72 protein-coding genes are annotated in these 81,827 nt (G+C 35.4%); 60 read left to right on the top strand and 12 right to left on the bottom strand.

Annotation, left to right across the window (positions count from 1 at the left end; all coding sequences use genetic code 11):
- Window positions 1–67: 67 nt before the first annotated feature.
- The 3 genes from ACXR6G_RS07765 to ACXR6G_RS07755 all read right to left on the bottom strand — a co-directional run bounded on the left by ACXR6G_RS07765 (window position 68) and on the right by ACXR6G_RS07755 (window position 4,675).
- Window positions 68–1,381, bottom strand: a complete 1,314-nt coding sequence (locus tag ACXR6G_RS07765; protein WP_458360849.1) for an MFS transporter — start codon at window positions 1,379–1,381, stop codon at window positions 68–70.
- Between the two features lie 78 nt (window positions 1,382–1,459).
- Entirely contained in the window at window positions 1,460–4,093 is a 2,634-nt protein-coding gene (locus ACXR6G_RS07760) for a DUF5686 and carboxypeptidase regulatory-like domain-containing protein (RefSeq protein ID WP_458360848.1), read from the bottom strand.
- Between the two features lie 246 nt (window positions 4,094–4,339).
- Window positions 4,340–4,675 carry a MotA/TolQ/ExbB proton channel family protein gene (locus tag ACXR6G_RS07755; RefSeq protein ID WP_458360847.1) on the bottom strand — a complete coding sequence of 112 codons (336 nt, stop codon included), beginning with the start codon at window positions 4,673–4,675 and terminating at the stop codon, window positions 4,340–4,342.
- Between the two features lie 660 nt (window positions 4,676–5,335).
- Between ACXR6G_RS07755 and ACXR6G_RS07750 the strand changes: the two genes are divergently transcribed.
- From ACXR6G_RS07750 to ACXR6G_RS07740, 3 genes are all read left to right on the top strand, one after another.
- Window positions 5,336–5,728, top strand: a complete 393-nt coding sequence (locus ACXR6G_RS07750; protein WP_458360846.1) for a histidine kinase — start codon at window positions 5,336–5,338, stop codon at window positions 5,726–5,728.
- 108 nt (window positions 5,729–5,836) lie between these two features.
- Window positions 5,837–6,154, top strand: a complete 318-nt coding sequence (locus tag ACXR6G_RS07745) for a hypothetical protein (RefSeq protein ID WP_458360845.1) — start codon at window positions 5,837–5,839, stop codon at window positions 6,152–6,154.
- Entirely contained in the window at window positions 6,142–6,846 is a 705-nt protein-coding gene (locus ACXR6G_RS07740; RefSeq protein WP_458360844.1) for a LytR/AlgR family response regulator transcription factor, read from the top strand. The genes ACXR6G_RS07745 and ACXR6G_RS07740 overlap by 13 nt, the downstream gene beginning before the upstream one ends.
- Window positions 6,847–6,997: 151 nt before the next feature.
- Here ACXR6G_RS07740 and ACXR6G_RS07735 read toward each other — a convergent pair whose 3' ends face one another.
- A complete protein-coding gene (locus ACXR6G_RS07735; protein ID WP_458360843.1) occupies window positions 6,998–8,917 on the bottom strand; it encodes a RecQ family ATP-dependent DNA helicase in 1,920 nt (639 codons plus the stop codon).
- Window positions 8,918–9,218: 301 nt separating this feature from the next.
- On the opposite strand from ACXR6G_RS07735, the gene ACXR6G_RS07730 reads away from it, so the two are divergent.
- The 34 genes from ACXR6G_RS07730 (at window position 9,219) to ACXR6G_RS07565 (ending at window position 48,190) form a co-directional block, all read left to right on the top strand.
- Window positions 9,219–10,595: an MATE family efflux transporter gene (locus tag ACXR6G_RS07730; RefSeq protein WP_458360842.1), complete on the top strand. Its 1,377-nt coding sequence runs from the start codon at window positions 9,219–9,221 to the stop codon at window positions 10,593–10,595.
- 96 nt (window positions 10,596–10,691) lie between these two features.
- Complete coding sequence (gene gshAB / locus ACXR6G_RS07725; protein ID WP_458360841.1) at window positions 10,692–13,001, top strand: bifunctional glutamate--cysteine ligase GshA/glutathione synthetase GshB; 2,310 nt, start codon at window positions 10,692–10,694, stop codon at window positions 12,999–13,001.
- 95 nt (window positions 13,002–13,096) lie between these two features.
- The gene (locus ACXR6G_RS07720; protein WP_458360840.1) at window positions 13,097–13,480 is read left to right on the top strand and encodes a hypothetical protein; all 384 of its coding nucleotides are present in this window, start codon (window positions 13,097–13,099) and stop codon (window positions 13,478–13,480) included.
- Window positions 13,481–13,589: 109 nt separating this feature from the next.
- The gene (locus tag ACXR6G_RS07715) at window positions 13,590–13,961 is read left to right on the top strand and encodes a hypothetical protein (RefSeq protein ID WP_458360839.1); all 372 of its coding nucleotides are present in this window, start codon (window positions 13,590–13,592) and stop codon (window positions 13,959–13,961) included.
- Between the two features lie 171 nt (window positions 13,962–14,132).
- On the top strand, window positions 14,133–15,737 hold the full coding sequence (locus tag ACXR6G_RS07710) for a fumarate hydratase (RefSeq protein ID WP_458360838.1): 1,605 nt from the start codon (window positions 14,133–14,135) through the stop codon (window positions 15,735–15,737).
- 130 nt (window positions 15,738–15,867) lie between these two features.
- Window positions 15,868–16,380, top strand: coding sequence for a ferritin (locus ACXR6G_RS07705; RefSeq protein WP_458360837.1), 513 nt, complete (start codon window positions 15,868–15,870; stop codon window positions 16,378–16,380).
- Between the two features lie 193 nt (window positions 16,381–16,573).
- Window positions 16,574–16,963 carry a hypothetical protein gene (locus tag ACXR6G_RS07700; protein ID WP_458360836.1) on the top strand — a complete coding sequence of 130 codons (390 nt, stop codon included), beginning with the start codon at window positions 16,574–16,576 and terminating at the stop codon, window positions 16,961–16,963.
- A gap of 146 nt (window positions 16,964–17,109) precedes the next feature.
- The gene (gene secA / locus ACXR6G_RS07695) at window positions 17,110–20,403 is read left to right on the top strand and encodes a preprotein translocase subunit SecA (protein WP_458360835.1); all 3,294 of its coding nucleotides are present in this window, start codon (window positions 17,110–17,112) and stop codon (window positions 20,401–20,403) included.
- Between the two features lie 69 nt (window positions 20,404–20,472).
- Window positions 20,473–21,273: a prolipoprotein diacylglyceryl transferase gene (lgt, locus tag ACXR6G_RS07690; protein ID WP_458360834.1), complete on the top strand. Its 801-nt coding sequence runs from the start codon at window positions 20,473–20,475 to the stop codon at window positions 21,271–21,273.
- A gap of 124 nt (window positions 21,274–21,397) precedes the next feature.
- On the top strand, window positions 21,398–21,607 hold the full coding sequence (locus tag ACXR6G_RS07685; protein WP_275121810.1) for a zinc ribbon domain-containing protein: 210 nt from the start codon (window positions 21,398–21,400) through the stop codon (window positions 21,605–21,607).
- Window positions 21,608–21,654: 47 nt separating this feature from the next.
- Entirely contained in the window at window positions 21,655–22,170 is a 516-nt protein-coding gene (locus ACXR6G_RS07680; RefSeq protein WP_458360833.1) for a low molecular weight protein-tyrosine-phosphatase, read from the top strand.
- Window positions 22,157–23,029, top strand: a complete 873-nt coding sequence (locus tag ACXR6G_RS07675; RefSeq protein WP_458360832.1) for a fructosamine kinase family protein — start codon at window positions 22,157–22,159, stop codon at window positions 23,027–23,029. Before ACXR6G_RS07680 ends, ACXR6G_RS07675 begins: the two co-directional genes overlap by 14 nt.
- Window positions 23,030–23,208: 179 nt before the next feature.
- Window positions 23,209–23,496, top strand: a complete 288-nt coding sequence (locus tag ACXR6G_RS07670) for a tetratricopeptide repeat protein (protein ID WP_458360831.1) — start codon at window positions 23,209–23,211, stop codon at window positions 23,494–23,496.
- Between the two features lie 253 nt (window positions 23,497–23,749).
- Window positions 23,750–25,006 carry a glutamyl-tRNA reductase gene (hemA, locus tag ACXR6G_RS07665; RefSeq protein ID WP_458360830.1) on the top strand — a complete coding sequence of 419 codons (1,257 nt, stop codon included), beginning with the start codon at window positions 23,750–23,752 and terminating at the stop codon, window positions 25,004–25,006.
- 157 nt (window positions 25,007–25,163) lie between these two features.
- Entirely contained in the window at window positions 25,164–26,114 is a 951-nt protein-coding gene (hemC, locus tag ACXR6G_RS07660) for a hydroxymethylbilane synthase (protein WP_458360829.1), read from the top strand.
- Between the two features lie 71 nt (window positions 26,115–26,185).
- Window positions 26,186–27,175, top strand: a complete 990-nt coding sequence (gene hemB / locus ACXR6G_RS07655; RefSeq protein ID WP_458360828.1) for a porphobilinogen synthase — start codon at window positions 26,186–26,188, stop codon at window positions 27,173–27,175.
- Between the two features lie 96 nt (window positions 27,176–27,271).
- Window positions 27,272–28,303, top strand: a complete 1,032-nt coding sequence (gene hemE, locus ACXR6G_RS07650; protein WP_458360827.1) for a uroporphyrinogen decarboxylase — start codon at window positions 27,272–27,274, stop codon at window positions 28,301–28,303.
- Between the two features lie 311 nt (window positions 28,304–28,614).
- Window positions 28,615–29,082 carry a lipocalin family protein gene (locus tag ACXR6G_RS07645; protein ID WP_458360826.1) on the top strand — a complete coding sequence of 156 codons (468 nt, stop codon included), beginning with the start codon at window positions 28,615–28,617 and terminating at the stop codon, window positions 29,080–29,082.
- A 26-nt stretch (window positions 29,083–29,108) separates the two neighbouring features.
- Window positions 29,109–29,510: a DUF2177 family protein gene (locus tag ACXR6G_RS07640; protein WP_458360825.1), complete on the top strand. Its 402-nt coding sequence runs from the start codon at window positions 29,109–29,111 to the stop codon at window positions 29,508–29,510.
- An 8-nt stretch (window positions 29,511–29,518) separates the two neighbouring features.
- Entirely contained in the window at window positions 29,519–31,318 is a 1,800-nt protein-coding gene (locus tag ACXR6G_RS07635; RefSeq protein WP_458360824.1) for a DegV family protein, read from the top strand.
- A gap of 10 nt (window positions 31,319–31,328) precedes the next feature.
- The gene (locus ACXR6G_RS07630; RefSeq protein ID WP_458360823.1) at window positions 31,329–32,105 is read left to right on the top strand and encodes a DUF1295 domain-containing protein; all 777 of its coding nucleotides are present in this window, start codon (window positions 31,329–31,331) and stop codon (window positions 32,103–32,105) included.
- Window positions 32,106–32,111: 6 nt separating this feature from the next.
- Window positions 32,112–32,852, top strand: coding sequence for a peroxiredoxin (locus ACXR6G_RS07625; protein WP_458360822.1), 741 nt, complete (start codon window positions 32,112–32,114; stop codon window positions 32,850–32,852).
- Entirely contained in the window at window positions 32,849–33,451 is a 603-nt protein-coding gene (gene plsY, locus ACXR6G_RS07620; RefSeq protein WP_458360821.1) for a glycerol-3-phosphate 1-O-acyltransferase PlsY, read from the top strand. Before ACXR6G_RS07625 ends, plsY begins: the two co-directional genes overlap by 4 nt.
- 11 nt (window positions 33,452–33,462) lie before the next feature.
- Window positions 33,463–33,924: an SRPBCC family protein gene (locus ACXR6G_RS07615; RefSeq protein WP_458360820.1), complete on the top strand. Its 462-nt coding sequence runs from the start codon at window positions 33,463–33,465 to the stop codon at window positions 33,922–33,924.
- Window positions 33,925–34,065: 141 nt separating this feature from the next.
- A complete protein-coding gene (locus ACXR6G_RS07610) occupies window positions 34,066–34,839 on the top strand; it encodes a hypothetical protein (protein ID WP_458360819.1) in 774 nt (257 codons plus the stop codon).
- 329 nt (window positions 34,840–35,168) lie between these two features.
- Window positions 35,169–37,682, top strand: coding sequence for an ATP-binding protein (locus ACXR6G_RS07605; protein WP_458360818.1), 2,514 nt, complete (start codon window positions 35,169–35,171; stop codon window positions 37,680–37,682).
- Window positions 37,683–37,897: 215 nt separating this feature from the next.
- Window positions 37,898–38,818: an SDR family oxidoreductase gene (locus ACXR6G_RS07600; protein ID WP_458360817.1), complete on the top strand. Its 921-nt coding sequence runs from the start codon at window positions 37,898–37,900 to the stop codon at window positions 38,816–38,818.
- Window positions 38,819–39,210: 392 nt separating this feature from the next.
- Complete coding sequence (locus ACXR6G_RS07595; RefSeq protein WP_458360816.1) at window positions 39,211–39,651, top strand: hypothetical protein; 441 nt, start codon at window positions 39,211–39,213, stop codon at window positions 39,649–39,651.
- Window positions 39,652–39,888: 237 nt separating this feature from the next.
- Window positions 39,889–41,685: an ABC transporter ATP-binding protein gene (locus ACXR6G_RS07590; RefSeq protein WP_458360815.1), complete on the top strand. Its 1,797-nt coding sequence runs from the start codon at window positions 39,889–39,891 to the stop codon at window positions 41,683–41,685.
- Window positions 41,686–41,780: 95 nt separating this feature from the next.
- A complete protein-coding gene (locus tag ACXR6G_RS07585; RefSeq protein WP_458360814.1) occupies window positions 41,781–42,815 on the top strand; it encodes a helix-turn-helix domain-containing protein in 1,035 nt (344 codons plus the stop codon).
- A 91-nt stretch (window positions 42,816–42,906) separates the two neighbouring features.
- Entirely contained in the window at window positions 42,907–44,016 is a 1,110-nt protein-coding gene (locus ACXR6G_RS07580) for a type 1 glutamine amidotransferase domain-containing protein (RefSeq protein ID WP_458360813.1), read from the top strand.
- 257 nt (window positions 44,017–44,273) lie between these two features.
- On the top strand, window positions 44,274–45,344 hold the full coding sequence (locus ACXR6G_RS07575) for a nickel-binding protein (RefSeq protein WP_458360812.1): 1,071 nt from the start codon (window positions 44,274–44,276) through the stop codon (window positions 45,342–45,344).
- Between the two features lie 133 nt (window positions 45,345–45,477).
- Window positions 45,478–46,866: an FAD-binding oxidoreductase gene (locus ACXR6G_RS07570; RefSeq protein WP_458360811.1), complete on the top strand. Its 1,389-nt coding sequence runs from the start codon at window positions 45,478–45,480 to the stop codon at window positions 46,864–46,866.
- A gap of 379 nt (window positions 46,867–47,245) precedes the next feature.
- Entirely contained in the window at window positions 47,246–48,190 is a 945-nt protein-coding gene (locus ACXR6G_RS07565; RefSeq protein WP_458360810.1) for a DUF5829 family protein, read from the top strand.
- A gap of 109 nt (window positions 48,191–48,299) precedes the next feature.
- Here the strand turns inward: ACXR6G_RS07565 and ACXR6G_RS07560 are convergent, their stop codons facing one another.
- Both ACXR6G_RS07560 and ACXR6G_RS07555 read right to left on the bottom strand, forming a co-directional pair.
- Window positions 48,300–49,079 carry a Mut7-C RNAse domain-containing protein gene (locus tag ACXR6G_RS07560; RefSeq protein WP_458360809.1) on the bottom strand — a complete coding sequence of 260 codons (780 nt, stop codon included), beginning with the start codon at window positions 49,077–49,079 and terminating at the stop codon, window positions 48,300–48,302.
- A gap of 245 nt (window positions 49,080–49,324) precedes the next feature.
- Window positions 49,325–49,837 carry a hemerythrin domain-containing protein gene (locus ACXR6G_RS07555; RefSeq protein WP_458360808.1) on the bottom strand — a complete coding sequence of 171 codons (513 nt, stop codon included), beginning with the start codon at window positions 49,835–49,837 and terminating at the stop codon, window positions 49,325–49,327.
- A 441-nt stretch (window positions 49,838–50,278) separates the two neighbouring features.
- Here ACXR6G_RS07555 and ACXR6G_RS07550 point away from each other — a divergent pair, with 441 nt between their 5' ends.
- Window positions 50,279–53,149: a hypothetical protein gene (locus ACXR6G_RS07550; RefSeq protein ID WP_458360807.1), complete on the top strand. Its 2,871-nt coding sequence runs from the start codon at window positions 50,279–50,281 to the stop codon at window positions 53,147–53,149.
- 6 nt (window positions 53,150–53,155) lie between these two features.
- On the opposite strand, the gene ACXR6G_RS07545 is transcribed toward ACXR6G_RS07550, so the two are convergent.
- On the bottom strand, window positions 53,156–53,467 hold the full coding sequence (locus tag ACXR6G_RS07545; RefSeq protein ID WP_458360806.1) for a cbb3-type cytochrome c oxidase subunit I: 312 nt from the start codon (window positions 53,465–53,467) through the stop codon (window positions 53,156–53,158).
- 375 nt (window positions 53,468–53,842) lie between these two features.
- On the opposite strand from ACXR6G_RS07545, the gene ACXR6G_RS07540 reads away from it, so the two are divergent.
- The 8 genes from ACXR6G_RS07540 (at window position 53,843) to ACXR6G_RS07505 (ending at window position 65,234) form a co-directional block, all read left to right on the top strand.
- Entirely contained in the window at window positions 53,843–55,420 is a 1,578-nt protein-coding gene (locus ACXR6G_RS07540) for a sensor histidine kinase (RefSeq protein WP_458360805.1), read from the top strand.
- Between the two features lie 5 nt (window positions 55,421–55,425).
- Window positions 55,426–56,718, top strand: coding sequence for a response regulator (locus ACXR6G_RS07535; RefSeq protein ID WP_458360804.1), 1,293 nt, complete (start codon window positions 55,426–55,428; stop codon window positions 56,716–56,718).
- Window positions 56,719–56,949: 231 nt separating this feature from the next.
- The gene (locus ACXR6G_RS07530; protein ID WP_458360803.1) at window positions 56,950–58,896 is read left to right on the top strand and encodes a COG1470 family protein; all 1,947 of its coding nucleotides are present in this window, start codon (window positions 56,950–56,952) and stop codon (window positions 58,894–58,896) included.
- 220 nt (window positions 58,897–59,116) lie between these two features.
- Window positions 59,117–59,527 (top strand): nucleotide triphosphate diphosphatase NUDT15, encoded by a 411-nt coding sequence (locus ACXR6G_RS07525; RefSeq protein WP_458360802.1) that lies wholly within the window; start codon window positions 59,117–59,119, stop codon window positions 59,525–59,527.
- A 146-nt stretch (window positions 59,528–59,673) separates the two neighbouring features.
- Complete coding sequence (locus ACXR6G_RS07520; RefSeq protein ID WP_458360801.1) at window positions 59,674–60,030, top strand: hypothetical protein; 357 nt, start codon at window positions 59,674–59,676, stop codon at window positions 60,028–60,030.
- A 32-nt stretch (window positions 60,031–60,062) separates the two neighbouring features.
- Window positions 60,063–60,284, top strand: coding sequence for a PLD nuclease N-terminal domain-containing protein (locus ACXR6G_RS07515; RefSeq protein WP_458360800.1), 222 nt, complete (start codon window positions 60,063–60,065; stop codon window positions 60,282–60,284).
- A gap of 262 nt (window positions 60,285–60,546) precedes the next feature.
- Window positions 60,547–62,997 carry a prolyl oligopeptidase family serine peptidase gene (locus tag ACXR6G_RS07510; RefSeq protein ID WP_458360799.1) on the top strand — a complete coding sequence of 817 codons (2,451 nt, stop codon included), beginning with the start codon at window positions 60,547–60,549 and terminating at the stop codon, window positions 62,995–62,997.
- A 191-nt stretch (window positions 62,998–63,188) separates the two neighbouring features.
- The gene (locus ACXR6G_RS07505; RefSeq protein WP_458360798.1) at window positions 63,189–65,234 is read left to right on the top strand and encodes a cation:proton antiporter domain-containing protein; all 2,046 of its coding nucleotides are present in this window, start codon (window positions 63,189–63,191) and stop codon (window positions 65,232–65,234) included.
- 60 nt (window positions 65,235–65,294) lie between these two features.
- Here ACXR6G_RS07505 and ACXR6G_RS07500 read toward each other — a convergent pair whose 3' ends face one another.
- From ACXR6G_RS07500 to ACXR6G_RS07485, 4 genes are all read right to left on the bottom strand, one after another.
- Complete coding sequence (locus tag ACXR6G_RS07500) at window positions 65,295–65,501, bottom strand: YgaP family membrane protein (RefSeq protein WP_458360797.1); 207 nt, start codon at window positions 65,499–65,501, stop codon at window positions 65,295–65,297.
- Window positions 65,502–65,535: 34 nt separating this feature from the next.
- Entirely contained in the window at window positions 65,536–66,060 is a 525-nt protein-coding gene (locus tag ACXR6G_RS07495) for an SRPBCC family protein (protein WP_458360796.1), read from the bottom strand.
- 161 nt (window positions 66,061–66,221) lie between these two features.
- Window positions 66,222–67,259 (bottom strand): aspartate--ammonia ligase, encoded by a 1,038-nt coding sequence (gene asnA / locus ACXR6G_RS07490; protein ID WP_458360795.1) that lies wholly within the window; start codon window positions 67,257–67,259, stop codon window positions 66,222–66,224.
- A 401-nt stretch (window positions 67,260–67,660) separates the two neighbouring features.
- On the bottom strand, window positions 67,661–68,185 hold the full coding sequence (locus ACXR6G_RS07485; RefSeq protein ID WP_458360794.1) for a DUF4251 domain-containing protein: 525 nt from the start codon (window positions 68,183–68,185) through the stop codon (window positions 67,661–67,663).
- Between the two features lie 634 nt (window positions 68,186–68,819).
- On the opposite strand from ACXR6G_RS07485, the gene ACXR6G_RS07480 reads away from it, so the two are divergent.
- The 14 genes from ACXR6G_RS07480 (at window position 68,820) to ACXR6G_RS07415 (ending at window position 80,704) form a co-directional block, all read left to right on the top strand.
- Window positions 68,820–69,557 (top strand): DUF3667 domain-containing protein, encoded by a 738-nt coding sequence (locus ACXR6G_RS07480; protein ID WP_458360793.1) that lies wholly within the window; start codon window positions 68,820–68,822, stop codon window positions 69,555–69,557.
- A gap of 380 nt (window positions 69,558–69,937) precedes the next feature.
- Window positions 69,938–71,056: a serine hydrolase domain-containing protein gene (locus ACXR6G_RS07475; protein ID WP_458360792.1), complete on the top strand. Its 1,119-nt coding sequence runs from the start codon at window positions 69,938–69,940 to the stop codon at window positions 71,054–71,056.
- 159 nt (window positions 71,057–71,215) lie between these two features.
- On the top strand, window positions 71,216–71,869 hold the full coding sequence (locus ACXR6G_RS07470; protein ID WP_458360791.1) for a class I SAM-dependent methyltransferase: 654 nt from the start codon (window positions 71,216–71,218) through the stop codon (window positions 71,867–71,869).
- A 179-nt stretch (window positions 71,870–72,048) separates the two neighbouring features.
- Window positions 72,049–72,807 carry an alpha/beta hydrolase-fold protein gene (locus ACXR6G_RS07465; RefSeq protein WP_458360790.1) on the top strand — a complete coding sequence of 253 codons (759 nt, stop codon included), beginning with the start codon at window positions 72,049–72,051 and terminating at the stop codon, window positions 72,805–72,807.
- Window positions 72,808–73,356: 549 nt separating this feature from the next.
- On the top strand, window positions 73,357–73,743 hold the full coding sequence (locus ACXR6G_RS07460; RefSeq protein ID WP_458360789.1) for a hypothetical protein: 387 nt from the start codon (window positions 73,357–73,359) through the stop codon (window positions 73,741–73,743).
- 362 nt (window positions 73,744–74,105) lie between these two features.
- Complete coding sequence (locus tag ACXR6G_RS07455; RefSeq protein ID WP_458360788.1) at window positions 74,106–74,411, top strand: hypothetical protein; 306 nt, start codon at window positions 74,106–74,108, stop codon at window positions 74,409–74,411.
- A gap of 374 nt (window positions 74,412–74,785) precedes the next feature.
- The gene (locus ACXR6G_RS07450; protein WP_458360787.1) at window positions 74,786–75,733 is read left to right on the top strand and encodes a hypothetical protein; all 948 of its coding nucleotides are present in this window, start codon (window positions 74,786–74,788) and stop codon (window positions 75,731–75,733) included.
- Window positions 75,720–76,406 (top strand): ATP-binding cassette domain-containing protein, encoded by a 687-nt coding sequence (locus tag ACXR6G_RS07445; protein WP_458360786.1) that lies wholly within the window; start codon window positions 75,720–75,722, stop codon window positions 76,404–76,406. Before ACXR6G_RS07450 ends, ACXR6G_RS07445 begins: the two co-directional genes overlap by 14 nt.
- Before the next feature lie 251 nt (window positions 76,407–76,657).
- Complete coding sequence (locus ACXR6G_RS07440; protein WP_458360785.1) at window positions 76,658–76,978, top strand: hypothetical protein; 321 nt, start codon at window positions 76,658–76,660, stop codon at window positions 76,976–76,978.
- Between the two features lies 1 nt (window position 76,979).
- Window positions 76,980–77,456, top strand: a complete 477-nt coding sequence (locus ACXR6G_RS07435) for a hypothetical protein (RefSeq protein WP_458360784.1) — start codon at window positions 76,980–76,982, stop codon at window positions 77,454–77,456.
- Entirely contained in the window at window positions 77,453–77,986 is a 534-nt protein-coding gene (locus ACXR6G_RS07430; RefSeq protein WP_458360783.1) for a permease, read from the top strand. The genes ACXR6G_RS07435 and ACXR6G_RS07430 overlap by 4 nt, the downstream gene beginning before the upstream one ends.
- Window positions 77,987–78,777: 791 nt before the next feature.
- Window positions 78,778–79,413: a hypothetical protein gene (locus ACXR6G_RS07425; RefSeq protein WP_458360782.1), complete on the top strand. Its 636-nt coding sequence runs from the start codon at window positions 78,778–78,780 to the stop codon at window positions 79,411–79,413.
- A 215-nt stretch (window positions 79,414–79,628) separates the two neighbouring features.
- Window positions 79,629–80,228 (top strand): hypothetical protein, encoded by a 600-nt coding sequence (locus ACXR6G_RS07420; RefSeq protein WP_458360781.1) that lies wholly within the window; start codon window positions 79,629–79,631, stop codon window positions 80,226–80,228.
- 317 nt (window positions 80,229–80,545) lie between these two features.
- On the top strand, window positions 80,546–80,704 hold the full coding sequence (locus ACXR6G_RS07415; protein ID WP_458360780.1) for a hypothetical protein: 159 nt from the start codon (window positions 80,546–80,548) through the stop codon (window positions 80,702–80,704).
- Window positions 80,705–80,893: 189 nt separating this feature from the next.
- Here the strand turns inward: ACXR6G_RS07415 and ACXR6G_RS07410 are convergent, their stop codons facing one another.
- Complete coding sequence (locus tag ACXR6G_RS07410) at window positions 80,894–81,592, bottom strand: hypothetical protein (protein ID WP_458360779.1); 699 nt, start codon at window positions 81,590–81,592, stop codon at window positions 80,894–80,896.
- Window positions 81,593–81,827: the final 235 nt, after the last annotated feature.

The following is an 81,827-nucleotide window of genomic DNA, read 5'->3' as shown; positions in this document are numbered from 1 at the left end:
AGTTTCGGGATTGCTGGTCCCGAGAATCGGGATTATCCTTTAAGCTTCTTTCTTTTATCCTTGGATATTAATCTTCCTGCGGGTTGTTCAGCTTTAAAGAGAACAAAAGTAGAATGATGACTAAAACACCACCTGCTAGACCTGCAAGTTGGTAGCTACCCGTAAGGGTGAAAATACGGCTGAAGAATAGGGGTGCCAAAGCTGAACCAAATACCATGAGTGACATGGCCAATCCGCTAATAGCTCCTAAATGGTCGCGACCGAAAAAGCGAGGCCAGGTTATGGCAGCCAGTACCGAGAATAGTCCACCCATAATACCGTTTCCGAGAATCAGAACGTAGTAACCGCTCCAATGCGAAAGGAAGGATAAACCAATACAAGAAAGCAAGCAGCCAATCAGATAAATAATCAGAATTTTCTTAAGTGGCATATAGTCGCTAATCACATTTCCTGCAAGTGCAGCAACGATAGATATCAGCGAAGCTGGTATAAAGATACTAAGTGCTTTCTGTTCGCTATATCCTGCAATCTCGAATATGGAAACCACATTGAAAGTGAAGCCTGTTATAAAGAAGGCACTAAAGGCAATGGCCAGAGCATAAACCCAAAAGACAGGTGTCTTCTTTGCTTCTTTTAAAGTGAACTGTTTGTTACTATCCTTAAACGCTTTTTTCTTTTTCTCTTCAATTACCTTTCCATCTGGAATAAGTCCACACTCTTCAGGGTTATCTCTATAGAAAATATAGGCAAAGATGATAAAAGTGACGATGATGGCTGCCATAATTAGGTATGCCGCACTCCAATCGGTGCTATGAATTAAGCCTGCTACAAAAAGAGGCGCTACTGCAAATCCGAAAGATTGAACGGCCGATGAAATACTATTGGCTAATCCGCGGTTTTTATTGAACCATTTCATTAGCATATTTCGTGAAGCTAGAGTCAATACTCCTTGTCCTGAAAATCGGAGCATAAAGAATAGAGCTGAAACCAACACAAAACTGACCGCTGAGAATGATATATTTGTCCACGAAGAAATACTGTTACTCATTTGATCGCTTATGGAGAAGAGTAGTAGGGTTAGTGCTAATACACATCCAGCAAGAATTGCAGTGAAACGTGCACCAAACTTATCGTATACTTTCCCAGCCTTGGTCAGAAATAAAGAACTCATAGCGGTTCCAATCAAATAGGCTGAACTTAGCGCGTCACGAGATAGTTGCAGCGAATCGATCAGGTAATCGGTGAAAACTGATACCCCGATAGTTTGACCAGGTATTGAACAGATGATTCCTAATGTGGCAGCAATCATGGCCATCCATCCGTAAAAGATTGGAAATTTGGATGGGGCAAAAGGTAAGTTAGGATGACGTTTTATTGGCATAAATTCAAATTTTGCACAAAGAAAGTCAAATAAGCTGAAAGAAAAGGAAGCTGCAAGGAAAAATATCTAGGGAACCCCCTAGATATTAAACTTGATTTTTAATCCTGTTTCTTTGTGCTGCTTTCCGTCGAAACTCCAAACAACTTCCAAATCAAGAAGAAGGAAGATTTGAGTTAAACCATAACCAACTTCCCAATAATTCTTTTTCCCTGCGTGGGTCAGGTAGTTAACAAATATCTTTTCTTGTATAGCCAAAGAGTTATTCAAGATAGGGAGGCGTTTTAATAAGAATCGATCGGATGTGTATTGCACGTGAGCTTCAGCGTATTCTTTATTTGTTGCATGTTGGTAATAATCCAATAAGCGGAATGTGTTCATGTCACCACCAATCATAAAGACCGGTTTGCTGGTTCCAAATTGACGATAGTCGGCAAAGTAAGTTTGCTTGTTCGATAAGAAAGAACCCGCCTTTAAGTTATAAGCTAATCGATCGTTAAATCCCATCTGGAATTCTTGTTTTACCGAGGCTTCTAAGAATGAGAAATCTGTTTCAGAGTCTAATATACCCTTGATGCCTTGTTTGTATAGCAGGCCAAAAGTTGGCTGTGAGTGATAGGATGTCATTCGTTTGACACCTTTCTTTACTGTATATCTGTGGCGAGGCGTGTATTCCAGGCGCGCAGTTAAAGTTAGGGCTTTATTATCACGGATAAGGTCTGGATTTATTCCTACTGGTGCGTTCGGACTATATTTGTTATCCTTTGGACCAGTGAAGTAGAATTTATTGTTGTTATAAAGCTGTTTTCTATTGGCATATTCCAATCGTGTATAAAGGTTTAAACCATTACTAAGATCAGTTTGGTGCCAGATATTCACAAAATTCTTATCGTATAATTTCATATGATTGTCTTTATAATACAAAGACGTTATCATATTTAGCATCGGGTCAATTCCAGAATATTCGTTAAAATCGACAGTTTTACTACCGGCCTTGAAACCCAACCAGGCTCTTTTCATTCCATTGTAACGGTATTTACTTCCAAGAGTGAAATCAAGATGCTCACGCGAGAAAGCATAAGTGAGATCTGAATTTGCCTGAAAATAATGCCCTAGTGTATCACTTTTTGAATAAGAGAAGGGTGCATCGAATGTAAAACCTTGCACCGTGTTGTATGATACTTTATCAAAGCTCAATAATCCTGGAGTAGACAAGCGTGAGTTCGATTCTTTATACTTGTAGGTCTTGCCCCAAAGTAGGTGGTCAAACTTAAACTCTCTGTTGGCTCTACGTACCGAATCTTTATATTCGGGTGTGTTTTTAACTTTTACGATGGAATCTTTCTGTACAAAGCTGATTTTTTCGTCTTTTGAGAGTGGGATAGGGCGCATTTCGTCCCAATATAAAGAATCTTTGGTCTTGGCACCTTTAGCCATTTTCACCTTTTCGATCTTAATCTCCAGGGGCTCTCTAACTTTCTCTTTTTTGTTTTTTGAATTATCTTTTTCCATCAATCTAGCAAGCTTTCGCATATCGGCGTTCTTCATATCCGGCTTTTCAAGAAGCGTCTGAATTTCAGCCTTGCGTTCTATTTCTTTAGCTGATAAAACTTTTGATTCTTCTGTGTTGCTTAGCTTATTTATATCTTCAGTTTCTTGTTTTCTAGCCAGTTCTTCTTGATTTAAATAGTCATGATCTAAATCGGGATTCAATATTACTTCATAATCTTTGATTGAAGCCACATACATGCCTTCCAAACCGAAGCCCATTCCTTTGAATTTGATTTTGTAGTCCAGACTAACTGGCATCCAAACATCTTTACTTACAGGTGCGTATATTTGATGCATGTGAACATGAGTCATAGGAAGCTTTAGTTTTAAATCTGCCGAATGAATGTTCCAGAAGGTTTCAGCGATATAGATAAAACCATTAAATAAATCTTTCCCTTTCCTTTTTGGAATCACTTTTATTTGGTTGATCGTTCTGCCTTGATCTTCAAATAGGGATACCAATTGAAATTTATAGACTGTAAAAGCAGCCTTATCTAAAGGCGATATAAAACCTTCGTCGCGTGTATTGTAAAGATTTAATGTACTAAATCGCATGGGGTTTACCTGGTCATCTAAACCTGAAGACCGAATAGAAATAACTTCTTCTTCAATTTTATTGGGAAGTTGAAAATGGATTTTCGATATATTTTCTGTGACGAAAACTCTTCCAACTGTAATATCTTCTTCTGCCAGTTTCTTTTTGAACAAGCGGGGTACACTGGTGATTTTACCAGAACCTTTCAAATAAACCTTATTGGTATACTCGCTAACCTGCTTGGTATAATAATCACCCATGCCAATAGCTTTTCGCATGACGAAATAGGCAGGGTCTTCACCACTTGCCAATATTTTCACTTCTTTTAGTTGGTATGTTTGGGGGGCAAGGGCAACATCCAATTCCATATTATTTTGCCCCATGCTAACTTTTACTTCCTTGGTTTTATAGCCCATATATCGATAATGAAGTTGCCAATCACCCTCAGGAAGATCTAAATGATATTGTCCATCTATATTCGATGTGGTTCCGGTAGCTAATTCTTTGATAAATATGTTAGCAAAGGGAATAGGTTTTCCTTCAAGGTCTGAAATGTTTCCACTTAATTGTTGGGTGTGGCCTTTAAATGAAAACAGGCAGAATAGTAGGATGAAAATGTTTCTTGTCATAATTTGATTTTGGGTTTTCATTAAGAGTAACGAATTGGGTCGTGAAATAGTTACACTTTGTTTTTTTAGTCGTGATTAGTTATTTGATGGTAGTAAAGATATTTTTTTAATTTGTTAAATTAAATGTAAAAAACATAAAGAATGATTATGATTTGTTTTGTGTCGAATAGTAAGGCAAAAATAAAGCCACAATCTCAGTCTTGAGATTGTGGCAAATTAGTAGGTTGTTATAATCTTAGGGATTTTCTAAGCTTCTTGTTTTCTTGCATTCATGTAACGTAGAACAAACCAGAAAATGCCCGCGATAGAGAATAGTATGGCACCTGTTAAAGGTGGGATCATACTTACTTTTAATCCGCCAACAACTGCTGCTGGTGAAACTGATGGGACATCTTGAATGGAATTAAGGGCATTTGAAAGGCCTATACCTTGACCAAGAAGGCCGAGGAAAAAACTTATACTTCCTAAGAATAAAATGGCATCTAAATGTCGTTTCGTAACAAAACCAAGTTTTAGAAACTTGATTAAAGTTAATAGTGACCATATAATGGCGCCCAGTCCAGTAAGCACTATAACAGTCATGAATAGGGTACCGCCTTGAAAGAAAAGATCGATCATGTTTTTAAAAGTTTAGGTTAAACAAAAATACGAATCAAACCTATCGCTTGTTAATTTCTTTTCAAATTTATTGCGTTTAACTGTTAAAGACTTAAGTTGAATGACATATAAATAAGGCTAAGTCGTTTTTTATATACAAGTCAATCGTTTTCATATGTGAGATGAATTTTATGATGTTGTATCATAATGCTTTGTTTGTTGGAGGTTTGTGTGTGTGATGTGTAAAAGGTTTCTTCGATCATGTACAATGATATTGATTTGTCGTTAAGCTTATAATTTGACTGTTTGTCGTATATCATAAGTAAAAGGTTTTTGCTTCAGACTAAAATATCTATTTTCGTAACTGCTATGATGAAAATTTCAAATTTGGGTTTAAAATTTATTGGAGACTGGAGAAGAACAGCTCTATCACTGCTGACTTGGTTTATAGCTTTTTTATTCATTTCGGTGTTCTTTGGCCTATATAGCCAAGATTATTATAACGCTTTAATCTTTTGTCTTTGTTTTGTGCCTCTTGCTTACGTTTGTACACGTTTTTTGAACAATTTTCTAATTCCCCGATATTTATTAACAAAGCGCTATTTCAGATTTTGGTTATATCTATTTTACTTGTTCTGTTTGTCAATGAGCATTGAAACCATGATTATTGCAGGTCTTTATGCTTTAGTTTGGAATTATTCTCTTGCTGGAATTGATCCTGCAACCATGGATGTTCGTTTTTTACTCGTAGGTTTATACTTTGTAATTTTGGTTGGGGTTGCCTATCGCCAACTTCAAAGAAGTTTGCAAGAACAACGACTAAGAGAACAACAGGATAAAATAAAGGTAGAGACTGAGTTACGTTTAAAAGAAGCTGAGTTGAGTTTGCTGAAGGCTCAAGTCAATCCTCATTTTTTATTTAATTCCTTGAATAGTATTTATGGTTTGAGTCTTGAAAAATCGGAAGAAACACCGCGAATGATCATGCTCTTGTCTGAAATTCTAGATTACACGCTTTATGGTTGCAATACTGAATAGGTTCCAATTACAAAGGAGCTCGAACTAGTTGAAAACTATGCAGCGATTCAGAAAGGTCGTTTCGGTGATGCTATTAATCTGGATATAGACTTAGAGGAAGGTAAGCAAATGAATGGAATGATAGCGCCTTTACTTTTTTTACCTTTGGTAGAAAACGCTTTTAAGCACACAGCTAGAAATGATGGTGTTGCGAGTACCATTTCGATTAGTTTAAATTTGGAGAAAGATTTTTGCTTTACAATTAAGAATCCTATTAATAATAGTGATGAACCTAAAGGGAATGGTGGTATTGGTTTAGAGAATCTTCAGAAACGCCTCGATCTGATCTATCCAGGAAAATATAGTCTGATCATTAAAAAAGAAGAAGGGTATTTTAAAGTAGAATTACGATTGATGATTTTAAATAGAGAATTATGCGAAAAATAAGATGCCTCCTGCTAGATGACGAACCTATCGCTATTCGTATAATAGAAAGACATTTGGAGAGCTTCCCTGAGATGGAAGTTGTTGGTCGTTTTAATTCATCACCATCAGCTATGAGTTTTCTTAGAGAGAATGAGGTCGATTTAATCTTCTCGGATATTGAAATGCCTCAAATGAATGGCTTACAATTTTTAAAGTCCTTGAAAAATGCGCCTGCTCTTATTTTTACGACAGCATATAGAAATTATGCCGTTGAAGCTTTCGATTTAGATGTGGTGGACTATTTGATGAAACCCATCTCTTTGGATCGAATGGCTCGTGCTGTGAATCGTTATCATGATAGACAGAAAAAACAATTAGAAGCTGTCATTGCAATTACGCCGGCTGATGAAATGATTAATTTGAAGGTAGATAAAAAGATTGTTCGTCTCTCTTTAGATAAAATCGATTATTTCGAGAGTTTTGGCGATTATGCCATCTGCCGACATGAAGGAGGGAAGCTTGTTAGTCGTGAAACGCTTTCTCATTTGGTAGATATGCTTCCATCTGACCGATTTATTCGCATACATCGCCAATTTATTGTTCCTCTGGCAAAAATTGAATCCATATCTGGTAATACAGTCTACTTACGAGAAAAAGAATTGCCTGTAGGTCGTTCCTATCGAAACGACCTGAAACAAAAGATGAATTTGTAATTTTAAGGTTAAAGTAAATAAGTCTAAAGGATAAAGTGAATCAAACTTAAAGCTGCGGGAATAAAGGGTGAATTATCTAATTTTGAGTTACAGATATTCCCGATGTCCACATCAGTGAACCTTGACTTTTTCACACTTTCACCTTTCCCTCTTAGACCTTTAAACTATCCTCAACCCAATTTAGTATGTCCTGATAGCGGTATCTTTCCAGTTTCCCAAAGCCAGGCATTCCTTTAGCCTTAATTGTTGTGAATTTTGGTGTGTAGATTCCACATAGGAATTTAGTGATCAATTCCGGGCTTTCTTTGCCCTTAAGGCTATTACGTAATTTTTGAGTTAACTCCTCGAAATTGTAATTTTCAAATTCAGGAAGTTTATCCGTTTGAGCAATTTTAACAGCGCCTGAAGAACATACAGAGCAATGACCACACTCATCTATTGGTAATGTTTCTCCAAAATAGGCTGCTAACCTTGTGCTCAAACAGCTTTCTGATTCAAACAAGGAGATCATATTCTCAATTCGTTTGACTTCAGCGCCTTCTTTTTGCTTGAATTTTTCAAAAAGATCTTTAGCTAATTTTTCTGTGTCGAAGTTTGAATCCTTTATTGAAAAGACGTCTGCCATTTGAGAAGCTTCTAGTGCTAACCAGCCTTGTTCACTAAAATATTCAAGAGCTGCAATAATGCGTTGGCGATCGAGCTTAGGATTTTCTTTGATATTATCAAAATCGACAGTCCACCATTTTCTAGCTTTATTGCATGTGTCGAATACTTCTTGAATGAATTCCTTTCTTTCGCCTTTAAACTTGTTGATTATTGTTTGATCATCAATGTTTAGAGTGAACCGATACGTGGCAAAGTAGGAGTTGAGAGGCTTGAGGATGCCCATGATCTCAAGATAAACCAATAAGGTCTTAATAGGCAACATGCGAATGTTGCATAAAGCAGGAATATTAATTAATCTCACATCCCAAATCTCACCAGCGGATTGAATGATATCCAGTAACTTTTTGATGCCCTCATATTCTGGTGTATCGCCATATACAAAGTTTTCAAGGATATTAACATTGTCTCGATTTGCTAAAACCACACAGTTGGCTGGCTGATTATCTCTTCCTGCGCGGCCAATTTCTTGAGAATAGTTTTCTATAGACTTGGGCAAGTCGTAATGAATCACGTTGCGAATATTGCTTTTGTCAATTCCCATTCCAAAGGCAATGGTAGCAACGACGCAATTAATCTCGCTTTTCATGAAACGATTTTGAATGGATTCTCTCATCTCATTTTTCAAGCCAGCATGATAGGCGGTTGCAGCAATTCCTTTAGAGCTTAGGAAACTTGCCACATTTTCAGCTGTTTTTTGTAGTGTCACATATATGATACTTGCTTCCTCTTGTTTCTTTGAAAGCATGTTAGCTAAAATCTGATTCTTATCAACTTGCCTCACCGGTAGAACCTGTAAGTCCAGATTAGAACGATAAAAACCTGTGACATTTACATTTTCTTTAGAAATATTAAATTTCTTGCACATATCCTCAATAACCCTTGGTGTTGCAGTAGCTGTCAACAATAGGCTTTGCTCAATATTGAATTCTTTTTGATAGGCAGGTAACTTAAGATAATCTGGACGGAAATTGTGTCCCCATTCTGAGATACAGTGAGCTTCGTCTACAACAAGTAATGATATGGGAATCTCCTTTAGGAAACGACGAAAGCGTTCGTTCTTAAACCGTTCTACAGATATCATAAGGATCTTGTGTTTCTTATCCTTAATGCCTTTCATCACTTCAACTTCTTCTTCTCTTGTTAGGCTAGAATCAATTCGAACCGCTGATATGTTTTTTGAGTGCAGAAAATCAAGTTGATCCTGAATCAAAGCCAAGAGAGGCGAAACAACCAAAGTTAAGTTTGGAAGCGTTAGAGCAGGCAGCTGATAGCAAAGAGATTTTCCAGAACCAGTTGGGAAAATAGCAATCGCAGATTCTCTGTTGGTAATTTTAGTAATCACTTCTTCTTGACCTTTACCAAAAGATTGAAAGCCAAATTGTTGTTTCAGAAGTTGATGTATCATGATTTTGAGCTTGTGTTTTGTGTAGGATTCTATTGATAATTTCACAACGAAATTAATAAAATAGACTGATTAAAATTTGGGATCAAAACTAAATTTAAAAAATGAGAGTTAATCAAGCTTAATGAATAATTTCTGATTAAATTAGTTGGTTTGAATCTGAAGGATATAAATTGTTTTAATTAATAATTTGTTAAAACTTCTTTCAATTTTGACAATCAAATTGCAATAGATACTTTTGTGAGATATTGCGCGAATGCGTGATTTTATAACTCATCCAAGACTGAAGATAGGCAAAACACTAATGATATATAGATTATTAAAGAATATTAAGACTCAATTATCTCTTTCTAAGGTAGGTAAAGATTTGTTGACTCTGGCTTTGCCCATAATTGGAGCACATCTTTTACACACAGCGTACAACCTAACCGATATGATTTGGGTCGGAGAACTGGGTAGTAATGCTGTTGCTGCAGTTGGATCAGCAGGCTTTTTTATTAATATTGGCTGGGCTCTTGCTTCCGTTATTACTGTAGGTGTTAATGTTAAGATTGCACATTCAATAGGTGCTAAAGATTTGAATTCAGCAGGCCGATATGCAATTTCGGGTCTATGGGGTATTGGTTTCCTTTCACTTATGTTTACTTCTGTGCTACTGATTTGGCCAGGTGAATTTATTGGTTTCTTTGAAATGAAGAATGCTCATGTCAATGAGATGGCAACTTCGTATTTGATTATTGCAGCAGCTGGAGGTGTTCTGAATTTTACAAATTTATTTTTCATTTCGATATTTAATGCTCAGGGTAAAACTAAAATATCACTCAAGGCAAGTTTGATTGGAACCTCTCTTAATATCATCCTAGATCCAATTTTTATTTTTCTTTTAGATTTAGGTGTTGAGGGTGCTGCTTATGCAACCATTATTGGTCGTACTGTGTCGTTAACCTATTTTATTTTAGCTTTCAAACACGGTTCATCTATTAGGTTAAGAGGTTATTTCCCACATTTAGATAAAATTAAGTCTATTGTTCAAGTTGGTTTTCCTGCGGCTATTCAGCGTATCTCGTTTTCATTAATTTATATTGTAATGGCTCGCATTATTGCTTCATGGGGACCTACTGCTATTGCAGTCCAAAAAATTGGTGTTCAGATAGAAGCCTTTACCTTTATGATTGTAGGTGGTCTCATGCAAGCGGTTACTATTACTGTAGGAAAACATTATGGAGCTAAGGATATGGATCAGATTCCTAAAGTTTTTCGTGCTGCCTGGCAAATGGCCTTTGTTGTGGGACTGATAACCACTTTCATGTTTTTGCTTATACCCGAAACTTTATTCTCAATATTTGTGCCCGAAGCAGAAAGTATAGCGATGGGTAAGAGCTATTTGAATATATTAGCCATCTCCCAGTTGTTTATGTGTATGGAAATGATTGCTGCTGCAAATTTTCACGGTGTTGGTAAAACATCAGTACCTGCAATTGTAAGTGTCATTTTCACAAGTCTTCGCATACCTATTGCTTATGTATTAGGTTTTTACACTTTCCTTAGCTTGAACGGAGTGTGGTGGAGTATAAGTTTGACCAGTATTATAAAAGGTGTTTTGTTATTTTTTATTTTAAAGGCTTATTTTAGGAAGAATAACCTGCGATTTGAAAAGGTTTTTGTTTTTAATAAGAGATAAATGATGACTAGCATGTGTGTTATTAGAATTAGATAAAGGATATCAGTGACGACCATTGAAAAATAGTGAAGTAGATCATTTTAAGAAATTAACGATATGAAAACCATTCATAAAAACCTATTTGAGGTACTAGAGCATAAAAGCATCCGTAGCAGTATTTGCGATGGTAAGTTTGGAATAGAGAAGGAAAATGTGCGTGTGGATAAAAGTGGTCACATGGCTACAACACCACATCCAGGGATATTGGGTGATAAGTTCAAGCATCCCTATATAACCACTGATTTTTCTGAATCTCAAGTTGAAATGATTACGCCTCCTTTAGATAGTATTGATAAAGTACATGGTTTTCTGGAGACGCTTCATGATGTGGTGACTCAAAATATTGGAGATGAATTATTGTGGCCACAGTCTTTGCCTCCTTTGTTGCCAGATGAAGAAGATATTCCTATTGCTCAATTTGGTGATAAGGGTGTAGGTAAAGAACGCTATCGTGAGGTTTTGGCCAAGCGATATGGTCGTGAGAGACAAATGCTGACAGGTATTCACTACAATTTTTCTTTATCAGATCGACTAGAAAGAAAATTAGTTAAGATTTGTTGTCCAGATGGTAATGCTGAATCTTTTAGAGAAGAATTGTATTTTAAAATGTTACGTAATTTTATGCGTTACCGTTGGTATTTGGTTTGGCTTTTCGGTTCAAGCCCTGTTTCTGACCCTTCATTTAAAATGAAATCCTTAAAAACAGGAGAGAAGAAACAGGTTGTTTGTGGTCATGCTGTATCAATACGAACGAGTTCGGGTGGGTATCGAAATGAAGAGGAGTATTTTGTCGATTTCAATAGTTTAGATGCCTTCACAAAATCGATTTCTACTTTAGTTGAAGAAGGGCGATTGGTAGGACAAGAGGAACTTTATTTGCCTATCCGATTAAAGTTCGATGAGAATGAAAGGATATCCCATGTAGAAGTTCGTTTGTTAGATCTTGACCCATATGAAAAAGCGGGCATATCGAAAGACAGATTAAATATGGTGCATTTATTCTTGCTGCATTGTTTATTTAAAGATGAGCCAGATTCTTACGACAAGAAGCAGCAAGAAATTGCCGCAAATAATCAAGATCTTGTAGCTTGTTATGGTCTCAAATCAGACTTAAAGCTTTCCAATTTTAAAGGTGAAGATATACTCGTTCACGATTTCGGAAAAGAAATCTATTCTGAAATTCAGAATTTTATAAATACAGCACAATTAGCTGATCAAGAGCAATATATTTCAGCAATGAAGCATTGCGATGAACTGATGGATGGAACTGTTGTGCGTACCTCGCTAAAAATTAGGGAAGATATTTTAAAAGAAGGTTTCATTGACTTTCATATGAGGCAAGCTAAAAAGTATCAATTTGAAACTGAACTTAGTAGTTTCCGTTTTCACGGTTTTGAAAATTTAGAACTCTCAACTCAGTTGTTACTTAAAGCTGCTTTACGTCGTGGTGTGGAGTTCGAAATTCTTGATCAGAATGAAAATTTCGTGCGTTTAAAACAAGGTGATAAAGTTGAATATGTGATGCAAGCGACCCGTACATCTTTGGATAACTACAGTTCAGTTCTAATGATGGAGAATAAGTTGGTGACTAAAACCATTCTCGATGAGTTTGGTATCTGTGTACCAGGTGGGATGAATTACTTGTTCAAGAAAAAGGCTCTTTCAGATTTTGAACTTTTTGAAGATCGTGCTATCGTCATTAAGCCGAAGTCTACCAATTTTGGTTTAGGAATTAGTATTCTTAAGGAAAATAACAAAGAAGAGGTGTATCAGCGAGCTGTTGAAATTGCCTTTGAGCATGATAATAGTATCCTGATTGAAGATTTTGTCCCTGGTAGAGAATTTCGATTCTTTGTAATGGGTGAAAAGGTTGTGGGGATTTTACATCGTGTTCCTGCTAATATAAAAGGTGACGGTCAATCCACAATTCGGGAATTAGTTGTTAAAAAGAATTTAGATCCTTTACGAGGGAAAGGCTATGTGACACCCCTAGAGAAAATTAGCTTGGGTGAAGCAGAAGAAATGTTCTTAACTGATCAAAATTTGACTTTTGATAGTATCCCTGTAACTGATGATATCGTTTATTTGCGTGAGAATTCAAATATTAGTACTGGAGGGGATAGTATAGACTTTACCGATGATATTCACCAATCCTATAAAGATATTGCTATAAAAGCGACAAAGGCTTTAGATGTTGAAATAACAGGTTTGGATATGATGATTACTGATGTCCAGTCACCTGCAACAGAACAGAACTATTCTATTATTGAGATGAATTTTAACCCTGCAATTCATATTCATTGTTACCCGTATATAGGTAAGAACAGATATTTGAATGAAAAGGTTCTGGATGCTTTAGGATTCTAGAATAATTGAAGAGAATTGATTTTTAATAGCCTAATATTTGTATTAGGCTATTTTTATGGATAATTTGTAGTTTCTATTCAATCTACAAACGATTCATGAATGTAAAATATTCCTATATTGATTACCAGAAGAGTCGGATTCTATACAGGGAATTCATAAAAGAGATAAGTATAGATGATGTGATTGCTTCTTTTGAGGAAATTATTGATAAGGATATGCTTGCTGATAACACATGTGGAATTATTACAGATCTTAGGGGTGTAAAGCTTGATATTAGCCCTAAAGTGTTTAAAAAGATGTCAGCTTTCATGAAAAGGAATCCTGAATTGTATAAGTATAAATTAGCTGCCATAACAGATTCTCCCAAACAAGTTGTGCTCGCTACTATTGTAAGCAAGCTCAGTTCAAAACTTAAGGTGAAGCCTTTCTCAACTTATGAGGCATCGGTAAAATGGATGATTGAAGATATTGACGACTAAAATATGAATAGAACAATCTCCCAAGTAATGACATGTTTTACAAAATTCAAACATGTTTGCATTTATCTATTAATATGAATAATATTGGAGGTGACTAAACTTGTATTGAATGAACGTTGAATATTCATATATAGATGTTTTTGAGAAAAGAATTCTTTGCAGAAAGTTTTCTGATAATGCGAGCTTAAAAGATGTGATTTCTTCTTTTGAGGAAATCATGGCAAATCAAATGCTCTCTGAAAACACAATTGGGATCATAACGGATCTAAGAGGTGTTAAGTTTGATATCAACCCCAGTGTTTTTAAGCGAGTTTCCGCATTTTTAAAATTAAACCCAGAACTTTATTCTTATAAATTAGCTGCAATAACCGAAACGCCAAAGCAGGTTGTTCTGGTTATTATTGCCAATAATGTGAGCTCAAAACTAAATGCCAAACCCTTTTCGACATACGAAGCCGCTTTGTCATGGATGACAGAGTAGCTCTTTTTGCGCTTAAGTCATAAATATGTTTTACAACTAAGATGTTGTAGAATACACCTCCTAAAAATCGACTCTAATTATATTATTGTTTAAATTTGTGAATCTGTAGATGGTTTTTATCCCATCATAGAATCAAATAGATTAGACTATTCAAATTTTAAAGCAATAAAGATGTCCGATTTTAACTACCAAAAACCTTTTCCAATTACAAAGGATACAACCAAATACCGTCTATTGACAAAAGATTTTGTGTCAACGATTGATGTAGATGGAAGAAAAATCCTTAAAGTAGATCCTAAGGGTCTTGAAATGCTTTCGAAGCAAGCTTTTGCTGATGTTTCTTTTTATTTGCGTCCAGCGCATCTTGAGAAATTGAGAACCATTCTTAAGGATCCTGAAGCTTCTGATAACGATAGATTTGTAGCACATACTATGCTATTGAATCAAGTTGTAGCTGCTGAAGGTGAATTACCTACTTGTCAGGATACAGGTACTGCTATTGTAGTTGGTAAAAAAGGAGAAGACGTTTATACGGGAGTAGATGATGCGAAGCATTTATCTCAGGGGGTTTATGATACTTACCAAGAGCGTAACCTTCGTTATTCACAGGTTGTGCCTTTTAGTATGTTCGAAGAGAAGAATACTGGAACTAATTTACCTGCACAAATCGACCTTTATGCCAATCAAGGTAATGCTTATGAATTCCTATTCGTGACCAAAGGTGGTGGGTCAGGAAACAAGACTTTCTTGTATCAGGAAACAAAGGCTCTTTTAAATGAAAAGAACTTAACTGCTTTTATAACAAACAAGCTTCGTGATTTAGGTACTTCAGCTTGTCCTCCTTACCATTTAGCATTAGTAATTGGAGGAACTTCCGCCGAAGCAACTTTAGCAACGGTAAAAAAAGCATCAGCAGGCTATTACGATCATTTGCCTACTGAAGGTAATGAAGGTGGTCAGGCTTTCCGCGATTTAGAGTGGGAGAAAAAAATTGAAGAGATTTGCCAAAAGAGTGAAATTGGAGCTCAGTTTGGTGGAAAGTATTTTGTACATGATGTAAAAGTAGTTCGTTTGCCACGCCACGCGGCTTCTTGTCCTGTAGGATTAGGCGTAAGTTGTTCTGCTGATCGAAATATCAAAGCAAAAATTAATGAAGATGGTATTTTCTTAGAAGAATTAGAGAGGGAGCCATTTAAATACCTTCCAAAAGAAGCACCACACTTGAAGGATGCGGTTGAAATTAACTTGGATCAACCAATGGAAGATATCCGAAAGGAATTATCGAAATACCCAATTAAAACACGTTTAAGCTTAAGCGGTACTTTAATTGTAGCTCGTGATATGGCTCATGCAAGAATTCAACAAATGTTGGATGAAGGAAAAGAAATGCCTGAGTATTTCAAAAATCACCCAGTATATTATGCAGGACCAGCTAAAACACCTAAAGGAATGGCTTCAGGAAGTTTCGGTCCTACTACAGCAGGTCGAATGGATTCTTATGTAGGTCCATTTCAGAAGCTTGGTGGTTCTATGGTGATGGTTGCCAAAGGGAATCGTTATCAGTCTGTTACTGATGCTTGTAAAGAAAATGGCGGGTTTTATTTAGGATCGATTGGTGGACCAGCTGCAGTCTTAGCAAAAAACAGTATCAAGTCAATTGAAGTAATTGATTTCCCTGAATTGGGAATGGAGGCTGTTCGTAAGATTCGCGTTGAAAATTTCCCTGCTTTTATCATTGTTGATGATAAAGGGAATGACTTTTTTGCAAACCTTTAAGAGTAGTAAGAAATGAATTTGATTCTATTTTTATGATTTAGGAAATTAATTATTCAGATTTTATGTCTAAATCATAAATTAGAATTATTTTTGAATTTGAAAATCAAAACATAACACTAAAAATAATATTATGGCTCTTAATAAGAATGTAGAAGCGATCTTAAATAATCAGATTAACAAGGAATTTTGGTCGGCTTATTTCTATTTATCTATGTCAAATTACCTGAATGCTAATGGTATGTCTGGATTCGCAAATTGGATGAAAGTTCAGTTTGAAGAAGAGACTTCTCATGCTATGAAAATGATGGATTTCGTAAATGAGCGTGGTGGTAGAGTTATTCTTGATCCAATAGCTGAGGTGCCTTCTGAGTGGGAAGGTGTTTTAAATATTTACGAAGAAACATTAAAGCACGAAGAGCTTGTGACAAGCTTAATCAACGAGTGTGTTAATGTTGCTATTGCTGAGAAAGATCATGCAACAGTTAATTTCTTGCAGTGGTTTGTTGACGAGCAAGTAGAAGAAGAGTCTGGTGTTAGTGAAATTATCGATCAACTTAAGATGATTGGTTGTCAGGGTAATGGTCTTTATATGATTGATAAAGAATTTAAATCAAGAGTTTTTGTTGATGCAACAAAAGCTTAATTGATTCTATAATATATTGAAAAGTCTGTTAGTTGATTCTAACAGACTTTTTTTTTGAGTAGGTTTTATCTAGTGAAAAGTTGACTGAATGTCGAAATTCGGTGTGTTAGTCTTTTAAAGCCTCAATCTAACAAACTACCTTAAGAAGTCTTAGGTGTTTCAAGAAAATTAATTACTTTTGATTCCCATGGATATGAACAGGTATCTTATTGTCGTTTTTTCGGTGCTTACAGCTTGTGCATCGGCCGTTCCTAATGTAGATTACGAGGAACTGGTTGATGATGTGCAACGTTTTGCTGCTTGGTATGCCGATCATTCTGATAGTTTTGAAGATGGCTACAATTTGCCAATCCTTGTTCCTGCCCAAAATACTTCGGAAATTTCTGAAATATATGCGGCAAAAAGCTTGACTTTACCGTTAATAAAGGAATTACCAAAATTCCCACATTTAAATTCGGATGCTGTTCATCTATATGAGCCGCTTTGTGTTGAAATTCCAGAAGCAATTACTGCTTTTGATTATCAATACGAATCAATCTTCCTTGCCGGATCCAATAGTATACGTGCTCCAGGATTATCTTAATTCTCTAACATTTAATACAGTTTTTTTAATTCAAACACTGAATTAAGAATAAGTATGCTATTATCTGTAGTTGATAATTCATGAATCAATAGATTTTTGATTTGAATACAACTGCTTCTTTTTAAAATCAATAGACAAATAAATAGATGGGTTTTGTAGATAAAACATTAGGTAAACTATTTGGTAATAAGTCAGATAGAGACCTTAAAGAATTAACTCCATACTTGGAGGTTATTAAGAAAGAATACGAGAGAATCAAGCAATTAGATGTTAACGGACTACGTGCCGAATCTCAATTGTTGAAAGATAAGATTCAAGATTATATCAAGGCTGAGAAGGATGAAATTGCAGCATTGAAAGAGAAAATTGAAGAAGGAAGTCTTGCAGTAAACGAGAAAGAGGAAACTTACGATAGAATCGATGATATAGAAAAGAGTATCGATGATAAAATCGAAGACGTTCTAAATGAAATTCTACCAGCTGCTTTCTGTATCGTTAAAGAAACAGCTCGTCGTTTTACTGAAAACGAGGAGATTGAGGTAACTGCAACACAGTTTGATCGTGATTTGGCAACTCGTGCAAATCATGTTCAAATTGAAGGTGACAAAGCTATTTGGTTCAATTCTTGGGATGCAGGTGGTACTGAGGTCGTATGGAATATGATTCACTACGATGTGCAGTTGATTGGTGGTATCGTTCTTCATCAAGGTAAAATTGCTGAGATGGCGACTGGTGAGGGTAAGACTCTTGTTGCGACACTTCCAGTATTCTTGAACGCTTTGACTGGTCGTGGTGTTCACTTGATTACCGTGAATGATTACCTGGCTAAGCGTGACTCGGAGTGGATGGGACCTATTTACCAATTCCACGGTTTATCAGTTGACTGTATCGATAAGCATACACCAAACTCTGATGAGCGTCGTGCAGCATATGCTTGTGATATTACTTTCGGAACAAATAATGAATTTGGTTTCGATTACCTACGTGATAATATGGCGACCAATCCTAAGGATTTGGTTCAGCGTCGTCACAACTATTCAATTGTCGATGAGGTTGACTCGGTATTAGTTGATGATGCTCGTACGCCATTGATTATTTCAGGTCCTGTTCCTAGAGGCGAGCATCAATTATACGATGAGTTGAAGCCTAAAGTTCAGAAACTTGCTAAAGCTCAAACGGATTTGGTGATGAAAATGTTCACCGAAACTAAGCGTTTATTGAAGAGTGAGGATAAAAAAGAGCATGAAGAAGGCGCTAAGTTATTGCTTAGAACATTCAAGGGTATGCCTAAAATGAAGCCACTTATTAAGTTTTTAAGTGAGCATGGGAATAAGGCTTTATTGTTGAAGACTGAGAACTTCTACATGCAGGAGAATAACAAAAATATGCACATCATTACTGATGATTTGTATTATGTTATTGATGAAAAACAAAATTCAATAGAGTTAACTGACATCGGTATCGATTTGATTACTGATGATAGTGATGACACTGCATTTTTTATTTTACCAGATATCGGATCTGAGGTTACTGAGATTGAGAAATCAGATATGTCTGATGAGGAAAAGCTGAAGACTAAGGATGAAATGATCCAAAGCTATGCGGTTAAATCGGAGCGCGTGCATACCATTAATCAATTATTAAAGGCTTATTCACTTTTCGAAAAGGATGTTGAGTATGTTCTTATGGATGGTAAGGTGAAAATTGTTGATGAGCAAACGGGTCGTATTATGGAAGGCCGTCGTTATTCTGATGGTCTGCACCAAGCGATTGAAGCGAAGGAAAGTGTGAAAGTTGAAGCTGCAACACAGACATTTGCTACCATTACACTCCAGAATTATTTCAGAATGTACCACAAACTTTCGGGTATGACAGGTACGGCAGAAACTGAGGCTGGTGAATTATGGGATATCTACAAGTTAGATGTGGTGGTGATTCCAACAAACCGTCCAATTACTCGTGATGATAGAGAGGATTTAGTTTATAAAACCAAGCGTGAAAAGTACAATGCTGTTATCGATGAGATTGGAGAACTTGTAAAAGCAGGTCGTCCCGTATTGGTTGGTACCACTTCAGTTGAGATTTCGGAGCTTTTGAGTCGAATGATGAAACTAAGAGGCATTAAACACAATGTACTGAATGCAAAATTACACCAGCGTGAGGCAGATATTGTTGCTGAAGCAGGTCATAAAGGAACTGTTACCATTGCAACCAATATGGCTGGTCGTGGTACCGATATTAAGTTGAGCGAGGAAGTGAAAGCTGCTGGAGGTTTAGCTATCATCGGTACAGAACGTCACGATTCTCGTCGTGTCGACCGTCAGTTGCGTGGTCGTGCGGGTCGTCAGGGAGATGTAGGTTCTTCTCAGTTCTTCGTTTCATTGGAAGATGATTTGATGCGTCTGTTTAGTTCTGACCGTATTGTGAAGTTGATGGATAGAATGGGTATTGAGGATGGTGAAGTTATTCAGCATTCAATGATCTCTAAATCTATTGAGCGTGCTCAGAAAAAAGTTGAAGAGAATAACTTCGGTATTCGTAAGCGTTTGCTTGAATATGATGATGTGATGAACTCACAGCGTGAAGTAATTTATAAGCGTCGTCGTCATGCATTATTTGGCGAGCGTATTCAAGTGGATATTGCAAACATGATGTTTGATGTTTGTGAAGCTTTGGTAAGTGAATACCATGGTGGTGACTACGAAGATTTTAAATTAGAATTAATACGGGTACTTTCAATTGAATCTCCTATTTCAGAGGAAGAATTCAAGAAAGAAAAGCCAGAAGATATCAGCCAGAAATTGTATGAGATCGTATTAGGTGCTCATAAACGTAAGGTTGAAACTATCAGTAAGCAGGCATATCCTGTTATTAAGGATGTGTATGAAACTAAAGCAGAGATGTACGAGAATATTGTTGTACCTATTTCTGATGGAACTAAGAATTTCCAGGTTGTTACGAATCTAAAGAAAGCCTATGAAACTGAAGCTGAAGAGCTGGTTAGAGCATACGAAAAAGTTGCTATTCTTGCTACCATCGATGATTCATGGAAAGAGCACCTTCGTGAGATGGATGACTTGAAGCAGTCAGTACAGAATGCATCATACGAGCAAAAAGATCCCTTATTGATTTATAAGTTTGAGTCTTTCAATCTGTTTAAAACGATGATTGAGACGACAAACAAATCTGTGGTTGCAACACTTATGAAAGGTCACATTCCTATGCAAATGCCTGATGGAATTCAGGAAGCAAAAGAACGTCGTCGTACAGATATGAGTGGGCTTAAAACTTCGAAAGATGATTTAAGTAGCGATGGAAGAAAAGAGACTAAAAAATCTGAACCAGTTCGTAACGTTCAGAAAGTAGGTCGTAACGAACCTTGTCCTTGTGGTAGTGGAAAGAAATTTAAGCAATGCCACGGTAAAGGAATACCAGCTTAAGGAATTTATGAGCCTTGAGAAGATTGGCTTCTTCTCAAGGCTCTAATAAATATTAAATATCTAACAAATATGCTACTATCAATCTTCTGGGATGTAGATCCTGAAATATTTAAGATAGGTCCAATTGCAGTACGATGGTATGGTTTACTGTTTGCTCTTGGTTTTTTATTGGGTTATCAACTTGTTGAGCGAATGTTCAAAAAGGAAGGGATTCCTTTAGAATGGCTCGAGAAATTATTCATGTATACCTTAATCGCAACAGTTATTGGAGCGCGTTTAGGTCATGTGTTTTTCTACGGTTGGGAATTCTATTCTCAGCACCCATCTGAAATATTAAAGATCTGGCATGGTGGCTTAGCTTCTCATGGAGCAACAATTGGAATTTTAACAGCTCTTTACTTTTATTCTAAGAAAGTGAGTAAGAAATCTATGTTATGGATTCTTGATAGAGTTGCAATTCCAGTGGCATTAGCCGGTTTCTTTATCCGTACGGGTAATTTGATGAATTCGGAGATTATTGGAACGCAAACCGATTTGGCTTGGGGATTTCAATTTGTAAGAGCTTCAATTTACGAACCTCTGGCAGCTCGTCATCCAGCTCAGCTATACGAAGCCCTTTGTTATCTATTTAGTTTTGGTATACTGATGTATATGTATTGGAAAACCAATGCTAAAGAGTTCTCAGGACGTTTGATAGGAACCTTCTTTATGCTGATTTTCACAGCACGATTCTTTATCGAGTTTATTAAAGAGAATCAAGAAGCTTTTGAAGAAGGAATGGCTTTAAATATGGGACAGTGGTTAAGTATACCTTTTATCTTATTAGGTGCTTATTTAGCTTATAACTCATTTATGAAGCAAAAAGCATAATTGTAGAATAAAACAAAATTATTAATGGTCGATACCTCAGGTGTCGGCCATTTTTCGTTTTAGGCCATTGGCCATCATATTCACTTATTTTATTATATTTAACTTATAAATGAAAATAAAAGAGATGAATCAATCCAAATATATTTGTGTGAAGTGTGGTAATATGAATTACGAAACAGATGAGTTTCGAGCCACTGGTGGTGCTTTTGCCAAAATATTCGATGTGCAAAACAAGAAATTTACGACGGTCAGTTGTACTCGTTGCAAATACACAGAGATCTATAAAGGAAGTACCAGTCAGTTGGGTAATATTTTTGATTTTTTCACAGGTTGATTGTATTAGCAATTCTGTAAATTTGGCAAATAATTAGAATAAGCTGTATGAATCAAGAATTGAATCCATCCATGGAAAATAAAATGACCAAGACCTTATTATTTGTCTGTTTAGGTAATATTTGTCGTTCTCCCAGTGCCGAAGCAGTTATGAATGCTGTTATTGAAAAGGCAGGTAAATCGTCCGACTTGTCGTGTGACTCTGCAGGTATTATTGGCCATCACGAAGGAAATAGAGCCGATGCTAGAATGCGTACACATGCTGCACGTCGTTCCTATGATCTGATAAGTATCTCACGCCAATTCAAATCTAAAACAGATTTTGATGAGTTTGATCTGATTATTGGCATGGATGATCAGAATATTAAAGATCTACAAGCTCAAGCCAGAAATCAGGATGACTTGAAGAAGATCGTAAAAATGACAGACTATTGTTCGAAATATAAGCATTACAAGACAGTTCCAGATCCATATTATGGAGGTGAAGCAGGTTTCGAGTTGGTATTAGACTTACTTGAAGATGCTTGTGATGGCTTGTTAAATCATTTGAATGGAAAACTATAGAACCGTTATATCAAAGGTTGAAGATTGGGCAGGACAAAAAGTTTTGTCCACAAAGTCAATAAGTGGGGGCTGTATCTCAAAAGCTGAGTTGCTGACTTTCGAAAAGGGCAGCACTTGTTTTATGAAAACGACATGTTCTGCACCTGATGTATTTGAAAAGGAAGCTAAAGGTTTGCATGAGCTGAAAAAAGCAGGATGCATTCGTGTACCCGAAGTTTTGTTTGTCGACAAGGATTGCTTGCTTTTAGAGCAAATACATATCGGTGAGCCTAGCTACGACTTCTTTTCGAATTTTGGTCGACAGTTGGCACGACTGCATCAATATGGTGCGCTTCGTTTTGGTTTTCCTCAGGATAATTATATCGGAAAAACGCCTCAGATTAATACTTGCAATAAGGTTGAAGCTGAGAACTGGTGTGATTTTTATTACAATAAGCGCTTACTTTATCAATACAAGCTTGCTGAAGAAAAAGGCTTAGTGGGACCCGAGTTGAAAAATGGTTTCATTCTATTGGAAAATAGGATAGAAGATATATTAGAAGGTAGTGAGGAAAAGCCAGCATTATTGCATGGCGATTTATGGTCTGGAAATTTTTTATGCGATTCACAATTACAGCCTTGTTTAATCGATCCAGCCGTTTATTATGGGCATCGTGAAGCTGAAATGGCTATGACGAGGCTCTTTGGTGGTTTTGATGCCAGTTTTTATTCCAGTTATCAGAAAACCTATCCGCTTCCCGAAGGATACGATTATCGACAAAATATCTACATGCTTTATCACGTCCTAAATCATCTTAATTTGTTTGGAAACAATTACTATGGTCAGGCCGTAAAATTACTTTGGTCATACCTCGATTGATTCCCTTTTTAGATATATATGAAGCAATTTTTGTAAGTGTAAAACATTGAATTAAGTCAGTGATAATGCGTTAAAGCGAACTTTTTGCCGGCTGTGAAATAAAAAACGATTTTCTTATCTTTATTTATAGGCAAAAATGACTGAAATGACTAGATTTGTAGGATATTCATATAAGAAAGATGAAAGAAATTCAAGATATACTATCAAATGCTAAGTTGCACTTTGAAGCTGAAGAGTTTCAATTGGCGCATAGCGATTACTATAAGGTTATTGATTTGGATCCAAATCATATAGAAGCTAATTTCATGATTGGTGAGATTCATCATCAACTTGGGGATATGGCTAAAGCTTTGAGTTTTTATATCAAAGTAAGTGACTTACAACCCGAGCATGCTAAAGCAAATGTGAAAATTGAAATGATTAATACTATCCTTGATTATTTTAATAAGGATATGCATAATCCTTAACCAATATCTATCTAAAACAGATAAGTGTTGAGTTATTAGGAGTATAAGTGAGTGAATTTATTATACGAGCATTTAGGATGTTAAAGTCTGAATTTAAAAGATTTAGGTTTTTTTAACTAATTTTGGTTCTTTCTGAATTATAAAACCGATTAGAATTTATAGTTATTTTTCGGTAATTAATTATATATTTGGTAAGGACTCAAGCCTATATTGTGCTAGTATATTAGCGAAGAACTCAAAATTAGATCAATTTATGTCATCGCAAATAAGAGAGAATTTACAGAAATTTTTCGTTTTAGGTGTTTCATATCGTAAAACGGCTTTGGATGTAAGAGGACGATTTTCATTAACCCAAATGGATCAGGAAGCCTTGCTTCGGGATGCTAAAGAATCTGGCGTTGAAGGTTTACTTGTTTTATCCACTTGTAATAGAACAGAAATTTATGCCCATACTTCGGACATGGATTTAGTCACTAAACTATTCTTAAGTTACTGTAAAGGCAACGAAAAAGATTTCCGCTATAATGGCTACACCATCCAGGGAAGTGATTGTATCAAACACCTTTATGAGGTTTGTTCTGGTATCGATTCACAGATTGTGGGTGACTTCCAGATTGTAGGGCAGGCGAAGAATGCTTATCAATTATCTGAGAAGTATCAGATGATTAACTCTTTCCTTAATCGACTTTTTTCCTTTGTATTTAAAGCCAGCAAAAAGATCAAAAATGAAACTGAATTAAGCCGTGGTGCCGCATCAGTTTCTCATGCTGCTGTTCAGTATATAAAGGATAAAGTGCTTGATTTGGAGTCGGCAAACTTTTTACTTTTTGGTACAGGTGAGATTGGAAAAGATACCTGTAGTAATTTGGTAAAACATATGGAGAATCGTTCACTGACTCTGGTGAATCGAAATGTGGAAAGAGCCGAAGCATTAGCTAAAAAATTCGATATTAATTATCGTGCCATGTCGCACTTAACTGAAGAAGTTAATAAGGCTGAAGTGATCATTGTAGCGACAGGAGCCCCTCATCCAACTTTGATGTTGGAGCATTTTGAGAATACTAAAGCTTGTAAACTGATTCTTGATTTATCGGTACCTCGTAATGTCGATACGGCAATTGATTCCCTAGAAAACGTCTTGGTGATTTCTGTTGACGAACTTTCAGAGCATACCTCTGAAGCCATGCAGCAGCGTTTAACCTGTATTCCTCAAGCTGAAGAGATTATTGACGATTCCATTCGTGAGTTTTACGGTTGGTTAGAAGTCACTTTCTTGTCTCCAGTGATTGTAGCTTTAAAGGATAATCTGAATAAGATTAGAGATAAGGAGTTGGAATATCACCGCTCAAAGATGAGTGAAGATGAATTAAAACGTGTTGAGAAGATCACTTCGAATTTGATGAATAAGATTGCCAGAGCTTGTATCAGCCATCTTAAAGATCATCATAAAACACAATCGAGTCCTATGGAAACTTTGAATATGATTTTCCAGGAACCTGACACAAAATAGCGTATTTTTTATTAAAATATAGAGCTGTATAAACATGTTTATATGGCTTTTTTTTTGCAAATTAGGTGAACGAAATTTGGGATTGCATTTTTCAATAAAATGATCAGTCCGTAATTCAATCATTAGTACCATTTAAGCGAAATTTGAATCGTGGAAGGTGCTTAAAACAACACGTTTGACTATGTCCCTTAAGAAGAAATTAATTGTTGCAACTCGCCCAAGCCTACTAGCATATACCCAAACCATGCAGACTGTAGAACTTCTACAAAAGGCTAATCCAGATATCGAATTCGAAGTTAAAAAGTTCAGTACCCAAGGCGATCGTGTGTTGAATCGTTCGCTGACTGAGTTTGGAACAACGGGAGTGTTTGTGAAAGAACTGGAACATGCCCTTCTGGAAGGTGAGGCTGATATTGCTATACACAGTTTGAAAGATGTACCTAGTTTTCATCCAGCTGGATTGAAATTGGCAGCCTATCCTGAAAGAGAAGATTCTCGTGATGTGTTTCTAACTCGCGATGGTGTTTCTATCGACGATATGCCTCAAGGTTTTGTCCTGGGAACAGGCAGTCCTCGTCGTAGGGTTCAATTGGCTGATATACGTTCTGATATTGAATTTAAAGAGATACGTGGCAACATCAATACCCGCATGCAAAAGTTACATGATGGGGAATATGATGCCATTATATTGGCTGCGGCTGGCATGAATCGTATGGGTATCGAATTTGACGAGGAGATGCTTATCGATGTGGATCTATGTATTCCAGCAATTGGACAAGGCGCCATCACCATTGAAACTCGCGACAATGATCTTGAATGTATTGCCGCCGTTGAAAAGGTAAATCATAAACCAACTGAACTTGCAGTTTTGGCCGAACGTGCTTTTATGGCTGAGATTGAAGGTGGCTGTAAGTTTCCTTTAGCTGCTCATGCTGTTGTCGACGCTAAGCACTTAAACATGATTGCCGTTGTTGGTGATTTAAAAACAGGTGATTTTATTGTTGAAAGTATTGAAGTGCCTCTTGAAGAATCTGTTGCCAAATCAGATGAATTAGCTCAAAAGATGAAAGCCATTTGTCTGGAAAAAGGCATTAACTTTTATCAATAAGAAAAAATAAGATTTGATTTCCTTCGCGAAATCAGATTCAAATTATATACAAACTATAAACACGATATAAGATGAGTTTACGTCCATTATTTCCTCAAACACGATTAAGAAGAAACCGTTACACGAAAGTTATACGTAATATGGTTGCTGAAACATCGCTTTCTACTGATGATTTAATCATGCCACTTTTTGTATGTCCAGGTGAAAAGGTTAAGAACCCTATTTCATCGATGCCAGGTAACGATCAGTTATCGGTTGATATGTTGGTTGAAAAATGTAAAGAACTATATGCAGCTGGTGTGAAATCGGTATTGCTTTTCGGTATTCCTGAGTCGAAAGACGAGGATGGAACGGTTGCATGTCACGAACATGGTATTGTTCAGAAAGCAACACGTGCGCTTAAGGCTGAATTGCCAGAAATGTATATCATCGCTGATATCTGTAATTGCGAATATACTACTCACGGACATTGTGGAACCATTATCGATGGTGACGTAGATAACGATAGTACATTAGTAACGCTTTCTGCTCAGGCTGTTTCATTGGCTGAAGCTGGTGTTGACATGGTTGCACCTAGTGATATGATGGATGGTCGTATTGCTCATATGCGTTCTGCTTTAGACGAGAACTGTTTCGAGAAAATGCCAATTATGGCTTACTCGGCTAAATATGCTTCTGGTTTTTATGGCCCATTTAGAGAAGCAGCTGGTTCGGCTCCTCAATTTGGTGATAGAAGCACTTACCAAATGGATCCTCGTAATAGCGACGAAGCTATTCGCGAAGTAGAGATGGATATTGCAGAAGGTGCTGATATCGTAATGGTGAAGCCTGCTTTAAGTTACCTTGACGTAATTTACCGTACGAAGCACGAGTTTAATGTACCCGTTGCTGCTTATAACGTTAGTGGTGAATTCTCTATGGTGAAAGCGGCTCAAGAAAGAGATTGGATTGATGGAAATCGTGTGATGATGGAAATTATGACATCGATTAAGCGTGCGGGTGCTGATATCATTATCACTTACCATGCACAAGAAGTAGCTGAGATTTTAAACAAACGATAAATTCAAGTTTTCTGTTATCGGTTTTCAATTGCCCGTTTTTTGATAAGCGATTTAACTTTGACAACTGATAACTTCTGATAACCGATAACTAAGTATATGACAAATTCTATTTTTCTAGATACAATCAATGGCATTAAGCGCGAGCGACCACCAGTTTGGTTTATGCGCCAGGCCGGACGTGTGTTGCCTTCTTATATGAAATTGCGCGAAACCTATGGTTTTAAGCATATGATGGAAGAACCTAAGCTAGCAGCAGAGGTGACTTTGCTTCCTATTCACGATTTGGGCGTTGATGCCGCTATCTTATTCTCCGATATTCTTGTGATTCCAGAAGCCTTAGGTATGGAGTTGAGTTTCGAAGGTAAGGGACCGACATTTAAAACGGCGCTTAAGGATGTGGAAGATCCATTGAATTTCCTAACGGATATGCCTGAGCGATTGGAGCATATTTATAAGGCTATCGATGTGATTTTAGCAACAAAACCTGCTGATATTCCTTTGATTGGATTCTGTGGCGGACCATTAACTACATTGTGTTATATGTTCCAAGGCTTTAGTCAGAATTTGAATTTCCCTGACTTTGTACCTGCGATTTATCGCGATAAGGCAACCATGAAAAAGTTGGTGACGCGTATCACTGAGATGAGTATTCATTATGCACTCAAGCAAGTTGAGCATGGTGTACAGGCTTTCCAGTTGTTCGAAACGCATGCAGGCTTAATTCCTATCGAATTGTATAAAGAAGTGTTCATGCCATCGGTAAAAGCGATTCTTGGTGCGGTACGTGCAAAAGGAGTGAAAACTATTTACCTACCTAAGGGATTGGGAACAGGTATTAATATGGTGAATTACGATTTGTGTGACTGTGTGAGTGTCGATTGGCAAACACCATTGCACGAGGTTCGTAAGATTGTAGGAGATGACATGATTCTTCAGGGAAACTTCGATCCTAGAGCTCTACTTGCAGATAAGAATGCGATTGATCAGCAATTTGAATACCACCTAAACTTTGGTCGTAAAGATCACAAGTGGATTTTCAACCTGGGACATGGTTTATTGCCAAACATCCCTGTTGAGAATGTGAAATACTTGATTGAAAAAGTAAAAACTTCTGATTGGGGGAGATAAACTTTCCCAAGGATTACAATACAATGCCGGCTCTTAGGAGTCGGCTTTTTTTTTGTGCCTTTTTCTACTAAACGGATGTTACGTATTGCGTCGAATACAACTCGTTCAGACTAAGTAAAAATAACTTATATAACTAATTAGTTTAGTTTATAGTATAAAAAAATTAACTTAGGTAAGAGTTATCAAAATGTATCAAATTCGTTAAAGCTTATCTAATGTTTAAAATCCGCAAAAGTGTAAATATTACTTTAGTTATACTTAGTTTTCTAGCTATCAGCAGTTCTTTTATAAGTTGTAAAATACAAAAATCTATGATTGATAAAACAGTAGTTGAAGAGCTGGATATTCAACAATATTTGGGCACATGGTATGAAATTGCTCGTTACGATCATAGTTTTGAGCGCGGATTAGTTGGTGTAACAGCCGAGTATTCTATGCGTGATGATGGCAAAATTAAAGTGATAAACAGTGGCTATAAAAATAGTTTAGACGGCGAATTTTCTCAGGCCGAAGGAAAAGCTAAAATCCCCAATCCCGAAAAAGCACCAGCTAAATTGAAAGTAGCTTTTTTCTTGTTCTTTTACGGCGATTACTTTGTAATGGAACTTGACAAGAATTACAAATGGGCCATTATAGGGAGCAGTTCTGATAAATACCTATGGATTCTTAGTCGCAATCCACAAATGGATAAAGAATTATATAATGAGTTTCTTAATCGACTAGAAAAGCGCGGTTATGATGTCTCAAGTTTGATAAAAGTTGAACAAAAGCCTTTGTAAATTGTTTCTTATTAAACACCGTGCATATGAAAAGTATTCTCATAAGTTACTTGTTTACTTTCATCGTTTTTTTGTTGATAGACCTACTATGGCTAGGCATTATTGCTAAAAAACTCTATCAAAAATATCTTGGGGATTTATTATCTGATAAGGTTAATTGGACCGCAGCTTTTATCTTCTACTTCATATATGTTGCGGGGATTTCAATTTTTGCTATTTATCCGGCAGTTCAAAAAGACTCTGTTTTTAACGCAATTATGATGGGGGCTCTATTTGGTCTATTTACATATGCTACTTACGATTTAACAAATTTGGCCACTCTTAAAGGCTGGCCACTCCCGATTGTTTTTATCGATATCTTATGGGGTGTAATTTTATCAGCAAGCGTTAGTTTATCAGGTTTTTATATTGTGAAATGGATTAATTAATAATAAGCATGAAAAACATTGAAACACCTTTTATTAACGGAAAATTCTTGTATTATGCTTTTATCGCAGGAGGAAATCAGATATTAAAAAATCAGGTTGAAATAAATAGAATAAATATTTTTCCTGTTAACGATAAAGACACTGGAACAAATCTTGCTTCGACCGTACGTTCGGTTATCGACAATATAAAACCTCATAAATCATATAAGACTACCGTAAGTAATATTGCTGATGCAGCTTTAATTGGAGCACGAGGAAATTCGGGCGTTATTTTTGCACAGTTTCTGCATGGTTTAAATCGTGAAACCATAAATAAACCTATTATTACTTTAACGGAATTTGCTGAAAGTGTAAAAAAGTCCATTCCCTATATGTATGAAGCCATTGCAAATCCTGTTGAAGGAACAATGTTAACCGTTATAAAGGAGTGGTCTGATTTTCTAAGCAGTAAAAAGAATGGCATTACTGGTTTTGCAGACGTCATCATTGATTCTTTTGCCGTATTAGAGAAATCATTGGCTGAAACAAACACAAAATTGAAAGCATTAAGCAAATCGGATTTTGTCGATGCTGGAGCAAAAGGCTTTGTCTTATTTATTGAAGGCATCATCGGTTTTATTAAAAATAGGAATATTCGAAACCTCGTGGTTGACGCTTCCGAGAACATTTCACTTATTCATTCCAACGAATTAACAGAAGAAGAAATCACCTTCCGTTTTTGCACTGAGGCCATTATAAAAAACATGACCCAAAGTAAATCTGAACTTCAAAAATTCCTCTGTAAAAATGGTGATTCCGTTGTTGTTGCCGGTTCGGAAAGTATTTGTCGCATTCACGTTCATACCAACAAACCAGCAGAACTTTTTTATCAATTAAAGGAAATGGGAACAATCACTTTTCAGAAAGTGGATGATATGGTTCGGCAACAGGAGGCTGTAAGCAAACGAAAGTGGAATATTGCGCTGGTTACAGATTCAACATGTGATTTATCGCAGGAATTGATTGATTTTTATCAGATTAATATGGTCCCTATTAATTTGAATTTTGGCGATAGCCATTATTTAGATAAAGTTACAATTCAACCCAGTCAGTTTTACGATTTGCTGGAAACTGAAACCGAATTCCCAAAAACATCTCAAATAAATGAGCAGGCTTTCACAAACTTATATTCGCATTTGGCTTCGCACTACGATGCCATAATTGCTGTGCATTTGAGCAGTCAGTTTAGTGGCACTTATTCAAACAGTGTAAAAGCAGGCGAACGCATTTCACGAGAGTTTCAAAAACCGGTTCATGTAATCGACTCAAAGAATTTATCGGGAGCATTGGGTTTACTTGTATTAAAAACAGCCAAAAATATTGAAGCTGGCGAGTCGGTGGAATCTATTGTTAAGACCCTTAAAAAGGATGTTATCCAATCTAAAATATTTGTAAGCGTTCGCGATTTACAATCGATGATTAGAGGAGGAAGGGTTTCCAAACCCAAAGGGATAATCGCCAGTGCTCTGGGTTTAAATCCGGTTATTTCAATGGACGAAAATGGCAAATCGCTCTTGTTTGGAAAAACCTTTAGCCAGCAAGCCAGCTTACAAAAAATATTTAAGCATATTGAAAAGATGGGCCGTGGAAAAACCTTATGGAACTACATCATTTTGCATGCACACAATTCAGATGGAGCTCAAATGGTAGAGGATGAAATGCTTGAGATGACTGGAATAAAGCCAGTATCAGTTGTCAATATTTCTCCAGTTATTGGTATGCATGCCGGCAATGGCGCTCTTGCTGTTTCATTGCTTTTCAACAATTAATACGACTCAAATGATGACCCTGTTTTTACAAGCTTCCTTAATCATTTTAGTTCTGGTAAGTCTGTTATGGATTTGGAGTGTATTTATAAAGAATGTAAGTATTGTCGACCTTTTTTGGGGCTTTGGCTTTGTACTTGTTAATGCGTTTTACGTATTCATGTCGGGCGAAGTTAATGCCAGAAAAATACTGATTTTAAGCTTGGTTAGTATTTGGGGGCTTAGGCTTGCCATATATCTTGCCTTTAGAAATATAGGTAAAGGAGAGGATTTCAGATATCAGGAATTTAGAAGAAATTATGGCCCCAAACGTTATTGGTGGTTCAGTTTTTTCCAAACCTTCTTATTGCAAGGTGTCTTGATTATGATTGTTTCTTTACCCTTATTAGGTGTCAATTCGAGCACCAGTTCCGGAGAGCTTACAATACTGGATTACCTTGGAATATTAGTATGGCTTATAGGTTTTACGTTTGAGGCAGGAGGTGATTTTCAGTTGGCGCGTTTTAAACGGGATGTTGCAAATAAAGGAAAGGTCCTAAATACAGGATTCTGGAAATACACCCGCCACCCGAATTATTTTGGCGACTCAGCCGTGTGGTGTGCCTATGCAATTTTCAGCATAGCAGCTGGTAGTTACTGGCACATTATAGGTTCTATTGTAATGACTTTATTGATTATCAAAGTATCAGGCGTGGCACTGCTTGAAAAGACCTTAAACGATACAAAACCACAATACAGAGCATACATTGAAAAAACCAATTCTTTTTTTCCGTGGTTCCCTAAAAAATAATCGACAATGGATTTTATCACAAATAATATTTGGTTTATACTTTTTGTAACATGGGGTCTGCCATTAAGTTATTACAGAAGCAAATTCCGTAAAATGGTGTATCAAACCGATAGTTGGATAATAAATATCAAACCGGTTTTTTTGAAAGAAATTAAGGGCCTTTTGGGAAACATCTATCCCGACAATCAGAGATACAAGAGGTTTAGAAACTTCTACCTGTTTTATCTGACCATTTATTTAGTCTTGTTTATTGCTTATTTAATTTTTGACACAAATTCTGAAAAAATGAAAAAAATTGAAGTCGGGAGTAAAGTCCCAATATTTGAATTAAACGACCAGAATGGTGAATTATTTAAGCTTGAAACAGTATTGGGTAAAAAGAATCTGGTGATCTATTTCTATCCGAAAGACGATAGTCCGGGTTGTACAAAAGAAGCTTGTTCGTTTCGAGACCAGTTTGAAGTGTTTGCCGATGCCGATGCAATGATTATTGGCATTAGTGCCCAATCGGTAGAAAGTCATCTGGAGTTTGCGAAAAAGCACCGCCTGAATTACACGCTATTGAGCGATACGGGTAATAAAGTGCGTCAATTATTTGGTGTACCGGCTAGTTTTTTTGGATTAATTCCCGGCAGAGTCACTTATGTTGTGAATAAGGAAAGAGAAATAGCCTACCTATTTAATTCCCAGATCCAAGCCGAAAAGCATGTCGACGAGGCTTTGCGCATTCTACAAGAAATGAGATGAATATAACCATTCAATATACTTTTATACTGCTGTCCTACTTACTAGGAGCAATCCCCTTTGGCTACATTTTAACCCGATACCATACTGGCAAAAATATAATGGAAATGGGGAGTGGCAATGTGGGGTCAACCAATGTGGGGAGAGTTGCTGGAAAAAGAATCGCCATCATCACTCAGCTTTTGGATATGCTTAAAGGACTCTTACCAGTGGCTCTTTACCTATATTTTATTGATGAAAAAAGGGTAGGATCTGAATTCTACGTCTTTTGTGTTGCGCTGGCCACCATTATTGGTCATGATTTTAGCATCTTTCTAAAATTCAAAGGTGGAAAGGGTGTGAATACAACACTTGGTAGCTCGCTATTGATTGCTCCATTTTCAGTTTTTATTTCAGTCGCTATCTATTTTGTTGTAAAGTGGCGACTTAAGTATGTTTCGTTGGGGTCTATTATTCTGGGAATAAGCTTACCACTAAGTGAATTATTTATTCACGGACTTAGCTCAACATTCTATTATTTATTGGTTTGTATGATACTTATTATTCTCCAGCACCGAACGAATATATATCGCTTGTTGCATAGTGAGGAACTTTCATCCTAAAAAGAAATTTTATGGCATTTTATCAATTTCAAAAAGAACAATTTGTTAATGCCTCTATAGACGAGGTGTGGGATTTTATAAGTTCTCCACAGAATCTGAAAAAAATTACGCCCCCCAATATGGGTTTCGATATACGTACGCTAAATTTGCCCGATAAAATTTATGAGGGCATGATTGTTTGCTACACGGTTCGTCCTTTATTGGGTATTCCCACAACTTGGGTTACTGAAATAACACATATCAGAGATAAATCATATTTTGTAGATGAACAAAGACTTGGCCCTTACAAAATATGGCATCATCAGCACTTTATTATAGCTGTAGAAAATGGTGTTTTAATGAAAGATATTGTCAGTTATCAACCGCCATTGGGTTTCTTAGGAAGTATTGCGAATGCCTTGGTCATTAAGAATAAATTGAATGAAATATTCGACTTCCGTACTAAAGCACTTGAAGAAATATTTCCATCATGAGCATTTGATATAAAAAGGCATAGTGCTTATAAGATTGCATTAAGATGAAATGCAAAGCCGACTTTAACGAGTCGGCTTTTTTTTATATGACCCTATTATTTCTTAATGTTTTGCTTAGTTTTGACCTTCTTAAAATACGAAATGGACAAGCAACATATTTTCAACTTTAAAACCGATATTTCAGAGATCGATATCCCTGCAAAACTCAATAATCCATTTGGATTATCTATTCCTGAGATTGCTAGGGTAGCGGCAAAAGAATTTCAAGAATTTATTAGCTCAGAATCTCAAGGGTGGAAACATGACTTTCTTATTCAAAAAGGAAAAATGTTTGGAATTCTAGTGGTTCAAAAAGAAGATAATACCTACAGCTATCTAGGAACAGTTTCAGGGAAACTACAGGGAAACACCATATGCGACAAATTCGTTCCTTCGGTCTTCGACGATTCTACAGATGATTTTTTTATTAATAGAGGCATGAAAGAGTTGACTGAAATCGGCAGTCAAATTCAAAAGACCGATAAGCCATCTGAAATTAGTTTACTGACGGAAAAAAGAAAACAAAAATCCTTTGCCTTGCAACAACAACTATTCGAGAATTATCAATTTTTAAACGCTTCGGGAATAGAGCAAAATGTATTACAAATTTTCGAGAGTTCATCACATGGTAATCCACCAGCAGCAGCTGGTGAATGCGCTGCTCCTAAATTACTGCAATATGCTTTTGAAAATTGTTTGAAACCAGTCGCTTTAGCCGAATTTTGGTGGGGGAATTCTATGAAGAATAACGAAAAGGAACACAAAGTTTTCTATCCGGCCTGCAAAAATAAGTGTCGCCCAATTTTAGAATACATGCTGGATGAAACAGATCTATTTAACCAAGCTAGCGCTGGTAATGAAAAAAATAAGGACTAGTACTATATGTGCAGTGCAAAGCCCGATTGTTATGCATTGATTAACACTGTATTAATCCTTATAGATGAGTCAAAATAACACCTTCCCTTTGACAATTTATCGGTTGTAATAAAAAACAAATACGCTCAATTCTAAAAGCACTAGTACTTCGAATATCTGTCTTGTGTTTTGATGATAATTTTGATTTTTTTAGTGTAACTTAAGTGCCGTATTAGTAATAAAATAGATCGAGAATTAATATGCGAAAATTTAAAACTAATAAATTAATATCCCTCAATCGGTATTTCTTCATACCAGTTGCATTAATTCTTTTCTTTTTAAGCTTCTATATGATTTATGAAGATATTAAAAGCAATACAATTAATGAATTCAATAATGAACAATTAATATTAGCCGAAACCACATCTCAGGCTATTACTTATTTCTTCGATGATTACCAATCCGAACTTGCTTTTTTGGCTAAGTTTAAGGAAATTATAGATTTATCGGATGAGAGTAAAGCATTAATGGCAGACTATTATGAAACCCGTAAAAGTATTGTTAAAGCTATTACAAGAATAGATACAACAGGTGTAATTTTGTACACTTATCCTTATAATCAATCAGTAATAGGGAATAATATCTATTACCAGGATCATATTCAACAAGTTATTATTAATCACAAGCCTGTTGTAAGTGATGTATTTATGTCGGCACAAGGATATTTAGCAATAGCCTTGCATGTTCCTGTGTTTAAAAATAAAAACTATGTAGGTAGCCTTTCCGTTTTAATCCCAATTGATAGATTGGGAAAACTACATCTTGAAAAAATCAAGAACAGAAAAAACGGACATGCATGGCTACTTAGCGAAAGTGGTATCGAAATATATTGTCCAATAAACGGGCACACAGGAAAATCGATTCTTGAAACTACGGAACACGATGATTCTACCATTGAGCTGCTCGAGAAAATAAAAAGTGATAATACGGGAACAGGAAGAATTACACATCAGGAGGTATATGATAATGATAAAACTAAGCTGTTAGATTTGTATTACGCTTTTTATCGCATTCCGCTTGGCAATACGTATTGGACTATTCTTATTTCTTATCAGGAAAAAGATATTTATACCGCTCTATCCCGGTTTCGTAATCGTTTAATATTCGTTTTTTCTTTGCTATTTATAGCTTTTTCATTTTATTTTTATTCGCTTACTAAAGTCAGAAATCTTTTAAGAGAAGCAGCAAAAAGAAAAGAAGTTGAAAAAACATTGTTTAAAAGCGAGGATAAATTTCGCAGAATATTTGATGGTCACTCAGCTGTGAAACTTCTCATAGACCCCTATACCGGCAATATTGTTGATGCTAATAAATCTGCAGCCAACTATTATGGATGGAGCTGTGAAGAATTGATTAAGATGAAAATCGGGCAAATCAATATCCTTTCATCTCAGGAAATTATAAAGAATATTGAAAGTATCATGTCCGAAAATAAAAACCAATTTGAATTCAAACAAAAACTGAAGGATGGTACTATAAGGGACGTTGAAGTATTAAGTAGTAAAATTAAAATTGATAATAAGGATTTGTTACATTCAATTATTCATGACATTACTAAGCGTAAAAATGCAGAAGTATCACTTAAAGAAAAAACAGTTAAAATAGAGTCGCAAAATAAAGAATACCAGCAAATCAATGAAGAACTTAATCATACAAATCAAGAATTAATTATAGCCAAGGAGAAAGCCGAAGAAAGCGACCACCTAAAAACTGCATTCGTTCACAATATTTCGCACGAAATACGAACACCCATGAATGCAATTGTAGGCTTTTCGGGTTTACTTAACGACCCCGATTTGCTTCAAGAAGATCGTCAATATTACACCAGTTTAATTATACAAAGTAGCGATCAATTGCTTTCTATTATAACCGATATAGTAAGCATTGCCTCCATTGAGGCTGAACAGGAAAAAATTCAGGAAAATGAAATCAATATCAATTTGATCTGTAAGCTTATAAACGATCAATTCTTTCCGGAAAACACAAATCCGAATGTTAAGTTTGGTTTACAAACCAGTTTGGTCGACGATGAAGCAATTATTATTACCGATTCAACTAAACTAACACAAATACTAACTAACCTTATAAGCAATGCCCTTAAGTTTACACAAGATGGTTTTGTTAATTTTGGATACACACTAAAAGATAAGTTTCTGGAATTCTATGTAGAAGATTCTGGAATAGGCATTTCTTCCGAGATGCACGACGAAATATTTAAACGCTTTCGTCAGGTTGAAACAACTGCAGCCCGCACGTTTGGTGGTTCAGGTTTGGGTTTGTCTATCTCAAAAGCTTATGTTGAAATGCTTGGCGGTAATATTTGGCTAAGCTCCGAAGCGGGTAAAGGTTCTGTGTTCTATTTTACCCTGCCTTACAAAACTGTAAATGCGAAAGCGATACCAAAGCTCCCTATTAATGACTTAATTGTTGAATTTGCAGAGCCGAAAACTGTTTTAATTGCCGAGGATGAAGATTCTAATTTTATACTACTAGAAAAATTACTCACAGACTTGAAAGTAAATATTATTAGGGCTATAAATGGCATAGAAGCCATTGCGGTTTGCAAATCGAACCCACAGGTAGATTTAATATTAATGGATATAAAAATGCCTGAAATGGATGGTTACGAAGCTACAAAACGCATAAAAGAATTTAGGCCTAATTTATCTATAATAGCACAAACCGCATATTCTTCCGAAGAAGATAAAAACAAAGCTATTGCCTGTGGTTGTTCCGATTTTATTAGTAAACCTTTTAGAAAAGAACTGTTATTATCTAAAATTAGTGAACAGCTCCTTAAATAGATTCATAAGCCTTTCAGACTAATTAAAATGTTTAACGGTTTGATCAGTTCCCGATAGCTTCTAATTTAATATGATTCAATTCCTGTTGATTCTGCCCATCCTCAACAAGAGTTTGGGCTTTTTCTTTGTCAGACGATATATAAGAAGTAACAGCCCTATACTTGTTATATACTCTTTGTGTTTCATGTGGAGAAAAATTCTGCTAATTTTATAATATGAACAGAGACAACAAACAAATAGTAATTTATGGTGGGACTGGCTACTATGGACGAAAGGTCGTTGAGAAATTAGTTCAAAAAGGACAGTCTGTTAAAGTTGTTAGTAGAAATAGAACAAAAGGAAGGAAAATATTTGGTGACAAAGTCAATATATTTCAAGGTGATGTAACAAATCATGAAACCATTGTTGAATCACTTAAAAATGTGAGTTCAATTGTAATTTGCCTTTCGGCAATGAACAGTAAACTAATCAAAAAGATGAAACAAATTGAGCGGGATGCAGTGCTTCTGATTATGGAAGAAGCAAGGAAAGCAAATATCTCAAGATTGGTTTATATGTCTGGTTACGAAATGAGAGAGCAACTACTTTTGGATTTAAAAATTCCAGAACTTGGAGAAATAAAAATCGAAATTGAGACCAAGATTTCTCAATCGGATTTTAATTGGACTATTTTAGGTGATGCCCCTGCTTTTGAGATTTTCTTTGCATTTGTGAGAAATGGAAAAATGATCGTTCCTGGAGGAGGTAAGAATGCTATACCGAGTATCTCGGCTGAAGATGTTGGAGAAATTACCGCACAAACTGTCATGCGTCATGACTTAAATGAACGAAGAATAAAACTAACATCCTCAGAGGCATACTCTTTCCCAGAGGTTGCAATGAAAATTTCGGATATAAGTAAGAAAAAAATAAAACATATGACAATCCCATTACAAGTGATTAACATAGTCTCATTTTTGCTTTTACCCATAAATCCATTTGTGAGGTTTTTATACAAAGCCTTGAAATTATTAAATAATTTCCCGGTTGATTTAGCTGAAAATGTACCAAATGATCATAAGCTATTAATAGAATTATTTGATTATGAGCCAGTATCTTTGGAAATTAAACAACGAATAAAAGAAAATAGACTATAGAACTTTAAAGCACAACATACGTTCATCTGCAACAGGTGGTGATCCCGATGTGTCGGGATGAAAGTTTGTGCATTTAATTAACAACAGTAAGATATCAAATATAAGTCAAGGCTTGACACCACAAAATAATAGCCCATTCTCCTCAAGAGTTTGAGCTTTTTGTTTGCCTTGTTTTTACTAAGCGCATTCTCATGTAGAGCTTTTCTATTTTATTTATGTTTGTTGTTTTACATGTGGCATAGATATTGTTTAGTTAGTATTTTGTTTAATTTTAATGGTACACTTATCCTGCCATATTGGTGTCAAATAATGTCTTTCGTGTGATACGTAAAGTGTTAGTATTGTGTGGTTCTTGTAAATTAGTTATGGTTAGTAAATGTTTAATAACTACTATGAAAAATCTACTTTTATTAACAGCATTGGTTCTATGTACTACTTCAATATTTGCACAAACAAATATCCGAAAAGGTTCAAGTTCTTATGGTACCGAACTTTATAATTGGGATGGAATAAGCTTAAGACAAGGTTCTAATTCTTATGGAACGGTTATTATTAATTGGGATGGAAAAAACATTAGGAAAGGTTCTAATTCTTATGGAACAGTACTATATAATTGGGATGGAATAAACTTTAGACAAGGCTCAAATTCATATGGAGAAATACTTTATAATTGGGATGGAACAAACATACGCCATGGATCTAATTCTTATGGGACAGTACTATATAACTATGATGGAAAAAATATAAGACTAGGTTCAAATTCTTATGGAAGTGTTCTCTATAATACAGATGGAAAAATACCAACCGCTATATTAATATATGTTATTGAATAAATACATCCATAACAATATGTAAGCTGCTTTAAAACGCAGTTTACCTAAAACGTTAACATCATAAAGAATAGCCCATTCTCCACAAGAGTTTGGGTTTTTTCTTTGCCTTTTTTTATCATCCAGAAATGGAGAGAAGATGTATTTCTGGGCGCCAATTAAAAAAAGAGCACCTGATAAAACGATAGCTCGGCTAATTTCCGTATTATTAAGAATAATACCAAATAGTAAAATCAAAGAATGGCAAGATCACATACAGCAGATACATCGGATGTCCCAAAAGGGAAAATAAACAGCAGTGGCATTAGATCAGCCTTTAGGTTGTATAAGTTCATCAAACCCTACCGAGGGCAATACTTTCTAGGTATTTTCTTCTTATTGGGTTCAAGTTTAGCCAGCCTGGCTTTTCCAAAGCTTCTTGGCGATTTGGTGAATACGGGCAATAGCACAACACTGGGACAGACATTGAATCAAACAGCTATGTTGATTGCACTTGTTTTAATCGCTCAGGCAACCTTTTCATATTTCCGTATTGTCTTATTTGTAAACGTAACAGAAAAGTCGCTGGCTGCATTGCGACAAGCCACTTACCGTCATTTAATAAAACTGCCTTTGCCGTTTTTCGAAAGAAGACGGGTCGGGGAACTTAATAGCAGAATATCAGCCGACGTTATTTTACTTCAGGAAACCATGACCAGTACTCTGGCTGATTTTATCCGTCAGATTATTGTTATTACGGGTGGGATTATCCTCTTGGCAATTATATCGCTAAAACTAACAGCTTTTATGCTGATCACCTTGCCACCAACCATGATTGCGGCAAGGTTCTTTGGGAAGTTTATTCGTAAATTCTCTAAGGATGTACAAACCAAACTGGCAGATTCGAATACCATTATCGAAGAGACTTTGCAGGGCATACAATCTGTAAAAGCTTTTACCAACGAGCATGTTGAGATTGCCCGTTACAAAAAGAAGACCTTAGAAATAGCCGACTTAGGCATTACGAGAGGTAAGTACAGAGGTGCCTTTTCCTCTTTCATTATTCTTGGCTTATTTGGTGCCATTGCGGCTATGGTATGGCAGGGTTCTCGTTTATTGCAAGCGGGAGAGATGCAGTCTGGAGATTTATTCTCCTTTGTCATTTATTCTGTTTTTGTGGGGGGAACCATTAGCGGATTGGCGAATGTATATACCAACATTCAGAAATTTATTGGTGCTACCGAAGATCTATTTAAGATTTACGATGAGATACCCGAAGAGATTCAAGAGATGCATGAGATTGATCCTAAGTTTAAAATGCAAGGGGAGATTAGCTTTAATAATTTGAGTTTTGCTTATCCTTCAAGAATAGAGCAAAAGGTTCTGAATAATATCAACTTAGAAATAAAAAGTAATCAAATGATCGCTCTTGTGGGTCATAGTGGTGCAGGGAAAAGTTCCATAGCTTCACTTTTATTGATGTTACATCGTCCACCAAAGAATAGCTTGTTCTTCGATCAGCTTGATAGTCATGATTATCCCTTATCAGCTCTAAGAAGTCAGATATCATTGGTGCCACAGGATATTTTTCTGTTTGGAGGAAGCATAGGTGAAAATATAGCTTACGGAAAGCCTGGTGCAAGTGAAGCGGCCATTTACGAAGCAGCTAAAAAGGCCAATGCTTTGGAATTTATCGAACGCTTTCCCGAAAAGTTTGATACCATAGTTGGTGAGCGTGGCACACAGCTTTCTGGAGGACAGCGTCAGCGAATAGCCATAGCACGAGCGATTCTTAAGGACCCCAAAATTCTAATTTTGGATGAAGCCACATCCTCATTAGATTCTGAATCGGAGCAGCTTGTTCAGGAAGCTCTTGAGAAACTGATGAAGGGGAGAACATCCATTGTGATTGCACACCGTTTGTCCACCGTAAGAAAGGCCGATGAAATTATCGTCCTGGAACAAGGTGAGATTGTAGAACAGGGTACACACGATACGTTGATGATGATTTCGGATGGTAAATACAACAAATTGATTCAATTGCAGTATGCTACTTAAGGAAAATGTTCTTACAACAAAACCTGATTGTAAGTATCACAATGGATGTTCTACATTCAGAAAGCGATCTCTTACTATTAATCGTTAATTAAACTATGTCGGCAAGCAATATATTCCTTATTCTTATTAGTGGTCTTGGTGTGCTACATGGCTTATTCTTAGCCATTTTTCTGCAATTACAAGAAAAATACAAAACAACATCTAATAAATTTCTTTCTCTGTTGTTGTTAGTGCTCTCATTTAGAGTTGGAAAATCTGTTTTCCTTGAATTTGCAGAAGAATTAGAGCTTTGGTTTGTTTTTATTGGTTTAACATCATTAATGACGATTGGACCTTTATTTTATTTCTATACAAAGAGCTTATTAGATTCAAAATTCAAGTTTGAAACAAAGTATGTACTTCACTTTATTCCGGCTTCGCTTGGAATAGTTTTTAGTGTTTGGATTAACACTCAGCAAATAAGTTCGACTCCTAAGGTGATTTTTCTACTTGCATTTCTATCGTACTATAGTCACTATTTACTTTATCTAATATTTTGTTATCGTCTTATTCGCAAGAATAAAAATTCAGGCTTAGATGCAAACTCTTATTCATTATTGATATTACTATTCTATTCTTTATTGGCTGTATGGCTTGTTTATTTTTTGAATCTATTCGATGAAGTTATTCCTTATATAATCGGTCCTATTCTTTATACAATTTTAGCCTATACAGTTAGCCTAATCGTAATAAAAAAAGGATATATAAACACGGTAAAATATAAAACAACATTGGTCTCCGATGAACAGGTTGAAGAGATCTGGACTAAAGTACAAAAGCTTGCTGTGCTTGAAAAACAATTTAAAAATGGTGATCTCACTTTAAAAACTTTAAGCAAACAGCTAAATGTAACATCACAAATCCTTTCATTGGTTATAAATAAAAAATACAAAATGAACTTCAATAGTTTCATCAATAAATATCGAATTGAAGAATCTATTAGCATGTTTAAAGACGAGAAATACAAGGATTACACCATTGCATCAATCTCCTATGAAGCTGGATTCAATAGTGTTTCAAGTTTTAACACTGCCTTTAAATCTCAAACGAATACGACACCACTGGCTTTTAGAAAAAGATTAACTGTTTGACCATTTTGTATGTGTAAATGATCATTTTGCAAAAATAGGCCATAGAATTTAGCTTGATTTGAATAATTATTGAAATCAAAAAATAAATTCTATGTTGAGATTTAAGAAGTTTGCCATATTAAAATGGAGCCTAAGTATTTTTGCCTTTTTAATTGTATTGTTTGTAGCTTTCGGATTTTGGTTCATAAGTTTAATACCAATTGGGCTCGATCAGGATAAATTAAGCCAAACCCAAGCAAAGGACCTTCCTTATTTATCTGATAATAATTTAGCCTCCCGAGGCAAAATTCTTGCTGTTGTTACGAGTTGCGAAACGATGGGTAGCAGCAATGAAAAAACCGGTTATGAGCTAACCGAGCTCTCACGTGCATATTATGTGTTTAAAGCCAATGGTTTTGAGGTGGATATTGCCAGTCTTAAGGGAGGTAATCCCCCAGTAGTTATCGATGATGATGACATGGGGATATACGATTATGCCTTTTTAAATGATACGCTTGCTCAAAATAAAATACGACATAGTATTCAAATTTCAGAAGTTAAGAGTGAATCTTATGATGCTATTTATTTTGCAGGAGGAAAAGGGGCTATGTTCGACTTCCCTGATAATGAGAGTATTCAAAGCATTTTGAAACAATACTATGAATCGGGAAAAGTCATTGGTGCAGTTTGCCATGGTCCTGCTGCATTGGTTAATGTACGTCTAAGTGATGGCAGTTATTTATTGAATGAAAAGCAGGTTTGTTCATTTACCAATAAAGAAGAACTTTTCTTAAAATCAGATGCAAAAGAAATATTCCCTTTTTTATTGCAAGACAAGTTGATTGCTAATGGAGCACAATTCAAGGAAGGGCATCAATATTTGAAAAATATTACTGAAGATGGAATCCTAATTACGGGTCAAAATCCTTGGTCAACTTGGGCGATTGCCGAAGCAATGATTAAGAAAATAGGATATACGCCAGTTAAGCGAGAAATAACTGCAGAAGAGCTTACTATTAATATCTTAAACACATATGAATCTGACGGATATAGTAAAACAAAAAGCTTGATAAGTAAAACTGTAATCGAACATCAAAAATCAGTTGACGGTATTTTACTTGGAATGCATTGTATTGTAGCCGTTTTAAACTTAGATATCGGAAAGTTTTATGATCTGATCCGATTGTTAAAATACTCGAATAGTATTCTGGAAGAGCTTTAATTACCTATGAGAATAGAAGCAATGCATTGGTTCAATTGCAGTATGCTACTTAAGTGATCCAATAGATATGAATTAAAATCCCAGCCTTAGAGCTGGGATTTTTTGTTTTCATAAAGCTCAGAAGATGATTAATTTAGATTGGTCCAAAAAAAGAAAAACTTGCAAAAGTTATAAGAATAGCTTAAAATGGAGAGCATTATTACCTAATTAATTGAGTCGATCTTAAGCTCGTGAAATTAGGAATCAAAATTTATGCTATGCCTTTATATATGGATATTCATATCGTGGATTCGGACAGCTTTACTGTAGAAGATGTTGTTAAGGCTCATATGGAAGATTTGGCCGTACAAGAGCGATTTGGTGTGATCCAAAAAAAATATTGGGTAAATGAAGATGCTAAAACCTTATTCTGCCTGATGGAAGGCCCAAACAAGGAAGCATGCAACGAGGTTCATAAAGAGTCGCATGGCAATACGGCTTGTAATATTATTGAGGTTTTAGATGATGAATTCAATCTGTTCCTGGGTGTTGGGAATTCTGTCAACGATTTGGCTTATACCGTTTCCGGGGAGCTTGATACAGGATATCGCACACTTCTCACCATAAGCCTTGTTGATTTGACAGGTCAATATGGGCACTATACGAATGAGATTCATCTATTGATTGAAGCCTACAAGGGTGTTGTTCTCATTCAACCTGAAGATGATATTATGGCTTCGTTCATTGGGGCTTCTGATGCCATATTATGCGCTTTAGAAATCGGCAAACTCCTAAAATCTATTCCTGATAATTTTGAATTTTATTTATCCTTAGTGAGTGGAAAACCTGTGGACGAAAAAGGTGAACATCTATTTGAGGGAACTAAGAAAAAAGGTCGATACTTAAGTGCTCTTGGCTTAAAGAGAAGCATGTATATCGATACGGATACGAAAGCTCTTTCAAGTAAAGAGACTCATTCGCCTACTATAAAGAAATATGATTTTAGAGTGCTTAAAAATGAGGATTTTAGTTTTTTGTTTCAATTGGTTGATAGCATTAATAAGGAGTTGTTTAATCCTGACTTTAAAAGTGAAGATTTAAGTGGGATAATGGGATTAAGCAAATCACAGACCTACCGAAAAATAAAATCATTAACAGGATTAGCTCCCAATCAACTCATTCAGGAATTACGACTGCGGCAATCCTTAAAAACTCTAAAACTCAATAGGCAAACTATTGCCGAAATAGCATACGATTTGGGTTTCAATAGCCCAACCTATTTTACCCGGGTATTTAGAAAAAGGTATCATATCCTTCCAACGTCTTTCATTAAACTCTCTTCTCCTTAGTTATATATATAGGATCAAGCCATGATGAATCAATTGTATCATCTATTGAATCAAATGTGATACGATCTGACACTTACATATTCTAATTTTATATTATCAATTTTGATACATCATCTATATAAAATCCATAATTATGAAGGCTATAAGAGATCTTGATTTGACAATCATTGACTCATTCAAGAGTCAATTAAGAGGAAAAGTGGTGATGCCTGTTGATGCGGCGTACAATAAAACACGGAAAGTATACAACGGTATGATTAATAAGCGTCCGGGAATGTTTGTGATGTGCGTTGATGTGGCTGATGTGATGGCTTCGGTCAATTTTGGAAGGGAAAATGATATTTTGATCGCTGTTAGAGGCGGCGGACATAACGGTGGGGGATTAGGTTTGTGCGATGCCGGAATGGTGATCGACTTATCCGGCCTCAAATTTATTCGAGTCGATACTTCAGATAACACCGTTTGGGTTGGTGGAGGTAATATTTGGGGAGAGGTCGATCATGCGACTCATCCCTTTGGCTTGGCTGTTCCTGCAGGAATCATTTCGACGACTGGCGTTGGAGGTCTGACGCTTGGTGGTGGTGTGGGGCATTTATCACGGAAGTACGGATTGACTATTGACAACTTATTGGAAGCTGATATGGTTTTGGCAGATGGCTCTTTTGTCACTGTTAATGCGAATCAAAATACCGATCTGTTTTGGGCTATACGAGGCGGAGGCGGCAACTATGGCATTGTGACCTCTTTTAAATTTCAGGCACACCCTGTAAAAACTGTTTTTGGCGGACCGACTTTATGGCCAATTGAACAAACAGAAGAAATAATGGCCTGGTACCATGATTTTATTACGAATGCACCCGATGAATTGAATGGTTTTATTACCACAATGGTTGTTCCCGGGCCACCATTCCCAGAGGCCTTACATCTTAAACCATTCTGTGGCATTGTTTGGTGTTATACCGGAGATATGGCTAAAGCGGAAGAAGCTTTCAAACCCATATTAGCTAAAAATCCAATTTTTGAGCATGTTGGCGAGATGCCTTATCCAGCTATACAAAGCCTTTTCGACGGCTTAATGCCTTCTGGCATGCAATTGTACTGGAGAGCTGACTTTTTTAATGAGTTGGGCGCAGAGGTGAGTGCACAGCATTTAAAATTTGGATCGAGTATCCCGACGCCACTTTCTCTAATGCATTTATACCCCATTAGTGGTGCAGCAAGCAGGGTAGGAAAAGAAGAAACACCTTGGGCTTATCGCGATGCAAAATATGCCGGTGTGATTGTTGGTGTGGATCCTGATCCTGCAAATGCAGATAAAATTACTAAATGGTGTAAGGCCTATTGGGAAGGCTTGCACGATTATTCTTCGGGTGGGGCTTACTCTAATTTTATGATGGATGAAGGACATGAACGTGTTAAAGCGAGTTACAGACATAATTACGATCGTTTGGCTCGAATTAAGAAGCAATACGATCCAGACAACCTATTTAAGGTCAATCAGAATATTAAACCTATTAAATAAATCCTTTTTTTAGTATGTATTTAAAGCCGACTTTAAGGAGTTGGCTTTTTGTTTGACTAAATTTTTTATTGTTGATAATCACAAGTGATGGAGATGTGAATTAAGGCTTTATATTATATTCTTATTTAAATATAATTTTAAGTAGAGTTTGAAAGCCTTTTAAATTTTCATAATTTTAGAAATGTGTTTGAGAAATGGGTTGAAAAACATGTGTTTACTGTGTGAGTGATTGTTTTTAAAAAAGACCTAAACCTATAGATTTAGGTCTGCACGCATTATTCATAGTATCCCTTAAATGCAACAAAATATATAATACGATATTTATTTAGAATATAACTTTATGCCTATCATTTCTTAGTTTAGACATTAAAAAAAAATAATGAGATATCTATGCCTGTTTATTTTATTAGCTATTGGCTGTACTTCAGTGACTGATAAAAGTAAAACCAATTATAAAAAAAACATACGATTCAACCATCTCTATGTCGTTATTGATGATTCTACTTTTAATAATCTGTTTGATTGTATGAAAATGTTGGATGATTTCTCATACAATAAAGAACAGACTGTTCATTCAGATAAAAAATCATGGACAGGGAAATATTTATTTGGAAGACATCAATATTTGGAGATCTTCAATCCAACTGGTGATAAAAAAGATAAAATTGGCGAATTGGGACTTGCTTTTAGAACAGATAAACTAGGCACATTAAATGCCATTAGAGATCACTGGAATAAAACAAAAGAGAATATTACCTATTCAGAAAGAAAGATTAAGCGTAAAGGTAAATTATATCCCTGGTTTAATTTTTTAAGTTTAAAACATAGCGATTCTTTGAGGATATTCTCCTGGCTTATGGAATCTCCTAAAGAAGAATTAATGAGTGTAGGATTTAATCGAGATGATCTTAAAAATGTAATTAGCTGGGATAAATATGCCGTTTATAGAAGAACAACAGATCTGAATATTAGTGCTGATTCTGTAGAGTATAATAAGAGCTTTAATAGGATTACACAACTTCACTTAACGCTGACTCAATCTGAACTTGAAAGTTTGAAAAATTCCCTTAGTGATTTTGGATTTACTGAAAGTGATAACAAGTTAATTAGTCAGGATATAACGATCAATTATAAAATTTTAACAAGCAAACAATTCGTATTGAATCAAATAGATTTTGACTTAGCATGCCCTATGAAACAGGGAACCTATTATTGTAATAATATTGAGTTTAAGGTAAATGAAAATAGTGCTCACCTTAGATTTATGTATGATAATAATAGTGAGGCAATCAAAGGACTTGCAACAAGCGCACATTTACCATAGTTGACTAGTTCTTTTCGAAGCAAATATGCTTGAAATAAACAAGAGTAAGGGCTGTTTTATGCTTACTGATCTCAATGAAATAACGGCAATTGCCTGTTCTGACCTGCGATTAGATTAAATTTCTGATATAGGCTTCCATCCTCTTAAAATGGGAGCCTTTCCAATACAGCTTATCGCACTGTTCGCAATAAAAAAAAGCGCTGAAGATTCTGAGGATATCTTGATCCACTTTATTCTGGATTTTCTCTTTATTGGCTCTCTCTAGACTTGTATTGCAAGTCATGCAGCGTGTAAAGGATCTGAACTGGCTTTTCAGATCAAACTTATTGACAACTTCTTTGAGCTGTTCATGTTTTTCGATGGACCTCACAAAATAACCATGGCTAATTTCCTTCGATCTTAGTAAGGGTTTATCCCGTGTGAGAATAATCCGATTTTCTTTAGCGGCGATCGAAATAATCTCATCATCTCCGATATCCGATCTGTAATAGGTGTCGAAACCAAGCATTCTCAAGTACTTTGCTAGTTTACCCAAATGGGCATCCACAACAAATAGGGTGGTGCGCAAGGCTGTTTTTCTCACTTTTGTGATTGTTGAAACATCCAGAGTTTCAAAAACAGGATAGACGGAGATGTAATCATACTCGCTAAGCTTGTACTCTAAATCTACTGATGTTCCATTGACGAGTATCATATCGACTTCAGAAAGTGGGATGCCGATCGATTCAATGCACTCACGAACGGTAACTGGCGTTTTGAAAGCTTGTACAAAGACTATCTGTTTCCGCCTTGGAGGCAGGAAATCATTTAGCTCAGCATAAAAACGAAATGTCATTTCTTTTTTGTTGCTTTCACTGATAGCTTTCCTTCTTGGTTCAGGTCTGTTCATGCTTTTTATCTGTCTCAAAATACAGATTCTAAGCCTGCACTTTATTTCTACTGGTATGTAGGCTTCTCTATAAAGGTACAACTATTCGTTTTCAGATTAATGACAAGGAATGATAGATAAGGATTCATTTTGATACAAAACCCATCTATATTACTGTTTTTTTGTATTCATTAAGCTGTCAGATCCAGATACAAAAAGAGGCTTGTCATTTATGACAAGCCTCTTTCTATGTTTTAAGCTTTTTATTAAGCCTTAATCTTTTCGAAAAGCACTTTAGTTTCAAGCTCTCTGTAGTTCGTTAATTTCTCGTTGAATGATCTTAATGAATCATAAACGATATTGTAAGTTTTGCATGAACCTGCAGGGGCTGTAAATGTGTGTGTTAGTTCTGAAATATTTTCAAGAACGCTCTCGAAAGCAATATGATTCCCAGCTAATGACGAAATCTCAAACTCTAGAATATCGACATTAGACTTAATATCATCAATCAAATCAAATACCATCACCTCTTTTTGTGTATGCACCTTAAGCTCCGCAACCAACTGCAGGAATAAGTTACGAACCGCTGGTAGGTGAGGATGAGATTCTCCATGCACACGAACCACTTTGTCGATATGAGGCATTAAATCATTAATGTCAGCTTCAATCTTCTGGTGATACTCTGTTCCAATAAAGGTAATCAGCTTTTCTAAATCCCAATTATTATAGGTTTCTATGCTTTCAATCTTGGTATCAGGTGCTTGGTATGAAAATTCCATTTGTTTCGGTTTTTTGTTTTGTAATCAAGAGTAGAGGACATGAACATCTCTTTCTCTAATATGAGGCAAAGCTAAAATTATTATTTTATAATTCGTATGAATTAATCTTAAAGTCTATGGATATATGAAATATTTGAAAATGTTGTAAATCGTTCTGATAATTGAATTTATGTATTAAATTTTAATGGCGTGTTAAAAATTGCAAAACGCTTATAATAAGTAGATTGTTATTTTGTTAAATCAGAGTAAATGTATTTTCTTTGCACGCTTGCAAAAAAAATAGAAAAAGCATGTCTTTCAAGTAGGGTTAAAATGAATTTGACTGTTATACCTACAGAAAAGAAAGCTTAAGAGGAATTCTTATCTGTAGAATGATGGAAGTATTGTAAGTGTATTCAAGCTTGAATTATGCTTTAATGAAATTGAAAATAAAAAGAGAATATGAAAGTAAAGTTGATGTGGTTGTTGATAGCAACTATAGGCCTGGTGTTGAGTTGCAGCAAGGATGAAACAAATTCTGAACCTGAATTTAAATTGAGTCCTTCTCAATTTGATGTGTCTGTTAAAGGGGTGGGGTACAATTTTGCTGAAATTCAATGGACGGCTTCACTTATTTCGGATAAATCGAAGATTGTATACGATGTTTATTTGAATGACGAATTGAAAGGAAAGGCTATTGAAGATCTGAAGTATCGATTTGAGAAACTTGAAGCCCTTACAACTTATAATTTAGAAGTTATAGCAAAAAGTACCTATGAGACACAAATTATTGCGTCCTATTCTTTAAAAACTAACGATACGCCAAGTCCTGCTGCAGTTGGTTTAAAAAAGGATGAATTGTCTACTGATCAAATAAAGGTGTCTTGGGTGAATTCTGATCCGACTCAAAGCTTGTCTTATGCGATCTATTTAGATGATGTGCTTAAGGCAGAAGATCTTGATGTTAATGAATATACTTTTACCGAATTGCTAGGGAATAAATTATATCGTATCAAACTTATTGCTAAAAATGAGTTTGACAAAACCGTGGAAACTGTTTTGGAATTGACAACCAGTGATTATGCTGAACCCAATGATTTCACTCTTTCAGTTGAAAGTTTGACAGGTGAAGGTGCCAAAGTTATTTGGAGCGGATCTGAATCTGAAGAATTGACTTACAGGGTTTTGTTGAATGGCGTAGAACAAGCTAAAGGTCTTGAGGTTTTGGAATATGAATTCAAGGACTTGAGTTTTAATACGGCATATACTGCTACGGTAGAGGCTGCAAATGAGCATGGTAAAGTAAAGACAAAGTTCGTTGAATTTAAAACTTTGGAAGCTGATGGTCCTGCCGATTTTAAGGTTTTCGTAGAGAATATAAGCCACAAATCAGCCCTTGTCCGTTGGGAAACAACAGGTGACAATAATGTGATTCTTAGCTATAAGGTGTTTGTCAATGGCTTTTTCAAGGGTGAAATTTTCAACGACAATCAGCTTTTATTGGACCGATTGGAAGCAGGGAAGCTTTATAAGCTAAAGATAGAGGCCAAAAATGCCTACAGCAAAACACTGGAAAAGACGACTGAGTTTACGACTCTTGCTGCACCAAGCTTATCTGATTTTACTATCAGTTCGCAGGATATTAAACAAACATCGGCTCTTTTAAGCTGGACGGAATGTGTGGCTAGTGATGGTAGTAAGGTGACTTATGATGTTTATTATGGTAGTGGTTCGATTGCCATAAGAGGATTGGAAGAAGCATATTATCAGGCTAGTGGGCTTCGTGCTGGTGAAAATTATGAATATAAGGTTGAAGCCAGATGTGAAAGTGTTATTTTCCCTCTTGCTCAAACCGTATCTTTTACGACGCTAAATCATGAGCTTCCTACTGATTTTGAATTAAAAGTAGAGGAGGTCACAAGATCTCAGGCAAAAGTAAGCTGGACTAATTCAGAATTACCTTCGGGAGGAGCGATTACCTATGAGGCGTATTTGAACGGATTAGCGTACACCTACGATGCAAGCGGGAATGCATTCACCTTTACCAATTTGGATGCGGGTAAAGATTATGAGGCAAAGATTGTGGCTAAGTCTGAAAACATGACCACAAATGAACAGATCATCAACTTTACGACCGAAGCGGAAGCAATTCCTGAGCTAATACTAAATGTCGGAGATGTAGGTGTTCGATCAATTGAATTAAACTGGAATCTTACAGAAATCGCGTTTAATGATTATTTCAAACTTTTTATGAATGGTTCGGAAAACATGGTTTCTTCTGATAGACACTATACTTTGGAAAATCTGCAATCGAATACCAACTATAAAGTGAAGCTTGTTGCTAAAAGAAGAGGCGTCGATTATGAGAAAGAGATTGATATAAAAACCTTGGCTTATCCACAAGCGATTGACTTCAATATGGTGATTGATCCAAAGTCATACAGTCAGGTTGAGATCGATTTGAATGATTTTACGGCAAAGAATAGCGATCGATTTGATGATTTTAGTAATATGACTTTTGAAGCCCATCTGAATGGTGTAAAAGAAGATTGGGGAAAAGCGGTATCATCCAAAGTGCTCACTAAACTTAAGGAACAAACGCATTACAATTTTCAATTGATCATTAAACATGCCGATGGAAGTATCGCTTTGGAAAAAAACACAGACTTTACAACACCTGAAAATCAGGTTCCTGTTTGGAATGCCAATCTTGAAATAAAACATACGGGCTTTAGCTATTTAGAATTAGAGAACAATTTTGCTGCCGATTTAGATGGGTCAAATTTGATTTATACCTACTATGTTAATGGAACTGCTCTTGATCCGGGTACTAGATATATCGGAAATGTGAGAGGTAATGGTCAGATTGACGGAGCGGTTAATACCAATAATAATCCAATTTTATTAACTCACCTTGAGTCGAATACGGATTATAGCTTTTATATTGAAGCCAGAGATCCTCTAGGAAAAGTGGGGAGAAGCAGTACGATACAGTTTAGAACATCAATTAACGCAATTCCTGAGTTTAATATTTTAGCTGCCATTGATAAAGACCTTCAAAAAGTTGGTCCCCGTTGGTTTAAAATGGGTGAAATTTCTTCAATAAAGGAAATACGTATCAATTGGATTATTGATGGTGTTAAAATGGAACGTGGGCAGTATGTTTCTCCTTCAAAGATTCTTGAAGTTGGTAATGACCATTCATTGGTGCTTGATTACAGTCCTTTCTTAATTAAAGATCCAAATGTTAGTCTTAGTTTCACTGTTTTTATTGAATGGATTGATAAGGAAGCTGCGGATGATTCTGAATCGACCCTGATTGTGATACAATAGTTAGATTCAATAAAATAGGATATTAAATGAATCACTATATTTAAAATGAAAAACACCCCAAATGTTAGACACAACATTTGGGGTGTTTTTTTTTGAGTTGAGAGGCTTATGTAAGATAATTCCCAACATGCCATATACACCAAATAGTGCGGTGTGACCGTGAAGAGGCGTTGTGTTTAGACCTTGCATGTAGTAAAGTGCAAGAGGTGGATTAATCAAGAATCCAAGAATACCTGCTCCAACTAAATTCCAAAATGCACAGGCAATAAAACTGTAAATTGCCCACTTGTATTTAGACATCCAATCGGCAGCTACCACATCAAATTTGCTTTGACTCAGGCTGTTTTTTAGCTTGGCACCATTAAATATGGAGATGGAAGAATTGATGCTCAGACTGGCATTTGAATTGATTTCCCTGTTCCAGATATTCTCATTATCCGATATTAAATAGGTGCTTTTTATCGACGAATGAGATGGGTTGTTTCCCTGTTGAGACTGCTATATCTAAAGAACTGACCATATTGTGTGAATGGTAATTTCACCTATGGTTTAAGTCCACCAACGCAAGCGAATTTATCTTTAGTGGAACTTGTTATTTCTATCGTTACTTTAAAGAAAAGATTCTGTAACTTACTTATTCATTTGCAGGTACATCTTTTTTTTTGTTTTCTATTACACCCTAATTACTAGCGTATGTTGGAAGAATATGCCTCATACAAATTAGAGCAAAAATATAATCGCACCAATAGGATTGTTGTGCTGATGGTTATTGTTGTCACGACGCTCACGGCTTCAGTAGAATGTTATATCAATTACGCTGTATATGCCGGACCTTTAATGTTTGTTTATGGTGGTTTTATAACACTCTGTCTCGTCGATTTTGGTTTGTTTCTATATGGCATCATTTCGGTTAAAAAGGCCTATCTGATTTTGGTTTATCCACTCTTCTTTGTTATTCTCATCCCTGATTTAAAGTTGTTGTTCGAAAGCGAATCCAAATACATTGCGACTTATGCCTTTCAGGCTGCTTTATTTTGTGTTTTATATGTGGCCGTTTGTGCATTTATTGTAAGGGGTATTCATCCCTATTTGATAACTGCCATTTGTATAACAGCAATTGTTTACGCTGTATTCACCTACAATGACCCGTTTATAATAAATAAAGCCGTCGAGATTATTGCTATTCTGGCTGGTTTCGTCATCTGTCAGGGTATCTATGTTCGCTTGTCGCACAATGTTTTTATAGAGAATAAAACAGCTATTATAAAGATCACCGAACAAAAGAAATATATCGAAGATCAAAGCGACCGTCTTAATCAGGCCTATCGTGAGTTAAAAGAGGTACAGCATTTAAAAAATAGTTTGATTGAATCGATCATACATGATCTGAAAAATCCTCTTAATGCGATTCTCAACTATAGTAGTTCAGTTATAAGTAAATCAAATTCGAAAAAAATTAATGAATCGGGGCGTCAAATGCTTGTTTTGGTAGAAAATATCCTTGATGTGCATCATATGGAAAAAATAAGACCAAAATTTGATATTCAACCTGTAAATCTTCAATCTGCTATTCGTGAAGCTGTCAATCAGGTTGATTTTCTCATGGCCAACAGGGGCCTGTCGGTTGAATACAATTTAACTGAACCAGGATTCATTATGGCAGATCCTGGTATACTGGTGCGTGTGCTGGTTAATTTGTTGACCAATGCCATTAAATATTCAAATCTAAATGGCATTATTTACATTACGTCAAAACACAAGATCAATGGTGATTGTGTTTTTGTTAAAGTTAGGGATTTTGGATCAGGTATCCCCATAGCGTATAAAGACAAGGTATTTGATATGTTTACCCGATTCAGTACAAAGACGACCAGCTCTGAACACTCTTCCGGTATAGGACTGACATTCTGCAAAATGAGTTTAAAGGCCATGGATGGTAATATATGGGTATCGGACACTTCGGATAAAGGGACAACAATGACTTTTAGCTTACCTGCTTCGAATAATAAAGCTGCCTTAACAATGAAAATTGAAAAACAGCGGGTGTCAACCACTTTGCCCGATGAGGCTCTTGTTTTATTAAAACCAGTTGTCTCAGAATTGAAAACTCAAAATATCTATAAGGCTGGTCGAATTATTCAGAGATTATCGGTTATAGATACAAGTCAGGATATCGAAATAGAGAGATGGGTGGACGATGTGAAGTCAGCCATTTTCACAGCTAATCAAACAAGATATACTGAATTACTTAATCAGGCGACAAATCATTAATCAGGATGCAAACAACTAATTTAAAAATACTCATTGTCGACGATCATCAGGACAACCTTCAATCGATGCTCAACTGTTTGTTCGAAGGGGGATACTTTAATATCCTGTGTTCTACTTGTGGCGAAGATGCGATAACTATTGCCTTAAAAGAGCTGCCTGATCTGATTTTGATGGATTGGGATTTGCCGGGAATAGACGGTGTAGAAGCCATCAAATGTATCAGAAAAAATAAAAGTACACGAAATACCCCTATGATTATCGCAACCGGTGCTATGATGAAAAGTGCTGATTTGAAATATGCATTGGAGTCAGGGGCAATGGATTACATAAGGAAACCATTCGATAAAATTGAGCTATTGGCCCGGGTTCAATCAGCTATTGATTTCTCAGGACATTTAAAAACCATTGAACAACAAAATTGTCTAATAAACAAACAAAGGGAAGAAGCTTCCTGCAACGAAAAACGATTAAAGGCTTTGATAGACGCGGCTATGGAAGCTATTGTATTTGTGAAAGACGACCAGATAACCGATGTGAGCAGTCGATTTATTAGTTTTACAGGTTACGAATACAAGGAGCTTATAGGGAGGTCGCTGGTATCGTTGGTGATGCCCGAGGAAAGAGACTTATTAGTCCAATTGGAAAATGCAGAAAGAGAAATTGCCCACATCTCCCTGCCAACTAGTGATAAAAATCACCTCCCTTGTGAAATGCGGATGTACCCATTCCGAATCAATGGAGATACGGTTCAGGTACTTTCTGTCCGGTTAATTGATGAAATAAAAACAGCTAAGAATGGGCATCTTTCAAAGATGCTAGTAAAACTGAAGGCTGAAAATCAAGCTTTAAAGCAGGACCTTGAACGATTAAAAAGAGAATTAGAGCATTCGACCCTCATTCAATACCAGTCAAACGAGCTTTTGAATCAATTGTTGCTGAAACTGAAATGTCTGAAGAAATTACCACAGCAGAATGATAAAACATGTCAGGACCAGATAAATGACATCATGCATGAAATAGCTATGGTGACCAATGATAATATTTGGAAAGAATTAAAAAACAGAATATGCGATGTTCATCCAGACTATTTTGTCACTTTACTACGGCAATACCCTTCTTTAACAGAATGTGATTTGCGATTATTGGCCTTTATAAAACTAAACCTCTCTACAAAAGAGATTGCGCATGTCACTTGCCAACAAGTGAACACCATTAAAGCCGCTCGCAGGCGACTCCGACACAAGCTCAATCTGCAATGTGCCGATATTTCTTTGCTAGCATTTTTGGCAAAATTCTAATTTGGGAATAAGCTAGATTATGTCCTGCTTTTCCCTTTCTCTGAGTCTAAGTCATACTTCACTCAGTGCATATCCTTTTTTTAAAAGGACATCAACAGACTCGCTCACTGTTTCCCTCTTTCTACCCCTAGAGATAGCCCTTTTGTACCCCTCTCATACCCCAAAATTATTCGATTAATGTCATACTTTGTAAATGATGAGGAAGGATTTTTGACCTAAAAATTTTATGCCATGAAAACGAATAATTTATTTAAAAAGATAGACGTAAAATACGCTATTGGAGTCATACTATTTATGATCATGGCCTTATGTCTGGTCAATTCATGTAGCGATGACAAGGATACAATAGAAAAAGAACTGACTAATAGTTCCCCAAAATGTATTGATATAGTCGACCAATCTGTACAAGCTGGTACAACAACCAATCTTGATCTCTGCGCAGTAGATGTTGATGGGGATCAACTAAAATTTGAATTTATTGAAAAACCTGATTTTGTGAGCATTTACACGACTCATTATAATGGAGATACTACTGTTGTAAATCTGAGTATTGCTCCAAATTTAGACGAACTGGGGATACATAATGTATCACTTGAAGTGAATGATGAATCAGAGAAAAAGGACAATACTAGTTTTAAAATAAATGTATTAGAAAAACCTGCTATTCCTCCAGTACTAGAAGAAATTGCTGATGTTATTTTAACTGCAGGTCGTACGAAACAAATCACCATTACTGCAACAGATGAAGGTGGCGAGGCTTTGGTATTTAATATTGTAAATAATCCTGGGTTTTTATCCTTTAGTAATACGGTTAAGGATGGCAACACAACTACTTCAGATCTCGTGATTAATCCACAGGAAGTAGCAGATGATCTTATAAATTCAGATATTACCATACAAGTGGTTAATAAATCAGGTGTATTTGGTAGCCAAGTTTTCCACTTAAGCGTTGTTGAACCTATTAATGTGGTAACAATCTTTATTTGTGGTACAGGGATGGATGAAAGAATATATATAGAAAATAATTTTGATGAAGAATTAATCGGTAAGTTATATGAAGAACTAGATGCCAATATAAAACCTGACGGTAAAAAACGTACGAGTGAAACCCACAATTATTTTAAAATGATTAGTGAAGGTTGTGGAAAAGGACAAGACGGTTGTGTTACAAACTATAGCATGATGGATCCTTATAACGGGCAACCTAGAGCGTTTTGGGTTTGCCATAATGAAGCACAGGATTTTTACGAATCAATAGAAAGGGATAATATTGGCGATATTATAGTCAACTTAGTCGGTTTTAGTCGCGGTGCTATTTCATGTATGGTAGTGAACAAAAGACTTAACAGGACAAATTATAAACGTTTAAAACATAAAAACCTTATTTGCATTGATCCGGTCCCGGGTGTTGTCAAAATACCTTGGATTACGACAAACGGAGTAAAAGAAGAGACAGCACGTATAAATAGAGTGCAACTAGCCAGAAGTAATTTTACAATTGGGGGCACTTGGGACCTCACAAGGAGCTATGTAGGAATCTACTCAGCTGATGAGCGAACCTATGCTTTTACACCGGTTGTACCTGTATTACAATACCACTGCTATAAAGAGACTCAGAAATGGCTTTTTACAATGCCGGGTAGCCACGAAACACTTGTGGGCAATTCCCAAAAAGACGGGAGGAAATGTAGCAATATAGAGGATAATAGTGATATTGATGAATTTCGCTCAGTTGGAGAAATAGTAAGAGATATTGTGGTTCAATTACTAGGCGCTGATTTATGGGGAAACAATGTATTTGAAGGCGGATATGGAGATGTTAATGAGGCTGAATTTAAAGCAAATTGCGATAAAATAGGAGCAATGACTAAGGAAAATGCTAACAGGGAATTTGTTAGAGAGAAAACCTTTGCAAGTACTTTTTTGGGGGGAATGGTCTCACCGGGGCATGAGTGGTATGATGTTAATGTTCGTAAACATAGAGGTAAGCATATAGATGGATGTACAGATATGAGAGAAGTGCACAAAGCAAGAGCTTGCTATGTAGGCCCTTATCTTTATCTAGATTATAAAAATAAAAACCATGATTTAAAAGTAACTGCCTTAGAAGAGATAGTTAGTGAGTTCCCCGATAATGCCTGGGAAAAGCTGCAAGAATTCAAAAAAAATGCGAAATAAGCAATAATAATAATAAGCTCCCATTAAAAACCGGCAATGCCGGTTTTTTTATGCTCAAAGAATAATATTCCGGAAAACTCCCTGAGTGTTTGAAGGACGCAATTCCTTATATTCTATATGTTTTTATTTGATTTAGTATCGAGCATATGAGTTTATTTTGATAAATTTGATAAGCTTTCAGTCAAGTCTGAAAACAAGGGCGTATTTTTAAAACTAAATTATGGAAGGGAATAGACCAAAAGTAGGGGTTGGGGTTGTCATTATCAGGGAAGGAAAGATTCTTCTTGGTAAAAGGAAGAATGCCCATGGAGAGGGGACTTGGTCTTTTCCTGGTGGGCATTTGGAATATCAAGAGACTTGGGAAGACTGTGCTATTCGTGAAACACTTGAAGAAACAGGTTTGTCTATAAATAATGTTCGATTTGGAACCGTAACCAATGATGTTTTTCACGCAGAGCAGAAGCATTATGTTACGATCATTATGCTATCGGACTATGAATCGGGTGATTTGCGAAATATGGAACCTGATAAATGTGAAAAGTGGGAATGGTTCACTTGGGAGAATTTACCTGATGCCCTTTTCGTATCTATTGAAAATCTTTTGAAAGACAAGTATAATCCTTTGAAATAGCGTCAAGAGAATAAGAAACAGCCTTATCGTTTTTCTTGAAGACTGATTGCATTAAAGAGATGGGTAGAACTGCTTTTAAAATCGTTAAGAAAGTTCCCTGTTTAAAAAATAATAATAGTTTAATACTAAATATTAAAGATCTGAAAATGAAAAAACTCCTTGTAATTATTTTGATGTTTTGTGCTGGATATACTCAGGCACAAGAGCAAAAGTTGAAAACGATAGTCAGTTCTTTTTCTGTAGAAGCAAACAGTTTGGAAGAACTGAAGAATTACGATTGGAAAAGTTTAAAAGGATTCTTTAAAGGCAATGAAAAAAATGATTCAATTCAGATAAAACTTTGCTTAAATTGTAATGATTCTAAAGCTTCAGAGGATAAATTGAAATTAAATCTTATATCCACAACGATCAAGGGTAAAACATATGAGTTGAAGAAGATGATACGAACTGCTAGGCGGATGATTAAAGAGATTATTAAAATAAAAAAGGATTTGAAGGACTAAGACTTAATTCATAAAATTTAAAAATAAGAAAGATGATTTATTTAGGAATAGTAGGACCGTGGCAAATTTTAATTATTCTATTTGCTTTGGCAATATTTGCATTGCTACCCATTATTGCACTCATAGATATTTTGCGAAATGAGTTTACAGGATCTAACAAGCTAATTTGGGTCGTTGTCACTATATTTTTACCTTTTCTGGGACCCTTGCTTTATTTTGCAATAGGACGGAATCAGAAAATTCGTCAGATTTAAAGAGCGAATAACTCTTAATGATTAAAAGCAAATCCCATTCTCTAGTTGAGATTGGGATTTGTTCTTTGTTAATCTTTTGGATGGGTCAACTTTGTTGTAATTGCATAGTTTAACTGTTTTTAACTATTTATAAATTTAATTTATGTTTAGATTTATATTATGTATTTACTTAATAACTAACACAATCAATATTTCTTTTTTGACATAGCCTATCAAATGCTGATCAGAAAAGACAATGAAAACAACCTAACACATGATTAAAATGAAAAACATTTTTTCCTTGGCATGTATTCTGGTATTTGCTTATTCCAGCAGTTTTGCACAGTTGGATCTTAAATATCAAAAACCAGACAAAGCTATTTTCGATTTGGCTGATGCGCCTATGGCTCCATCGGTTCGTATTAACAGTAAGGGTGACAAGATTGTCTTACTAGAGAGAAATCGTTACAAATCCATCATTGAATTATCGGAACAAGAGTTGCGATTGGGTGGATTGCGTATCAATCCGGTAACAAATATTGGAAGTCGTGTGCGTTACATCACAGGCATTGCTGTTCAAATTGTAGGAGATAGAAATAGTATAGCTGTTAAAGGATTACCTATTGATGGTCGTTTTGCTAACTTTTCATGGTCTCCAGATGAGGATTTTATGGCCTTTACCAATACCACTTTAAAAGGCGTTGAGTTATGGGTTTTAGATATAGCAAAAGCAGAGGCTACAAAATTATCTGAAGATAAATTGAATGCTAATATGGGACGTCCTTTTTCATGGTATCGTGATAGCAAATCTCTATTGGTTAGGTTTTTACCTGAGAATAAGAAAGTCTTAATTGAAAAATCGACAGCGATCCCTTATGGGCCAACTGTTACGGTAAACGATGGCAAAAAAGCACAGAATAGAACCTATCAGGATTTATTGAAGGATAAATCGGATGAATTTAATTTTGAACAATTAGTTCGTTCAGAACTTTACAAAGTGAGTCTGACTGGTAAGAAAGAATTGTGGAAAGAAGCAGATATGTACAAGAGTTTTTCCTTTTCGCCTGATGGTCAATATATCTTACTGACCACTATTGAAAGACCTTTTTCTTACCTAGTACCTATGAATCGTTTCCCTTCCAAAACCATCATTTACACGCAAGTGGGCGTGATGGTGAAAACCATTCTTGAAGTACCTCTTATCGAAGATCTACCTAAGGGTTTTATGGCTGAACGAAAAGGGATGAGAAATCTATCCTGGCGTTCTGATCGTCCATCAAGCCTTTATTGGGTTGAAGCATTAGATGGTGGTGATCCTGCAAAAGAAGTTGATTTCCGTGATGAGCTGTTTACATTGGATGCCCCTTTTTCTCAAGAGGCTCAGTCCTTATTAAAAACAAAATATCGATTTGGAGGCGTTACTTGGGGAGATAAGCAGACTGCTGTAGCTTATAACTATTGGTGGAATAGCAGAACAATCCAAACGCTTTTATTTGATCCTGCACATCCTGAAAAGGAAGCTCGTGTATTGAATGAGAGAAACTATCAGGATAGGTACAGCGATCCAGGGAATTTTGTGACAAGTAAAAACCAATACGGACGTTACTCTCTTGAATTAGATGGCAATAATGCTTATTTGAATGGTAGAGGTTATTCCAAAGAAGGTGTTCGTCCCTTTATTGATGAGATAAACTTAAAAACAGGAAAAACTAATCGTCTGTGGAGAGCTGATGGTAAAACGACTTTGGAGAGTATTTCCGATGTCATTAACATCAAAAAAGGCATTATCCTCACTAATGTCCAGTCCAAAAACGATTATCCAAACTATTATATTCGTAATATCAAGAAAAGAATAGCACCACAGCAGATCTCATTTACTGAGAATCCTTTTAAGAGCATTCAAAATGTGCATAAAGAGGTGATTAAATACGAGCGTGAAGATGGTGTTGAACTTTCGGCGACCTTATATCTTCCTGCTGGATACGATATGGAGAAGAAAGAGAAATTACCAATGTTGATGTGGGCGTATCCTAAGGAATTTAAAGACAAGGCAAGTGCGGGACAAGTAACAAGTTCGCCTAACGAGTTTGTATATCCATGGTATGGTTCTCCAATATTTTGGGTTAACCGAGGCTATGTGGTTTTAGATGATGCGTCATTCCCAATTATTGGTGAAGGTGATACTGAACCTAACGATACCTTTATGAAACAATTGGTAGATAACGCAAAAGCTGCCATCGATGCTGTTGACAATTTGGGCTATATCGATAGGAACCGCGTTGCTGTAGGTGGACACTCATATGGTGCATTTATGACGGCTAACCTGTTAACGCATTCGAATTTGTTTGCAGCTGGTATTGCTCGTAGTGGTGCTTATAATAGAACACTAACTCCTTTTGGTTTTCAGAGTGAAGAGCGTAACTATTGGGAAGCGCCTCAGGTTTACAACAAAATGTCGCCTTTTATGAATGCTGATAAAATGAAAACTCCTTTGCTTCTGATTCATGGTAAGGCTGATAATAATTCGGGAACTTACACCATGCAGAGTGAGCGTTATTTTAATGCATTAAAAGGCTTAGGTGCAACAGTACGTTTGGTTGTATTGCCCAAAGAAAGTCACGGTTATGCCGCTAAAGAATCTATTCTACATATGCTATGGGAACAAGATCAGTGGTTAGAGAAGTATGTGAAAAATCGTAAGATGAATAAAGAAATTACTAAAGAAGAAAAGTAATTCAAATTGAAATTTATTTGAGAGAGAGCTCCCTTTTAAGGGAGCTCTTTTTGTTTAGACATATCAATGATCAGCATTTAAAAATAAGCTTGTTCCATATATTTGAAATATAAAATTGGGTTGTAGTGGATGCACGAAGTCTGTGTAAATAAGAGAATCTAAAGCATTCATTTGAAAAAAATAATTATCTTATGTCTCAGATTCACAAATGGAATCAACTGCCTATGGAAACCTACCTCGATATTATTCTCTTTTTAGCCGGATTTTTAATTGTAAGCGTTGCTGCCAGCCGGCTGTCACTTTACTTCCTGAAGGTTAAATTGCCAATTATTACTGGCCTCCTTGTTATTGGGATTATTGCAGGTCCCTTTGTATTAAAACTCATTCCTGGCGAATCTTTATCCCAACTTAATTTTATAAATGATATTTCTCTTTCTTTTATTGCTTTTGCAGCTGGAGCCGAGCTCTATCTTGCTGAATTAAAAGGGCGAATGAAGAGTATCAAATGGATGACTTTTGGACAACTGTTTTTCACTTTTGTTTTGAGTACTATAGCCATTTATTATTTGAGTGAGCGTATTCCCTTTATGTCAGGATTTACGAATGGGGTGAAAATTGCTGTTGCCATGTTGATAGGCGTTATTTTTGTAGCTCGTTCGCCAGTTTCAGCCATTGCGATTATCAACGAAATGCGTGCTAAAGGACCTTTTGTCAAAACAGCGATTGGTGTTACGGTTGTAAAAGATGTACTTGTTATTATTTTGTTCACGCTTTGTTTTGCTATTGCCGATGCTCTTATTTCAGGAATCTCAATAAACTTTATCCTTATAGCTATTCTTATTGGAGAGCTTCTTTTCTCTTTCTTTTTAGGATGGATTTTAGGTAAATTGATGAATTTTGTTTTGGGATTAAGCCTGTCAACAGGCCTGAAAGCTTTTGTTTTAATTGTTTTAGGCTACTTGTCTTTTTTCCTTGCACATCAATTGCATCATTATAGCGAAGCTCTTTTAGGTTTCAATATTTATGTAGAGCCTTTACTGGTTTGTATTCTTGCAAGTTTCTATGTGGTTAATTATGGAAATTATCGTCGAGAATTCAATAAGATTATAGAAAGAGTCGTTCCAAAGATCTATATTTTGTTCTTCACGCTTACCGGTGCTTCTCTATCTCTCGATAGTTTTGCTCAGGCCTTTAGTATTGCGATTATCTTCTTTTTTATTCGATTGATTAGTATGGCTATTGGAGCTTATGTTGGTGGACGCATGGCAGGAGATCCCAAATCCTATAACCGAATTTCGTGGACACCCTATGTGACACAAGCAGGAGTTGCTTTAGGTTTGGTTTCTATTGTCAGCCAAAAATACCCTGAATGGGGAGCTGAGTTTGCTACCGTACTGATTACGGTTATTGTGATTAATCAAATTGTAGGTCCACCACTCTTTAAATGGGCGATTCTGAAAGTAGGAGAATCTCACCGTAAGCACGATATTTTACATGAAAAACGAGATAAAAAGGTCTTTATTTTTGGTCTCGAAGGGGAATCTCTAGCCTTAGCTCGTCAGCTGAAATCGAGTGATGTTCAGGTAAGCATGGTGACACGTGATAAAGAAAAGGCATCACATGAATATAAGGGTGTTAAGGTTATTCATATGAAAGATTTAGGTATAGACGAAATGAAACGTATTGGGGCTGATGAGGCTGATAGTTTTGTTCTTTTTTATCAAGATGAAGAGAGCTTAGAGATATGCGAATTGGCTTATGAACAATTTGGTACGCGTCACCTGGTTGTGCGTTTGCACGATAGAACATTTATGAAGCGTTTTCAGGACTTAGGTGCTCTTATTGTTGAGCCAGCTTCTATGCTAATTAATTTGATGGATCACTTGGTTCGTTCTCCAATTGCAACATCTATCATTCTGGGTATGGATGAAAGTCAGGATACAGTAGATGTCGAAATGCAAAATGCCGATTACCATGGCATGAGTATACGAGAACTTCAGATGCCTAGCGATATTATTATTTTATCAACTAAGCGTAATGAGAATCCTATTATTTCAACAGGATATACCCGATTGAAAATGGGAGATGTCTTAACCCTTGTGGGATCAAGAGAAAGTTTAGAGAAGGTAAGGCTAAAGCTAGGGCAGCAAAATCATGCTGATTTTAGACAATTGAAAGGGATACAAATGAAATTTCTTAAGAATGTGAAATCTCCCAAAGGAGGTGATTTTATTTAGAGGTATTGTGAAACAAGAAAGGCTGCTTTTCCAAGCAGCCTTTCTTGTAATTATAAAAGTTTAATCTTTCTTTTTACAAGTATTAAAGCCCATAAGAGCATAAGGAGGACAATTCCCAATAATAGCTGAAATAAGCATAATAGATGCAAATACGACAACTACAATTCCTATAGTACCTGTGATAATATCCATTATAAACAAAACAATTAACGCTATTGCTACTATTGAACGTAAGATTCGGTCAATAGGACCCATGTTCTTTTTCATATCTTAAAAAATTAAATGATTAATGAATTGTTTATTATTTCTCAATATAAGCTTTAAATTTATTTAGTCCTTTTTCAAAACTAGGACCAATTTGCTCTTCCATATCCATAAACAACATGATAATGGTTGTTGGGAAAGCGTGATCACCACGGAAACCCCAAGTCACTTCTGTTTGATTCTCTAATTCTTTAAGCTTAAAGAAACCAATACTTGTTGATTCAAATGGCTTAAGAAAACGTAATTCTGTTTCAATATCCGTATTAGGTGTAATTTTCATGATTTCTTGTTCGCCTTCACCAACTTCCTCGTTGCCAATCCAATATGTGACAGAACCAACTTCTCCATCAATTCCTCTGTAATCAACTTTCATATCAGGATCCATCTCAGCCCATGGCGACCATTCTTGTTGTTCCTTTAAAGAACAAAGACTTTTAAATACGGTGTCAATTTGAGATGTAACAACAACTTTTCGTTCAACTTGATAGGCTTTTGGTGCAAATAAATGCAGTATAAATACTATAATGATTAGAATGCTAACGATCCAGATAGCTTTTTTCATGAAGCAGGGTTTTTAGATTAGTTTGTATGGTAATAGATCGGATTTTGTCATAAGTAAAAGACAAGTGCCTCCTAAATTTAAGAAAAAAAATCTTATTATAGGATTCACCTGCCTTAATATTGTCTTTAACCTTATGGATATCTTTTGATAAGGATCGTTTGCTAGAGAATGAAAATTGATGATTCTTTACACTTCTCTCTTAATTCATCTGGCCAAATACTCGATTGAACTTCTCCGATATGGGCCTTTTTCAAAAGGAACATACACAGTCTCGACTGTCCAATTCCACCACCAATTGAATAGGGTAGTTCTCCAGCAAGAAGTTTTTTATGGAACATCAAGGATTTTCTTGATTCAGCACCACGAATTTCAAGTTGTCTTTCAAGGGCTTCCTCATCAACTCGAACACCCATTGAGGATACTTCAAAAGCAATTTCCAGTATTGGGTTCCAAAGAATAATATCACCGTTTAAGCCTTTATAACCGTTAAGTGTAGGTGTGCTCCAATCATCGTAGTCAGGAGCACGACCATCGTGTGGTTCACCGTTGGCCATTTCGCTACCAATACCAATAATAAAGACGGCACCATATTCTTTAGCTACTTTTGTTTCTCTCTCCTTAGGACTTAGATCAGGATACTTTAGTAACAGATCCTCGGCATGGATAAAGTAAATGTCTTCAGGTAATTGGGAATCTATACTTGGATAATGTTCCTGTAGAATGTATTCTGTTCTTTTTAGAGCTGAATAAATTTGTGTTACTGTTTTCTTCAAAGTATCCAGGCTACGTTCTTCTTTAGTGATTGTTTTTTCCCAATCCCACTGATCTACATATAAAGAGTGGATATTGGTGAAATCTTCATCAGGACGAAGGGCGTTCATATCCGTATAAAGACCCTGTCCCACAGGAATACTTAGTTCTCCAAGCATGTAGCGTTTCCATTTTGCTAGCGAATGAACCACTTCAGCTCTATCATCGCCCAATGCCTTAATGGGAAAGGCAACAGGGCGCTCAGTACCGTTTAAATCGTCGTTTAAGCCCGTGTGTTTCATCACGATTAGTGGAGCGGTAACGCGTTTCAATCGGAGTTCTGCTGATAGTTGCAATTGGAACTGATCTTTAATGAGCTTGATGGCTTTTTCCGTACGATCTAAGTCGAGTAAGCTCTTGTAATCTTTTGGGATAATTAAATCTTTCATGGTTTTGGTTTCTAGTTAGAATTAAAATCGTGGTATAAAAAAAGCCTTTCCGTAGGGTGGAAAGGCTAAAACAAATGCATGTTGGTATCCTTTCTCACCCTCAGGGAAAATTATTATTAATGTTATTATTATTATTGAATGAATACATAGTGTTGTAAAAATGTGTTTATAAAAAAAAGCCTTCCGGTAGGGGAAGGCTTTAGTTAGTGTAGGTATATTTTAACAATCAACTATAAGCTTCCCGATTTCGATGAATTATTATTCATCAAATTATTAAAAGCATTATTGTTGTTGAATGATCTCATAGTTTCTTTATTTGATGCTGCTAAACTAGACAAGTTTTTTTGAATTACAAAACACAAAAAATCATTTATCGTAAAAATGAACTTGAAAACCAGAGCTTATTCCGATTCAGATTCTTCATTTTCCAGTTCTGAGATTTGCCCTGAATATGAGATGTGAGCTTTGCTGTCGGTTCGAATAATGGTGGATGCTGATTTTTTTGAAAAGACTTCCATAATAACAGTGTATGTATCTTTATCCTTGACTTCGAAGGTGTAAGTCACTTTCATTTTTTTGTCATTACGAGTCAGTTTTTTATTTAAAATATCACCTTCAAAATTGATCCCACCATCAGCACCATAATCCACTCGATAAGCTCTTCCGAAAAAAGGTAAATCACCTATGCTTTTATTTTCAGATATTTTAATAAAGCCATAGTTTGTGGTCAAATCGATAGATGTTCCACCTTGAGGATAGGCCTTTTCAGCCTCAAATTTGAATTCACCACTTTCAATCAGTTGCAAGCATTCGATATATGCTTTTTGTCTTTTCTCTTTTCTAGCCTCTTTGTTTTGAGCAAAAGCATTTGAGAAAACAAATAGAAGTAGGAGTGAACTGATCAGAATTTTAAGTTTGGATTTCATAACTAAACGTGTTGATTTATACCCTATAAGTTAACCAAAAAACATGCCATAAAAAAGCCCATTCAGATTTATCGATACGACAGGTGTCAGAACCACCCACTATAAGATTGAGAATACTAGGAGTATCCTATTAACTGTGTAAATGGTTTTTTTTATGTAACTATTCAACTTGGCAAACTTGACATCCTAATCTAACTTATATTTTGTGTTTTATTAAACTTCAGCGTTCTATCCAATCTATAATTCCCCCTCCTTTATAACCACCTACCCAAACAAGCTTGGCGGAGTGGTCCTAAACGCCCATTTACCATTCCCCTAAGTAGATGTGTTCTATTTTATGTACACTTACCAACTTTCCCGTACAAAACATATTGTTTGTTCACTGCTTTTCATAAATTTGGGAGGCTTTGAATTTAAAGCTAAGCTCTTTTTGTTTAAATAAGGATCAGAAGCCTCTAATGTGGTTTTTAAGACTTGCAAAAACTTAAAGCCCTTGCTGACCATTACAAATGATAAGAGTTACGATAATAACAACTTATAAAAACAAACAGATAAGTGATATAAAGTGCAAGGCACTTTACACACATGTTGACAGTAATATTGACAAACTCACACGGAATAAAAAGCAAATAGAATGATTTGTAAAAATTGCGAATATAATTTTAGTGGTAATTTTTGTAATAATTGTGGACAAAGTTCCAATGTTAGAAAAGTTGACTTTAAATACTTACTTGATGAAATTCCTAATGGTGTTTTTCAGTTAAACCGTGGGATTTTATTCACTCTTAAACAATTATTTACAAGACCAGGTCATAGCATAAGAGAATTTTTAGAAGGAAAAAGAAAACCTTATTATAGACCGATAGCTTTCTTATTAATTATATCTACATTATATGTTTTATCAGCGTTTTTGTTTGATAAAAGCACCTTTATTGATATGTTTCTTAGTGGATGGGAAAGGGCTATGATTAACAATAATGAAAATTCAGGTTTTGATATTCTAAAATGGATTTCAAGAAATCAAGCATACATAACATTACTATTTATACCAGTATTTTCTTTAGCTTCATATGTTGCATTTTTAAAATCTAAATTCAACTACTTTGAACATTTAGTATTGAATACGTATATCACTGCTCAACAAATGATAATTTATTTTATTTTTAGTTTTGTTTTTTTTGAAGATAATATTCTATTAATAATTCCTTATATCATTGGAGTTATATATAATTTTTGGACCTTTCATCAATTTTTTAAAGATAAAAAAACACTTAATAAAATATGGCTACTACTATTGACATATATTATTTTGTTACTAGAAATTATGATTATCATGTTTATAACTGCTGGAATATTTGTATTGAATAAATAAATACTACTGCCAACAAAAGCTAAATTTTATGGGCGGTGACGCTCAACTTGAAAAGCTTAGTTTAATTAATAAACACCAGCAAGCCAGATAAATTTGTTTGCTAAAAAATATAAACAAATTTATGCGGCTTACTTCTTTAGCGGTTTACTCACTTCGTTTCGTGATCTCCCTTCGGTCGGTAGATAAGACAACTCTTTAATCCCGATAGCTATCGGGAGCACACGAACCTTAGCAAGACCGTATAGGCAATTCGCTCTATAAAGGAAAAATTTATTGATTTTTGAAGCGAACGGTAAAAATATAAATCCCTGAAAATTAAAGACTAATTTTTACCGTTAGTCAGAAATTAAAGACAGACATACTGCATAAACTAAAATAAAATGAAGGTACCAAGATTTCAATCCACTATTCTGATATTGATAATTTGTTTTATCTCATGTAATCAAAATGATCAAGATTCTTTTAAAACCTCAAATGGTAAACATATTGATATATCTGAATTAGATAGCTTTATACAAGCTAGAATAGATTCTATGCAGATACCTGGACTTTCAATTGCCATTATTGAAAATGCAGAAATCAAATATCATCGTGCATTTGGTTTTAAAAATTTGGATACTAGGGGAAAGGTAGACAGCAATACATTATTTGAGGCAGCATCATTGTCTAAGCCTCTTTTTGCCTACTTTGTGATGAAACAAGTGGACAAAGGTTTGTTAGATTTGGACACGCCTTTGTGTGAATATATAAAGTATCCAAATATTGATCATGATGAAAGATATAAATTAATTACTGCCAGACAAGTGCTTTCTCATCAGACTGGATTTCCAAACTGGAGAAGAGAAGAAAAACTTAATATTGAATTTGAACCGAGTACAAATTTCAAATATTCAGGGGAAGGATACCAATATCTTGCAGCTGTAATTGCGAAACTGAAAAATGTTGATGAAGGGAAATTGGATAGTGTATTTCAAAAAGAAGTAGCAGGGCCAATTGGAGCCCGATGTTTATTTTATAATTGGGACGACTCAGTGGCTAAGTATAAAGCCTATGGTCATAGATTTGGTAAAGTTACAGATAATACCAAGCCCCCTCGCAGCAATAATGACTTTGGTGCGGCTCATAGTCTACATACCGATGCAGAAAGTTATTCGAAATTCATAATTGCTTTGCTTGAAAAAAAAGGATTAACAAAAGAAAGCTATGATGAAATGTTTGCTGCTCAAGTTACAGTTCCTGAAAATGATATGGAAAGAAAACTAACAGGATGTGAGTATTGGAGTCTTGGATTTGCTATGGATTCTACATCATATGGGCAAGTATATTTTCATTTTGGCGATAATGGTGATTTTGGTGGATATTTTAATTTCTATCCTGCCGACAAAAGTGGTATTGTTTTATTTACTAATTCATTAAAAATTTGGACAACAGATTTTATTCCAGAACTGGGTGAATTTATTGGGAAAGAGATAATGTTAGATAGGTCTCATATAAACTAATAAGAATTTGAAAGACAGCATAGTGTAAACCATGTGACTTGTACAACTGTAAGCTATCTCCCTGTACATACATTTGCTAAGGCATAGTGTCATGATAAATATAGGCAAGAGAAAAGTAGATCCTTAAAAACTAAGAAAAAGGAAAATTTAGCAACTAATATGGATATTGATAAAGACATAGACAGATTAGAAAGAGAGCGACGATTTTGGGATTCCTTTGCATCAAAATATGATAGCTTTATACGAAAAAATGCAGCATCATCTTATGAAAAACTGCTGATTGAATTACTTAATGACACAAATGATAGCTCTGACTTGTTAGAGATTGCAACTGGAACAGGGATATTATCTATTGAATTGAGAAGTCAAATTTCAAAAATTACAGCAATTGATATTTCACCTAAGATGATAGAGATTGCCAAAAAAAAAGTTAAAGAGAATCAAATCTCTAACATTGATTTTAGAGTAGGAGATTCTTATAATTTAGAGTTTCCGGATATGAGTTTTGATACTGTAATCGCATCTAATGTATTACATCTGCTTTACCAGCCAGATACAGCAATAAGTGAGATGAAAAGAGTTGTAAGAAAGAAAGGTAAAATAATTATCCCAACTTATTGTCATGGAGAAAACTTGAAAACTCATCTGATATCTAGATTAATGGGGATTGTCGGATTTAAAGCGAGGAGTAGATGGTCTATAAACTCGTTTGAGGCATTTATTAAAAGGAATGGGCTTCATATAGAGAGATTTATCATTTTAAAAGATAAAATGCCCTTGATTTATGTAGTAGCAAGAAAAAATGAATCGTGATTATTAAAGACGAAAATGTTAAAAGAAAGAAAAAAACGACCCGCTAGCAAAAGCTAAATTTCATGGGCGTTGATGAGCAGTTTGATCCCGATAGTTATCGGGAGCCTACGTAACTTAGCAAGACCGTTAGTTGCAATAATGAAGAACGACTTATAATACAAATAATAATATTTAGAAACATGAGAAACATTATCTTGATAGTAACAATTTCTGTGTTTTTTACAGTGAATTCAATCGGACAAAATGTAGGTGATTCTCCCCAAACTAAACTTGGATTTACTACGAAAATAAACTCTGAAATTCTTAACGACAGTCTTAATTTATTTATTCATCTTCCATTCAATTATAAGAAAGATAAAGAATTCCCCTTGATTTTGTTGTTAGATGCACATACATCATTCAAAGCATTTTCTGCTTGCACAGAATTAATGGCATATGACAGAAGTATCCCTACTTGCATCGTTGTTGGATTTCCACAATATAAATATGCAGATTTTGATTCGACAAGCATAGAAAGTAAAATGGATAAACTGGCTAAGTTTATTGGTGAAGAATTGCTTCCCTATATTGAATCAAAATATAATATTACTAAAAAAATAATTTGGGGACAGGGAACTGAAATTACAACCTACTTAATGTTAGACAAGCCAGACTTATTTGACGGGTATATTGCTGATGTGCCTGACTTTAGTTTAATTTCTGATAAAGTCGATTCAAAAAATGCTTTTGGAAACTTAAAAAACAAGAATGTGAATTACTATCTATTTGGAAATATAGCGAATGATATTTATAATGAAACATTCCTCAATAACTTAAAATCAAATGCTCCAGATGGATTGAATTGGCATTACAATATTTCGGATGAACCAAATAATATTATTTATTTTTTAAATAATTACACGCATGCAATTGAATTGTTTTTCAATGATGCAGAATAATAATTACAGCAACTAACAAAAAATACAGTGCATTTGGCAAATAGTGCTAAATATGAAAGCAATAGCAATAAATAAACCTAGTTGTAAATTGAAAGCGAAGTACGTAAAATGACAAACGCATCATATTCAACCCGTTTCCCAAATCAAACAAGTTTGGGCATTTTAAGCCCATCATTTCAAATAAAAGAGTGCGTCAGACCTGACACCCCGAAACATCGGGGTTAAAACCTGTCAGGTCTTGTTTTTTGATCCCCTAAGTAGAGGCGTTCTATTTTATGTGCAATACCCAACTTTCTCTTACAAAACATATTGTTTGTCTCCTGCTTTTCATAAATTTGGTAGGCTTTAAATTAAAAGCTAAGCTCTTGTTGTTTAAATAAGGATCAGAAGCCTCTAATGTGGTTTTTTTAAGTCTTGCAATAATTTAAAATCTTCTGCTGACCATTACAGATGATAAGAGTCACGACAATAACAACTTATAAAAACAAACAGATAAGTGATATAAGTCGCTATGCGACTTACAAACTTGTTACCAAACATTTGACAAAAATGGAAATACGATTTACAAGAAAACGACTTAAACATTATTTTATTTTCGGAATACTATGGTTAGTTCTCGGAACAACCGCAGTTATTTTTAATTCGGACAATATTTTTAATTATGGTTATATAATAATCGGAATTTTATATTTCGGAACTTATCTCTTTGAAAACAATAAACAGTATTTGACAATAGAAAACGGAATTATATCAAAAAATCATCTGATTCCGAAAAAAATAAATCTGAACGAAATAAAGCGGATTAAAAAATTTGCTGGAGATTATATACTGGAAACTGACTCAACTGAATTAAGAATCAATACTGAATTGATTGAAGAGAAATCTTTTGCGGAATTGAATACTGTGTTAGAGAATTTGAATTTAGAAACGAAATAAAAACGTTTGGTAACAAAAGCTAAATTTCATGGGCGGTGATGAGTCGTTTGAAAGTTTGGTTCAATTAATCCCGACGAGTCGGGACCAGCAAGCCAATACAATTGGTTTGCTTAAAATTATAAATTTATTACTCACGAATTAAGATTTTTAAAGGTGTTCGTGATTTTAAAATGCGGCTTGCTTACTTGGCTCATTACTCACTTCGTTTCGTGATCTCCCTTCGGTCGGTAGATAAGACAACATAGTGTAAACCATGTGACTTGTACAACTGTAAACTATCTCCCTGTACATACATTGCGGAACTCACTCAAAAATTAAATGATCTGAGAAACTTTTAACCTTAATCATTAATAAATTATAATATGAAATCAAAAACAATGACATTCAATCAGTCACTAAACAAGGAAAAGTGTATCAATTTTTTCATTCGTTATGGTTATTATATTCACTCTGAAGATGACAAAACTCTAGTGTTGAGAAAAGCAGGCACTGAGTTTACTACTTCGGGAGAAAAATTCCCAAAGGAATTATCTGTTTTTTTTAAAAATCATGAAACCGAAGTTTCATTGAAATACGATACGTTTGTCTTATTTGATACTGGTGACTTACAAGAGGAACTTGATTTAATTTCGAACCGTATAACAACCAATATGAATAATCTCGTTTAATTTAAACAGTATATTACTGGATGTATTAATTCAAAATTGTTCAAGATTTAACTGAAACATAAAGTTATTTCTTAATTCTTTTTTGGAATTATATAACTGAACGAGAAACTTTATTCATTCAAATTACAACCTAAAACTGACAATCATAAAAACTACTACTTACAGCAAAAGCTAAATTTCATGGGCGCTGAAGAGTGGTTTTAAAGTTTAGTACAATTAAGAAACACCAGCAAGCCAAATAACTTTGGCTTGCTCATATTATAAATAAAATTATTTGGCTTGCTTATTTAGCGGTTTGATAAGATTACTCTTTGAAATCGCCCACAAAACTTAGCAAGACCGTTAGCGTTCATGCAAAAGCACTATAGCAAAAAATGATAGGAGAATTCATCAATATAAGATTCAAACAAGTTTATCGCGAAATAAAAGGGATTGGACTCTTTAGAGTTATCTTCTTAGCTGGATTGCTGGTGTTTTTAGGTTTTATCTTGTTTAAACAAACAGAAATACTTCCAAATGTCTATTATTTTTCAGGAATTTATCTATCGGTTATAGTTTTAATCCAACTAATAAGACATGATAAGTTATTCTTAAAAAGTCATTTCAATAATTACAAATTAATTTGTTTGACAGAATATTCGATTCTGACCATACCGCTTCTTCTGTGTTTGATTTATCATTCTCACTGGCTTTTGATTTTCATATCGTTCCTTTCATTATTTTTAATTGCAAATCTGGATTTCAAAGTCAAACCGCGTGATCTAAATACAAAAATACAGCAATGTATTCCGTATGACTGTTTTGAATGGAAAGGGGGATTAAGGAAATTCTTTTTATTTATAGTTCCACTATGGATCATTTCATTGACTACCTCATTCTTTATAGGAAGTGTTCCGATTGCAATTTTTATTTTGGGGCTTGTTCCTTTTGGCTTTTATGAAAAATCAGAACCCTATCAAATGATTCTTGCGTATGAAATGAGCACCCGTAGATTCTTATTTCATAAAATAAGCTTACAAATTATCTTGTTTTCTGTTATTACCATTCCCCTAGTCTTGACATTTATGTTCTTTCATTATGAGCATTGGTATATACCGATAGTAGAATATATTATTTTTATCTCTTTGCATATTTATTTCATTCTAGCTAAATATGCTTTTTATGAACCAAACAGCAAATCGCCCATTACAGTAATCTTTGGTTCTATAGGTGCCACAGCGATATTTATTCCTTTTTTATTACCGGTAGTTTGGTTATTATCGGTGTGGTTTTACATAAAATCAACGAACAAACTCAATCTCTATTTAAATGATTACAATTAAGGATCTCGACATATCGTATAATAGCAAAAATAAAGTAATTGATTCACTCTGCTTATCACTAATGGAAGATACCATTCATGGAATTGTTGGATTAAATGGAGCAGGAAAGACAACACTATTAAATGCGATTTTTGGATTAAAAAAAGTCGCCTCAGGAGCAATCATTTATCATGGAGCAAAAATCAATAAAAGAGATATAGCTTATTTGGTAAGTGAGAATTTCTTCTATTCAAACATTACAGGTAGAGAATACCTTGGTTTGTTTAAAAATAAGTTATTTAATACGGACAAATGGAATGAATTATTTTTGCTACCACTCGATCAGATTATAGATTCCTATTCAACTGGAATGAAAAAGAAATTGGCTTTACTTGTTCTTCTTAAGCAAGATAAGCCAATTATGATTTTAGATGAACCTTTTAATGGATTGGATATTGAGACATGCAGGATTATGCGTTCTATATTGTTACGTTTAAAGGAAAAAGAGAAAACAATAATAATAACATCACACATAATTGAAACCTTGACAAATTTGTGTGATTATATCCACTATCTTGAAAATGGAACAATAAAACACAGTCATGAAAAACATGATTTTGCCGAATTTGAAAGAGAATTATTTGAATCGATAGAGAATAAGAACATTAAATTAATAGAAAATTTGATTGGATAATGCACGAAACGCTAACAAAAGCTAAATTTCATGGGCGCTGATGAGTCGTTTGATCCCGATAGTTATCGGGATAGTACAATTAATCCCGACGAGTCGGGACCAGCAAGCCAATTATATGGATTTAAGGTCTTGCAAAAACTTAAAGCCATTGGTGACCATTACAGATGATAAGAGTCACGACAATAATAACTTATATCACTTGTTAAGCACAAGCGGAATGACCTACGTTATAAATTAACAATATTAGGAGTATGGAGACAATGAAAATTTTTAATCCAAAAACATTACAAGCATTTCCTTTTTCTGAAAGGCAGAAAAATGTGTTTTTCCAGGTTGATGAGTTCAAGATGAGAATCATTGAACTCGGAAAGGATCAACAGCTACCCGAATGTGAAATGAATTCGTATGTAATTTTTTCATTGGTTTCTGGAGAAGTTGAAGTGATTGTCAACAACGAAAAGTCTTTATTAAACAAAGGGGAATTATTGGTATCGGGTCCAGCAAAATTTTCTATGAAAGCTCTTAGGGCATCACGTCTTGTGGGTATTCAAGTTACAAAAGAGAAATTGTAATATGGAGATACTTACCATCATTGCGGTAATCGCAATTATAGCATCACTGATTGCCGACAGGCGTAAGACCTGGATAGGTATAAAAAAGGGCTTAGTAATGTTTGTAAAAATTCTCCCTTCCATTGTATCGGTGCTGATTTTGGTAAGCGTATTATTGCATCTATTACCTAACGAGTTAATTGTTGAATATTTGGGCGAAGATGCAGGTTTTACAGGTTATGTATTTGCAGCTATAGCAGGTTCAATTGCTTTAATTCCCGGCTTTATTGCATACCCTTTAGCAGGTATTTTAGTGAAAACTGGTGTTAGTTATCCTGTTATTGCTGTTTTTATAACAACTTTAATGATGGTTGGAATTTTAACATTACCCGTAGAAATAAAATATTTTGGTATACGGATTTCCCTTATCCGCAATATACTTTACTTTTTCGGAGCTCTTATTGTTGGTTTTTTAATCGGCTTATTCTACATATTATGAGAGAAATATTAAAGAAAAACTGGCTTAATTTTTTAATTATAGTTGTGTTTACTGCATTTGTAGCTGTATCATTCAGCATTGATTACACTTTGGGCAAAAACATATTTAAAGAACAGTTTTATGATTTTACAAAAGAGATGATTTTGTTTTTGCCAATAATGTTTATTCTCATAGGTCTTGGCGATGTATGGATTAACCGTGAAAAAGTTGAAAAGCACATAGGTAAGGACTCTGGTTTAAAAGGAATAATTCTTGTAATTTTTTTGTCAATGGCACAAGTCGGACCTTTATATGGTGCTTTTCCTGTAACCTATTTGCTATGGAAAAAGGGAGCCAGTATCCGCAATATCTTTATTTATATTGGAGCATTTTGCACCATAAAGATTCCGATGATTACATTCGAAATCGGCTTTTTAGGATGGAAGTTCTCTATTTTGCGTACACTTTTCACTTTGCCAATTATCATTATAATAGGAGTTGTAATGGAAAAATTGTTGAAAAACAAATCCTTTGAAGTGAAACAACCTTAAATAAAAACACGCCAACACAAAGGAGGGCAGATGGAAAAACAAAATGAAACGAAAATACAAGGCTTAATTAACAGATTTACAAAAAGAAATAAAAAACCGCCAGTGCATAACAAAAGCTAAATTTCATGGGCGCTGTTAAGCAGTTTGATCCCGATAGTTATCGGGATAGTACAATTAAGAAACACCAGCAAGCCACCTAGATTGGTTTGCTTAAAAATATAAACAAATTTATGCGGCTTGCTTATTTAGCGGTTTACTCACTTCGGTCGGTAGATAAGATAACTCTTTAATCCCGATAGCTATTGGGAGCACAGGCAACTTAGCAAGACCGTTCCCAAATCACACAAGTTTGGGCATTTTAAGCCCATCATTTCAAATAAAAGAATGCGTCAGACCTGACACCCCGAAACATCGGGGTTAAAACCTGTTAGGTCTCGTTTTTTTATCCCCTAAGTAGAGGCGTTCTATTTTATGTGCAATACCCAACTTTCCCTTACAAAACATATTGTTTGTTCCCTGCTTTTCATAAATTTGGTATGCTTTGAATTTAAAGCTAAGCTCTTGTTGTTTAAATAAGGATCAGAAGCCTCTAATGTGGTTTTTAAGATTTGCAAAAACTTAAAACCATTGGTGACCCTTACAGATGATAAGAGTCACGACAATAATAACTTATAAAAACAAGCAGATAAGTGATATATAATGCATAGCATCTTATACACTTGTTATGGGCAAACACATAATAAAGGATGACTAATAGAAGTAAGAATTATTTCACAAAAAAATTAAGAATAATGAAAGTAAGAGGACTCTTAATGCTGATGATTATATTCAGTTCCATTACAGTTTTTTCGCAGGGGACTAATAACAAATTGCCATATGACAATGAAGATTTCAAATATATTTTTGAAAGCCTTGGTTTAACAACCTTCAAATTTCCAATAAAACAGACTTCAGAAGACTTGTTTGACATTGTTATAGAGGAGTATAGAGCAGGTGATTTAAAGAAAACAACCTCTACTATAAATAGGGCAATTGAATTGTTTAATCCCTATGGAATTGATGCCTTTGAATATTTTAAGGTTGAAAAAGACTCTGTTTATATGCACCGTTTTTATTTTCATGAAAAAGATACTGTTTTACAATTAGATGTTAAATTACATGGATTTTCAATGAGAATGAATTTTTCATTAACAAATACATCAACGTTTAACTATAATGCTCTAGGTTTTGAGGAAATTGATAGTATAGGCTATCTTGAAATTGAAAACTCAAAGGAGTTATTCTATATGTACGGTAATTCTGACAAGGAAAGTGATATGGTATTGCAGTGTTCGAATGGTCTCTCTAAACAGCAGTTAATCAAGATGTATAATCATCTTATCATTTTAACAGTCGAAAAATATAGACCAAAAAAAGTCAGCCCATAACAAAAGCTAAATTTCATGGGCGCTGATAATCAGTTCGAAAGTTTAGAGCAATTAAGAAACACCAGCAAGCCAATTAAATTGGTTTGCGTAAAAATATAAACAAATTTATGCGGCTTGCTTCTTTAGCGGTTTGAAAGGTTATTTCTTTTAAATCGCCCACGCAAACTTAGCAAGACCGTTACCAGGAATTCAACAACTTGCAGATATTTAGCACAATGAAAAAAGAGAGACTTTGGATAGGATTAGGTATTGGTTATATGTTGAAAGTAATGAAATCAAACATTAAAATTTCAAAATATCATAAAGAATTTGCTTCAATTAGACATGGGAATTATTATGAATTCATTAATCTAATAAAGGAACCTATCGCCGAAATGATTATGTCCAATGAAAGAGGTGAGATAATTGTAAATCCAACACTGAATAAAGATTATATTGATTTTGGTCAATTATTAATGGCAGGTCCTTCAATCAAAAAGTTCTTTAATCAATGTTGCAAGGTATACGGTAATATAAGCGATAACGAAATTACAGATTCCTTATTCTATGAAATAGGGATATTCGAAATCAGTATAAGGATGCATGCTAATAATTATAAATTACTTACTGAAAGAGAAAAATTTGAAGTTGTAATAGATAAGATCTGCCGTTTTAAAAATATACCAAAAAAAGACAAAGAAGCATTGCAAAAAGGACGACGATTTTTGAATATGATTAAACATTTCAACAATCAATTTGAAACTTGGGAGGATGGAATTAGCGCATTTAAAATAGCTAATGAAATAATTAAGAAACATAAATTGTTGATTATTTAATGAACAGCTACTAACAAAAGCTAAATTTCATGGGCGGTGATGAGCAGTTTGATCCCGATAGCAATCGGGATGGTTCAATTAAAAAAACGCTCCCCTCAGCACATTCAAACTGAGTGGGGTGTTTTCTTGTTATAGTTTGATACCACTAATGAAAATTGTAGGGTATCATGCCGATGTATGTTGAGTTGGGCTGTAGATGAACTTACGATTTTAGGACACATACGAAACAACAATCTGTATTAGGATTCAATTCAATCATCGCTTGTGTTTTGTGATGTTTTAACCCATTATCTGCGTCAAATGTCCAATGGACTGCAATGAATACTCTGAGGGGTCAGGCATGCCTCGGGAAGCCTAAAAATGCCCAATGGAGGGTATTACTTGCCGATTGGAAGGCTAAAATGATCGATTGGATGGAGGATTTGGCTCAGGGGTGGCACAGATTGAATGATTATCGCCTGCTTTTATCCAGTTGAATATCGAAATTAAGTTTGGGGGATGGTGAAATGGGCAGTTGGCTTAGTGAAATTTTAAATTGGAGCTGAAATTCGTCTCAGGGGATGGGTGATTTGAGTCATGGCCTTTGATTTTTTCACCATGGGGATAGAAAAATACCCCGGGACAGGGTAAAACTGCCTCGGGGCTGGTATTTTTTAAGAGATGGCTTATCTTTTGTAGTTTGCCAGGTATTTCTCTTTGCGTTCGTCGTCTTTCCAGAAAACATATTTCCCATATTCACGTATGTCACTCATATGTTCGGTAAGCAGCGTGTATGCTTTGTCGCGAATCAGTTTGTTGCTACTGCTTTCATCTTTAGACCCATTGGCTGTAGCGAGCAATTCGGACATGACTCTCGAACTGGCTCTTGCTTTTTCGTTCAAGCTGGGGTTATAATTTATCTCAGTCAGTGGTTGTGGATTCTTTTCCCCCAATACCGCTAACTCTATTAAATCCTGAATCATATCTGCATGAGAACTGCCATCTTTTATTCGAGATACCTTTGTTTTGATATCCGGCTCATTACGATATGCAAAACTAAAGTGATGAAGCATTTCGTCTCTTAACTCATAGGCAGCAGGCGATTGTTCTTGCCACTCTTTCTGTGCTTCTTGTTGGGCACGGTATTCGCTCATCCATTGTGCCTGGCAATAACGTAAGGCGCCTGATAAAGATGGCAGTTCATCGATAAGCGAAACTTCCATACCTGCTTTTTTTAATGCCGTCTTATCTTTGGTAGCCTCTTTGGCCAATGTTTCTGCACTGGCGGTTTGCTCATCAATAGGATGGTTAGGCAGTTTGACTTCCTTTATTGGAAGCGCTTCGATTTTTTCTTTCCATGTTTCAAAATCGTTTTGATAATCCATAATTTAATAATAATAAATTTATCTTGTAGGGCCCATTGGCCTCCTCTTCCAGTCACTCGCTAAAGCCGGCCGGTTGATGACCAGCCAATGGGTTACCTTTTATTCCCCAAAAGAAAACATGCGTTTAACTTTCAAAGAACACTTAAGTTAAGTGAAATTTAATTTATTTCCATGTATTTGTTTTGTCAAGTTTCTCAAGGTGACTGAAGTATGACTAAAATAAGCTTCGTTTTGT

This window comes from Ancylomarina sp. YFZ004 (assembly GCF_054254355.1).
Note: the sequence above shows the minus strand (reverse complement) of the source record. Positions and strands in the feature narration are given on the sequence as shown.

What these genes read in the sequence shown, in the direction of transcription:
- ACXR6G_RS07445 (WP_458360786.1), top strand. Translation starts at nt 75,720, where the DNA reads ATGATTACAATTAAGGATCTCGACATATCGTATAATAGCAAAAATAAA.
- ACXR6G_RS07605 (WP_458360818.1), top strand. Translation starts at nt 35,169, where the DNA reads ATGATTTATGAAGATATTAAAAGCAATACAATTAATGAATTCAATAAT.
- ACXR6G_RS07610 (WP_458360819.1), top strand. Translation starts at nt 34,066, where the DNA reads ATGGACAAGCAACATATTTTCAACTTTAAAACCGATATTTCAGAGATC.
- ACXR6G_RS07465 (WP_458360790.1), top strand. Translation starts at nt 72,049, where the DNA reads ATGAGAAACATTATCTTGATAGTAACAATTTCTGTGTTTTTTACAGTG.
- ACXR6G_RS07600 (WP_458360817.1), top strand. Translation starts at nt 37,898, where the DNA reads ATGAACAGAGACAACAAACAAATAGTAATTTATGGTGGGACTGGCTAC.
- ACXR6G_RS07485 (WP_458360794.1), bottom strand. Translation starts at nt 68,185, where the DNA reads ATGAAATCCAAACTTAAAATTCTGATCAGTTCACTCCTACTTCTATTT.
- ACXR6G_RS07630 (WP_458360823.1), top strand. Translation starts at nt 31,329, where the DNA reads ATGATGACCCTGTTTTTACAAGCTTCCTTAATCATTTTAGTTCTGGTA.
- plsY (WP_458360821.1), top strand. Translation starts at nt 32,849, where the DNA reads ATGAATATAACCATTCAATATACTTTTATACTGCTGTCCTACTTACTA.
- ACXR6G_RS07480 (WP_458360793.1), top strand. Translation starts at nt 68,820, where the DNA reads ATGATTTGTAAAAATTGCGAATATAATTTTAGTGGTAATTTTTGTAAT.
- ACXR6G_RS07455 (WP_458360788.1), top strand. Translation starts at nt 74,106, where the DNA reads ATGAAATCAAAAACAATGACATTCAATCAGTCACTAAACAAGGAAAAG.
- ACXR6G_RS07595 (WP_458360816.1), top strand. Translation starts at nt 39,211, where the DNA reads ATGAAAAATCTACTTTTATTAACAGCATTGGTTCTATGTACTACTTCA.
- ACXR6G_RS07675 (WP_458360832.1), top strand. Translation starts at nt 22,157, where the DNA reads ATGGAAAACTATAGAACCGTTATATCAAAGGTTGAAGATTGGGCAGGA.
- ACXR6G_RS07625 (WP_458360822.1), top strand. Translation starts at nt 32,112, where the DNA reads ATGGATTTTATCACAAATAATATTTGGTTTATACTTTTTGTAACATGG.
- ACXR6G_RS07510 (WP_458360799.1), top strand. Translation starts at nt 60,547, where the DNA reads ATGAAAAACATTTTTTCCTTGGCATGTATTCTGGTATTTGCTTATTCC.
- ACXR6G_RS07425 (WP_458360782.1), top strand. Translation starts at nt 78,778, where the DNA reads ATGAAAGTAAGAGGACTCTTAATGCTGATGATTATATTCAGTTCCATT.
- ACXR6G_RS07730 (WP_458360842.1), top strand. Translation starts at nt 9,219, where the DNA reads ATGATATATAGATTATTAAAGAATATTAAGACTCAATTATCTCTTTCT.
- ACXR6G_RS07520 (WP_458360801.1), top strand. Translation starts at nt 59,674, where the DNA reads ATGAAAAAACTCCTTGTAATTATTTTGATGTTTTGTGCTGGATATACT.
- ACXR6G_RS07495 (WP_458360796.1), bottom strand. Translation starts at nt 66,060, where the DNA reads ATGAAAAAAGCTATCTGGATCGTTAGCATTCTAATCATTATAGTATTT.
- ACXR6G_RS07750 (WP_458360846.1), top strand. Translation starts at nt 5,336, where the DNA reads ATGAGCATTGAAACCATGATTATTGCAGGTCTTTATGCTTTAGTTTGG.
- ACXR6G_RS07760 (WP_458360848.1), bottom strand. Translation starts at nt 4,093, where the DNA reads ATGACAAGAAACATTTTCATCCTACTATTCTGCCTGTTTTCATTTAAA.
- ACXR6G_RS07560 (WP_458360809.1), bottom strand. Translation starts at nt 49,079, where the DNA reads ATGAACAGACCTGAACCAAGAAGGAAAGCTATCAGTGAAAGCAACAAA.
- ACXR6G_RS07550 (WP_458360807.1), top strand. Translation starts at nt 50,279, where the DNA reads ATGAAAGTAAAGTTGATGTGGTTGTTGATAGCAACTATAGGCCTGGTG.
- ACXR6G_RS07415 (WP_458360780.1), top strand. Translation starts at nt 80,546, where the DNA reads ATGAATACTCTGAGGGGTCAGGCATGCCTCGGGAAGCCTAAAAATGCC.
- ACXR6G_RS07515 (WP_458360800.1), top strand. Translation starts at nt 60,063, where the DNA reads ATGATTTATTTAGGAATAGTAGGACCGTGGCAAATTTTAATTATTCTA.
- secA (WP_458360835.1), top strand. Translation starts at nt 17,110, where the DNA reads ATGGGTTTTGTAGATAAAACATTAGGTAAACTATTTGGTAATAAGTCA.
- ACXR6G_RS07590 (WP_458360815.1), top strand. Translation starts at nt 39,889, where the DNA reads ATGGCAAGATCACATACAGCAGATACATCGGATGTCCCAAAAGGGAAA.
- ACXR6G_RS07585 (WP_458360814.1), top strand. Translation starts at nt 41,781, where the DNA reads ATGTCGGCAAGCAATATATTCCTTATTCTTATTAGTGGTCTTGGTGTG.
- ACXR6G_RS07645 (WP_458360826.1), top strand. Translation starts at nt 28,615, where the DNA reads ATGATTGATAAAACAGTAGTTGAAGAGCTGGATATTCAACAATATTTG.
- ACXR6G_RS07755 (WP_458360847.1), bottom strand. Translation starts at nt 4,675, where the DNA reads ATGACTGTTATAGTGCTTACTGGACTGGGCGCCATTATATGGTCACTA.
- ACXR6G_RS07410 (WP_458360779.1), bottom strand. Translation starts at nt 81,592, where the DNA reads ATGGATTATCAAAACGATTTTGAAACATGGAAAGAAAAAATCGAAGCG.
- ACXR6G_RS07525 (WP_458360802.1), top strand. Translation starts at nt 59,117, where the DNA reads ATGGAAGGGAATAGACCAAAAGTAGGGGTTGGGGTTGTCATTATCAGG.
- ACXR6G_RS07460 (WP_458360789.1), top strand. Translation starts at nt 73,357, where the DNA reads ATGGAAATACGATTTACAAGAAAACGACTTAAACATTATTTTATTTTC.
- ACXR6G_RS07745 (WP_458360845.1), top strand. Translation starts at nt 5,837, where the DNA reads ATGAATGGAATGATAGCGCCTTTACTTTTTTTACCTTTGGTAGAAAAC.
- ACXR6G_RS07500 (WP_458360797.1), bottom strand. Translation starts at nt 65,501, where the DNA reads ATGAAAAAGAACATGGGTCCTATTGACCGAATCTTACGTTCAATAGTA.
- ACXR6G_RS07470 (WP_458360791.1), top strand. Translation starts at nt 71,216, where the DNA reads ATGGATATTGATAAAGACATAGACAGATTAGAAAGAGAGCGACGATTT.
- ACXR6G_RS07435 (WP_458360784.1), top strand. Translation starts at nt 76,980, where the DNA reads ATGGAGATACTTACCATCATTGCGGTAATCGCAATTATAGCATCACTG.
- ACXR6G_RS07705 (WP_458360837.1), top strand. Translation starts at nt 15,868, where the DNA reads ATGGCTCTTAATAAGAATGTAGAAGCGATCTTAAATAATCAGATTAAC.
- ACXR6G_RS07565 (WP_458360810.1), top strand. Translation starts at nt 47,246, where the DNA reads ATGAGATATCTATGCCTGTTTATTTTATTAGCTATTGGCTGTACTTCA.
- ACXR6G_RS07740 (WP_458360844.1), top strand. Translation starts at nt 6,142, where the DNA reads ATGCGAAAAATAAGATGCCTCCTGCTAGATGACGAACCTATCGCTATT.
- ACXR6G_RS07570 (WP_458360811.1), top strand. Translation starts at nt 45,478, where the DNA reads ATGAAGGCTATAAGAGATCTTGATTTGACAATCATTGACTCATTCAAG.
- lgt (WP_458360834.1), top strand. Translation starts at nt 20,473, where the DNA reads ATGCTACTATCAATCTTCTGGGATGTAGATCCTGAAATATTTAAGATA.
- ACXR6G_RS07535 (WP_458360804.1), top strand. Translation starts at nt 55,426, where the DNA reads ATGCAAACAACTAATTTAAAAATACTCATTGTCGACGATCATCAGGAC.
- ACXR6G_RS07530 (WP_458360803.1), top strand. Translation starts at nt 56,950, where the DNA reads ATGAAAACGAATAATTTATTTAAAAAGATAGACGTAAAATACGCTATT.
- hemA (WP_458360830.1), top strand. Translation starts at nt 23,750, where the DNA reads ATGTCATCGCAAATAAGAGAGAATTTACAGAAATTTTTCGTTTTAGGT.
- ACXR6G_RS07685 (WP_275121810.1), top strand. Translation starts at nt 21,398, where the DNA reads ATGAATCAATCCAAATATATTTGTGTGAAGTGTGGTAATATGAATTAC.
- ACXR6G_RS07450 (WP_458360787.1), top strand. Translation starts at nt 74,786, where the DNA reads ATGATAGGAGAATTCATCAATATAAGATTCAAACAAGTTTATCGCGAA.
- ACXR6G_RS07440 (WP_458360785.1), top strand. Translation starts at nt 76,658, where the DNA reads ATGGAGACAATGAAAATTTTTAATCCAAAAACATTACAAGCATTTCCT.
- ACXR6G_RS07615 (WP_458360820.1), top strand. Translation starts at nt 33,463, where the DNA reads ATGGCATTTTATCAATTTCAAAAAGAACAATTTGTTAATGCCTCTATA.
- ACXR6G_RS07575 (WP_458360812.1), top strand. Translation starts at nt 44,274, where the DNA reads ATGCCTTTATATATGGATATTCATATCGTGGATTCGGACAGCTTTACT.
- ACXR6G_RS07680 (WP_458360833.1), top strand. Translation starts at nt 21,655, where the DNA reads ATGAATCAAGAATTGAATCCATCCATGGAAAATAAAATGACCAAGACC.
- ACXR6G_RS07710 (WP_458360838.1), top strand. Translation starts at nt 14,133, where the DNA reads ATGTCCGATTTTAACTACCAAAAACCTTTTCCAATTACAAAGGATACA.
- hemB (WP_458360828.1), top strand. Translation starts at nt 26,186, where the DNA reads ATGAGTTTACGTCCATTATTTCCTCAAACACGATTAAGAAGAAACCGT.
- ACXR6G_RS07715 (WP_458360839.1), top strand. Translation starts at nt 13,590, where the DNA reads ATGAACGTTGAATATTCATATATAGATGTTTTTGAGAAAAGAATTCTT.
- ACXR6G_RS07555 (WP_458360808.1), bottom strand. Translation starts at nt 49,837, where the DNA reads ATGGAATTTTCATACCAAGCACCTGATACCAAGATTGAAAGCATAGAA.
- hemE (WP_458360827.1), top strand. Translation starts at nt 27,272, where the DNA reads ATGACAAATTCTATTTTTCTAGATACAATCAATGGCATTAAGCGCGAG.
- ACXR6G_RS07475 (WP_458360792.1), top strand. Translation starts at nt 69,938, where the DNA reads ATGAAGGTACCAAGATTTCAATCCACTATTCTGATATTGATAATTTGT.
- ACXR6G_RS07505 (WP_458360798.1), top strand. Translation starts at nt 63,189, where the DNA reads ATGTCTCAGATTCACAAATGGAATCAACTGCCTATGGAAACCTACCTC.
- gshAB (WP_458360841.1), top strand. Translation starts at nt 10,692, where the DNA reads ATGAAAACCATTCATAAAAACCTATTTGAGGTACTAGAGCATAAAAGC.
- asnA (WP_458360795.1), bottom strand. Translation starts at nt 67,259, where the DNA reads ATGAAAGATTTAATTATCCCAAAAGATTACAAGAGCTTACTCGACTTA.
- ACXR6G_RS07670 (WP_458360831.1), top strand. Translation starts at nt 23,209, where the DNA reads ATGAAAGAAATTCAAGATATACTATCAAATGCTAAGTTGCACTTTGAA.
- ACXR6G_RS07765 (WP_458360849.1), bottom strand. Translation starts at nt 1,381, where the DNA reads ATGCCAATAAAACGTCATCCTAACTTACCTTTTGCCCCATCCAAATTT.
- ACXR6G_RS07430 (WP_458360783.1), top strand. Translation starts at nt 77,453, where the DNA reads ATGAGAGAAATATTAAAGAAAAACTGGCTTAATTTTTTAATTATAGTT.
- ACXR6G_RS07540 (WP_458360805.1), top strand. Translation starts at nt 53,843, where the DNA reads ATGTTGGAAGAATATGCCTCATACAAATTAGAGCAAAAATATAATCGC.
- ACXR6G_RS07735 (WP_458360843.1), bottom strand. Translation starts at nt 8,917, where the DNA reads ATGATACATCAACTTCTGAAACAACAATTTGGCTTTCAATCTTTTGGT.
- ACXR6G_RS07720 (WP_458360840.1), top strand. Translation starts at nt 13,097, where the DNA reads ATGAATGTAAAATATTCCTATATTGATTACCAGAAGAGTCGGATTCTA.
- ACXR6G_RS07635 (WP_458360824.1), top strand. Translation starts at nt 29,519, where the DNA reads ATGAAAAACATTGAAACACCTTTTATTAACGGAAAATTCTTGTATTAT.
- ACXR6G_RS07700 (WP_458360836.1), top strand. Translation starts at nt 16,574, where the DNA reads ATGAACAGGTATCTTATTGTCGTTTTTTCGGTGCTTACAGCTTGTGCA.
- ACXR6G_RS07580 (WP_458360813.1), top strand. Translation starts at nt 42,907, where the DNA reads ATGTTGAGATTTAAGAAGTTTGCCATATTAAAATGGAGCCTAAGTATT.
- ACXR6G_RS07640 (WP_458360825.1), top strand. Translation starts at nt 29,109, where the DNA reads ATGAAAAGTATTCTCATAAGTTACTTGTTTACTTTCATCGTTTTTTTG.
- ACXR6G_RS07420 (WP_458360781.1), top strand. Translation starts at nt 79,629, where the DNA reads ATGAAAAAAGAGAGACTTTGGATAGGATTAGGTATTGGTTATATGTTG.